Source organism: Archangium minus, from assembly GCF_044360475.1.
Classification (GTDB): domain Bacteria; phylum Myxococcota; class Myxococcia; order Myxococcales; family Myxococcaceae; genus Archangium; species Archangium minus.
The window spans coordinates 6717407-6831244 of sequence record NZ_CP043494.1 but is presented as its reverse complement, the minus strand read 5'-3'; the positions used below and the strand labels follow the sequence as shown (position 1 = coordinate 6831244).

Annotated in this window: 101 protein-coding genes, 4 tRNA genes and 1 pseudogene (2 of these 106 only partly in view); 59 read left to right on the top strand and 47 right to left on the bottom strand. The window is 67.8% G+C overall.

Features of this window, described 5'->3' with window-relative positions:
• From F0U60_RS27785 to F0U60_RS27765, 5 genes are all read left to right on the top strand, one after another.
• On the top strand, positions 1-206 hold the final stretch of the coding sequence (locus tag F0U60_RS27785; protein WP_395803925.1) for an outer membrane beta-barrel protein. It extends 598 nt beyond the left edge of the window; only the last 206 of its 804 coding nucleotides appear in the window; the start codon falls outside the window, past its left edge; it ends in the stop codon at positions 204-206.
• A gap of 57 nt (positions 207-263) precedes the next feature.
• Entirely contained in the window at positions 264-971 is a 708-nt protein-coding gene (locus F0U60_RS27780; RefSeq protein WP_395803923.1) for a response regulator transcription factor, read from the top strand.
• A gap of 28 nt (positions 972-999) precedes the next feature.
• A complete protein-coding gene (locus F0U60_RS27775) occupies positions 1000-2556 on the top strand; it encodes a sensor histidine kinase (RefSeq protein ID WP_395803921.1) in 1557 nt (518 codons plus the stop codon).
• Positions 2557-2596: 40 nt separating this feature from the next.
• A complete protein-coding gene (locus tag F0U60_RS27770; protein ID WP_395803919.1) occupies positions 2597-3226 on the top strand; it encodes a hypothetical protein in 630 nt (209 codons plus the stop codon).
• A 90-nt stretch (positions 3227-3316) separates the two neighbouring features.
• On the top strand, positions 3317-3646 hold the full coding sequence (locus tag F0U60_RS27765; protein ID WP_395803917.1) for an alpha/beta fold hydrolase: 330 nt from the start codon (positions 3317-3319) through the stop codon (positions 3644-3646).
• A 69-nt stretch (positions 3647-3715) separates the two neighbouring features.
• On the opposite strand, the gene F0U60_RS27760 is transcribed toward F0U60_RS27765, so the two are convergent.
• From F0U60_RS27760 to F0U60_RS27750, 3 genes are read right to left on the bottom strand one after another with little or no spacing between them, the layout of a single operon-like run.
• Positions 3716-4879, bottom strand: coding sequence for a hypothetical protein (locus tag F0U60_RS27760; protein ID WP_395803915.1), 1164 nt, complete (start codon positions 4877-4879; stop codon positions 3716-3718).
• 3 nt (positions 4880-4882) lie between these two features.
• Positions 4883-6187, bottom strand: a complete 1305-nt coding sequence (locus F0U60_RS27755; protein WP_395803913.1) for a hypothetical protein — start codon at positions 6185-6187, stop codon at positions 4883-4885.
• A 50-nt stretch (positions 6188-6237) separates the two neighbouring features.
• Complete coding sequence (locus F0U60_RS27750; RefSeq protein ID WP_395803911.1) at positions 6238-6915, bottom strand: pyridoxamine 5'-phosphate oxidase family protein; 678 nt, start codon at positions 6913-6915, stop codon at positions 6238-6240.
• 95 nt (positions 6916-7010) lie between these two features.
• Here F0U60_RS27750 and F0U60_RS27745 point away from each other — a divergent pair, with 95 nt between their 5' ends.
• The 4 genes from F0U60_RS27745 (at position 7011) to F0U60_RS27730 (ending at position 10621) form a co-directional block, all read left to right on the top strand.
• The gene (locus F0U60_RS27745; RefSeq protein ID WP_395803909.1) at positions 7011-8498 is read left to right on the top strand and encodes a PLP-dependent aminotransferase family protein; all 1488 of its coding nucleotides are present in this window, start codon (positions 7011-7013) and stop codon (positions 8496-8498) included.
• A gap of 102 nt (positions 8499-8600) precedes the next feature.
• A complete protein-coding gene (locus F0U60_RS27740; protein WP_395803907.1) occupies positions 8601-8747 on the top strand; it encodes a hypothetical protein in 147 nt (48 codons plus the stop codon).
• Between the two features lie 105 nt (positions 8748-8852).
• Positions 8853-9560, top strand: coding sequence for a gamma-glutamyl-gamma-aminobutyrate hydrolase family protein (locus F0U60_RS27735; protein WP_395803905.1), 708 nt, complete (start codon positions 8853-8855; stop codon positions 9558-9560).
• 104 nt (positions 9561-9664) lie between these two features.
• Positions 9665-10621, top strand: coding sequence for an aldo/keto reductase (locus F0U60_RS27730; RefSeq protein ID WP_395803903.1), 957 nt, complete (start codon positions 9665-9667; stop codon positions 10619-10621).
• 17 nt (positions 10622-10638) lie between these two features.
• Here F0U60_RS27730 and F0U60_RS27725 read toward each other — a convergent pair.
• The 3 genes from F0U60_RS27725 to F0U60_RS27715 form a co-directional block, all read right to left on the bottom strand.
• Positions 10639-10712: transfer RNA gene (locus F0U60_RS27725), tRNA-Arg, on the bottom strand.
• Positions 10713-10799: 87 nt separating this feature from the next.
• Positions 10800-11435, bottom strand: a complete 636-nt coding sequence (gene nth, locus F0U60_RS27720) for an endonuclease III (protein ID WP_395803901.1) — start codon at positions 11433-11435, stop codon at positions 10800-10802.
• 83 nt (positions 11436-11518) lie between these two features.
• The gene (locus F0U60_RS27715; protein WP_395803899.1) at positions 11519-13108 is read right to left on the bottom strand and encodes an MBL fold metallo-hydrolase; all 1590 of its coding nucleotides are present in this window, start codon (positions 13106-13108) and stop codon (positions 11519-11521) included.
• Positions 13109-13195: 87 nt separating this feature from the next.
• On the opposite strand from F0U60_RS27715, the gene F0U60_RS27710 reads away from it, so the two are divergent.
• On the top strand, positions 13196-14101 hold the full coding sequence (locus tag F0U60_RS27710) for a LysR family transcriptional regulator (protein WP_395803897.1): 906 nt from the start codon (positions 13196-13198) through the stop codon (positions 14099-14101).
• A gap of 6 nt (positions 14102-14107) precedes the next feature.
• On the opposite strand, the gene F0U60_RS27705 is transcribed toward F0U60_RS27710, so the two are convergent.
• Positions 14108-14629 carry a carboxymuconolactone decarboxylase family protein gene (locus F0U60_RS27705; protein WP_395803895.1) on the bottom strand — a complete coding sequence of 174 codons (522 nt, stop codon included), beginning with the start codon at positions 14627-14629 and terminating at the stop codon, positions 14108-14110.
• Between the two features lie 19 nt (positions 14630-14648).
• A complete protein-coding gene (locus tag F0U60_RS27700; RefSeq protein ID WP_395803893.1) occupies positions 14649-15386 on the bottom strand; it encodes an SDR family oxidoreductase in 738 nt (245 codons plus the stop codon).
• A 182-nt stretch (positions 15387-15568) separates the two neighbouring features.
• Between F0U60_RS27700 and F0U60_RS27695 the strand changes: the two genes are divergently transcribed.
• Entirely contained in the window at positions 15569-16498 is a 930-nt protein-coding gene (locus F0U60_RS27695; protein ID WP_395803891.1) for an AraC family transcriptional regulator N-terminal domain-containing protein, read from the top strand.
• A 33-nt stretch (positions 16499-16531) separates the two neighbouring features.
• On the opposite strand, the gene F0U60_RS27690 is transcribed toward F0U60_RS27695, so the two are convergent.
• Together F0U60_RS27690 and F0U60_RS27685 are read right to left on the bottom strand one after the other, a co-directional pair.
• Positions 16532-18937 carry an AMP-binding protein gene (locus F0U60_RS27690; protein ID WP_395803889.1) on the bottom strand — a complete coding sequence of 802 codons (2406 nt, stop codon included), beginning with the start codon at positions 18935-18937 and terminating at the stop codon, positions 16532-16534.
• Positions 18938-19060: 123 nt separating this feature from the next.
• A complete protein-coding gene (locus F0U60_RS27685; protein WP_395803887.1) occupies positions 19061-20305 on the bottom strand; it encodes a multidrug effflux MFS transporter in 1245 nt (414 codons plus the stop codon).
• A gap of 94 nt (positions 20306-20399) precedes the next feature.
• Between F0U60_RS27685 and F0U60_RS27680 the strand changes: the two genes are divergently transcribed.
• Positions 20400-21041 (top strand): hypothetical protein, encoded by a 642-nt coding sequence (locus tag F0U60_RS27680; protein WP_395803885.1) that lies wholly within the window; start codon positions 20400-20402, stop codon positions 21039-21041.
• 21 nt (positions 21042-21062) lie between these two features.
• On the opposite strand, the gene F0U60_RS27675 is transcribed toward F0U60_RS27680, so the two are convergent.
• From F0U60_RS27675 to F0U60_RS27665, 3 genes are all read right to left on the bottom strand, one after another.
• The gene (locus F0U60_RS27675; protein ID WP_395803883.1) at positions 21063-23213 is read right to left on the bottom strand and encodes a glycoside hydrolase family 15 protein; all 2151 of its coding nucleotides are present in this window, start codon (positions 23211-23213) and stop codon (positions 21063-21065) included.
• Between the two features lie 134 nt (positions 23214-23347).
• Positions 23348-24565, bottom strand: coding sequence for a cytochrome P450 (locus tag F0U60_RS27670; RefSeq protein ID WP_395803881.1), 1218 nt, complete (start codon positions 24563-24565; stop codon positions 23348-23350).
• Between the two features lie 187 nt (positions 24566-24752).
• Entirely contained in the window at positions 24753-26189 is a 1437-nt protein-coding gene (locus tag F0U60_RS27665) for a GuaB1 family IMP dehydrogenase-related protein (RefSeq protein ID WP_395803879.1), read from the bottom strand.
• Positions 26190-26283: 94 nt separating this feature from the next.
• On the opposite strand from F0U60_RS27665, the gene F0U60_RS27660 reads away from it, so the two are divergent.
• Both F0U60_RS27660 and F0U60_RS27655 read left to right on the top strand, forming a co-directional pair.
• Positions 26284-27054, top strand: coding sequence for an ABC transporter ATP-binding protein (locus F0U60_RS27660; RefSeq protein ID WP_395803877.1), 771 nt, complete (start codon positions 26284-26286; stop codon positions 27052-27054).
• Positions 27051-28781 (top strand): putative ABC exporter domain-containing protein, encoded by a 1731-nt coding sequence (locus F0U60_RS27655; RefSeq protein ID WP_395803875.1) that lies wholly within the window; start codon positions 27051-27053, stop codon positions 28779-28781. The genes F0U60_RS27660 and F0U60_RS27655 overlap by 4 nt, the downstream gene beginning before the upstream one ends.
• A gap of 8 nt (positions 28782-28789) precedes the next feature.
• On the opposite strand, the gene F0U60_RS27650 is transcribed toward F0U60_RS27655, so the two are convergent.
• From F0U60_RS27650 to F0U60_RS27625, 6 genes are all read right to left on the bottom strand, one after another.
• Positions 28790-29089, bottom strand: a complete 300-nt coding sequence (locus tag F0U60_RS27650; protein ID WP_395803873.1) for a hypothetical protein — start codon at positions 29087-29089, stop codon at positions 28790-28792.
• A gap of 60 nt (positions 29090-29149) precedes the next feature.
• Positions 29150-30136: a type VI immunity family protein gene (locus tag F0U60_RS27645; RefSeq protein ID WP_395803871.1), complete on the bottom strand. Its 987-nt coding sequence runs from the start codon at positions 30134-30136 to the stop codon at positions 29150-29152.
• The gene (locus tag F0U60_RS27640) at positions 30129-30716 is read right to left on the bottom strand and encodes a hypothetical protein (RefSeq protein ID WP_395803869.1); all 588 of its coding nucleotides are present in this window, start codon (positions 30714-30716) and stop codon (positions 30129-30131) included. The genes F0U60_RS27645 and F0U60_RS27640 overlap by 8 nt, the downstream gene beginning before the upstream one ends.
• A 176-nt stretch (positions 30717-30892) precedes the next feature.
• Positions 30893-32062, bottom strand: a complete 1170-nt coding sequence (locus F0U60_RS27635) for a fatty acid desaturase family protein (RefSeq protein WP_395803867.1) — start codon at positions 32060-32062, stop codon at positions 30893-30895.
• 200 nt (positions 32063-32262) lie between these two features.
• A complete protein-coding gene (locus F0U60_RS27630) occupies positions 32263-32574 on the bottom strand; it encodes a hypothetical protein (RefSeq protein ID WP_395803865.1) in 312 nt (103 codons plus the stop codon).
• 134 nt (positions 32575-32708) lie between these two features.
• The gene (locus tag F0U60_RS27625; RefSeq protein WP_395803863.1) at positions 32709-33062 is read right to left on the bottom strand and encodes a hypothetical protein; all 354 of its coding nucleotides are present in this window, start codon (positions 33060-33062) and stop codon (positions 32709-32711) included.
• 79 nt (positions 33063-33141) lie between these two features.
• On the opposite strand from F0U60_RS27625, the gene sppA reads away from it, so the two are divergent.
• The 13 genes and pseudogenes from sppA (at position 33142) to F0U60_RS27560 (ending at position 44898) form a co-directional block, all read left to right on the top strand.
• Complete coding sequence (sppA, locus tag F0U60_RS27620; protein WP_395803861.1) at positions 33142-34854, top strand: signal peptide peptidase SppA; 1713 nt, start codon at positions 33142-33144, stop codon at positions 34852-34854.
• Positions 34793-34978 (top strand): annotated as a pseudogene (locus tag F0U60_RS27615) (zf-TFIIB domain-containing protein); the annotation flags it as partial. The gene sppA and the pseudogene F0U60_RS27615, both read left to right, overlap by 62 nt.
• A gap of 93 nt (positions 34979-35071) precedes the next feature.
• Complete coding sequence (locus F0U60_RS27610) at positions 35072-35407, top strand: zf-TFIIB domain-containing protein (protein ID WP_395825473.1); 336 nt, start codon at positions 35072-35074, stop codon at positions 35405-35407.
• A gap of 18 nt (positions 35408-35425) precedes the next feature.
• On the top strand, positions 35426-36052 hold the full coding sequence (locus F0U60_RS27605; RefSeq protein ID WP_395803859.1) for a hypothetical protein: 627 nt from the start codon (positions 35426-35428) through the stop codon (positions 36050-36052).
• 126 nt (positions 36053-36178) lie between these two features.
• On the top strand, positions 36179-37267 hold the full coding sequence (locus tag F0U60_RS27600; protein ID WP_395803857.1) for an Mrp/NBP35 family ATP-binding protein: 1089 nt from the start codon (positions 36179-36181) through the stop codon (positions 37265-37267).
• Between the two features lie 30 nt (positions 37268-37297).
• Positions 37298-37762: a hypothetical protein gene (locus tag F0U60_RS27595; RefSeq protein WP_395803855.1), complete on the top strand. Its 465-nt coding sequence runs from the start codon at positions 37298-37300 to the stop codon at positions 37760-37762.
• A gap of 4 nt (positions 37763-37766) precedes the next feature.
• A complete protein-coding gene (locus F0U60_RS27590) occupies positions 37767-38171 on the top strand; it encodes a hypothetical protein (RefSeq protein WP_395803853.1) in 405 nt (134 codons plus the stop codon).
• Between the two features lie 75 nt (positions 38172-38246).
• The gene (locus F0U60_RS27585) at positions 38247-39095 is read left to right on the top strand and encodes a 3-hydroxyacyl-CoA dehydrogenase family protein (RefSeq protein WP_395803851.1); all 849 of its coding nucleotides are present in this window, start codon (positions 38247-38249) and stop codon (positions 39093-39095) included.
• Between the two features lie 18 nt (positions 39096-39113).
• Positions 39114-39890, top strand: a complete 777-nt coding sequence (locus F0U60_RS27580) for an enoyl-CoA hydratase-related protein (protein ID WP_395803849.1) — start codon at positions 39114-39116, stop codon at positions 39888-39890.
• A gap of 136 nt (positions 39891-40026) precedes the next feature.
• Entirely contained in the window at positions 40027-41169 is a 1143-nt protein-coding gene (locus F0U60_RS27575) for an acyl-CoA dehydrogenase (protein ID WP_395803847.1), read from the top strand.
• A gap of 9 nt (positions 41170-41178) precedes the next feature.
• Positions 41179-41673 carry an AgmX/PglI C-terminal domain-containing protein gene (locus F0U60_RS27570; RefSeq protein ID WP_395803845.1) on the top strand — a complete coding sequence of 165 codons (495 nt, stop codon included), beginning with the start codon at positions 41179-41181 and terminating at the stop codon, positions 41671-41673.
• Positions 41674-41683: 10 nt separating this feature from the next.
• A complete protein-coding gene (locus tag F0U60_RS27565) occupies positions 41684-42829 on the top strand; it encodes an acyl-CoA dehydrogenase family protein (protein WP_395803843.1) in 1146 nt (381 codons plus the stop codon).
• A 359-nt stretch (positions 42830-43188) separates the two neighbouring features.
• The gene (locus F0U60_RS27560; protein WP_395803841.1) at positions 43189-44898 is read left to right on the top strand and encodes a 30S ribosomal protein S1; all 1710 of its coding nucleotides are present in this window, start codon (positions 43189-43191) and stop codon (positions 44896-44898) included.
• 113 nt (positions 44899-45011) lie between these two features.
• Here F0U60_RS27560 and F0U60_RS27555 read toward each other — a convergent pair whose 3' ends face one another.
• Positions 45012-46730, bottom strand: coding sequence for an HAD-IG family 5'-nucleotidase (locus tag F0U60_RS27555; protein WP_395803839.1), 1719 nt, complete (start codon positions 46728-46730; stop codon positions 45012-45014).
• A gap of 399 nt (positions 46731-47129) precedes the next feature.
• On the opposite strand from F0U60_RS27555, the gene F0U60_RS27550 reads away from it, so the two are divergent.
• Together F0U60_RS27550 and F0U60_RS27545 are read left to right on the top strand one after the other, a co-directional pair.
• On the top strand, positions 47130-49265 hold the full coding sequence (locus F0U60_RS27550) for a serine/threonine protein kinase (RefSeq protein ID WP_395803837.1): 2136 nt from the start codon (positions 47130-47132) through the stop codon (positions 49263-49265).
• Between the two features lie 4 nt (positions 49266-49269).
• Positions 49270-49929, top strand: a complete 660-nt coding sequence (locus F0U60_RS27545; protein WP_395803835.1) for a response regulator — start codon at positions 49270-49272, stop codon at positions 49927-49929.
• 37 nt (positions 49930-49966) lie between these two features.
• Here the strand turns inward: F0U60_RS27545 and F0U60_RS27540 are convergent, their stop codons facing one another.
• The 3 genes from F0U60_RS27540 to F0U60_RS27530 form a co-directional block, all read right to left on the bottom strand.
• The gene (locus F0U60_RS27540; protein ID WP_395803833.1) at positions 49967-51202 is read right to left on the bottom strand and encodes a cytochrome P450; all 1236 of its coding nucleotides are present in this window, start codon (positions 51200-51202) and stop codon (positions 49967-49969) included.
• 481 nt (positions 51203-51683) lie between these two features.
• On the bottom strand, positions 51684-52244 hold the full coding sequence (locus F0U60_RS27535) for a hypothetical protein (protein ID WP_395803831.1): 561 nt from the start codon (positions 52242-52244) through the stop codon (positions 51684-51686).
• Between the two features lie 207 nt (positions 52245-52451).
• Positions 52452-53705, bottom strand: coding sequence for a hypothetical protein (locus tag F0U60_RS27530; RefSeq protein ID WP_395825470.1), 1254 nt, complete (start codon positions 53703-53705; stop codon positions 52452-52454).
• Positions 53706-54164: 459 nt separating this feature from the next.
• Between F0U60_RS27530 and F0U60_RS27525 the strand changes: the two genes are divergently transcribed.
• Positions 54165-55991 carry a trehalase family glycosidase gene (locus tag F0U60_RS27525; RefSeq protein WP_395803829.1) on the top strand — a complete coding sequence of 609 codons (1827 nt, stop codon included), beginning with the start codon at positions 54165-54167 and terminating at the stop codon, positions 55989-55991.
• A 7-nt stretch (positions 55992-55998) separates the two neighbouring features.
• Here F0U60_RS27525 and F0U60_RS27520 read toward each other — a convergent pair whose 3' ends face one another.
• From F0U60_RS27520 to F0U60_RS27510, 3 genes are all read right to left on the bottom strand, one after another.
• On the bottom strand, positions 55999-58479 hold the full coding sequence (locus F0U60_RS27520; protein WP_395803827.1) for an LPS-assembly protein LptD: 2481 nt from the start codon (positions 58477-58479) through the stop codon (positions 55999-56001).
• Between the two features lie 113 nt (positions 58480-58592).
• Positions 58593-60206, bottom strand: coding sequence for a M56 family metallopeptidase (locus tag F0U60_RS27515; protein ID WP_395803825.1), 1614 nt, complete (start codon positions 60204-60206; stop codon positions 58593-58595).
• On the bottom strand, positions 60203-60601 hold the full coding sequence (locus tag F0U60_RS27510) for a BlaI/MecI/CopY family transcriptional regulator (RefSeq protein WP_395803823.1): 399 nt from the start codon (positions 60599-60601) through the stop codon (positions 60203-60205). The genes F0U60_RS27515 and F0U60_RS27510 overlap by 4 nt, the downstream gene beginning before the upstream one ends.
• A gap of 224 nt (positions 60602-60825) precedes the next feature.
• On the opposite strand from F0U60_RS27510, the gene F0U60_RS27505 reads away from it, so the two are divergent.
• Positions 60826-62544, top strand: a complete 1719-nt coding sequence (locus F0U60_RS27505; RefSeq protein WP_395803821.1) for an ATP-binding protein — start codon at positions 60826-60828, stop codon at positions 62542-62544.
• Positions 62545-62567: 23 nt separating this feature from the next.
• On the opposite strand, the gene F0U60_RS27500 is transcribed toward F0U60_RS27505, so the two are convergent.
• Positions 62568-63254: a hypothetical protein gene (locus tag F0U60_RS27500; RefSeq protein ID WP_395803819.1), complete on the bottom strand. Its 687-nt coding sequence runs from the start codon at positions 63252-63254 to the stop codon at positions 62568-62570.
• A gap of 117 nt (positions 63255-63371) precedes the next feature.
• Positions 63372-64595: a cytochrome P450 gene (locus F0U60_RS27495; RefSeq protein ID WP_395803817.1), complete on the bottom strand. Its 1224-nt coding sequence runs from the start codon at positions 64593-64595 to the stop codon at positions 63372-63374.
• 125 nt (positions 64596-64720) lie between these two features.
• Between F0U60_RS27495 and F0U60_RS27490 the strand changes: the two genes are divergently transcribed.
• The 4 genes from F0U60_RS27490 (at position 64721) to F0U60_RS27475 (ending at position 68546) form a co-directional block, all read left to right on the top strand.
• A complete protein-coding gene (locus F0U60_RS27490) occupies positions 64721-66064 on the top strand; it encodes a M16 family metallopeptidase (RefSeq protein WP_395803815.1) in 1344 nt (447 codons plus the stop codon).
• Positions 66065-67444 carry a M16 family metallopeptidase gene (locus F0U60_RS27485; RefSeq protein ID WP_395803813.1) on the top strand — a complete coding sequence of 460 codons (1380 nt, stop codon included), beginning with the start codon at positions 66065-66067 and terminating at the stop codon, positions 67442-67444.
• Positions 67445-67452: 8 nt separating this feature from the next.
• Positions 67453-68166, top strand: coding sequence for an RluA family pseudouridine synthase (locus F0U60_RS27480; RefSeq protein ID WP_395803811.1), 714 nt, complete (start codon positions 67453-67455; stop codon positions 68164-68166).
• 98 nt (positions 68167-68264) lie between these two features.
• Entirely contained in the window at positions 68265-68546 is a 282-nt protein-coding gene (locus F0U60_RS27475) for a hypothetical protein (protein ID WP_395803809.1), read from the top strand.
• 8 nt (positions 68547-68554) lie between these two features.
• On the opposite strand, the gene F0U60_RS27470 is transcribed toward F0U60_RS27475, so the two are convergent.
• The 7 genes from F0U60_RS27470 to F0U60_RS27440 are packed head-to-tail and all read right to left on the bottom strand — an operon-like array spanning position 68555 to position 75626.
• Complete coding sequence (locus F0U60_RS27470; protein ID WP_395803807.1) at positions 68555-70498, bottom strand: hypothetical protein; 1944 nt, start codon at positions 70496-70498, stop codon at positions 68555-68557.
• Between the two features lie 57 nt (positions 70499-70555).
• On the bottom strand, positions 70556-71020 hold the full coding sequence (locus F0U60_RS27465; RefSeq protein WP_395803805.1) for a TerB family tellurite resistance protein: 465 nt from the start codon (positions 71018-71020) through the stop codon (positions 70556-70558).
• 47 nt (positions 71021-71067) lie between these two features.
• A complete protein-coding gene (locus F0U60_RS27460; RefSeq protein ID WP_395803803.1) occupies positions 71068-71877 on the bottom strand; it encodes an anti-sigma factor family protein in 810 nt (269 codons plus the stop codon).
• Positions 71874-72440, bottom strand: a complete 567-nt coding sequence (locus F0U60_RS27455; protein ID WP_395803801.1) for an RNA polymerase sigma factor — start codon at positions 72438-72440, stop codon at positions 71874-71876. Before F0U60_RS27455 ends, F0U60_RS27460 begins: the two co-directional genes overlap by 4 nt.
• 21 nt (positions 72441-72461) lie before the next feature.
• A complete protein-coding gene (locus tag F0U60_RS27450) occupies positions 72462-73226 on the bottom strand; it encodes a c-type cytochrome (protein WP_395803799.1) in 765 nt (254 codons plus the stop codon).
• A 12-nt stretch (positions 73227-73238) separates the two neighbouring features.
• The gene (locus F0U60_RS27445) at positions 73239-74357 is read right to left on the bottom strand and encodes a metallophosphoesterase family protein (protein ID WP_395803797.1); all 1119 of its coding nucleotides are present in this window, start codon (positions 74355-74357) and stop codon (positions 73239-73241) included.
• 3 nt (positions 74358-74360) lie between these two features.
• Complete coding sequence (locus F0U60_RS27440; RefSeq protein WP_395803795.1) at positions 74361-75626, bottom strand: cytochrome-c peroxidase; 1266 nt, start codon at positions 75624-75626, stop codon at positions 74361-74363.
• Positions 75627-75750: 124 nt separating this feature from the next.
• On the opposite strand from F0U60_RS27440, the gene F0U60_RS27435 reads away from it, so the two are divergent.
• Entirely contained in the window at positions 75751-76950 is a 1200-nt protein-coding gene (locus F0U60_RS27435) for a peptidase C39 family protein (protein ID WP_395803793.1), read from the top strand.
• Here the strand turns inward: F0U60_RS27435 and F0U60_RS27430 are convergent.
• Genes F0U60_RS27430 through F0U60_RS27415 form a run of 4 tightly spaced genes read right to left on the bottom strand, consistent with a single transcriptional unit; the run spans position 76947 to position 81033 of the window.
• Positions 76947-78320, bottom strand: a complete 1374-nt coding sequence (locus F0U60_RS27430) for a M50 family metallopeptidase (protein ID WP_395803791.1) — start codon at positions 78318-78320, stop codon at positions 76947-76949. The two genes, F0U60_RS27435 and F0U60_RS27430, sit on opposite strands and share 4 nt — an antisense overlap.
• A 12-nt stretch (positions 78321-78332) precedes the next feature.
• Positions 78333-79010 carry a hypothetical protein gene (locus F0U60_RS27425; protein ID WP_395803789.1) on the bottom strand — a complete coding sequence of 226 codons (678 nt, stop codon included), beginning with the start codon at positions 79008-79010 and terminating at the stop codon, positions 78333-78335.
• Positions 79007-80416 (bottom strand): hypothetical protein, encoded by a 1410-nt coding sequence (locus F0U60_RS27420; RefSeq protein ID WP_395803787.1) that lies wholly within the window; start codon positions 80414-80416, stop codon positions 79007-79009. Before F0U60_RS27420 ends, F0U60_RS27425 begins: the two co-directional genes overlap by 4 nt.
• A 38-nt stretch (positions 80417-80454) precedes the next feature.
• Complete coding sequence (locus F0U60_RS27415; protein WP_395803785.1) at positions 80455-81033, bottom strand: hypothetical protein; 579 nt, start codon at positions 81031-81033, stop codon at positions 80455-80457.
• Positions 81034-81232: 199 nt separating this feature from the next.
• Here F0U60_RS27415 and F0U60_RS27410 point away from each other — a divergent pair, with 199 nt between their 5' ends.
• From F0U60_RS27410 to hisS, 11 genes are all read left to right on the top strand, one after another.
• Complete coding sequence (locus F0U60_RS27410) at positions 81233-82057, top strand: MlaE family ABC transporter permease (RefSeq protein ID WP_395803783.1); 825 nt, start codon at positions 81233-81235, stop codon at positions 82055-82057.
• Positions 82058-82080: 23 nt separating this feature from the next.
• On the top strand, positions 82081-82815 hold the full coding sequence (locus F0U60_RS27405) for an ABC transporter ATP-binding protein (protein WP_395825467.1): 735 nt from the start codon (positions 82081-82083) through the stop codon (positions 82813-82815).
• Between the two features lie 19 nt (positions 82816-82834).
• Positions 82835-84361, top strand: coding sequence for an MlaD family protein (locus F0U60_RS27400; protein WP_395803781.1), 1527 nt, complete (start codon positions 82835-82837; stop codon positions 84359-84361).
• A 112-nt stretch (positions 84362-84473) separates the two neighbouring features.
• A complete protein-coding gene (locus F0U60_RS27395; RefSeq protein ID WP_395803779.1) occupies positions 84474-85397 on the top strand; it encodes a PfkB family carbohydrate kinase in 924 nt (307 codons plus the stop codon).
• Positions 85398-85504: 107 nt separating this feature from the next.
• Positions 85505-85900 carry a TIGR02266 family protein gene (locus tag F0U60_RS27390; RefSeq protein WP_395803777.1) on the top strand — a complete coding sequence of 132 codons (396 nt, stop codon included), beginning with the start codon at positions 85505-85507 and terminating at the stop codon, positions 85898-85900.
• A gap of 29 nt (positions 85901-85929) precedes the next feature.
• Positions 85930-86661 carry a metallophosphoesterase family protein gene (locus F0U60_RS27385; protein ID WP_395803775.1) on the top strand — a complete coding sequence of 244 codons (732 nt, stop codon included), beginning with the start codon at positions 85930-85932 and terminating at the stop codon, positions 86659-86661.
• A 225-nt stretch (positions 86662-86886) separates the two neighbouring features.
• Positions 86887-87531, top strand: a complete 645-nt coding sequence (locus tag F0U60_RS27380) for a hypothetical protein (protein ID WP_395803773.1) — start codon at positions 86887-86889, stop codon at positions 87529-87531.
• Positions 87532-87590: 59 nt separating this feature from the next.
• Positions 87591-88505, top strand: coding sequence for a type VI immunity family protein (locus tag F0U60_RS27375; RefSeq protein ID WP_395803771.1), 915 nt, complete (start codon positions 87591-87593; stop codon positions 88503-88505).
• A 121-nt stretch (positions 88506-88626) separates the two neighbouring features.
• Positions 88627-89349 carry a hypothetical protein gene (locus F0U60_RS27370; RefSeq protein ID WP_395803769.1) on the top strand — a complete coding sequence of 241 codons (723 nt, stop codon included), beginning with the start codon at positions 88627-88629 and terminating at the stop codon, positions 89347-89349.
• 52 nt (positions 89350-89401) lie between these two features.
• Positions 89402-90244 carry an archaetidylserine decarboxylase gene (asd, locus tag F0U60_RS27365; RefSeq protein ID WP_395803767.1) on the top strand — a complete coding sequence of 281 codons (843 nt, stop codon included), beginning with the start codon at positions 89402-89404 and terminating at the stop codon, positions 90242-90244.
• Between the two features lie 26 nt (positions 90245-90270).
• On the top strand, positions 90271-91515 hold the full coding sequence (hisS, locus tag F0U60_RS27360) for a histidine--tRNA ligase (protein ID WP_395825464.1): 1245 nt from the start codon (positions 90271-90273) through the stop codon (positions 91513-91515).
• Positions 91516-91616: 101 nt separating this feature from the next.
• Here hisS and F0U60_RS27355 read toward each other — a convergent pair whose 3' ends face one another.
• Positions 91617-93833 (bottom strand): DPP IV N-terminal domain-containing protein, encoded by a 2217-nt coding sequence (locus tag F0U60_RS27355; protein WP_395803765.1) that lies wholly within the window; start codon positions 93831-93833, stop codon positions 91617-91619.
• Positions 93834-93870: 37 nt separating this feature from the next.
• Between F0U60_RS27355 and miaA the strand changes: the two genes are divergently transcribed.
• Both miaA and F0U60_RS27345 read left to right on the top strand, forming a co-directional pair.
• Positions 93871-94776, top strand: coding sequence for a tRNA (adenosine(37)-N6)-dimethylallyltransferase MiaA (gene miaA, locus F0U60_RS27350; RefSeq protein ID WP_395803763.1), 906 nt, complete (start codon positions 93871-93873; stop codon positions 94774-94776).
• A complete protein-coding gene (locus F0U60_RS27345) occupies positions 94773-95588 on the top strand; it encodes an SDR family oxidoreductase (RefSeq protein WP_395803761.1) in 816 nt (271 codons plus the stop codon). Before miaA ends, F0U60_RS27345 begins: the two co-directional genes overlap by 4 nt.
• A gap of 12 nt (positions 95589-95600) precedes the next feature.
• On the opposite strand, the gene F0U60_RS27340 is transcribed toward F0U60_RS27345, so the two are convergent.
• From F0U60_RS27340 to F0U60_RS27330, 3 genes are all read right to left on the bottom strand, one after another.
• A complete protein-coding gene (locus F0U60_RS27340) occupies positions 95601-97337 on the bottom strand; it encodes a two-component system response regulator (RefSeq protein ID WP_395803759.1) in 1737 nt (578 codons plus the stop codon).
• Positions 97338-97385: 48 nt separating this feature from the next.
• Entirely contained in the window at positions 97386-98345 is a 960-nt protein-coding gene (locus F0U60_RS27335; RefSeq protein ID WP_395803757.1) for a diguanylate cyclase, read from the bottom strand.
• Positions 98346-98708: 363 nt separating this feature from the next.
• Positions 98709-99461: a tetratricopeptide repeat protein gene (locus F0U60_RS27330; protein WP_395803755.1), complete on the bottom strand. Its 753-nt coding sequence runs from the start codon at positions 99459-99461 to the stop codon at positions 98709-98711.
• Between the two features lie 93 nt (positions 99462-99554).
• Here F0U60_RS27330 and F0U60_RS27325 point away from each other — a divergent pair.
• From F0U60_RS27325 to F0U60_RS27300, 6 genes are all read left to right on the top strand, one after another.
• Positions 99555-99640, top strand: a tRNA-Leu gene (locus tag F0U60_RS27325).
• A gap of 85 nt (positions 99641-99725) precedes the next feature.
• Positions 99726-100379: a response regulator gene (locus tag F0U60_RS27320; RefSeq protein WP_395803753.1), complete on the top strand. Its 654-nt coding sequence runs from the start codon at positions 99726-99728 to the stop codon at positions 100377-100379.
• A gap of 23 nt (positions 100380-100402) precedes the next feature.
• The gene (locus F0U60_RS27315; protein ID WP_395803751.1) at positions 100403-101770 is read left to right on the top strand and encodes an RsmB/NOP family class I SAM-dependent RNA methyltransferase; all 1368 of its coding nucleotides are present in this window, start codon (positions 100403-100405) and stop codon (positions 101768-101770) included.
• A gap of 74 nt (positions 101771-101844) precedes the next feature.
• A complete protein-coding gene (locus tag F0U60_RS27310) occupies positions 101845-102243 on the top strand; it encodes a hypothetical protein (protein ID WP_395803749.1) in 399 nt (132 codons plus the stop codon).
• A gap of 54 nt (positions 102244-102297) precedes the next feature.
• Positions 102298-102370: transfer RNA gene (locus tag F0U60_RS27305), tRNA-Ala, on the top strand.
• 68 nt (positions 102371-102438) lie between these two features.
• Positions 102439-102511, top strand: a tRNA-Ala gene (locus F0U60_RS27300).
• Positions 102512-102702: 191 nt separating this feature from the next.
• On the opposite strand, the gene F0U60_RS27295 is transcribed toward F0U60_RS27300, so the two are convergent.
• Together F0U60_RS27295 and F0U60_RS27290 are read right to left on the bottom strand one after the other, a co-directional pair.
• Complete coding sequence (locus F0U60_RS27295; RefSeq protein ID WP_395803747.1) at positions 102703-103881, bottom strand: polyprenyl synthetase family protein; 1179 nt, start codon at positions 103879-103881, stop codon at positions 102703-102705.
• Positions 103882-104164: 283 nt separating this feature from the next.
• Positions 104165-105088, bottom strand: a complete 924-nt coding sequence (locus F0U60_RS27290; RefSeq protein WP_395803745.1) for a class I fructose-bisphosphate aldolase — start codon at positions 105086-105088, stop codon at positions 104165-104167.
• Positions 105089-105342: 254 nt separating this feature from the next.
• On the opposite strand from F0U60_RS27290, the gene F0U60_RS27285 reads away from it, so the two are divergent.
• Both F0U60_RS27285 and F0U60_RS27280 read left to right on the top strand, forming a co-directional pair.
• Positions 105343-106722 (top strand): TolC family protein, encoded by a 1380-nt coding sequence (locus tag F0U60_RS27285; protein ID WP_395825462.1) that lies wholly within the window; start codon positions 105343-105345, stop codon positions 106720-106722.
• Between the two features lie 66 nt (positions 106723-106788).
• The gene (locus tag F0U60_RS27280) at positions 106789-107352 is read left to right on the top strand and encodes a phospholipid-binding protein MlaC (protein ID WP_395803743.1); all 564 of its coding nucleotides are present in this window, start codon (positions 106789-106791) and stop codon (positions 107350-107352) included.
• A 103-nt stretch (positions 107353-107455) separates the two neighbouring features.
• Here F0U60_RS27280 and F0U60_RS27275 read toward each other — a convergent pair whose 3' ends face one another.
• Both F0U60_RS27275 and F0U60_RS27270 read right to left on the bottom strand, forming a co-directional pair.
• The gene (locus tag F0U60_RS27275; RefSeq protein ID WP_395803741.1) at positions 107456-108637 is read right to left on the bottom strand and encodes an N-acetyltransferase; all 1182 of its coding nucleotides are present in this window, start codon (positions 108635-108637) and stop codon (positions 107456-107458) included.
• 4 nt (positions 108638-108641) lie between these two features.
• Positions 108642-110183 carry an aminotransferase class I/II-fold pyridoxal phosphate-dependent enzyme gene (locus tag F0U60_RS27270; RefSeq protein ID WP_395803739.1) on the bottom strand — a complete coding sequence of 514 codons (1542 nt, stop codon included), beginning with the start codon at positions 110181-110183 and terminating at the stop codon, positions 108642-108644.
• A 403-nt stretch (positions 110184-110586) separates the two neighbouring features.
• Here F0U60_RS27270 and F0U60_RS27265 point away from each other — a divergent pair, with 403 nt between their 5' ends.
• Together F0U60_RS27265 and F0U60_RS27260 are read left to right on the top strand one after the other, a co-directional pair.
• On the top strand, positions 110587-113073 hold the full coding sequence (locus F0U60_RS27265) for an RND family transporter (protein ID WP_395803737.1): 2487 nt from the start codon (positions 110587-110589) through the stop codon (positions 113071-113073).
• On the top strand, positions 113070-113838 hold the 5' portion of the coding sequence (locus F0U60_RS27260; RefSeq protein WP_395803735.1) for a phosphatase PAP2 family protein. Its footprint extends 179 nt past the window's final position; 769 of the gene's 948 nt are visible here — the first part of the coding sequence; it begins with the start codon at positions 113070-113072; its stop codon lies off the right edge, out of view. The genes F0U60_RS27265 and F0U60_RS27260 overlap by 4 nt, the downstream gene beginning before the upstream one ends.

Here is a 113838-nt window from a genome sequence, read left to right as displayed (position 1 = left end):
TGGGGGCGACCAGCCTGCTGGGCAGCACTGTCGAGGGCTCTACTTCGCTGGCGGTCTCCGCGGGTGGAGGACTGGAGTACTGGCTGATTCCCCGGCTCTCGGTGAACGCGGGACTGATGGTGTCGCTGGCCGTCAATCCGGCCAATGAAGTCCTCTTCCTCGGAACAGTTCGTCCAGGAATCGGGCTGACGCTCTATACGAAGTGACGCAACGCTCACGGCTCATCGGACCGTCGGCCGCTCCGTGATAGGGTTCGGGGCGCCGTGAGCGAGCGTCCTTCCATTCTGGTGGTTGATGATGATCCGCACCTGCGCGAGGTCGTGAGCTTTGCCCTCACGCAGGCGGGCTTCCACGTCGAGCAGGCCCCTCATGGGAGAGCGGGCCTGGAGCAGGTCCGGCGCTCCGTACCCGCGCTCATCGTCCTGGACATCATGATGCCCGAGATGGACGGACTGGAGCTGTGCCGCGAGGTCCGCCGCACGCATGAGATTCCGATTGTGTTCCTCTCGTCGCGAGACGACGAGGTGGATCGGATTCTCGGGCTGGAGCTGGGTGGCGACGACTACATCACCAAGCCCTTTAGCCCGCGCGAGCTGGTGGCGCGCATCAAGGCCGTGCTGCGCCGGGTCCGGGCCACCGCGAGCGCGAGCCCGGTGGCACCCGCTGCCACGCCCTCGCAGGTGCTGCAACGAGGACCCCTGCGGTTGGATCTCGACCTGTGGCGCGCGTACTGGAACGAGCAGGAGGTGGTGCTGACCGTCACCGAGTTCCACCTGCTCGCCGCGCTGCTCCGTGCACCCGGTAAGGCGTTCACCCGGGACGAGCTGATGACGCGTGTCTATGAGGACGTGGTGGTGAGTGATCGCACCATCGACAGCCACGTGCGGCACATCCGGCACAAGTTCGCCGCAGCCGGGGGTGAAGTCATCCAGACGGTACACGGCCTTGGCTATCGGCTCGCGATCCCCTGAGCTCGCGCGCGCTCGCCCGCGCCTGTGGATGGTCTTTGCGGCCGTGGGGCTGGGGGCCCTCGTGCTCGCGCTGCTCGGCCTGGTGCTCGTCCGCGTCTATGACGATCAGCTCATTCGTCAGACGGAGAGCGAGCTCATCGCCCAGGGCGTCGTGGTCTCCGAGGTGTACCGCGAGCTGTTGCGCCAGAAGGTGGGGACCCAGGGCTATGGTCTGAGTCGAGTCGCGCCCTGGCCGTTCCCGGCAGCCAAGGGCTCGCAGTTGCGACCCATCCTTCCTTCACTCCGGGCCTCGGACGAGGTGCTACCCGCGGCGGAAGTGCCACCGGACTCCGCCATCCCCGCCGAGCCCCTCGCGCGGCAGGTGGGCGAGCAGCTCGCTCCGCTGCTCATCGACGTGGGGCGCTCCACGCTGGCCGGCATCCGGGTGGTGGACCTTCAGGGTGTGGTGGTGGCCAGCAGCGCGTCGGGTCTCGGAACCACGCTGATGGCCCGAGAGGAGGTCCAGCGGGCCCTGCGCGGCGAGCCCCGGAGCGTGCTGCGCCAGCGCATCGCGGATCCCGATGATGCTCCGCTCGCCTCGCTGAGCCGTGACACCGGTGTGCGGGTGACGGTGGTCCTGCCCGTGCTCGAGGAGGAGCGGGTCTGGGGCGCGGTGGTGCTCTCTCGGACGCCCATGACGTTTGCCAAGGCTGTCTACGCGGACCGGTGGAATCTCACGGGGACTGGGTTGGTGCTGCTGGGTGTGGTGGCGCTGATGTCCCTGGCCGCTGCGGCGCTGGTGGTCCGCCCGGTGCGGGCCCTCGTGCGGCAGACGCGAGCCATCGCCGCCAGCGCGCCCGAGGGTTTTGAGCCAGTGGCTCGCCCGGTGGTCCAGGAACTTGCCGAGCTCTCCGAGTCCCTGGCCGGAATGGCCACCGCGCTGAGGGATCGCAACCAGTACATCCGCTCCTTCGCCGCGAACGTGTCGCACGAGTTCAAGACGCCGCTGGCCTCCATCCAGGGCGCGGTGGAGCTGCTGCGCGACAGTGCCGACAGCATGTCTCCCGAGCAGCGCGAGCGCTTCCTGTCCAACATCGACGCGGATGCGCGGCGCCTCACTCGGCTGGTGCAGCGGCTGCTGGAGCTCGCGCGCGCGGACTCGCTGGTGGCCCGCCCCTCGCGGACGGAGATCACCCCGGTGCTGGAGGCCCTCGCGGAGCGTGGCCGGGCGCAGGGCCTCGCCGTGGAGGTGGGGACGGTCTCGCCAGGGCTCACGCTGGGGCTGCCCGCCGAGGTGTTGGAGGACATCGTCTGGCAGCTCATCGTCAACGCCTCGCAGCATGGGGGCGAGGGCGTGCGGGTGCGGCTGGAGGCGGACGCGGTACCGAGTGAGGGGAGGGGGAGGGTGGTGGTACGGGACAACGGGAAGGGCATCTCCGAGTCCAACCGGGCGCGCGTCTTCGATGCCTTCTTCACGACGGCGCGGGAGCGGGGAGGCACAGGGCTCGGGCTGACGATCGCCCAGTCGATGTTGCGAGCCTTCGGTGCCCGCCTGGAGCTGCTGCCCGCGGATGAGAAAGGGACGGCGTTCGCCGTGGTGGCGTAGGCTTCGTCACCTGGTGCCTTACCGGAGGTCGCGATTTCCCATGCGTCGGCTGCGCTTTCCCATCGTCATGCCCTATCTCCGGTCCGGTGATTACCTCGTGTCGTTCCCGGCCACTCGCGAGCTCCTTCTCCCGTTGGGACAGCCTGGCTACGTGGAGGATGATCCCACCCGCACTGCTGGCGGGCGCGAGCTCTTCTGGGCCTTCGAAGCGGAGAATGGACTGCGGTTCCAGGTGGCGTGGCCTGAGCTCGGGGAGTTCGCTCTCGTCGCGGCCGACCCTCCCGATGCACAACAGGTCATCGCTACCCTGCGGGCCCTGGGAGTGGATGCAGTCTTCGAGGTACAGCCGGCCCCCGAGGGGCTTCCGCTGCCGCGATATCATGCACGTGGCGCCGTGTGGCTCTTCACGGGCCAGGGCGCGGCGCAGCCAACGGCCGTCTTTTCACGCAAGCAACTGGCCGACGAGTGGCTCGCCAGGACGAAGTACTCGGGCACGCTCATAGCGTACCCGCTCGACATGTCTCGCTATGACATGGATAGGCGGATGGACAAATTCCCTCTGCCTCCCGCTCATTCGGCAGCCGCCCAGAGTTATGTCGGTCTGACGGGCGAGCGCTACGAGTACATCGACGGAAAGCAGATGCCGAGCGCGGGGGATGTAGAGGCCTGAGGTCTTCCTCTCCTGTTGGTGGGTTGTGCCTCCACCCCGTCTGTGCTTCGGACGGGGTCATCGGGTGGAGCTGATTCGCCGCACCAGGTAATGACCTGGGTGGGGCTCCACCACCCGGAGCGCATCGACAATCTGGTCTTCCTGGATGCGACGGACGACCGGGCTGAGATCGCCTTCGACGGACAGGCCTTCCCCAAGTGGATGGAGGCCATGACTGGCCTCGAGAGCACGCCCGCGGAATTCCGGGAGAAGGCGAGGGCCTATCTGCCCACGCTGAGGCGGAACACGGATGCGGCGGATGCCACGCTGCGGCAGCTGCCGGGCTGGAAGCTGGTGAAGCTCGAGAACGCGCGGCACTTCGTGTGGCTCACGAACCATGCGGATGTTGTCCGTGAGATGCGCGCCTTCCTCTCCCCTTGAAACACGGAGGCGATGACCCTCACCCCCCGCCCTCTCCCAGAGGGAGAGGGGGCATGCGCAACACGAGGATCACCGGAAGTAGCTTTTGGAGATGTCCACTGAGTAGCCCAGCTCCAGCGTGGGTGCGGAGGCCGACACGAGGTACTGCCGGAAGTGGAGCACCTTGCCCGGCAGCGGTGTCCGTGTCTCGAGCCCTGTGTCTTCTCCCTCCGTGGCCTCGTACTGCTCCATGCTGCCTCCCTCTCGCCGGTAGTTGAAGACGGCTGGGAAGTGCGCTCGCCCTTGGACCGTTCCCACCGGCCAGGACACCCGGGGCAGTGCCAGCTTCAACCGGCCCGACAGGTGGAAGACTCCCAGGTCTCTCGCCAGGACCACCTCCAGCGAGGCCTCTGTCTCCCCGAAGCGCGCTGGAGCCACCTTCAGCTTCAGTCGGCCGTCCTTTTCGTTGGGGATGAGTGGGACGGAATCGAGCAGCACCCGCTCGAGGCGGTGGCCCTCGGGGAGCTCCAGCTCCAGTTCCTGTTCGCGATCCAATCGCAACGCGTAACGCACGCGCACGGAGGCCTTGCCCTCCAGCGTGGACACCCACGAGGCCCTGGCCTCGGGGATGCTCGGCTCCAGCGGTGGGCGCACCACCTGGCGGGCCACCTTCGGCGTGACGGCGGTGCGCCAGCCGATCCTCAGCACCCCCTGTCGGGGATACACCTCGGAGTCCTCACTCCCTGAAGCGGCTGGTTCGGTCAGCGTGAAGGCCGTGGCGTCCGCCTCCAGCCGGAGCGGTACCGGCGTGACGTGGGGCCCGAAGCGCAGCTGCACCTGGCGCTCAGGGCCGGTCCCCGTGGGACGCAGGGCGAGGCTCACATCGAAGGCGTAGCGTCCGGGCTCTCGGGTCACCAGGCTCAGCTGGCCCTCCAATGCGCCCACGGTGGCGCCCTCCAGTGAAGGGAGCTCGGTCAGGTACATGTCCGGGTCGAGCTGCAGCAGCCGCACCCGCGTCCAGTTCCCACTGGCGAGGACTTCCACCTCGAAGTGCGCATCCACCAGCAAGGCGTCCGCGGTGAGCCGTCCCTTGAGCTGGCTCTTCACCACCAGGGCGTCCGTGGGGGGCGCGGGCTGCGCCTGCTCCTGGTGCTTCGCATACAGCGGGAGCAACTCCTGGAGTGGCACCGTCGCCGAGCCCGAGGGCGTTTGTGCCATCAGCATCAATCCGAGTACGAGAGAAGGGGTCCACATGGTTCACCTCGCTTCCTGGGTGACGGGGGCGTGCGGCGGCTCGCCTCCGGGTGGGAGATCCGAGAGCAGGGCCCGCACGCTCGCGCGGGTGGAGAGGGCCATCAGGCCGAGCAGCGCCGCGAGGATCTCCAGCGTGTAGATGAGGCCGGTGTAGCCCTGGAGGATGACGGCGGTGGTGGGCACCACGAGGGTGGCACCCCAGACGCCCGCCAGCCGGGAGGTACGCTCCTCGGGGTAGAGACGTTTCGCGTAGGCGACCACGGCGGCGCCGAGCCCGAGCGTGGCCAGCGCATACGCCACATAGAAGTTCATGAAGGCCGCAAGGTACGCGAGCAGCACGAAGAAGAAGCCGTAGGCGGCGGCCAGCAGGTAGGACTCGTAGAAGGCCAGCGGTCTGCGGTGGTGGATGCTGAAGGCGGCCAGCAGGGCCAGCAGGCCGAGGAAGGGCACCCAGGCCCGGCCCGCCATGGTGGAGACGACGTTGTCGTACGCCTCCTCCGAGGGGAGGATGACCCCCAGGTTCACGCCGGACTCGAGCGACTGGAAGGCCCAGTCGAGCGCCACCGTGTCGCGTCCAGCCTCCACCGTGTTGGCCACGAGGACCTGGGGCGGATAGTCGTAGTTCTCACCGCCCTCCACGGTGAGGTGCAGCCGCACGTCACGGGCTGGCAGTGAGGGATCCAGCTTGTAGAGGAAGGAGTCGAGGCCCCGAGCGCGGTAGCGGATGGAGAAGTGACTGGTAGCGCCCTGGGGGATGCGGCCCGTCCAGACGAGGCGGTTGCCGGACTCGCCCAGGTCCAGGTCCGCCTCGGCACCGTTGACCAGGAACTGCAACTCCGAGAGGAGCACCTGGGACTTGTCCACCTCGATGGGGAAGATGAAGGCCACGTCGATGTCGTGGCCTTCGCGGTTGACGGCGGCGTAGTCGGCGGAGAGGGTGAAGTCGAAGCCGGAGAAGTAGCGCAGGCCGCGCTTGCGGTAGTTCATCCGGGCCTGCACCTGCACGTGCTGCTTGTCGAAGGGCAGGGGCTTCAGCTCGGTGAAGATGGTGCCGCTCTGCACGTAGCGCAGCGAGGGCGCCGGCTGCACGACGGGAGCGCCCCAGCGCTCCTCGACATCCCGGGCGAGCTCCGAGCTGGCGAAGTCGGTCCGGTCCGCCACCTGGCTGGCGATGATAGCGGTGGCGAAGACGACAATGAAGAGGCTGCCGAAGACGTGGTGGCGGACGAGCCACGTCAGCGCTCGCCCAACCGCCGAGCCAGCTGGGCGCGGCGGAGAAGGCGTGAGGTTGAGGGTGTCTGGGCTCATGGGCCCAGAGTGGGGCAGGGGCGTGCACTGCGAATGGACGCCCCGTGCACTTACTCAGGATTGTTCGTGCAGAAATTGTGATCGAGGAGGGACCCGGGCAGGCGAATGCCTTTGCGCAGATCCTCAGCGGGCTCGGGCGGACGCGCCACGAGCCGCAGCGGGAGCACTCCTGCCCAGCACTCCAGCGCCAGGTCCTCCTCATCGTCCCGGGGCCCTCCGGTGCGGATCTTCGCCGAGGCCTCCTCCAGGGGCAGCCGGAGCACGGATGTCGCCTTCAGCTCCTGGGCATTGGGGGCGCGCACCTCGGCCCAGCGACCGCGCAGCGCGTGGTCCGTGATGGCCTCCAGCGCCTGGGTCTTCTCCGCCTCGTCCGTGACCAGCACCGCCGTGCCCAGCACCACCACCGAGCGGTAGTTCATGCTGTGGTGAAACGCGGAGCGCGCCAGGACGAGCCCGTCTACCAGTGTCACCGTCAGGCAGGCGGGCACGCCCTGGGCGAGCTGCTTCGCGAGCCGGCTCACGGAGGCGCCATGGAGGTACAGGTTCCGTCCCATGCGGCCGTACACCATGGGAATGACGTAGGGCTGGCCCTCCACCGTCACCCCCACGTGGGCCACCAGTCCTTCATCGAGGATGGCGTGGATGACGGGCTCGTCGTAGGAGGCGCGCTTTGGGAGGCGCCGGACGGTGCTGCGCTCGCTCGGAGGAAGTGGAGTGGGTGTGTCCATGCTCCTCTTCATCGCTCCGAACTGGTCCATCCAACAGGGCCAGTTCTGACAAATCAGATGGACCAGCCCCGCTCCCCGAGGCAGGCTCCTCCCTCATGAAGGGCTGGGACCTGACGCTCGACCTCCGCGCTCCATCTCCGACGCCTCTCTTCGTGCGCATCGCCCGCGCGCTGGAGGAGGACATCCGCCGTGGCCGGCTCCCTCCCGGTGCGCCCCTGCCGGGGAGCCGCACCCTCGCGGAGTCTTTGGGGGTGCACCGCAACACGGTGATCGCCGCCTACCGGGAGTTGGAGACGCAGGGGTGGATTACCACCTCGGCGGCTCGGGCCACCTTCGTCTCTCCCTCGCTTCCGGAGGTACCCGCGCGTTCCTCCGCTGGAGTTCCCCGCCCAGTCATGCCCTCGCAGGTGGGCTTCTCCCTCCCGTCCGCGCCCCTGCGCCGCGAGCGTCCCATGCCGCCTCCAGGCACGCTCGTCCTCGCCGGAGGCGTCCCCGACGTTCGGCTCCTGCCCGCCTCCGCTCTCGCGCGTGCCTACCGCAGGGCGCTGAAGCTCCATGGCAAGCGTCTGCTCGACTACGGCGACACGAGCGGCCACCCGCGCCTGCGCGCCGCGCTCGCCGAGATGCTCTCCTCCCTGCGAGGGCTCGCCGTCCGCGCCGACGATCTGATCATCACCCGCGGGAGCCAGGGCGCGTTGGATTTGGTGGCGCGCACGCTGCTGCGGACCGGGGACACCGTGGCGGTGGAGGCGATCGGCTATCGTCCCGCCTGGCACGCGCTCCAGCTCTCCGGGGCCCACCTCGTCCCCATTCCGGTGGACGGCGAGGGCCTGCGAGTGGATGCGCTCGAGGCCCTCTCCCGGCGCACGCCGGTGCGCGCGGTGTACCTCACGCCTCACCACCATTACCCCACCACCGTGACGCTCTCCCCGGCGCGGCGGCTCGCGCTGCTGGCGTGGGCTCGCACGCACCGCGTGGCCCTCATCGAGGACGACTACGATCACGAGTTCCACTACGAAGGTCGCCCCGTCCTGCCGCTGGCGAGCGCGGATCGGGAGGGGCTGGTGCTGTACGTGGGCACGTTGTCCAAGGTGCTGGCTCCGGCCTTGCGCCTGGGCTTCCTCGCCGCGCCGCGCCCCTTCCTCGAGCGCGCCCTCGGGGTGCGCGAGGCGGTGGATCGGCAGGGGGACTCCGCGCTGGAGGCCGCCGTGGCCGAGCTATTGGAGGAGGGCGAGGTGCAGCGCCACGTCCGTAAGATGCGCGGCGTCTACCACGAGCGGCGTGACGCCCTGGTGCGAGCGCTGGAGCGGGAGCTGTCGGGTGCGCTCACCGTCTCGCCTCCCGCGGGAGGCATGGCCCTATGGGCGCCCTGTGTGCCGGACGTGGACGCCGAGGCATGGGTTCGCGCGGGGCAGGAGGTGGGCGTGGCCTTTCTCCCGGGAGGTGCCTTCAGCTTCGACGGTCGCCCCATCCCCGCCGTGCGGTTGGGTTTCGCCGCCCTGAAGGAATCCGAGCTCGCTGAAGCGGTCTACCGCATGGCGCGTGCCCTCTCCCTGCTCCGTGCCCAGATCGCCTCTTCGTAAAGTTCTGGTTTGCCTGAAAAGAAAGAAGGACTCACGCGTATGTCAGACGCTCTCCTATTCTTGTCGGGCCTCACTTCTTTGACCCCTCATCAGGAGAACAGCATGAAGCGCCTTCTCTTCGTCGCCGCCGCCGCCATCGCCCTGGGCATGGGCTTTACCTCCGCCTCCGTGCAGGCCGAGGATTGTCAGCCGACCTGCTACAAGCACCCGATCACCGGCCAGCTGATCTGCACCACGCCCTGCCCGTAACGTAGCGCTGCTCGGGCGGCACGAGGGCCTCATCCGGGCTTCCCGGGTGGGGCCCTTCGCGTTCGTGCGCTAGGTTACGCGCGGACTCCCGACCCTGGAGAGGACATGCGCGCGGTGGTGATGCAGCACGAGGAAAACGAGGGACCCGGGCTGTTCGGTCCGGCCTTGGAGGCGGCGGGCTTCACCCTGGTGAAGCGCTTTCGCGGCGTGAAGCGGGAGGACCTGGACGCGGAGCTGGTGGTGGTGATGGGCGGCACCATGGGCGTCTACGAGGCTGACCGCCATCCCTTCCTCGGAGAGGAGCTGGCGCTGCTGACGGAGCGGCTCGCGCTCGGGTTGCCGGTGCTCGGCATCTGCCTGGGTGCGCAGCTCCTGGCCGCGGCGGCGGGCTCCGAGGTCTTCCTCGGGAAGAACGGGCTCGAGATCGGCGTGGCGCCCGTGCGCTGGACGAAGGACGGCCTGGCCGATCCCGTCATCGCCGGCGTGCGTCCTCGCACCCCCGTGGCGCACTGGCACCAGGACACCTTCAAGCCCGTGTCGGGGGCCACCCTCCTGGCCTCGACGGATCGCTACTCGCAGCAGGCCTTCCGGCTCGGTGACTCGTATGGGTTCCAGTTCCATCTGGAGCTCACGGCGGACGAGCTCGAGCGTTGGTTCACCGAGGGCGCCGAGGAGCTGGTCGAGCTGTACGAGAAGAACCTGGACGAACTGCGCTCCCAACTCCCCAAGCTGCGTGCCGCGGAGTCCGAGAACCGAGAGCTGATCGAGCGGCTCGCCCACCACTTCGCCCGGGTGGCTCGCGCCTCCAGGTGAACAGTCGTGGCTCCCGAGGAATGGAGGGCCCACATTCCTCTTGGGGCGTGAGGGTCCGTGGCGCATACAGGGGCGCTCAGGACTCACGCTCAAGGGAGACGCATATGCAGAAGCAGCAGCTCGGCAACTCGGATCTCCAGATCACTCCGATCGGCTTCGGCGCCTGGGCCATCGGTGGCTCGGGGTGGACCTACGCCTGGGGTCACCAGGACGATGAGCAGTCCATCCGCGCCATCCAGCACGCGCTCGACCGGGGCATCAACTGGATCGACACCGCCGCCGTGTACGGGCTCGGCCACTCGGAGGAGGTGGTCGCTCGCGCCCTGAAGGGTCGCTCGAACCGGCCGTACATCTTCACCAAGTGCGGCCTCGTCTGGGACGAGAACCGCAAGGAGCGCAGGGAGCTGGGCGCGGACTCCATCCGGCGCGAGTGCGAGGCGAGCCTGCGCCGGCTCCAGGTGGACGCCATCGACCTCTACCAGATCCACTGGCCCCTGGAGGGCGACTCCCTCAAGGGGATCGAAGAGGCCTGGAAGACGCTGGCCGAGCTCCAGCGCCAGGGCAAGGTGCGGTGGATCGGCGTCTCCAACTTCAACGCGCAGCAGATGGAATTCGCGAAGAGCATCGCCCCCATCACCTCGCTGCAGCCGCCGTACTCGCTCATCCACCGCGACATCGAGAAGGACATCCTGCCGTTCTGCGAGCGCAACAACGTGGGCGTCATCGCCTACTCGCCCATGGCCTCGGGCCTGCTGACGGGCGCCATGACGCGTGAGCGCATCGCGAAGTTTCCCAAGGACGACTGGCGGAGCCGCAGCTCGGACTTCCAGGAGCCCAAGCTGTCGCGCAACCTGGCCCTGGTGGAGCTGCTGAAGAAGATCGGCGAGCGGCACGGACGCGCCCCTTCCGAGGTGGCCATCGCGTGGACGCTGCGGCGGCCGGTCGTCACCGGCGCCATCGTGGGAGCCCGCAGCGCCGAGCAGGTGGACGGCTTCATCGGCGCCATGGACTTCCGCCTCTCGCCCGCCGAGCTGAAGGAGATTGAAGACTTCGCCGGCTGAGCCTGAAGGGGGAAAAGCGCTTCCTGGAGGATTCGAACCTCCGGCCTTCGGATTCGTAGTCCGACGCTCTATCCAGCTGAGCTAAGGAAGCGTGGGGCGCGAGGTACCACGGCGGTTGGTGCAGCGCAATCTCCTCTTTGTGCCTCGCGCAACTTCTCCGGCGAACGGGCGGCGGCGCCTACTCCACCCCGATCTTCGGGCAGGTGTCGTTCAGGGGGCAGGCGTCGCACTTGGGCTTGCGGGCCGTGCAGGTGTAGCGGCCGTGCAGCACGACTGCTGGCCCGAAGAAGGTCCACTCGCCCTGGGGGACGAGCTTCATCAGATCCTTCTCGATGTCGTCGGGCTTCTCCTTCTTGGTGAGGCCCAGGCGCTGGCTGACGCGGGCCACGTGGGTGTCGACGATGACGCCCGAGGGGATGCCGAAGGCGGTGTTGAGCACGACGTTCGCCGTCTTGCGGGCCACGCCGGGGAGGGTGATCAGCTCCTCGATCGTCTTGGGCACCTCGCCACCAAAGCTCGCGAGCAGCTCGCGGCTCATGGCCTGCACGGACTTCGTCTTCTGCTTGAAGAAGCCCGTGGGCTTGAGGTCCTCCTCGAGCGTGGCGGTGTCGGCCTCGGCGAAGGCCTTGGGGCCCTGGTACTTCTTGAAGAGGGTCGCGGTCACCCGGTTGACGCGCTCATCCGTGCATTGCGCGGCCAGGATGGTGGCGACGAGCAGCTCGAAGGGGGTCGTCCAGTTGAGCTCATAGCGAGCTCCCGGGTAGGCCTCGTGGAGGCGGGAGAGGACGGTCTTGGCGGTCTGGGCGGCGGTCATGGTCGTTGCTCCTCGAGCCCCCCTCTACCATTCGGAGGGCGCTGCCAGGCAACACCCTACGTTCGTGAGCGCAACCGCTCGCCCTAGAAGAACATCTCCGCCTGTCCGAGCGGCATGCTGGTGGTGATGCCCTGCTCCGCGCAGTAGGCCATGAGCTTACGGGCCTCGATGAGCTGCGGCGCGTTCTCGTGGTAGCCCATGGCCATGATGTGGCCGAGCCACGGCTCGCGGCCCATGGCGTAGATGTGGACGTGCTTGGGCTTGAGCCGCCGGACGATCTCCGTGCCTCGCTCCGCATTGGAGCCGTTGAGCCGCCGCGACTGATCCATCTTGCGGGGCAGGGGCGTGGGCATCAGCGGCCCGTACAACCAGCTCAGGGGGCCACCCTCGGATTCCATGCCCAGGAAGAGCACGTCGATGTCTCCCACCATGGCATGGACGTGATCATACAGGCGGGGTTCGATCGCGTTGGAGTCCGCTGCCATCAACATGGAGCGGCCCTTGAGCCGCACCATGTGCGCGATCTTCGACTGGATGTTGAGGTCCGCGTGCTCTCCGATGAAGGGCAGGCCGATGAGCTCCCCCTCCGGCAGGGGGAGGGAGTCCATCTCACCGAGGGCCACCACGTTCTTGAAGCCGAGCTTCCGCAGCATCCGCTTGAGCGAGGGATCCGCCAACGCACCTCCCGCCGCGGCCGGCACCACCACGGTGCCGATGCGCTGACGCAGCTGCACCAGCGTCTCGAACATCAGATGGTCCGCGTGGCCGTGCGTGATGAGCGCATAGTCGATCCGCTCCGGCAGGTCCGCATGGGTGTAGCGGGGCAGATCGCTCGGCACGTCGTAGCTGATGACGGGATCCGTGAGGATGCTCACGTCGCGCGTCTCGATGAGCACGCAGGCGTGGCCGAAGTAGCGCAGGCGCACCCCGTCCCCCTCGTACTTCTGTGCCGGACGCGGCGGTTGTTCGGTGAAGAACGTGGACAACAGCTCGCCCTGCTGGGCCGACAGCCCCAGGGCTTCGCGCACGGGACCGATGGGGCCCGGGGTCCGCCGCATGGCGAAGAGCTGGTCGATGGCCTCGTGGCGGAAGGGTAGGCGCACGTGCAGGGTGTCCTGGTCGGAGTCGAGCCGCGGCGTGCTGAAGACATACGGGCGGGCGTCCCCCTTCAGCAGACGCAAGGACAGACTCTGCGCGTTCTCCTTGTAGTGGGGGCTCCCATAGAGGAGCGCCTCGAAGAACCGCGGCGAGGCCCGGTTGTTGAGGTCATACGTCAACTCCACGTAGCCCTGAAGGATGTCCGGCACCTTGCGGTACAGCTCCTCGAGCGAGTGGCCATTGGCCGTGGCCAGCAACTTATCCAGCTCGGCCACCGCTTGGGCGAAGCGGATGGACGACTCCTGCTCCTTGAGCGTTCGCTCCAGCAGTTGCTTGATCTCGGGCACCCGCTCGACGCCGTAGTTGATGTAGGGGCCGCCGGCCAGCGCGGGATTCTTCAGCGCGGCCACATGGATGGCGGGGTTGGCCACGAAGGACTGCATGATCTTCACGTGGTGATTGGCCACGTAGAGCGGTGCGGTCGCGGGCGTGATGAGGTAGTACCACGCGTACCACTGGTTGTAGAGCGGCTCGATGGCAACGTTCTGCTTCAGGTACAGGGCCGGCTCGGACATGCGGTGCTCCTTGGATCCGGGGGGGAGAGTCCTCGGGGCGTGTGAGTCACGGAAAGTGGAGATTCCTAGCCTATCAGGAGAACAAGCGTGGGCGCATCCCTCGACGACCTCGTCTCGATGACCGTGTTCGCACGCGTCGTGGAGGCCAACTCGTTCTCGGGCGCCGCGGCCCGGCTCGGCCTGTCCAAGTCCGCGGTGAGCACCCGCATCACCGCGCTCGAGCGCCGGCTGGGCGTCCAGCTCCTCCAGCGCACCACACGTCGGCTGTCGCTCACCCACGAGGGTGCCCGCCTCTATGAGCGCTGTGTGCACCTGCTCTCCGTGGCGGACGAGGCCTCGGATCTCCTCGGCCACGTCGGAACCATCCCAGAGGGCACCGTGCGCGTCGCCGCCCCGGTCGGTCTCTCCCTGCACCCGCTCGTCTCCGTGCTGGAGAAGTTCGCGGAGCGCTACCCTCGGGTGCAGGTGGAGCTGTCCGTGTCCGACCGGCAGGTGGACATGCTCGCTGAAGGCTTCGATGTGGCGATGCGGCTCCGCCCGCATCCCCATGAGCGCACCCTCATTGAGCGCAGGCTCGGAACCGAGAGGACCGCCATCTGCGGCGCTCCCTCGTACTTCGCCAGACGCGCGCCTCCCCAGACTCCACACGACCTGACCCAGCACAACTGCCTGCGCATGAAGGGCAGCAAATGGGTCTTCCGGGGGCAGGGCGGTCCCCCGATCCTCGTTCCGCTCTCGGGCACGCTCGTCGCGGATGACATCGCGGTGGTGCGCGAGGCGGCGCTCGAGGGCATGGGGCTGGCGCGCCTGCCCCGGTCACTCATCGACGCGGACCTGAGGGAGGGACGGCTCCTCACCGTCCTCGATGCCTACGTGCCCGACGTCTTCCCCATTACCCTCGTCTATCCCCAGCGCAAGCACCTGCCCCACAGGGTGCGTGTGTTCATCGACTTCGTGACCGAGCACTTCCGCAAGGTGTTCCGGGGCGGGTGAGCGCGCTCAGCGCGTGGGGGCCTGGGCGCTGGACTCAATTCCCCGCTCGTCGAACAGCTGCTTCAGAACCTGGGACGCGTCAATGGCGCGAGGGAAACCCGCGGGCACGGTGATGAGATAGACGATCTCCTTGAGCTCCTCCGGCTTCACTCCGGCATTCAGTGCGTAGCCCGCGTGGATCTTGAACTGGGCCAGCTGGCCCAGGGAGGCGAACGCCGCCATCGCCGCGAGCTGGCGCGTCCGCACGTCGAGCTCCTGGCGTCCCCAAACATCGCCGAGAGCGTAGGCCGCCGTCGCCTCGGCGAGGAACGGGAAGTCCCGGCGCATCGCCTCCAGTGCTGGTTGGGGCTTGCCGCCATTCAGCTCGGACACGAGGGCCTCTCCTCGCGCAACGCGGTCGGCGACGGTGGGATTGGTACGCGCGGGCTCAACTGGCGGGCTGGCCTGCGCCGCCGGTATCGCGTGCACGCAGCCGCCGAGGGAGAGTGCCAGGAGAGGGGAAAGCAGCAGAAGGGGACGCAAGCGCATGGCGGTTTCTCCCGGCGGTTCAGTACGGGCTCGCGGTGGGCCGGACGATGATCTCGCTGACGTCGACATCGGCGGGCTGCTCGATGGCGAAGGCAATGGCCCTGGCGATGGCGTCGGCGGGAATCGCGATCCGCCGGAAGTCCTTCATCGCATCCTGGGCATGAGGATCGCTGATGCTCTCCGCGAGCTCCGATTCGGTGACTCCCGGCGAGATCACCGTCACCCGGATGTCTCCACCGACCTCCTGGCGTAGCCCCTCGGAGATGGCCATGACGGCGAACTTGGTCGCGCAGTACACGGCCGCCGTGGGCGAGACGCTGTGGCCCCCGATGGAGGAGAGGTTGATGAACTGCCCGCTCCGCTGCTTCTTCATCAGCGGCAGCCCCGCGGCGATGCCATGCAGCACCCCCCGGATGTTCACGTCGATCATCCGGTTCCACTCGTCAACCTTCAGCGCCTCCAGCTTGGACAGCGGCATGACCCCCGCGTTGTTGATGATCACATCCACGCGGCCGAAGGCACCGAGCGCGAAGTCGACGAACGCCTCCATGTCCTCGCGCCGGGTCACATCCAACTGCCGGTACCGGGCCGAGCCGCCCTCGGCGGTGATGGCCTTCGTGAGCGCCTCGAGCCTGTCGGTGCGCCTGGCGCCGAGCACCACATGCGCGCCCTGCCTGGCAAGCAGGCGGGCTGCCGCCTCGCCAATGCCGCTGCTGGCCCCGGTGATGACAACAACCTTTCCCTTGATTCCGGACATGAGTATTCCCTCGTAGGTTTGTCTCAAGCGCCCGGGGCAGGTGCGCCCCGGAAGCGAGCCAAAACTACGAACCGGAGGAGGTTTGTCGGTAGACCATTCCTGGCGCGTTCTTGCCTGATCCTGCAAAAGCGCCGCGAAGTCGCAGGGGCACTCCCAAAGCGAAGGGAGTAGTCTAATCCTCCATGGCGATGACCTCGAGGGAACAAGACTCCGCGAGCCTGACCGAACTGGCCTCCCTGATTGAGCGCTTCACCCCGGGCGATGGCGTGCACCCGACAGCCATCCCGCACGTGTCGCTCCTGCGCGCCGCCCGGCCGGGTGAGCCGCTGCGTGTCCTCTCTCGACCTGCGCTGTGCGTCATCGCCCAGGGGAGCAAGCAGGTGATGCTGGGCGAGGAGGTCTATCCGTATGACGCCTCGCACTACCTGGTGGTCTCCGTGGACCTCCCCATTACGGGCCAGGTGACGCGAGCGACGCCCAAGGCGCCGTACCTCTGCTTCCAGTTGGATTTGGATCCCGTCGAGCTCGCCGACCTGATCCTGAAGGCAGGCCAGCTCGCGCCGATGCAGCGGGGCCCATCTCGGGGCCTGTTCCTCAGCCAGACCACTCCGGCGATGCTGGATGCGGTGCTCCGGCTGGTGCGCCTGCTGGATGCACCCGAGGACATCCCCATGCTGGCCCCGCTGGCCACCCGAGAGATCCTCTATCGCCTGCTCAAGGGGGAGCATGGGTGGAGGCTGGGGCAGATCGCCACGGAGAACAGCCAGGCGCAGCGCATTGCCCGGGCCATCGGCTGGATCAAGAGCCACTTCGCGGAGCCGCTGCGCATCGAGGATGTCGCGCGCGAGGTGCACATGAGTCCCTCTTCGCTGCATCACCAATTCAAGGCCGTCACCGCCATGAGCCCGCTGCAGTATCAGAAGCGGCTCCGGCTCCAGGAGGCCCGCCGCCTCCTACTCAGCGCGGACGTCGATGTGGCGACGGCGGGCTTCCGGGTGGGCTACGAGAGTCCCTCACAGTTCAATCGCGAGTACCGCCGCCTGTTCGGGACGCCGCCCGGGCAGGACCTGCGACGGCTGCGGGAGACGGAGCCGGGCTCGCTGTCCGCTTGAGCCTCTTCAGTGAAGTGACCGAAGGGGGAGGAGTCACAGCCGCAGGACGTGCAGCCGCAGCTCCGCGCCGCCTTCCGGCACTTGGGCGAAGGGGCGTGTCCCCTCGTGGACGAACCCACGCACGTCCAGGCGTGCCTCGGTGCGATAACCCAGCTCCTCGCAGACCTGCTGCGTCAGGGCATGTGTGTTGACCGTGACGACTCCCCGGTAGCCCCGGGCGCGGGCCGAGGCGATCACCGCGCTCTCGAGCTCGCGCGTGACCCGGGCCACCTCGCGCTGCTGCCCCGCGACCGCGAGCAGCATCACGTAGACCCATTCACCCGGTCCTGGCTCGGACTCCTGGTGGCACCAGGGGTCCGAGAGTGCGCTCATGACGGCGTCCAACGGCCCGAGTGCCGGAGCCAGCACGAAGCGGCCCTCCCGTGCATGGGTATGCACCCGCGAGAAATCGGCGGCCACCACGCACCCCACCAGGTCTCCTTGGTCATCGGTGGCCGCGAAGGACAGGCCTTCTGTCGCGCAGGTCTCGAGGTAGCTGGTGAATAGCGCATGCAGATCGGCTCGCGTCCCGCCAAGCACCCGCGCGAGCGGATCGATTTCCGCGAAGCGATCTGCGAGCAGGTTCACCGCCGCCGTGCCCAGTGCCCCCCGCGCCGTCTCCACTCCGCGCAGGATGAGTCCGTGGGAGGTTGCCTCCGCGCTACCCCCTCGTCTCAACGCTCCGAGAGAGGGTGCTGCGTAGAACCGCTCCAGGGACACCGTCACACCTGCCTCGCGCAGTCTCCGGAGCAGGTCCACCGCGAGCAGGGAGGTGCCTCCCGCCTGGAAGAAGTCGACGTCCTCTTCCATCGGAGCCCGGGGAAGGACCGCGCGCCAGGCGGCCGTGTACGGATCCTCGTGAGGGGCAGCACGCTCCACCCCGAGCGCGAGCAATCGCTGGCGATCGAGCTTTCCATTGGGCAGCAGTGGAAACCGCTCGATGAGGTACAGGGCTGGCTGTGCATAGGGCGGCAGCGCCTGGGTGCATGCCGCTCGCAGGGTCTCCAGCGCCACCGCTCCCGGCTCGCGCGGTTGGACGAACCCGAGCAGCGAGGGCCCCGCCGAGTCTTCATGCACCAGCGCCACGGCGCCCATGACGCCCTCACACTGGAGGAGCGTGCGCTCGAGCTCGGCGAGATCGAAACGGTTGCCGAACAGTTTCACCTGCCGATCTCCGCGGCCTTCGTGGAGCAGTGTCCAGTCCCCATCGACGGGGTCGCGGACCATCCGGCAGAGGTCTCTGGTGTCGTAGCGCCGTCCTCCTTCCGCCCACGCAGCGGAGGACCTTCCGTATCCGAGATAGCCGAGCGCGAGGTTCGCGCCTCGCACATGGAGGGTGCCTCGCTCGCCCGCTCTCACGGGCGCTCCCGCATCATCGAGCAGCTCGAGGGTGGTGTTGCTGATGGGCCGCCCGATGGGAATCGGATCCTCCCCAGCGCGAACCACGTGCGCGGTGACGTCGCCCATGATCTCGGTGCTGCCGTAGAGATTCAGCAGCACATCGCCCGGCCGCCGCGCGAGGAATGTCCCGGCGAGCGCGGGGGGCAGGGCTTCGCCACTGCATGTCCACATGCGCAGCTTCTTCAGGGGCGCGCCTGCCGCGTCGGGGTGGGGCGGCAGGTGCGGCACGAGGAGCCGCAGCAGGGAGGGCACGACGATGAGGCGGCTCACACCATGGCGCTCGGCGAAGGCGAGCAATCGCTCGGGTTGTCGCTCGAGGCCATCGGGCGCGACCGCCACGGGAACTCCCTGGAGGAGTGCGCCGAACAGCTCCCAGATGGAATCGACGAACCCGAGAGGGGTCTTGAAACAGCACACCTCGCCCTCGGTGAAGGGGAAGGCCCGCCACATCCACAAGAAGCGGTTCTGCGCCGCCCGATGCGGCAGGCACACGCCGCGTGGCCGTCCGGTGCTCCCCGATGTGTACAGCACCGCGAAGGGACGCTCACCCGCTGGAGACCTGGATGACGGGGGCTCGGGAGCCTGGGGCGCCGCGTCTTCCTGCTCGAGCGGCGCACGCGGGTCGAGTACCCAGCACGGACTCGTGGAGGCGAGCTGCCGCACGAGCGCTTCGTGCTCGGGTCCTGTCACGATGAGGGAGGGGGCGGCATCGGCGATGATGTGCTCCAGTCGTGCACGGGGATGGCTGGGCTCGAGGGGCAGATAGGCGCAGCCCGCTTGGAGCACGGCGAGGAGCAGTTCGACCAGCGCGGGCCCACGCGACATGCACACACCCACGAGCGGCGTCCCCTGGGGGAGGGACGAGGAGGTTCCGCGCAACCTCGTCCGCAGTGCTCGTGAGAGGTGATGGGCCTGGGTGCTCAACTCCTGAAAGCTGACCGAGCCTTCGTCCGTGAGGAGTGCCGGTGCCTCGCGGCGCGCGGGGTTGGCCTCCATCATCTGTGTGAGCGCGCCCTCTATCGTCCAGTTCGCCGAGAGTGGGAGAGAGGGGCCATGAAGTACGCTCCACATGAAGACCAGCCTGCGTTTTCGCCTATTGAAAGGCAAACCCGCAGTGCTCGGTCATCGCGCCAGGGACGTCTCCGGGGGCGGGAGCTGGGACTCCTCGTCCTTCTTGCCCACCTCGGCCTTGACCCTCAGGGCCGCCACCCAGGACGCCACGGCGCACGTCGCCATCACGGCCGCCATGGGCAGCATGGTGCCATCATTGAAGAGCCCGACGCTCGCCGAGGCCAGGGCCGATATGGCGAACTGCAGGGAGCCGAGGACGGCAGACGCCACACCGGCTCGGGCGCCGTGCTCCTCCAGGGCCAGTGCCGCCGCGTTCGGCGTGATGAAGCCGATGCTCGTGATGAACAGGAGCAGCGCGGGCGCGATGGTCAGGACGCTCCCGAGCCCCGTCACGGCCAGCACCATGAGGCCAGCTCCCACCAGCACCGAGGCGAGCGTCGCCGTGATGGCGATCCGCTCGGGGGCGAAGCGGGCGAGGAGCCGCCGGTTGATCTGGCTCGCGGAGATGAGCCCTGCGGCGTTCATGGCGAAGAGCCACGCGAAGCGCTCCGGCGCCACGTGGTGGAGCTCCATGAACACAAAGGGCGAGCCGGAGATGTAGGCGAACATGCTGGACTGCGCGAAGCCTCCGGCGAACGTGGCGGCGAGGAACCGCCGGTCCGTGAAGAGGACGCGGAGGTTTGTCCCGAGCATGCCGGGGCTCCTCGGATGGGGGGACGTGGACGTCGTCCCGGGAATCGCCACCAGCGAGAGCACCAGGGCGATGCTGCCGAGGACGGCGAGCACCCCGAAGATGGCCCTCCACCCGGCGAAGCCGAGGACCCACCCACCGAAGAGCGGCGCGAGGATGGGGGCCGCGCCCATGATGAGCATGAGCAGCGAGAGCACGCGTGCGATCTCCCGGCCACTGTAGTGGTCACGGACGATGGCTCGCGCGATGACCGCTCCGGCGGCCCCGCCCACCGCCTGAAAGAACCGCAGCGCGATGAGCCAGTGGATGCTCGGTGCGAACGCGCAGGCGGCGGACGCGAGGATGTAGATGATGATTCCCGCGATGAGCGGACGCCGGCGCCCGAACCTGTCCGAGAGGGGGCCATAGGCGAACTGGCCGATTCCCAGCCCCGCCATGAACGCCGCCAGGGTGAGCTGGACCGAGGACGCGGTGGTCTTGAGGTCTCCCTGGATGGTGGGGAGACTCGGAAGGTACATGTCGATCGACAACGCGCCGAACGCCGTCAGCATGCCCAGCACGAACAGCAGGAGGGCTCGTCGGGGAGGCGCGGGATGAGTGCTCATTTCACGCCTCTTAACGGCTGAGACGTGGGGGACCAATACGCTCTGGGCTGAAAACAGTGTTTCGCTGCGAGAACAATGACCTGCGGAAATCACCATGCCCCGTCGAATCGGCTCCAGCTCCTACTCCTCCTTCGTTCCTCCTTCTCGCTCCGAGCGGACTTCGTCGTCCCGGCCCGAGCGGTATGCTGAGGTGTCGCCTCAGAGGTCGTCGCGCTACAGCCCTCCGCCGGGAAGGCCCGTCGACGTCTACCGGGTGGAAGGGCCGGACAACCAGCGCCTGAGCTTCAACAGCTACGGCGACCCGCACATCTCCAAGTCCTTCAACAGCGCGACGAACTCGAGCAGGCCGAACCTCTACGACAAGCCCATGGCGTACCAGGATCGCGCCTTCCTCAACTTCGGGGATCGCGCCCGCGCCGAGGAGTTCCTCGCCGTCCGTCACGATCAGGGGCATCGCCAGACGGTGATGAAGGGCTTCCAGGTCCCGTACGACACGTTCGACAGCATCCGCAAGAGCTCGGTGCCCGAGAGCGCCGCGCGTGACCCGAGATATCAGCAGCGTCCCATCCAGGTGGATGTGAACAAGGGCGACCACCAGTACGGCCTCAACTGGCAGTCCCTCCAGCAGGTCAACTCCACCGCCGTCCCGGGCAGCGGCCGGGTGATTCAGCGGCAGCCCGACATGGTCTACCACCCGGATGTCTCCTACGCCCTCCAGGATCTCTACCGACGGTGAGGCCTCGAGCGCCCGCGCGCCTCAGCGCCGACACACCTTCGTGTAGCGGCAGGACACCACCGAGGGCTGCTCCACCGGATAGCCCGACTGGAGCGACCAGGCCAGGCGCACGAACTGGGCGTGCGTCCAGGTGAGGGGCGTGGCTGAGAACGTTCCCTCTCCAGCGACGAACCCGGGCTGTCCGGTCGGAGGCCGCCCATCCCAGACCTGCTCGGGGAGCATGAAGCCCTCGTTGCCCGAGCGGGCCATCGTGGCGAGGAAGTCGTCGGCGGGCTGCCCCACCAGGAGCGCGTACTCACCTCGCTCTCCGGCCAGCAGGGGCCAGGCCCGCCCGAAGGTCTGTCCCGTCTCGGGCTCGCTGATGAACCAGGGGGCGCCGTCGCGCGTCTCGCCGTACCCGTCGAAGTTGAACCGGTGCCAGTAGGGACCGTTGGGCGTGTCCACCCGGAGCTGTGCATCCACCACCGCCAGGGATTGCACGATGACGGGATCGTTCGCCGGCTTCACTCCCAGCCGCACCAGCTCGAGGAAGCTCAGGTCCACCACCTGCCGTTGATCCACGGCGGCTGGGCCTCCATCTCCAATGGAGTAGGTCGTCCCGGCGTTGGGGTTCCCGTCCTTCGTGATCCGCAGGTAGTAGGGGTGCGACGCCAGCGGTCCGTTACCTGTCACCGTCCAACTCTCCACCTGTCGCTGCCAGGTGTCCGCCGTCGTCTCGTAACGCTCGGCGGAGGCGGTGTCCCCATTGCGGCGCGCGAGCTCGGCGGCGCAGATGAGCCCCGCCACCTCCGCCGCGATCGTCGCGGGCGAGTAGCCTCCCTGGTTCTCCCACCGCTCCTGCGGCGTAACCGGGCCGTTGGCTACCACGAAGTCCGCTGCCTTCTTGATGTGCTCGGTATAGGTCCGGGCATCGTCACGGCCGAGCTGCCAGGCCAGCACGAGCGGAAGTGCGACCTCGTCGAGCTGGAGCGAGCCCCAGCGTGGCTTTCCATCCACCTCGGCGTTCTGTGGGAACGAGCCGTCCGGCTTCTGCTGCACTCGGAAGAGGTGCTCCAGTGCGCGCTCCGCCGCTTGTTTATCGCCGGCCGCCAGCAACGCAGTGGCGATCTGGTACTGATCGCGCGACCACACGAGGTGGTAGGGCCCGGAGGGGTTCTCCTGCCCGGTGCCCCAGACCCACGGCATGCTGGGCGAGGCGATGAAGGCGCCCCGGAAGGTCTTGTCCTCGGAGGCCGCCAGCACCATCACCGAGACGTCATACGTCGTCCGCCACGCCTGCGTGGAGGGAGGCGCAGCTGGCAGTGAATCCAGGTAGGTGTGCCAGCTCTCGGCGTAGCGCCTCGCAACGTCCTGGAAGCCCGCCGCCAGCGACTCCTGCGCCGTTTGCCGAGCCTCGGGTGTCGAGGCGCCGAACCCGAGCGCAAGCGTCACCTGCTGGCTCGTGAGCCCGTCCACCGGCACCAGGGCCGTCTGCACCACGTTGCCGTTGGACACCGAGGCCTGGGTCCAATCCAGCGTGAAGTCCTGTCGGAGATCCGTCCAGCCGTCGCTCACGTCGAGGAATCCATTCGACGTCCGCGTGAAGCCGGGTTGGGCCACCAGGGCGCTCGCGGTGGTCGCGTCAGACGCGAGCAGCGTGCCTTCCTCGCTCGTCCCCGAGTCGTCCATGCCGTTGTTGGACAGCGAGGGGTCGTACACCACGTAGAGCGAGTAGGGCTGTCCGGAGAGGGACTCGAAGCGCACGTCGAGGAGCAGTGCGTTCTTCCCTGGCTCCGTCACGTACGTCTTCGTGAGCCGGTAGCGGCCGGAGCGGGCCGTGTTCACCTGGCGGAAGGTGAGGCTGCGCGGATCCACCAGCTCGACGCGGTGCTCGGTGGCCTCCTGCTCCATCTCGGCGAAGGTGCGGCCGTCGGAGACCACGAAGTACAGGTTGCGCACGCTCGGTGTGTCGGCTCGGGGGAAATAGACCTCCGTCAGCTCCCCACTGGAGCCAAGCGTGAACCAGACACGACTCGCCTCGTCATGGGCGGTGCCAAACCCCACCTTGTCCGCTGGCGTCCAGATGGCCGGAGAGCCAGGACCCTCGGCGGGAAGAGGGGCAGGGGAGCGGGTGGTGGATGCACACCCGGACAGCAGCACCAGACTCGTCAGCAGCACGGACCAGCCGAGCATCCGCGGCCTCGTTCGCCTGCTGCTCCGAGAACCACCCCATTCTTCAACAAAAGACATACGTGCCCCCGTGTACCAACCCCGACAAGGGAGTACACGGAGGCAAGGGCTGGCAAGTCATCCCTCAGCGCGAGGGCTCAGTTCTTGCGCAGCCAGAGAGAGCGGGGTCCGCGCAGGAAGAACGACATCCCGTAGTCGATGCGCTCGGGCTGGCGCTGCGCGAAGCCCAACCGCGGCGCGCGGGCCGTCAGTTCCTGAAGGGCCACCGGCGCCTCCAACCGCGACAGCGGCGCTCCCAGGCAGAAGTGGATGCCATGGCCGAACGAGAGCAGCCCCGTCGTATCGCGTTGGGGATCGAAGCGCTCCGGGTTCGGGAACTTGCGCGCGTCATGGTTGGCGGACGCCACCAGCACCACCAGCGTCGAGTCCGCGGGCACCTTCCCGCCGCTCAGCTCCACCTCCTGGGTGGTCCGGCGCGTCAGCCCCAGCACGGGCGAGTCATAGCGCAGCGTCTCCTCGCACACGGCGGCGCAGGCCGCGATCGAGGGATCGCGCCGCAACCACTCGTACGCCTCCGGGTTCCGGATGAGGGAGACGAGCGAGTTGCCGATCAGGTTGGTGGTGGTCTCGTTGCCGGCAGCCAGCAGCAGGATGGCGAAGGAGTTCACCTCCTTGGGAGTCAGCGGCTCCGCGCCCTCGCCGCCCTGGACGAGCATGGAGATGAGGTCGCTCCGAGGCTCGCGGCGGCGCTTCTCGGCGATCTCGGTCATATAGGCGAGCATCTCCTGACCGAGCCGGATGTTCTTCTCCGAGGCCTTTCCGTCCCGGATGATCTCGGCGCCAGCTTCAATGAGCGAGTCGCTCCAGAGCTTGAAGTCACGGCGCCGCGAGGGCTCGACACCGAGCATCTCCGCGATGATGGTGACGGGCAGGGGAGTGCCCAGTCCGTCCATGAGATCGAACTCGCCCTGGGCGGTCATCTCCGCGACGAGTCCCTTGGACAGCTCGCGGACGCGGGGCTCCATCTCGGAGATGCGCTTGGGGACGAAGGCGCGGCTCACCAGGCCACGCAGCCGCGTGTGGATGGGCGGATCCGAACTGAGGAGGTTGGACACCGAACCGAGCTCCAGGGAGGACCGATCCTTGGGCAGCTTGCCGGCGATGCGGATGTCCACGGACGAGAACAGGGCCGGGTTCTTCAGGATGTATGCCGCGTCCTCATAGCGGCTGACGGCGTGGGCCTGAAGGCGCTCGATCCAGAAGAGGGGGGCCTTCTCGCGCATCTCCGCGAAATAGGGGTACGGGTTTCTGATGACCTCGGGGTCGAGGGTGTCGAAGCGCTCCAGCAGGCTCATGGGGATGGGGTCTCCTTACGGGTTGACTGCGTGACTGAGGCTTGCTTCGAGATGCTGACCGCGTGTTCAACGGGCTGAATCCATATACAATTTCAGGTATATCCATTCAACCAAGACAAGCCAAGGGCCATGCGGTCGCCCGGAGGGACGCCCGTCAAATTATGAGAGGAATTGAGCCGACTTTTCCCTACCAGCTCGTACGCACGGGGCGGCCTTCCTCGTAGCCCGCTGGGCTCTGCACCCCCACCACGGCCTGGCGGTGGAAGTCCTCGAGCGTACGTGCTCCCGCGTAGGTGCAGGCGCTGCGCACGCCCGCGACGATGCTGTCGAGGATGTCCTCGACGCCGGGACGCTCGGGCTCGAGGTACATGCGCGAGGTGCTGATGCCCTCCTCGAAGAGCTCCTTGCGGGCGCGCTCGAAGAGCGACTCGCCGCGGGTGCGCGCTTTCACGGCGCGCTGGGAGGCCATGCCGAAGTTCTCCTTGTAGAGCCGGCCGTCGCTGTCGCGCATGGCGTCCGCCGGGCTCTCGTAGGTGCCCGCGAACCAGGAGCCGATCATCACGGTGGTCGCGCCGGCCGCGAGCGCGAGCGCCACATCGCGCGGGTGCCGGACACCGCCGTCCGCACAAGCGTGCTTGCCGTGCTTGCGCGCCTCCTCGGAGCAATCCAGCACCGCGGAGAACTGCGGCCGACCCACGCCTGTCATCATGCGCGTGGTGCACATGGCGCCGGGCCCCACGCCCACCTTCACCATGTCCGCGCCAGCCGCGATGAGATCTCGCGTGCCCTCACGGGTGACGACGTTGCCCGCCATGATGGGCACGGAGGGGGACAGCGAGCGGATGAGCTCCACGGCCTCGAGCATCTTGCGCTGGTGGCCGTGCGCCGCGTCGATGACGAGCAGATCCGTCCCCGCGCGCAGCAGGGCCTCGGCCTTGCCCTTCACGTCGCCGTTGATGCCGATGGCCGTGGCGATCAGCAGCTGGCCCCGGGAATCAAGCGCCGGTTTGTAGAGCGTTGAGCGCAGGGCGCCCTTGCGCGTCACCACGCCAATGAGCCGGCGCCCTCGAACCACGGGTGCACACGAGAGTCGCTTGTTGGCCAGGCGATCGTAGATGGGCTCGAGCGGCGTCCCCTCGTCGATGGTGACGAGCTCCGTGGACATCACCCGTTCGAGCTGGGTGAAGCGATCGAAGCCCGCGGCATCGTTCTCCGTGAAGATGCCAAGGGGCTCCTCGTGCTCGTTGACGACGATGACGGCCCCGTGGGCGCGCTTGTGGATGAGGTTGAGGGCCTGCTGGATGGTGTCACCGGGACGCAGCGTGATGGGCGTCTCGTAGATGGGGTGACGCGACTTCACGTAGGTGATGTTGCTCGCGACGATGTCGAGCGGGATGTCCTGGGGCAGCACGGCGATGGCCCCGCGGCGCGCCACCGTCTCGGCCATGCGCTTGCCGGAGACGGCTGTCATGTTGGACACCACAATGGGGATGGTGGTGCCCAGGCGATCGAGCGGGGTCAGGTCCACTTCCAGCCGCGAGCCGACCTCCGAGCGGCCCGGCACCATGAAGACGTCGCTGTACGTGAGATCGTGGGCAGGCTTCTGGTCATCAAGGAACCGCATCACACCCTCCAGAGGGACGTACCCTACCGGTTTACCCCTTCATTGGAATCCATCCCGGCTGGCGCGTATTTTGTGTCTTATGAACGAAGTCCCGATGACGGCGCCGGTCCTGGAGGTGCAGGGCCTGGAGAAGACCTACGGCGACGTGAGGGCCGTGCAAGGGTTGACGTTCCAGATCGCTCCCGGCGAGGTGCTCGGGCTGGTGGGGCCCAACGGGGCGGGGAAGACGACCACGCTGCGCTGCCTGGCGGGCATCCTGCCGCTGTCGGCGGGGCGTGTGGGGGTGGCTGGGCATGATCTGGCGAGTGCCCCCGTGGAGGCCAAGCGGGCGCTGGCATTCCTGCCGGATGAGCCGCGCCTCTTCGAGTACCTCACCGTCTGGGAGCACCTGAACTTCGTGGCTCGGCTGTACGGGGTGGAGGACTGGGAGGAGCGGGCTCGGGCGCTGCTCGATGAGATGGAGCTGGCCAACAAGGAGAAGGCCCTGCCCGGAGAGCTGTCGCGCGGGATGAAGCAGAAGCTGTCCATCGCGTGCGGCTTCCTGCATTCGCCCCGGCTCATCATCCTGGACGAGCCGCTCACGGGGTTGGATCCGCTGGCCATCCGTCGCATGAAGGCCTCGCTGCGCCGGCGCGCGGAGGAGGGGACGGCGCTGGTGCTCTCCTCGCACCTGCTGCCGCTGGTGGAGGAGCTGTGCCATCGCATCCTCGTCATCGCCGGGGGACGGGTGGTGGCGCTGGGGACGCTCGCGGACATTCGGGCGCACCTCAGTGGCCCCGAGGGGGCGGGTGCGTCGCTGGAGGAGCTGTTCATTCGCATCACCAGTGCGGCTCCCGAGCCTAGGTCAGAGCGGGAGAGCCCGTGAGCTTTCCTCGTGCGGTGGCGTTCCTCTGGGTGGCCTCGGCGCGGAACCGGGCGCTCCGTCAGCTTCAGCGCCTGCGTCAGCCGAAGTACCTCGTGGGCGCGGTGGTGGGCGGGTTGTACCTGTACTCCGTCTTCCTGCGACGGCTGGGCTATTCCGGTCGGGAGGCCATGGCCCCGCCGGTGGCGCAGCTCTTCGGCCAGTTCATGCTCACGGCCGCGATGCTGGGGACGATCTTCTCTTCTTGGGCGCTGGGGCCGGATCGGCCCTCGCTGTCCTTCAACGAGACGGAGGTGCAACAGCTCTTCGCCGCGCCCGTGTCGCGTCGGGGGCTGCTGCACTACAAGCTCGCGCGCGGCATCGTGGGCTCGGTCGTGGGTGCCTTCTTCGCCACCGTGTTCGTGAGCGGGGTGGTGCGCTCGCATCCTGTCTTGTTCTTCATGGGCTCCACCCTGACGCTCGCCACGGTGCACCTGCACGTGACGGCGGCCTCCTTCATGCGCACGAGGCTCGCTCGGCACGGTGGGGTCGGGACGGTGCTGCGCTGGGCCGCCTTGGCTGCGGTGATTGCCTTGGTGATTGGCGCGGGAATGGCCGCGCTGCGCGAGAACCCCTTTCCGCAGCAGTTGAATCATCCCCGGCAGCTCCAGGCGTGGCTCGTCGCGTTGATGGACTCACCGGTGCTGTGGCCGGGGCGATTGCTGGTGGCCCTGCCGCTCGCGCCGGATGTGTGGGGCTTTTTGAAGGCCCTGCCGCTCGCGCTCGGGCTGCTCGCGGTGCACTACGTCTGGGTGATGAAATCGGCGGTGCCCTTCGAGGAGTCCGCGGTGCTCCGCGCCGAGGAGCGAGCCCGACTCCGGGAGCAGCTCTCGCGACAGGGAGGCCGCCCCACGCCCATCCGTGCGGGCTCGACGCTCTTCCGACTCGCGCCCACGGGCCGGCCGGAGGTGGCGATCCTCTGGAAGAATCTTGTCGCCGCACGGCGGCTGGGTGGGGCGGGGCGGCTCATCATCGCGGGGCTGGTGGGGGGGCTCGTGGCCTCGGTGTCCTCGGGAGGGAGCCTGGGGGAGATCCTCACCAACGTGCGCATGTTCATGGTGCCCATGTGCGGAGGGCTCGCGGTGGTGCTGTGCTTCTTCGGCCCGTCCGCTGTGCGCGTGGACCTGCGGATGGATCTGCCCCGGTTGGAGCAGCTGCGAGCGTTGCCGCTCACCGGGAGGCAGGTGGTGGCGGCGGAGCTCGCCGCGCCGGCGTTGCTGCTCGGTGCGATGCAGATGGGGCTTGTTCTGCTGGCGGTGGTGCTCGCGGGGTGGCGGGGGGGAGAGCGGGCCGAGTTGTGGGTGGCGGCTGGCCTCGGCGCGTTCTGGGTGCTGCCGGCGGTGTCACTCGGGGGGCTCTTCGTGCAGAACGCGGCGGTGGTGCTCTTCCCGGCGTGGCTGCCACCGGAGGGCGAGCGGGTACGCGGTCTCGAGGCGCTCGGTCAGCGGTTGCTGACGCTGGCGGGTACTCTGGTGGTGCTGTTGGTGGGGCTGCTGCCCGCGGCGCTCCTGGCTGCCCTGGTGGGCTTCGGATTGGACCGCCTCCTGGGCTTTGGCGTGTGGGCGTTCCCCTTCGCGGGGCTCGTCGCGGCGGTGGTGCTCGGGGTCGAGGTGGCACTGGGCGTGGTGGGCCTGGGCCATGCCTTCGACCGGCTCGATGTGTCGAGGGAAGGTACCGAGACGGCGTCCTGAGCCGGGGCTCAGTGGGGTTTGGCTGGCTCCGGTGGCGCGGACAGCGTGCGTACCACCACGGAGCGGCACGCCGCGCACACGACCCCGCTGCGCTCCCAGTGCACCTGATCCTCCAGCTCCTGGGGAGACTCCGACCCCTCCTCGAGCTGCTTCATGAGCGCAGCGAGCTCGTCTTCCGAGCTTTTTCCTCCGGAAGGGCCGAGCACGTCCTGCTCACCTTCGAGAACGAGGGTGAAGCGGTAGTACACCGCGTTCGGGGCGATACCGCGCCCGCACGCTGCGCACGTCTTCGGTCGAGGGCCGGACACGAGCGGAGACAGTAGTCGGAGTGGCGGTCCCGGCTCCAGCCCAGGCGAGGAGGGGGTGATTCAGTCGAGGAAGCGGCGCCACCATCGACGGACGTCCTCCTCGGAGTAGCCCCGCCAGGAGTTGACGTAGCCGGGGGAGAAGGCCTCCAACCAGGGCTCCAGCACGTGCGCGAGCTCGCGGTAGGCGGGCAGGTTGTGGCCCTGTGCGAGGTCTCCCGCCTCGGGCCAAGGCCCGAGCGTCACCAGTGCACGCTCGCCCTCCATCTCCTGCACGGTGGTTCCTGGAGAGTGGAGCCGGGAGCGCAAGCCCGCCGCGCCGCCCACCTCGCCCAGCACCGGTTGGCCCAGGAAGTTGAGCCAGTGCACACCGTCCACGCGCGTGCCCTGGTGACACAGAATTCCCCAGCGGGACACGTCCATTCCCGGGTAGCGGAAGAGCTCCTCGCGGATTTCGGACAGAAGGCGAGTGCGCGAGCCCAGGAACTCGAAAGCCAGCCCGGCATGGCCGGTGGAAAAGAGCAGGGGAGAGGCCATCTCCAGGGCCAATTCCCGTACTCGTCCCGGACCGTGCTGCTCAAGATACTCGGTGGGGAGGGTGGCGCTCAGCACGCTCACGCTGCCTTCAGGGGGCGATCGCCACGGCACCCGGGCGCAGTAGGTGAATCCATATCCGGTGGGATGAGAGGGATCTCCATCGATGTAGAGGTACGTCTCGAAGCCACTCTTCACCATCTGATCGAGGAAATCCCTACTGTGGTCATCGGCGAAGCGGACGAGCCGGTCTGGACGCAGCAAGTGTCGAATACGAGCCCACTGTTCTGCATTCAGGGGGGAGTACTCACCGCCGCCGGGAGCCCAGCCGCAGACGGTTTCAGGTCCCTCGCCCACGGCTCGAATGTAGCTATCGAGGGCTCTACTCACCCCTGTTGCCAGATCCACATGGTCATAGGGCATGTAAAAGGTGATGCGAATGGTCTCGCGGATGAGCAGCCGCTCCCCCTGCCGCGTGGGTCCGTAATGGCGAATCCGGGGGTAGTGCTCATTCATGATTGACTCCAAGCTGGGGCGTTACGATGCCCGAGGGGCAGTTGCCGCCCAGTTTGTCGTATTTCTCCAATTGTGCGCGGACATCAGAAGTCTTTGGGCCGAGTGGGTTGCTCTTGCTCACGAGCGTACAGGGAAATTTGAAATCAAAGATGCATTGAATCCTGGTGGGATTGCGCGCGAAGTGCAGGACGATGTCGGGCTTGAGAGAGCCCGTCCATTGGTCGGTCAGCACGGATTGCCCTGGTGTCGGGCCAGGTGGTGCATAGCGGGGTTCTATCGAGATGTTCTCTGGGAAGCGCGTGAGGAGCCGCTGCCGGACACAAGCGAAGGCCACCGCGTGCTTCATGGTCCCAAGCTCCATGGCCCGCGTCACTTTTTTCCCCTTCTCGTCGTAGCCGACCACCCTGTCGCACTCGGCATCATCCGGGGTTCTGCCCTCGCCGTATTCCCGCTCGTTGACCTGGAAGTCCGCCTCCTTGGCGCACTCGATGAGCAGATTCTCGACGAGGCGCAGGTCGGCTTCTTCGAGGAACTCCTTGAGGGTGGAGAGGGTCCTGGCCGTTTCCACTGCACGAGACACCCATGGGAGGACAGGCTCCTCGCCCGGCGCGGTGGTGTAGCAGGAGGGGTTGCGCAGGCAGCCACTCGTCGCTGAGTCCGTGGACTGCGCGTAGTGGCCTCCTGGCGGTGGCCGCATGGGCGCCTGCGTGGCACAGCCGGCCAACAGCACGGCACCCACCAGGAGGAGGCCCCTCATCACTGGCCCGGCGTGGGCATCGTGCGCATCGAGGTCTTGCCCACCATGATGTCGACGAGCTTCTTCACGCGGCGGAAGACGCTCTCCTGCACGTAGGGCACGCCGTGCTTCTCGCACAGCGCCTTCACCCGGGGTTGGATCTGCTGGTACTTGCTCATGGGCAGGCTCGGCCAGAGGTGGTGCTCGATCTGGTAGTTGAGCCAGCCGTGGAGGAAGTCGACCACATCGCTGCCGGTGGCGTAGTTCGCCGAGCCGACCACCTGTCGCACACAGAACTCCGCGTGGCTCTCGGCGCGGCCGTGGAATCGGTAGAGGTCCTCGCCCGCGTGGTTCGGTGCAATCAGCACGAAGCTCTGGATGTTCGTGAACACCTCGGCGAGGACACTGTTGGCGAACACGCTGAACACGGCCCAGCCCCCGAGCGGCGCGAAGAGGGCAGGGAGGAGCGCGAAGCGCACGCCCGCGTAGGGCAGGAGGCACGTCCGCCAGAAGTCCCGGCCCTCGGCGGTGAGCGGGTTGAAGGCCGTTATCAGCCGGAGGTTGCTGCCATCATCAGGCTGGCCCGCACGTCGGCGCTCGGCGCGCCGCCACTCCAGGAAGGTGTTGGGCGCGTAGTACGTCACCTTCCAGGTGCAGGCGTAGAAGGCGACGATCGCGTACTTCGCCACCAGGGGCATGGAGGAGCGGCGCAGAAACTCGGTGTTCTCTTCCACCAGATCCGGATCCGCCGTCTCGCCGGTGCGCCCGTGGTGGAGCGCGTTGTGCTCATGTCGCCAGGCGTCGGGGTGAATCCAATCTGGCCAGTCGATGAAGCGGCGCCACCCGGTGGCGAAGTGGCGTCCCGTGGAGTGCTCGGGCATGCCGGGCACGCGGTCATAGCCGCGGTGCGTGACGTGGTGCGCCATCATCGTCCAGCGGGCCGTGCTGCCCTGCGCGATGAGCAGCGCCGAGAGCGGATTGGGCGCCAGCCACGCCGTCGCATAGCCGAGTGCCGAGCACACGCGGCCCCAGCGTTGAATCTTCCGGAAGTGCGCAAGGTCTTCGGGGCCGAGCGACGCCTCCATCTCTGTGCGGAGGGCCTGGAGGTCACGGGCGAAGGCCTCGTCATCGAGGCCCGGGAAGGAGGACCGGGGAGGCTCCTCCATGCGCATGGCGGCTGCCGTCTTCATGGGGGTCTGCTCGCTTCTGGCTATGCGTGTGCTCGGTGAGGGGGGGCGCGAGACTCGCTCATCGCGAGGGCGCGTGCGCGGCCAGGATTACCACCAGCGGGGACGTCTCCGAAGAAACAACACCGTGTGGTCGCCTGGGCTCCTGCCCGGCATGCATGCAGTCGTAACCTTCAACACCTGGCCTGACGCCAGGGGCGCGCTCACTCGCGCTTCAGGTACACCGAGTGGCAAGAGACACACGTCTGCACGAGCAGGCCGTAGCTCTCGGCGAGCGCGGTGTCGTCACGCTTCTCGGCGGCAGCCGCGACAGCCTGGGCTCGCATGCGCACCTCGTCCTGGAGCACGAAGAATCGCTCGGGCAGGAAGGTGCTCGGGTCGTCCTCGGCGCCGGCCTCGGGACGCACCAGTCGGGGCTCGGAGGCGATGCGCTGGGCGGCGGCTCGCACCACGTCATGGCGCAGCAGCGTCACCCCAAACATCAGGTCCCTCGCGTCCAGCCCGTGGCGACCCATCTTCTTGCGCAGCAGGGTGCGCGCGGCCTCGGGGAGGTAGTCCGGCGCGGGCAGACTGGGGTGCTCCTTCGCCTCCGCGGCCTTGGGGGTGGCCTTCTTGGGCTCCGCGGCGGAGGCCTGGAAGAGCAGCCGTGTTACGGCTGCTCTTCCTCGCCCTCGGCGACGCGGGCGCTCGAGACACCGAACACGTTGGCCTCGGCGATCTCCTTGGTGGTGCCCTTGTAGATGCGCCAGGCGAAGGGCGCGGTCACCAGGAACGCAATGCACGCCAGGCCGAGGGCCTTCCAGGGAATGGGCTCTTCCTTGATCTGGATGTCATTGCCGTAGGAGTTGATGTTGTACTTCGGACGGGAGCGCGCGGCTTCACGCTCCTCCTGGGTCATCTCCTGCCCCTGAAAGTCATGGAGTTGCCGCCGCTGGGCCAGGGCGGCGCCGCCAGTGACGAGCACGAAGACGACCAGCAGATGCGAGACGGAGGGGAGGCGCATGGGCGCGCAGCGTACCACGACCTTACAGGTGCGAAGAACAAGGCTTGCGTCGCCCCCGGGGGTCCATTAGGCGCGGACTGTGCGCCTCCTCTTCATTCCTCTGCTCAACCTGCTGTTGTTTCTGCGGCACCTGCTGGGTCTGCCCTTCCGTCTGATGGGGGCCCGCCACCGGCCCGCCTACGTCCGGTTCCGGTTGACGGGGGATCCTCCCTACCGTGCGCAGCCCCGGCGGCGCAGTCTGGGGCTGTTGGGGGGGCAGAACCGCCCGGAGCCGGCCACGGTGACCTCGCTGGAGGGCTTCCGGGAGACGCTGGAGTTGCTGGCGAAGGACCCGAAGGTGAAGGGCATCCTTCTGGAGCTAGAGGATCTGGCGGTGCCGCCGGCGAAGCGGGACGTGCTGGTGAAGCTGCTCGAGGGCTTCAGGGGAGCGGGCAAGCGGGTGGTGGCCTGGGCGGTGGGCGTGGACAACCTGGGGTACCAGGTGATGTGCGCGGCGGACGAGGCGCTGCTGTCCCCAGCGGGGCGGCTGGAGCTGGTGGGCTACGCGGCGGAGGCGATGGCGCTGGGCGAGGGACTCGGGCGGATCGGCGTCCAGGCGCACTTCTTCCGGCGGGGCGAGTACAAGACGATGCCCGAGCTCTTCACGCTCCCGCACGTGTCGAACATCCAGCGGGAGGTCCTGGAGTCCTTCCTCGACGAGCGGTACGCCGAGCTGGTGGACACCCTCGCGAAGGGTCGGCGGCGCACCCCGGAGCAGGTGAGGGCGTGGATTGACGGGGGCCCCTACAGCGCGAGGCGCGCGGCGGCGGAGGGGCTCATCGACGGGGTGTGTGACGAGGCGGCGCTGCCCGAGCGATTGAACGGAAAGGGCTCGGAGGGCGAGGCGGATGAGGAGGGCGAGGGCCTGGAGCCCATGCCGATGTACCTGGCGAGGCTGCCGTGGCCACCGGTGCGCTGGCGCCGGTTGCGGCCCCTGCCCCGGCTGGCGGTGGTGCCGGTGTCGGGGATGATCGTCACGGGGAAGGGCGGGTCGGGGGTGACGGGCCAGATGGCGGGCTCGGAGGCGGTGGTGAAGGCGCTGCGCGCGGCGGGGCGCAACCGGAGGGCGAAGGCGGTGGTGCTGTACGTGTCGAGCTCGGGGGGCTCGGCGGTGGCCTCGGAGATCATCCTGGAGGCGGTGCAGCGGGTGGCGAAGAAGAAGCCAGTCATCGCCTTCGTGGACCGGGTGGCGGCGAGTGGTGGCTACATGGCGGCGCTGGGGGCGAAGGAGATCTGGGCCACGCCGCACGCCATCGTGGGCTCCATCGGCGTGTTCGCGGGGAAGTTCGACACCTCGGGGCTGATGGAGAAGGTGGGGGTGCACCGCACGCTCATCACCCGGGGGGAGAATGCGGGCATCTACTCGTCCACGCGGGGCTTCACCGAGCACGAGCGGGCCTTGATGGAGGCCGAGGTGGAGGAGACGTACCAGGCGTTCCTCGAGCACGTGGCGAAGGCGCGGGGCCGGACGAAGGAGGAGATCCACGCGCTGGGGGAGGGGCGGGTGTACAGCGGCACGCGAGCGCTCGCGGTGGGGCTGGTGGACCGGACGGAGGGCTTCGAGGAGGCCTGCCGGCGCGCGATGGAGCTGGCGAAGGTGCCGGGGCGCTTCGATCTTCAGGTGTACGGAGGAGGAGACCGGCGCTTCTCGCTGCTGAAGCTGCTGCTGGGGGGCTCGCACGCGGGGACATATGCTTTCTGCCCGACGGCCTGGAGCCTCCAGGGTTTCGGGGAAGGGGAGCGCTTCGAGTAATCTCCGGGTCCGCATGGCGCGCCACTGTCCCCTCTGCGAGAACGAGCCCCTGCGGCCTCTGCGTGTCTCCGACGTGGAAGTGGACACATGTCCCCGCTGTCACGGGCTGTGGTTCGACCGGGGCGAGCTGGAGCGGTTTCCGGATCGCCCTCCGGCGCGCACGTTCCTGGCGGCGGCGAGACAGGCCCCCTCTCGGTGCCGGAGGCGGGGCCATCCGGTGGCTCGAGAACAGGCCGTGTGCCCCACGTGCCGGAGCGAGCCGGTGGCTTGTCCGAGCTGTGGCTCGCGGCTGGGGTTGGTGGTGACGAGCGCCTGTCCTATCGACGTGTGCCCGCGCTGCGAGGGTGTCTGGCTGGACGCGGGCGAGTTCGAGCTGCTGGAGGGGGTGACCAATCCCCAGGTGAGGCCGGCGGGAGTGGTGGCGGCGGCCTCGGCCCTGAAGTGCTCGGCCTGCAAGGCAGGGCTCCAGCTTCGGGACGCCTTCGCGTATGAGGGCGACGTCTACTGCGCCAGGTGTCGGCCGCCGAGCGCCGTCCAGCTTCGCACTTCTTGAATGACGACCCGTGCTCCCATGTCCTCCACTCCTTCTTGCCGGCTCTCTCTGACCACCCTGTCTCTCACGGCCGTCCTGGCCGTCACGGGTTGTGCTCACGCGCCTGGACCCAAGGAGGTGGCCTCCGCCTACGCCCAGGCGCTGGAGGAGAACCGGCTGGCGGACGCCCAGGCGCTGACGAACGCACCACCCGAGGAGCAGCCGTTGTTCCTCGAGCACTATGCGAATGCCTCGGTTCGTCAGGCGCGGGCCGCGGAGGTGCGTGCGGCCCTCCCGGAGCTTCAGGCGCGAGCGCCCGCCCTCATGCTGATCCAAGCGAAGGAGGGCTGGCGGGTTGTCGAGGAGGCACCAGCGGACGCGCCCCGGGCGGTCCTGACACGTTTCCTGGACGCGGTGGAGGCGAGCGACTGGGCCACGGCCTGGTCGCTGCTGAGTGAGCCGTTGCGTGTCCGCTACACGCCCGAGCGTCTGCGCGAGGACTTCCAGCGCGAGCCCCTGGCCTCCGAGCGGGTGCGCCGAGCGCGGCTTGCCCTGAAGGGTCACGTGCGAGTGACGGGCTCGGACGCGGAGTTCCCGATTGGCAAGGAGCACGGGGTGCGACTGGTTCGGGAGGCAGGCGAGTACCGGGTCTCGGCTATCGAATGAGAAGACATGCGACCAGGAGCGTGGGCGATTAGAGGAGGTTGACACGATCCGGGCCGCTGGCTATTCCGCGCCCTTCCGAGAGGTGTCCCCCTACCTCCCGGATTCCAAAAGGATTCAGGTACTCAGATGAGCGTTTCCGAGCGCGACATCCTCGCGGCGATGTCGAAGGTGATGGATCCCGAGCTGCACATCGACCTTGTGAAGGCCGGGATGGTGAAGGACATCCGCGTGGATGGCGACAAGGCGAAGCTCAAGATCGAGCTGACCACGCCGGCCTGCCCGCTGAAGGGGAAGATCCAGGCGGACGCCGAGGCGGCGCTGAAGCAGGTACCGGGGCTGAAGACGTTCGACATCGAGTGGGGCGCGCAGGTGCGTTCGGCGCCGGTGGGCATGGGTGGGCCGCAGGGCCAGGCGATATTGCCGCAGGTGAAGAACGTGATCCTGGTGGGCGCCGGCAAGGGCGGCGTGGGCAAGAGCACGGTGTCGGTGAACCTGGCGGCGGCGCTGGCGCGCGAGGGCGCGAAGGTGGGCCTGCTGGACGCGGACTTCTACGGTCCGTCCGTGCCGTTGATGACGGGCATCACCGAGAAGCCGGTGAGCCCGGATGGCAAGACGCTGCTCCCGCTGGAGAAGCACGGGCTGAAGGTGATGTCGATCGGCTTCCTGGTGGAGGCGGATCAGGCGCTCATCTGGCGCGGGCCCATGCTGCACGGCGCGCTGATGCAGCTGGTGCGGGACGTGCGCTGGGGCGAGCTGGACTACCTGGTGCTGGATCTGCCGCCGGGCACGGGTGACGTGGCGCTGTCGCTGTCGCAGTCGGTGAGGGCGGCGGGCGCGGTGCTGGTGACGACGCCGCAGGACGTGGCGCTGGCGGACGTGGTGCGCGCCAAGCAGATGTTCGACAAGGTGCACATCCCGGTGCTGGGCATCGTGGAGAACATGAGCCAGTTCGTTTGCCCGCACTGCTCCAAGGCCACGCCCATCTTCAACCAGGGCGGCGGCCACAAGGCGGCGCAGATGTTCAGCATCCCGTTCCTCGGCGAAATCCCCCTGAATCTGAAGATCCGCGAGTCGGGTGACGCGGGCGTGCCGGTGGTGCTCAGCGCGCCGGACAGCCCCGAGGCCCAGGCCTTCAGGGCGATGGCGCGCAACATCGCGGGCCGCGTGTCCACCGAGAACATGCGGGTGGCGGTGAAGCTCCCCGTTGTAAGCTGAGGATCCCCCGCGACCCCCACCGAGGACCCCATGACAACCGGCAAGGAACCCGACAACGACTTCGATCCGCTGCTCGGCGACGAGCCGGGGAAGGAGGGTTCTCGCCCGGGGTTCGTGCCGGAGTTCGTGCGCAAGGTGGCGGTGGCAGGTCTGGGTGCCCTCTTCATGACGGAGGAGGGCATCCGCTCGCTGGCCGGTCAGCTCAAGCTGCCCAAGGAGGCGCTCGGCTATATCCTCGGGCAGGCGGAGAAGACGAAGGACGAGGTGGGCCGGGTGGTCTCCGAGGAGCTGCGGCGCTTCCTCCAGTCGGAGAAGCTGCGCGACGAGTTCCTCAAGCTGATGTCGGGGATGACCATCGAGGTGAAGGCCCAGATCCGCCTGGTTCCGGATCGCGCCGAGGACGTGGAGCAGGGCGAGCCGGCGCGCACCAAGGTGGTCGTCACCGAGCTGAACACGCGCCGCGGCGGCAAGAAGTCCGCCTCGAAGAAGGAGTAACGGCGTGGAGGGCGAGGGGCGGCGGAACTGGCGTCAGCACCCGCTGATGAAGCGGCTCCCCGTGCTGCTGCTGCTGGCCATGGGCCTGTGGCTGTGGAAGGGCTCGGAAGTGCCCGAGCGCGAGCTGGTATGGCGGCTGGTGGGCCCGGGCTGGGGCGAGATCCGCGCCATCGACCTCCAGGTGAAGAACGCCGAGGGCGAGCTGGTGAAGCGCGAAACGCACACTTTCCAGGCAGGACCTCCGAGCTCGGTGACCCTGAAGACGGAGCTGCCCGCCGGGACATACGAGGTGTGGGTGTTCGCTCGGGGTGAAAGTGGACCTTCCCGGCCCCCGCGTGTGGAGCGCCTGACACTCGGAGAAGAAGACGTGCGCGTCGAGCGGGGACTCCCGGTACCTGCGAGTCGTTGACCGGTGGGGTGGCCAGGGCTATAGCGCGCCCGGTTCCTCGTTTACTGATTTACCGAGCAAGGGGTCGCGAACGCCATGGCAACGGAGCACATCGTCGTCGTCGGGGCAGGGCAGATGGGGTCGGGCATTGCCCAGGTGGCGCTGCAGGCGGGCCTGCGGGTCACGCTGGTGGACGTCTCGAAGGAGGGTCTCGCCAAGGGTGCCGAGCGCATCAAGGCCGGCCTGAAGAAGCTGGTGGAGAAGGGCAAGCTGGACGCGGCCCGGCTCGAGGCGGCGAACACGAACTTCGCGACCGCCACCAGCGCCACCGAGGTGAAGGACGTCGACTTCGCCGTCGAGGCCGTGACGGAGAACGAGGACCTCAAGCGCCGCATCTTCGTGGAGCTGGACAGCGTGGTGAAGCCGGGCGGCATCCTGGCCACCAACACCTCGTCCATCCCCATCACCCGGATCGCCGCGGCGACGAAGCGCCCGGAGAACGTGATCGGGATGCACTTCATGAACCCGGTGCCGCTGATGCAGCTGGTGGAGCTGATCCGGGGCGCGGCGACGTCGGACGCGACGTACCAGACGACGAAGGCGCTCGCGGAGAAGATGGGGAAGACCACGGTGGTGTCCAAGGACTTCCCGGGCTTCATCGTGAACCGCATCCTCATCCCCATGCTGAACGAGGCCTGCTTCGCGCTGATGGAGGGCCTGGGCACGGCGGAGGACATCGACACGGCGATGAAGCTGGGCACCAACCAGCCCATGGGCCCGCTGCAGCTGGCGGACTTCATCGGCCTGGACACGGTGCTCTACATCGCCGAGGTGCTCCACAAGGGGCTGGGTGACGACAAGTACCGCCCGAGCCCGCTGCTGCGGCAGTACGTGGACGCCGGCTGGTACGGCAAGAAGAGCGGCCGCGGTTTCTACAAGTACTAGGACGAGGCAATCCCCCACATGGCCTACGAGAACATCCGGCTGGAGTCCGAGGACGCCATCGCGATCCTCACCATTGATCGTCCCAAGGCGCTCAACGCCCTCAACAGCAAGACGCTCCAGGAGATCGAGTCCGCGCTCAACGCCCTTCCTCCCACGGCCCGCGCCCTCATCGTCACGGGCGGTGGCGACAAGGCCTTCGTGGCGGGCGCGGACATCGCGGAGATGGCCTCCATCACCGCGGCGCAGGCGCGCGAGTTCGCCGCGCTCGGCCACCGCGTCTTCCACAAGCTCGAGCAGCTCCCCATCCCCACCATCGCCGCGGTGAACGGCTTCGCGCTCGGTGGTGGCTGTGAGCTCGCCCTCGCGTGCGACCTCATCTACGCCTCGGAGAAGGCGAAGCTGGGACTGCCCGAGGTGAGCCTCGGCGTGATTCCGGGCTTCGGCGGCACGCAGCGCCTCACCCGCGTGGTGGGCAAGATGCGCGCGAAGGAGCTCGTCTTCACGGGTGAGCGCCTGGACGCGGCCAAGGCGAAGGAGATCGGCCTGGTCCTCGAGGTACTGCCGGCGGATCAGCTCCTGGCCCACTGCAAGACGGTGGCGGGGAAGATCCTCAAGAACGGTCCGCTGGCGGTGTCGCAGGCCAAGCGGGTCATCGAGTTCGGCGCCGACCAGGATCTTCGTGCGGCCAACGAGCTGGAGCGCCAGGGTTTCGCGGTGCTCTTTGGCTCGGAGGACCAGAAGGAGGGCATGAAGGCCTTCCTGGAGAAGCGTCCCGCCGCCTTCGCTGGCAAGTAGGCAACCAAACCATGCCCGGGAGCCCCGGGATGGCTAATGGGCGCGGCAATTGGCGCTTGCCCGCCCTTCTTGCAAACCCCGATCCCAGGAGGCATGCCCGTACTATGTACCTCCGCGCCCTTACCCCAGGAGTGCCATGAACTTCGAGCTGAGCGACGTCCAGCGCGAGATCCAGCGGATGTGCCGCGAGTTCGCCTCGCGCGAGCTGACCCCCAACGCCCGCAAGTGGGACGAGACGCACCAGTGGCCCGTCGAGGCGGTGAAGAAGCTGGCTGAGCTGTCTCTGCTCGGTGTGGCGGTGCCGGAGCAGTACGGCGGCGCGGGGCTGGACAACGTGTGCTACGCGCTGGCCATGGAGGAGATCAGCCGCGGCTGCGCCTCCACCGGCGTCATCATGAGCGTGAACAACTCGCTCTACTGCGATCCGGTGATGAAGTACGGCAACGAGGAGCAGAAGGCGGAGTTCCTCACTCCCTTCGCCCGGGGCGAGAAGCTGGGCTGCTTTGGCCTCACCGAGCCCGAGGCGGGCAGCGACGCGGCCTCCCAGAAGACCACGGCCGTGCGCAAGGGTGACGAGTACATCATCAACGGCTCGAAGAACTGGATCACCAACGGCCCCAAGGCGGACGCCATCGTGCTGTTCACGATGACGAACAAGGAGGCGGGCAACAGGGGCATCTCCGCGTTCCTGGTGCCCACCAACACGCCGGGCTTCATCCGCGCCGAGCCGGACAAGAAGATGGGCATCAGCGCCGCGCACTCGTGCAGCATGTTCTTCGAGGACATGCGCGTGCCGGCCAAGAACCTCCTGGGCAAGGAGGGCGACGGCTTCAAGATCGCCATGAGCACGCTGGACGGCGGGCGCATTGGCATTGCCTCGCAGGCGCTGGGCATTGCCCGCGCGGCCTTCGAGGAGGCCGTGCGCTACTCGGGCGAGCGCAAGACGTTCGGCAAGCCCATCCGCGAGCACCAGGCCATCCAGTTCATGATCGCCGACATGGCCACGGAGATCGACGCGGCTCGGCTGCTCGTGCTGCGCGCGGCGATGCTCAAGGACAAGGGCGTGCGCCACTCCACCGAGAGCTCCATGGCCAAGCTGTACGCCAGCGAGATGGCCAGCCGTGTGGCCAACAAGGCCCTGCAGGTGCACGGGGGCATGGGCTACTCCAAGGAGATGGACGTCGAGCGCCACGTGCGCGACGCGCGCATCACGGAGATCTACGAGGGGACGAGCGAGATTCAGCGCATCGTCATCTCGGCCAACCTGTTGAAGGACTGAGGAGTCGAAATGAAGCGCTTCCTGTTCGCGGTGGTGGTGTTGCTTGGTTCAGGCCTGGCGTTCGCGCAGGGCTCGCCTGGCAAGAAGGGCTCGGCCCAGAAGGAGACGGGCGCGAGCCCCGAGGCGGCTGCCCCCGCGCAGGAGAAGAAGAAGGCGGCGGGGCCGGTCCGGCCTCCGCCCCCGGAGATCAACCGGCTGCCCTTCACTCCGGACTCCATCCGCATGGTCATGGAGTACCACGCCTTCGACATCCAGGATTGCTACGAGGAGATCCTCGCGACGAAGGGCAGCACGGTGGAGGAGGGTCGCATCATGACGACCTTCACCATCACGCAGGACGGCTTCGTGCGGAACGCCAAGGTCGCCAAGGCGGGTACGACGCTGAAGAACCCGCGCCTGCACGAGTGCGTGGTGAACGTGCTCTCCGGCATCAACTTCCCGCAGCCGCCGGACCGCCGCGAGTACCCCATCGAGTATCCGTTCAACCTCAAGGCCATCAAGTAGGACCCCTTCCGTGAACCTCGAGCTCACCGAGACGCAGACGCTCATCCGCGACACCGCGCGCAAGTTCGCGCGGGAGCGGGTGGCGCCCCAGGCGCGCAGATTCGACAAGGAGGAGATCTTCCCCACCGAGCTCTTCAAGGAGCTGGCCTCCCTGGGGCTCATGGGGGTGAACATCCCCTCCCAGTACGGCGGCGCCGAGGCGGGCGTCGTCTCCTACTCGCTGGCGATGATGGAGATGGCCGCCGCGTGTGCCTCCACCTCGGTGGCCATGGCTGTCACCAACATGTGCGCCGAGCTCATCCAGAAGTTCGGCACCGAGGCGCAGCGCCAGAAGTACGTCACGCGCATCACCTCGGGCGAGGCGGTGGTGGGCTCGTTCGCGCTCTCCGAGCCGCACGCGGGCTCGGATCCGCGCGCCATGCGCACCACGGCGGTGCGGCGCGGGGACAAGTGGGTCCTCAACGGCAGCAAGCAGTGGATCACCTCCGGCGCCTACGCGGGCGTGATGGTGGTGTGGGCGCTCACGGGAGGGCAGGGGAGCAAGGGCATCTCCGCCTTCATCGTGGAGGGCGGGACGAAGGGCCTCATCGTCGGCAAGCATGAGGACAAGATGGGCCTGCGCTCGTCCAACACCGTGAGCCTCACCTTCGAGGACATGGAGATCCCCGCGGAGAACCTCCTGGGCAAGGAGGGCGACGGCTTCAAGCTGGCGATGATCGCGCTGGACGGTGGGCGTATCGGCATCGCCTCGCAGGCCTGCGGTGTGGCCCGGGCGGCGCTGGAGGCCTCCATCCGCTATGCGAAGGACCGTAAGGCCTTCGGCCAGCCCATTGGCGAGTTCCAGGGACTGCGCTTCATGCTGGCCAACATGGCCACCGAGCTCCAGGCGGCCGAGCTGCTGACGTACCGGGCGGCGTTCCTCAAGGACGAGGGCCAGCCGTTCACCCGCGAGGCCTCCATGGCGAAGCTGTACGCCAGCGAGATGTCCAACCGCGCGGTGGACAAGGCGGTGCAGATCCACGGCGGCTACGGCTACATCGACGAGTTCCCCGTGGAGCGTTACTTCCGGGATGCCCGGGTGCAGACCATCTACGAGGGCACCAGCGAGGTTCAGCGGCTGGTGATCGCCCGCGAGACGTTCAAGCTCCTCGACTGACCGCCCGCTCTGCTGGCGAAGGTTCGCGCCCCCCGTGCGCCTCATGCGCCGGGGCGATGGCGCGACTACCCATGGGGTACCACCTTGTCCTCCGGTAGGCGCCCGGAGGCCTGGCGACCTGGCCTCTGGGACAGGGGTTCTGGGGTGGCGGGGGGTCCCCTCCCACCCGGAGCCGCATTATCAAGACTGTAAACAAGTATCCCGCGCTCGCTTGACTGCCGGTGTAACCGGTGTCTAGGGTGCGCGGCTTCGAGTCAACCCCATTGTGGGGTTGGCTCGCGGGTCACTCGTAGCTCCCCGCGAGTGACTGCCGTCCACAACCGGGGGCAGCAGTACCGTTTCAAAGGATTCCCAATCTCATGCAGCAGAATGTGAACCAGCAGATCGGAGATGTCGGCGACGAGGATTTTGCCGCGATGTTCGAGGCCTCGCTCAAGGAGCGTGGCGGTGAAGGCATCCTCAAGGAAGGCGAGATCGTCAAGGGCACCGTCGTTCAGGTGACCAAGGACTACGCCATCGTCGACATCGGCTACAAGTCCGAGGGCCAGGTTCCGATCTCCGAGTTCACCAGCCCTCGCGGCGAGGTCTCCGTCAAGGCGGGCGACCCTGTCGAGGTCCTCCTGGAGAGCCGCGAGAACGATACCGGCATGGTCGTCCTCTCCAAGGAGAAGGCCGACAAGATGCGCATCTGGGACGAGATCAGCGCCGCCTGCGAGCGCGATGAGATCGTCAAGGGCACCATCGTGGGTCGCGTGAAGGGTGGCCTCTCCGTCGACATCGGAGTGAAGGCGTTCCTCCCCGGCAGCCAGGTGGATATCCGCCCGGTGCGCAACCTCGACCAGTACATCTCGAAGGAATTCGAGTTCAAGGTCATCAAGTTCAACAAGAAGCGCGGCAACATCGTGCTCTCCCGCCGCGTGCTGCTCGAGAAGCAGCGCGAGGAGATGAAGAAGGAGACCCTCAAGAATCTCAAGGAGGGTGCGGTCCTCAAGGGCGTGGTCAAGAACCTCACCGACTACGGCGCCTTCATCGACCTCGGCGGCATCGACGGCCTCCTCCACATCACCGACATGTCCTGGGGCCGCATCGGTCACCCCAGCGAGATGTTCAATGTGGGTGACGAGGTCCGGGTCGTGGTCCTCAAGTTCGACCCCGCCCAGGAGCGCGTCAGCCTCGGCCTCAAGCAGATCCAGGAGGATCCGTGGCACCGCGCCGACGAGAAGTACCCGGTCGGCACCCGCGTGCGCGGCAAGGTCGTCTCCATCACCGACTACGGCGCGTTCATCGAGATCGAGCAGGGCGTCGAGGGTCTGGTGCACGTGTCCGAGATGTCCTGGACCAAGCGCCTCAAGCACCCGAGCAAGATGCTCGAGGTGGGCCAGGAGGTCGAGGCCGTCGTTCTCGACATCGATCCGAAGGCCAAGCGCATCGCGCTGGGCATGAAGCAGATCGAGCAGAACCCCTGGACGCTGCTCGAGGACAAGTACCCGATCGGCTCCGTCATCAAGGGTCAGATCCGCAACGTCACCGACTTCGGCGTGTTCGTCGGCGTCGAGGAGGGCGTGGACGGCCTGGTGCACGTGTCCGACATCTCGTGGACCCAGCGCATCAAGCACCCGGGCGAGATGTTCAAGAAGGGCGACGAGGTCGAGGCGGTGGTGCTCAACATCGACGTCGAGAACGAGCGCTTCAGCCTGGGCATCAAGCAGCTCCAGCCGGATCCCTGGGACACCCTGTCCGAGCGCACCCCGGTGGGCAGCCGCGTGAAGGGCAAGGTCACCAAGGTGACGGACTTCGGCGCCTTCGTGGAGATCGAGCCCGGCATCGAGGGCCTCGTGCACGTCTCCGAGCTGAAGGAGGAGCGTGTCGAGAACCCGCGTGACGTGGTGAACGAGGGCCAGGAGGTTGAGGTCAAGATCATCGACATCAACACCCAGGACCGGAAGGTGGCTCTGTCGATGAAGGCCCTGATCGGCGAGGGCGACGACTACCGCGAGTACCTCCGCCGCCAGGCCGAGGGCTCCAAGGCCCGCCTCGGCGACGTGATGGCCAGCAAGCTGAAGAAGTAGTCGGCTTGCCCCTCACGTAGAGGGATAGGACAACGGCCGGGCTCCCTTCGGGGAACCCGGCCGTTTGTTTTTCCAGTCCTGATTTCAGGAGTCCCCAGGGCGGGGGAGGGGACTCAGCGCTCGCGCTCGCCCTTGGGAGGGCCCTCGCTGCCCACCAGCGATAGCTTCGCCGACCAGGAGCCGGCCATCTCGTGCGGCATCAGCTCGCGCGGCGAGCGGTAGTACTGCATCGGCGAGTCGTGCAGGAAGTTCGACACCCGGCTCGTGTACAGACACGCGTAGCGTTCCACCTGCTCGCCGAAGCGGCTGTTCTCGTGCCCTTCCTTGAAGAGCAGGCCCCAGTACGGGTTGAAGCCTTCCTCCACCTCGCGCTCCAGGGTGTCGGCGATCTCCGTCGCCTCCCGCAGGGCCCAGCGCAGCTTGTCCAGCTCGACCTTCGTCTTGCGCCGCTCTTCCTCCAGCTGGGCCTGCTCCTCGGCCGTCAGCTCCCCGCGATCCAGCCTGCGGTCCAGCGCGTTGAGCAGACCCTTGTGGTGCGCCACCGCGTCATCCAGCCGCTCCCGAGCCATTTCCACCTCGGACAGCTGCTCGATCCGCTCTCGCTGCCCGTCCGTGTAGGTGATCTCGTCTTCAATCTCCTGGACGATCATGCACGTGCGCCACAGCGAGGACTTCTTCGACTTGAGGATGTCCCCGTAGATGTGATCGCCCACGTACAGGACGCCCTCGCCCGCGTAGCCCGTCTGCCGCTCGAACTGCACCAGGTTGCCGCCCTGGTACACCTTGCCGCGCTCCAGGTGGGCGGCCTCACCCACCACGCGCGCTTCCTCGCCAGGACCGGCTGTCTCCAGCTCCAGGAAGGGCCGCTGCTCGGAGAAGAACGCCGGCTTCGAGGCCAGCGTCACGATGTAGTCGAAGTAGTTGCGCCAGCTCGGGTACTCCGCCAACTGCCCGTCCAGCAGGTAGCGCATCACCGCGTCCGTGTAGTCCCACGCCGAGTTCGTCAGCAGGAACAGGCGCTTGCCGCCCGAGCGCAGCTTGTGCAGCGCGGGGCCCAGCTCCGGATCCTGGAAGATGTAGCGCCCCAGCTCCTTGCGCACCTCGCGCTTGAGCGAGTTGTCCCGGTGCACCGTGTCGATGGCGTCGCGGATGTCGTCGTACAGCTTGCCGTAGTCCACGCGCTGGCCCAGCGACTCCAGCAGCTCGATGATGCCCGCGAACAGCCAGGCCTCGGGCAGGGCGAAGAGCGTGTCGATCCACGCGAACTGGGGGTTCTTCAGCTGCACGCGCTGGTTGCGGTAGAGCTTCTTCCACACCTCGCGCTCGAGCGGCCGCAGCCCGTGCCAGGCCCGCCCCACGTAGCCGAAGCGGTCCATCTTCAGCAGGTTGCCGTTCGCCTTGTCGACCGCCAGCCCGCGGATCACGAAGTGGTGGTCGTACTGCAGCTGGCCGATCACCGACGGGTAGCCTCGCTCGGAGACGAGCTTGGCGATCGTCATGTCGTACGCGAGCTGCTCCAGCCGGCGCATGTGATAGATGGCCAGCGTGTAGTCCATGTCGAAGCCGATGAGCTCGACGCTGGTCATGCGCAGGTTGCGGTTGACGAAGATGTCCCGCGCGCGTGGCACCTCGCGAGGGAGAACCCGGGGGACGCTCAGCAGGCGAGCGAGCTCGGGATCTGCGAAGAGGCTCTGGGCGCGGCGCTCGGCGTCCTCGGCGTGGGCTCGGTTGCGCGAGGAGCGGAAGCTGCCGTGCAGGGGATCCGAGGTCGTCGGGCTCCCGGGGATGGGTCCGGTCGGTGAGAGTTTCGGTGACACAGGACAGACAGACATAACACGCGGTCCTCGGGCGGCACCATTCATACGGCCCGTCCACCTTGCGGGCTGCCGAGCCGACGTGGCACGCTCGCGGGTCCGCATGCGATCGCCCGCCAGACGCCCCCCGTCCGACGCAGAGCTCCACGCGCGGCTGTCCGCCCGAATCGAGGCTCTGGAGGACCGTGTCCGCCGGCTCGAGGTGTTGGTCCGCGGCGCCGTCGTGGCCGGGCGTACGCGTTCCTCGGGGACCGCCTCCGGTCGAGTGCGCCGTCAGATGGCGGCTCCCCGGACAGGCGGCCGAGCGCGTCCTCGTTGCCCCGGCTGCACGCTGGAGCTCCCACCGGGACGCCGGGGCGAGGCCTGTGTCTGGTGCGGGTTCCTGTTCGACGCCGTCCGGCCCCGGAAGAGGAAGGGATGAGCAGCGCCTACCGGTTGACCGGCCGCATTGAGGCCGGAGAGCTCGCTGATCTCTACGAGGCTGTCCAGGAGCCGGGTGGCGCCAAGGTCGTCATCAAGCTCTTCCATCCGAAGACGTCGGATCCGCGCTACGCCGCCGTGCTGGCCCAGACGTACAGCGTCCTCAACCCGCTGCACCCCGAGGGTGTCCTCCACGTCCTCGACATGGGCTTCGTGAAGAACCGGCTCGCCGTGGTGCGCGAGTCCGTGGAGGGCTACACCCTGGGCACCGCGCTGCAGCGGCTCAGCTCCAAGGAGGTCCTCCTCCCAGCGCCCGTCGCGCTCCATCTCATCATCCAGCTCCTCGAGTCCGTGGAGCGGGCCCACGCGGTGGGTGTCGTCCACGGCGCCATCACCCCGGGCAACGTGCTGCTGTCGCGCGCCGGTCTGCCCGCCGTGTGCGACTTCGGAGCGCTCCAGGCGCTCATCGGGGTACCGGAGCTCAAGCGCGCCTTCGCGGGCCGGGGCCGCAGCGCCTATCGCGCCCCCGAGGTGGGCCGGGGTGACATGCCCGACGTGCTCTCGGACATCTACTCCATCGGCGCCATGGCCTACGAGCTGCTCACCCTGCGCGAGGCTGTCGTCCCCGACGGAGGTGTCAGCACCCGCCGCGCCGGCCTGCCTCCGCCCAGCCGCCTGGATCGGCGCATCCATGCGCGATTGGACCCCATCATCCTGCGCGCGCTGGAGGCCACGCCCTCCAGGCGGTTCCGCTCCTGTGCTGAGTTCGCCGGCTCGCTGCGCAACTTCCTCTCCACCAACGGAGGCCTGCCCGGCACCGAGGAATCGCGCCGCTTCGTGGCCGAGCTCTTCCCCAACGAGGTGTCCGTCGGGCTCGGTCCAGTGCCGTTCTCCGAGCGCTTCACACTCACGCCGATCTCGGGCGTATCGCTGGCACAGGTGAGCGCGGACGCGTTGGACAAGTCCGTGGTGGTGCGACCCTCCTTCAGTCCCGCCCTCAGCGAGGCGGACACCATGGAGGCTCCGCCCGCCTTCGAGGACTACCTGCCCGAGCCCACCGTGGTGCCAGGGCCCGTGATGGATCGCCGCGTGCTCGACTCCACCCAGGTCTTCACGGAGGAGCCCCCGACGGAGGAGGTCGTCCCCGAATCCACCCAAGTCAGCTCCCCTGCGCCTCCCGAGATGGGCCGGAGCGCTCCGCCAGGCGACGATGAGCAGACCTGGGTGGCGCCTCCAGGGGCGGCACCGCCCAAGCCTCGCCGAGGGCCTGTGCTCGGTGGTGCCGCTGCCGCGGCCAGGGAAGGGACGCGCGTGGGCAAGCATCCCCGCCTGCGCGTGGTGGAGGACTTCTCTCGTCCCGAGCCGCCATCCGAGCCCCCACCTCCGCAGGGAGATGCGGAGGACCGGATAGACACCGAGAAGCTCGAGAGGACGGTGCTCCGCTCGCGCGTCCCCGAAGGGACGGTCACGCGGGCGCGTGTACCTCCGTCCCTGGTGCGCGGGCACGGGTCCGAGCAGCCGCCAACCACGGTCGAGCCGGATCGCTCGTACATCCCCATGCCCCCTCCGACGTCTCCGGAGGTCAAGGCCGCGGTGGCTCAACGCCGCCTCTTCACCGAGGAGCGCAACCTCCAGGAGGACGCGCGGCGCCGGCGCCGGATGTTGGCTGTGGCGGGTGCCATCGCGCTGGTGGGCATGGTGTGTTTTGCCTTCGCGCTGTGGAGGTTCTCACAACGACCCCAGCTCGACACGGATCCCAAGGTGTCCGCGGTCAGTGGCGCCGTGGAGCAGTACCTGCAAGAGCCTCCGACGTCGTCGCCTGAGCCTCCCAAGCCCAGCCATAGCCCGCCACCGGAGCCGGTGGTGGTGTCCCAGGGGACGGGTGAGGACCCTCCCAAGGCCGGTGTCGCGTACCTGTCGCTCGAGGCCGACCGCCCAGCGCGCGCGTACATCAATGGTGTGCGGGTGAGGCGCAACCTGCCCCTGGTGCGCTACCCGGTGAGGTCAGGCACCCATGAGATCATCATCGAGACGATTGGCGTGCCGCGGTACCGCGAGGTGTTCCAGGTGAGCCTGGAGCGCGGCGAGCACAAGATGCTGCAGCAGCTCTTCAACGACTCTTCCCACCGCTGAGGCCATGGACCGGACCCGCGTCTTCGTCGTCGAGGATCAGCCGACCCTGCTACGCAACCTCCTCAAGGTGCTCGGGAGCTTCCCGGAGCTAGAGGTGGTGGGCAGCTCCCAGGATGGGGAGCAGGCCGTGGAGGAGCTGGTGCGGGTGCGCCCGCAGCTGGTGCTGTTGGACCTGGAGCTGCCGGGCCTCAACGGGATTGAAGTGACGCGGCGGGTGAAGCGCCGTGCGCCCGAAGTGGAGGTGCTCATCCTCACGTCCTTCGAGGACGAGCAGAAGGTGTACGAGGCCATTCAAGCGGGGGCCTCGGGCTACCTGGTGAAGCGGGTGGGGCCGGAGAAGATTCGCTCGGGTATCCGCGAGGTGATGGAGGGCGGCACGGTGCTCGAGCCCCTCATCGCGCGGCGCTTCTGGAACTACTTCCAGTCCATCCAGGCGAAGCCGCCCGAGGCGGAGAAGCAGAACCCCTGGGGCCTCACCCCAGCCGAGTTCGACGTGCTGCGCTACGTGGCCAAGGGCCTCTCCAACGCCGAGGTGGGCCGGGTGATGACGCTGGAGCGGCGCACGGTGCGCACGCACCTGTCCCACATCTACAAGAAGATGGGGGTCAACTCGCACGTGGAGGCGGTGGTGCTGGCCCTGCGCGCGGGCCTCGTGGACTTGTGAGGGGAGGGGAGCGCGGGCTCCCCTCCAGCCCTTCACTTCACCAGCGCACGGGCAGCGCGTCGAAGCCGCGGAAGGACAGGCCGTGGCACTTGACCTTGGGGGGCTTCGCCTCATCCAGGCGCAGGTTGGGCAGGCGCTCCAGCAGCATGGAGATGCCGATCTCCAGCTCGCGGCGGGCCAGGCCGGCGCCCATGCAGTGGTGCGCGCCGAAGCCGAACGAGATGTGCTTCTGGTGGTAGCTGTCGCGGGTGATGTCGAAGCGCTCCGGATCCGGGAAGACCGAGGGATCGCGGTTGGCGGCGGCCATCACCAGGAAGACCATGTCGCCCTTGCGGATCGTCTTCCCGTGCAGCTGGATGTCTTCAGAGGCGATTCGCGTGATGGCGGGCACCGACGTGGTGTAGCGCAGCATCTCCTCCACCGCCGAGCGCAACAGCCCCATGTCCTCCCGGAGCAGCTGGAGCTGATCCGGGTGGGTCAGCAGATCGTAGACACCGTTGCTGAGCTGATCCGTGGTGGTGGTGTGCCCGGCGAACAGGATGAGACAGGCGTTGGCCACCAGCTCTTCCGGGGTCATCTTCCCCTGCTCCTGCGCCAGGAGCATCTGGCTGAGCCCGTCCGTGCCAGGTGTGTGACGGCGCTGCTCGATGATGGGGAGCAGGTACTCCTTCATCTCCACCATGGTCTTGTTGGCGTTGCTGGCCAGCAGCAGCGAGTCGGCGCCCACGGGTGGCGAGCTGTACAAGGCCAGGTGCTCCGACCAGACCCAGAAGCGCTCACGGTCCTCGGCCGGCACACCGAGCAGCTCGGCGATGGCGAGCGCGGGCAGCGGGTAGGAGAGATCCTTCACCAGATCCATCTCGTTGCGCGACGACAACTGCTCCAGCAGCTCGCGCATGATGCGGTGAACGATCGGCCGCAACTCATCCAGCCGCTGGGGCGTGAAGCCCATGCCCGTCTGCCGACGCAGCCGCACGTGCTCCGGACCATCCCGCATGAACATCTGGTTGCGGATGGTCTGCATGAACTCGCGGGTGATGTCCGGGCTCAGGCCCTGGACCTGGTACTCGAACAGCTTCGCCCGATTCGCGCTCATGCGCGGATCCCGGTAGGCCGACATCACGTCGTCGTAGCGGGTGAGGAACCAGGCGTGGACCGCGTCGGACCAGTGCACCGGATCGTTCTCGCGCAGGTACTGATAGAGCGGGAACGGGTTGAGCATGTTCTGCGGGCTGACCAGGTTGCGGTCAAGCGTGGGAGCTGCGCTCGACATGGGTGCCTCCACGGTTGAATTGTCGGAGCTGGCCGGTCCTGTCATGGCGCGGCAGAGTAATGTCCGCTCGCTCGGCTGTCGAGGACACAGAGCAGGAGCCATGCCAGCAGTTCACGAGACCTCGACGCGCATCATCGCGCTGGAAAGCTACGAGCCGGGTCTCACTTCTCAGGTGGGGTAGGGTGCGCGTGACGGTGAAGATCATTTCATGGGCATGCGGCCACCAGAGTAGGAACGTACCCTCTTGGGTCATGCCACACCCCGCCGACGTCGTGGGGCGGTCGCGATGACTTGTGGCGCTCTCCCGTTGCGAGCTGTTCAAGACGGCACGGCGGTGGGGCGGCCTCGGTCCGATGATGCACATCTAGGCGACTTGGAAGCCGGGATGCGCACTCGGTTGCGGGCGCGAGGTGCTCGTTGAGAAGCGCGACAGCTACGAGGGAGTACGCAAGCTGATGCCCAACACGGGCGCGCGCACCGCCTACGGCGTGTTTCGCACCAGCCGCAGGTGGGACTTCTTGCCAGCGCGAGGCCCTGGACCGGCGTACACGCCAGGCGCGTGCGGCACATAGGGCTGATCGCGCAGGCGCTCATGCGGGTGGTGCGTCGGCGCGAAGGGATCCGACGGCCCGCGCAGCCCCGAGCGGAGGAACACCAGGAAGAGCATCGTCAGCAGCAGGGAGATGGTGACGAGCGTCAGGCTGTAGTTCGTGAACAGGCCATCGAGCGCGGGAGCGGGATCCGGCATGAAGAGCATGGTGACCAGCAGCAGCCACCACGGTCCGCACACCAGGAGGCCCGCACTGCCGATCCAGATCTTCACCCGCGCCCAGAAGGTCCGCCGCACGGGAAGGCTCGGCGTGCTCGTCGACACCGGATACCGACGGGGTGGCTCGTCCTCGTGCGCGATCCTCGCAAACGCGAGCGAGGCCCCTGTCACGCGCGCTCCACCTACCGGGCCAGCCACCGCGGACCTGTGACGCCAACGGGCCCCGAAGGCCAGCGCCAACAGCACGTAGGGAACGAACACGGTGGCGCCCATCCGGAACGCCTCGCAGGCACCATGCAGGAGCACGGCACAGGCGAGGCCAGACAACAGCGACCGGAGGCGAGGGGGCGAGAACGCCAGCATGGAGCGAACGGTAGCAGAGAAGGGGGCTTCCTCCAGTTTGCCACCTGTGCGGGTCTGTTGCGACTCCTCGCGTGGGACGGCGTGTTCGCTTCAAGACGCAGCGCTCGCCTGCCTGGCTCAGCCCTTCGTCGGATCCACCAGGGGCTCCGGCATCGCCCACAGCGCCGAGGGAACTCCATAGGCCTGATCGAAGGCATAGAGGATGCCCGTCCAGCGATCCCAGAAGGTGGCCCAGTTGTACTCGGTGGGGGGCGAGGTGAGGATGCTGCCGTCCGGATCCGGCTGGCTGTAGGCGTAGTCGGCGTAGTTCCACTCGAGGGTGCCGAAGTACGTCCTCAGCAGCGGCGTGATGACCTGCATCAGGGCGGAGCGGGACACCTCGTCCGCGTGGGCTACGGCCGGGGTGAAGACGGGCTGCGCCATGTCATGCTGCTCGCGCCAGGCCACATAGTTGTTGCCCATGGCGATGAGCGCGTCGCGTGCGGCGGGCGTGGGCGCCAGGCGCGCCTCCTCGTAGAGCGCGAAGGCCGCTACCAGCAGACTTTTCCAGTGCATCCCTGGGAAGATGCTCTCGATCTCGTAGGGCCGGGGCGTGTCGTTCGCGTGGGCCACCGCGTACGTGTAGGCGAGCTGCGCCTCCTGCGCCACGGCTCCCTGGAGCACGAACTCCGTCAGCACGCGCTCGGGAGTCACAGGGCCGGTGAGTCCCCGGCGCCAATCCAGATAGATGCGCGCCGAGCCACCGATGTCCGTGAAGATGGCCAGGTTGCCCTCGTGCAGCGTGCGCTCCAGGGTGATCACCACGGCCTCCGCCTTGTCGAGCGGCAGGAACCCGGGCGCACTCCAATAGAGCCAGGCGAAGCGCGAGGCGGTGGCGGTGAAGGTTCGCGGGTCGGCCAGCGCCTCCCAATGCATGGCCGTGGTGAGCGAGGCGAGCGAGGCCGCCGCGTCGAGGGGCAGGCCCATCAGGACGAGCTCCAGGGTGAGGTTCTCCAGGGTGAGCCGCGCGGTGCCGAAGAGGCCGACCCGGTCGAGCGCCTGGAGTATCGAGAGGGAAGGGTTCCCCCTCGCCGCGTTGATCACACTCCGCGCGAGGGCCGTGCCGAGCATGCCCTGGCCTCCCGTCTGCGAGGCATGCGGTGCGAAGACGAACCAGTTGGGGCGGACGTTGCTGCTGCCGCCGGGCTGGAGGTTGGGATCCAGCAATCCGCCCAGCTCATAGGCGATCTCGATGTAACCCAAGGTGATGCGACGGTTGTCCTCCAGCGGGGTGGGGACTTCTATGCCTTCGATGTTGGCGCGCGCGGGGGCCGCCACGGTCAGTGAGGTCAGCAGCAGCCCGGCGGTGGCGAGTGGGCGGAAGAACGACAGCGGCGAGGAACGTTCGAAGCGTGGGGTTCGGTCGTGAATCTCCACAAAGGTCTCCGGGATGAGGTCTGATGGAGCGCGATCACGCTAGCCGCTCGCGCGGCGCTCTCACTCGTTTCTCAGGATGTGCTTCCGTGCGAAACTTTGACATCAAAATTTCATCCCAGACAAAGGTTTGATGTCAAAGCATTGAGCTCATGGGGAAGAGCCGGTCTGGAAGGAAAGCGAGCGTGTCTCTGATTGGAGATGAGCAGACGTTGCAGACTCGTGTACCTTGCTCGTCGCTCTTCTGCGAACAGGTCGAAAGTGCCCACCCGGACGCCGTCTTCCCGTTTCCCCCCTGCCTCTATCCCCCTCCCGAACCGGTCGTCGCGCAACGTCGTTCGCGCGGACTCCAGCGCGCCCTTCACCGCGCCATCGGTTCCCACCACCGCTCGAGCCGAGACTCCGGGCACGCTGTCCGTGAGCTCGTCCACCGCGCGCCTCGCGTTCTCGTTGCTGATGGCGCTGGATCTCGACGGCGACGGCCGCCTCACGGCGCGCGATGCCGGACGCGCGAGCGAGAATGGACTGCGCTTCGCGGTGGACCTGGAGCTGGGCCCGGGCGTGCGGCTCGAGCTGGCCGGAGCGGAGCGGCTCTCGCATGCCGCGGATGTGCTCGCCGGGGAGATCCTCGAGGGCAGAGGAGATGAGCCCGGGCTCCCCGTGGAGCGGATGCTGGAGTCTCGCACCACCGCGCTGCGACAGTTGATTGATGGCGGTTGGGAGGGGCTCGTCCGCCGCTCGGATCGCGCCGAGGAGCTGAAGAAGGCGCTCCAGGTGATGCCCGTGAAGGATCCGGAGGGGCGGCAGCGCGTGTACGTCCCCGCGCGTGACCGCAAGGCCCTCAAGAAGCTGCGCGCCGATGCCCGGCGCTCCGGCGGCCTGGAGGTGGTGCCGCTCCAGAGGCCTCGCGAGGCCGCGGACTGGAACGCGCTCATGCGCGCGCCGGGGATGCTCTACCTCCCGCGTCCGTACATCGTCCCGGGCGGGCGCTTCGTGCAGATGTTCGGCTGGGACAGCTACTTCAACGCTCGCGGCGCCCTGGCCTCCGGTCAGTACGAGATCGCCCGGGACATGCTCGAGAACCAGCTCTACGAGATCGAGCACTACGGGAAGATCCCCAACTCGAACCTCAGCTACCACCTGTCGCGCACCCAGCCGCCGCTCATGCCTCGGCTGGCACTGGAGCTCCAGGCGGTGCGCGCGGATCGACGACTGCTGAAGCGAGTGGCTCGGGCGGCTGAGCAGGAGCTCGAGGAGGTCTTCCGCACGGGCCCTCGCGCGACCCCGAGCGGTCTCTCTCGCTACAAGGACGACGCCGAGGGTCCCGACGCCGAGGATCTGTCCAAGTTCTACAGCTCTCGGCCGGACGACGCCGAGTTCCACCGCCATGACCGCGCCATCCGCGAGAGCGGTTGGGACATGTGCCACCGTTTCGGCACGGCCATCCACCACCACGAGCCGGTGTGCCTCAACTCGCTGCTGTTCCAGTACGAGATGGACCTCGCGGCGATTCTCCGTCAGGTGGAAGGGGAGGACTCGCTGCGGGCGGCCCGGTACGCGAAGGCCGCGCGGGCCCGGGCTCGCACCATGCGCGCGCGCTTCTGGGACGCCGAGCGGGGAATGTTCTTCGACTACGACTTCGTGGCCGGACGCCGCTCCCGCTACGAGTCCCTGGCCACCTTCTACCCGCTGTGGACGGGCTGGGCCTCCCGCGAGGAGGCCGCCACCGTGGCTGCCTCGCTCCCGCGCTTCCTCCATGAGGGTGGCCTGACCTCCAGCACGCGCGCCTCGCGCGAGGCCGCGGGCGGAGAGGATCTGCAGTGGGACTGGCCCTTCGGCTGGGCACCGCACCAGATCATCGCGGTGGAGGGGCTGCGCCGCTACGGCTTCCACGCCGAGGCTGACGCGGTGGCCTACCGCTGGCTGTCCATGGTGCTGGACATCGCCGGCAGCCATAACGGCCTCGTCAAGGAGAAGTACGACGTGGTGCGCAAGTCGGCCGAGGTGCCCGTCGAGTACGGCAACCAGGGCGCGGATCGCGGCTCGCTCCTGGCGCCCCGGTCCGAGCGGACGCTGGGCTTCGCCTGGACGAACGCCTCGGTGCTGCTGCTGCTGGACGGCTTGTCTCCCGAGCTGCGCGAGGCCCTCGATGCGGGTCTTCCCGCCGACCGGGTGCTCGGCCCTCGGGGCGAGGGTGGCAGCGGCCGTCCGCGCAAGAAGCGGGTGTCCCGCATCGCCGCCTGACGGGCGCTCAGCGCCCGAAGGTGCCGAGCCGCGCGATCGTCAACAGCAGCCCGAAGTCGAAATTGCTCGGTGCGGGCAGCAGCGCGGCCCAGACCTCGACTTGAAAGCAGTTGCAGCTGGGCGTGTACGAGATGCGCAGGTTCTGGGCGTTCACCTGGGCCACATCGCATCGTCCCGGATCCCTCCGGAACACCTCCGCGTCGTACCTCACCCCCAGGCCGAACGGGAGCCGGGTTCCGGCGCCGAACAGTACGCGGTCGAAATGCCGGCTCGCGAGCGCCTGGTCGTCGGAGCACGAGCCCCCGTCGCTCACCGGCGCGGACGCGGGCAGGGGAGGCGGCAGCAGCATGTCGATGGGGCGGCGCACCTGCTCCGAGCTTCCCAGGGTCCGCTCGTATCCGGCATTCACGTCCAACAACCCATTCGGAAGGACGTTCCAGCCCACCCCAGCGGAGAGCTGGGTCAGTCGCTCCTCCACGTTCGGGGTGAACAGGTCGAACCGAGCCGTGGCCGTGGCCGTCACCGGTCCCATCACCGCCAGCAGGCGCCCGGAGGTCTCGCCCATCCGCCGCTCGAGGAAGTCCACGCCCTGCACCACATCCAACCGGCCCAGCTCGCGCGTTCCCGTTCCGCTGCGCATGAGCACCTTCTGGCGCAGCGCCACCTGGCCCTGGAAGAACCCCTCCTGGGGGACCGCGGCGTCTACCTCGTCATAGACCGAGGGGGTGCCCTCGCCGAAGACGCGAGGCACCGCGCGCAGCTCCACTGACGGCATGATGCTGTGGCGGATCGCGGACGCTCCCGTTCCGAACACCCGCGACAGCTCCGAGTTCAGCAGCAGTCCCGCCATCCCGTACACGCGATTGCGCGTCTCCCGTGTCTCCTCGTAGAGGTAGAGGCTCTCGCGCACCGCCAGGTAGGGGGTGACGCGCAGCATGCCTCCCAGGTCGAACGTGGCGTTCACGCGCGGCATCACGTCCAGTCGGCTGCGCGCCTGCCGCTCGCCGGGATCGAACCGGCCATTGCCCTGGGTCCCATCCGCGTCGGGCAGGAGTGGCCAGAACACCCCGTCCGTGCCCTCGTCTCCCAGCAGCCCGCCCAGGGGTGACAGCCGCGAGAGCTCCACCTGGACGCTGCCCGTGAGCGGGCCGAACAGGGGCACCGTGGGGATGGCGTAGCGCAGCGTGGGCAGCTCCTGGAACAGCGGAGGCCGCACGGAGTTGCCGAGCAACAACGGATCCGTGGGGGCGGTGGGCGGTGGCAGCGTGGCCTCACCGAGCAGCGGATAGCCCCAGCGGATGTCCTGGCGGTAGGCCAGGGCGAGCCCCGCGTAGTGGTCCTCGTTTCGGTGGTACAGCGTGGCCGTGGAGGGGATGTAGTAGTACGAGCGCCCGAATCCACCGGCGGACGTGGTGTCGGCGAAGAGGAAGCCGTCCGAATAGAGCGTCACGTCCGCTCGTGCATGGAAGCCGTTCCCGAGCTCCTGTCGGTGCTCGAAGAGGCCCCAGCCCCGGAGTCCCCGCTGCTGCGCCTCGGGGACGAGCACGAGGGGGTTGAGCGGATTTCGCTCGAGCTGCAGGTCCTGGATGAGCCGCAGCCAGAGCCTCCCGTCGACTCCGGGAGCGGGGGCGTACCGGAACTCGGTGGCGAGCCGCGGGCCCTTTGTGCCGAGGAGTCCCTCGCCCGGATTCCTGGGCTCCGCGCCGAAGGCATACCCCGGGGAGATCGTGAGATCGTAGCTCCGCCCGAGTGTGAGGAAGAGCGGCAGATCCAACTGGAAGCCGCTCAGTCCCGAGGCGGCCCACTCCGGCATCAGCAGCCCGCTCTGACGGTTCTGCAGCGGAAGGGAGATCCACGGAACCCAGAGGATGGGGACGTCGAACACCCGCAGCGTGGGCGAGGTGAACGAGGCGCGATCCCCAGGCGTCAGCTTCGCGCTGCTCGCGGTGATGCGCCAGCTGCGATCAAACACGTCGCAGCCACAGGACGCCGTGAAGGACGCGGGCTCCACCTGGTACGCGTTGTCCTCCAGGAGGCGGAAGCGGCGCGTGGTGAAGGAGAACGCGTTGCTGCCTGTCTGGGTCAGCTCCCGGGCGGTGGCATCCTCCCGGGAGGCGAGATCGACGAGTGCCTGGGGCGTCACGCCTTCCTTCTGGAAGAAGGTACCGCCCTCGGCGCTCACCTCGCGGGTGCTCAAGTCCACCGTGAGGCGGTCAGCGAATCCGGCCAGGCCGTTGCTCACCAGCAGCACGTTCCCGCTCGCCACCGCCACCCGCTTGTCGAAGTCGTAGGTCATCTCATCGGCGCGGAGCACCGACGTTCCCGAGCGCAACAGCGCGTGACCAGAGGCCCGGCCGACGCGGCCCTCGACGACGGCCTTGTCACCCGTGAGCGTTGCCTGCTCGCCAATGACGGAGTCCGCCGACGTGGGGAGATCGAGCTGCCCGGAGAGGGTGAGGGCGAGGGTAAGGAGGACCAGGCCGGACATGGGGGTGGGGACTCAAGTCCAACTCCCGTCCGTCGGCAACCAGAAGCCGCGGTCTGGTGATGAGCGCCGTCGTTTCCTACAAGAAGCTGACGGCCTCCTCGCTGGGTGGAGGCTCAGTCGAGCAGCTGCGGGTTGCGCAGGACGAGGATCCCCGCCTGCACGGTGCTCACGTAGTCGTTGAGGTGGCCGGCGCGGGTGAGCTCGCTGACGTCGCGCACGCCCGTCGTGCGCAGCACCTCGTCCACCTTCTCCTCGCCGTGGTTGTAGGCCGCGAGCGCCAGGCGCCAGTCGCTATAGCGACCGTGCAGCGCGGAGAAGAGGGCCGCGGCGGCTTCCGTCTCGCGCGCCACGTCGAGCCGCTCGTCGCGCTCCGCGTCGACCTGGAGTCCGTACTGCCGTGCCGTCGAGGGGATGAACATCCACACTCCCGCGCCCCGCAGGCCCGGTGCCAACGAGGGATTCGTCGACGTCTCCGGCATGTTGGTCACCGCCGACTCCACCATCGCCACGGCCAGCAGCCCCTCCGGCAGACCCCGGGCTCGCAGCGTGCGCATGAACGTCTCGCGGTGGGGACCCAGGTTCGTCAGGGCCTTCTTCATGAAGGCGCGTCCCTTGGGCGTGGTCACGAACTGGTTGAGCTTCGCCACCACCTGCTCGTCCACCACCACGGGAATGTCACCCTCGCGCTGCGAGGACCGCGCGAGTGCCTGGGCCTCGGCGAGCGTCACCGCGCGGCCACGGGTGGCGCTCTGCGCCCACAGGGCGAGTGGGACGAGCGTCAGGGCAACGGCGGCGACGAGCCCGATGGCGCGGTGGGGACGGCTGGGACGTGATTGGAACAGCATTTCGATCCTCCTGGTGGTGGGGTGGGCCATGCCGGTGACTCCGGCGGGAAGGGGAGGGGAACCCGAGGCGCGCAGCGCCGCGTCGAGCAGGCAGCGCGCATAGTCGTGTGGACGGGCCTTTCCGCCGGATACGAGCGCCTCGTCGCAGGCGAGCTCCTGGCAGGTCGCGAGCCACCGCCCAAAGGCCTGCACCGCAGGGTTCCAGAAGAAGAGCCCTCTCAGGAGCAGGCGCACATAGGCGATCACCGTGTCGCGCTGCCGGTGGTGTTGGAGCTCGTGCAACACCGTCATCCGCAGGCCCGCGGGGTCCTCCAGGAGATGGGGGGGCACCGCCACCCACGCACTGGGGTGGGGCGTCGCACGCGGGAACCAGGTGGAGAAGGCAGTGGCCTCGGAGTCGCAGAGGACCACGGCCACCCGGCCCACCTGTCGCACGCGGGGCTGTGACTCGAGCCGGCGGAGCAGCCGCAGGTGCTGGCGGAGCTCCCGCGTGCAGTGCACTCCCGCGGCCGTCCCGAGCAGCAGCGCGACGGCCAGCCCTACAGGGAAGGACGTGGGCGCCTCGGTGGAGCGGGGGGCGGTCGTGCGTGGACCCGCACTCCAGGCTGGCTCTGGCAGCCGTGTGGTGAGCCGCACCACGGAGCGATCAAAGGTGAAGAGCGGACCGGTGGGCACCAGTCCGCGCACGCTCATGCACACCGGGGGCAGCAGGAGCGCCAGGGCCAGCGTCGCACGCCCGGCCCACAGCGTCTGCCGCGCCGACAAGTGCAGGCCCAGCCACCCCATGAGGGCGAGTGCGGCGCGCAGCAGCCCGTAGCCCACGGTGAGGAGGACCGCCACGCTCACGTAGCCCGTGGCCAGCTCTCTCCAGAAGGCACTCATGACGGGGAGCCCTTCTTGCTGAGCAGCTTGCGGATCTGCTCCACCTCCTCGGGGGAGAGCGGGACGGCCTCAACGAGCCGCTCCACCAGGGCGGAGGGCGTCCCGTCGAACACCGTTTCCACCAGGTGGCGCACGCTCTGGACCTCGTAGGCCTCGCGCGGCAGCAGCGCCGAATACAGATGGCCCCGGCCCACCTTCCGGCTCCCCAGCACCCCCTTCTGCTCGAGGATGCGCAGCACCGTGGACACCGAGGTGTAGGCCAGCTTCCGCTCTGGCGGCAGCGCCTCCAGCACGTCCGCCACACTGACTTCGCCCTTGCGCCAGACGATCTGCATCAGCTCCAGCTCTACGGGTGTGAGCGGCTTGAGCCCTTCGTTCTGCGATGGCTTGGACACGGTTCCAACCTCCAGCGCTCAAACTACTAAGGTCTTAGTTGAAACGCAACTAAGGATTTAGTTGGTCGTCACCTGGGGGCAGCCAGAGGAGGAGAGCCGCTTGAGTGTCCTTCCCTCAACAGGGGAGGGGGTTGGCGCACGCCGGGAGGCGAGGAGCTCCAAGGCGATGGTGATTGCCCCGTATAGAATTCTGGAGCATCCTCGAAATTAGAGGAAACCATCAGGTGAGTGGACGAATGGAGTGCAGCGACTGTGAGTCCACGGCGGAGCAGGCGCTGCGTGCCAGCAACCTGTTGCTCCAGGCGCTGACCGAGGTGCAGACGGAGTTCATCCAGGGTCAGGATGTGCACCGGCTGTTCGACAAGTTGCTGTCGGTGCTGTTGACGCTGACGGGCAGCGAGTACGGCTTCATCGGCGAGGTGTTGCACACCCCCGAGGGCCAGCCCTACCTGCGCACGTACGCCATCACCAACATCGCCTGGACGGACGAGCTGCGGGCCTTCTTCGCGCGCGAGGCGCCCAAGGGCATGGAGTTCCGCAACCTCCAGACCCTCTTCGGCGCCGTCATGACGAGTGGCAAGCCCGTGGTGGCCAACGCGCCGGACAGCGATCCGCGCCGGGGAGGGCTCCCCAAGGGCCACCCGCCGCTGCGCGCCTTCCTGGGCCTGCCGTTCCATTCCGCCACGGAGATGGTGGGCATGGTGGGCATCGCGAACCGGCCCGGTGGCTACGATGATCAGGTCATCGCCTTCCTCCAGCCCTTGCTGGCCACGTGCTGCGCCATCCTCCAGGGCCTGCGCAGCGAGCGGCGGCGTCGCCACGCCGAGGAGGAGCTGCGGAACTCGGTGGAGAGCCTCCGCACCCTCATCGACGGCACTCCGGACGCCATCTTCGTCCACGGGGAGGGGTCGGTGCTCTTCGTCAACCCCGCCGCCGTCCGCCTGCTGGGCCATGAGGATCAGGAGCAGCTCCGGGGCCGGCCTGTCTCGGAGCTCGTCCTGCCCGGATGCGAGAACGCGCTCACCGCGCCCTCCAGCGTCAGTGCCCCCCGTGAAGCACGGTTCCGGCACCGCGAGGGTCGGCAGGTGCTAGGCGAGGTGGTGACGGTCCCCCTCGTCTCCAACGGACAGCCGGTGATGGTCTCCATCTCCCGCGACATCACCGAGCGCAGCCAGGTCCAAGAGAAGCTGCGAGCCAACGAGCGCATGGCCTCGCTGGGGACGCTCGCCGCGGGCGTGGCCCATGAGATCAACAACCCCCTGTCGTACATGCTGAGCAACCTGCGCTTCGTGGACGACGAGCTCGCCGCGATGGCCGAGTCAGGGGAGGGGATGGCGGGGGAGCGGGGACGCGAGGTGCGCGAGGCCCTGAAGGAGGCTCTCTCGGGCAGCGATCGCGTGCGTGACATCGTGCGCGATCTGAAGACCTTCTCGCGAGGCAACGAGGAGCAACGCGGGGCGGTGGACGTGCGGGCGGTGCTCGACTCGTGCGTGAACATGGCCTGGAGCGAGATCCGCCACCGCGCTCGGCTGGAGAAGGTCTACGACGAGGTGCCCCACGTGAGCGCCAACGAGTCGCGACTCGGGCAGGTCTTCCTCAACCTCATCGTCAACGCCGCCCAGGCCATCCCCCACGGGGATCCGAAGACGCACGAAATCCGCCTCTCCACGCGGCATGAAGAGGGCCACGTGGTGGTGGCGGTGCGGGACACCGGCTCCGGCATCCCACGGGAGCACCTGGCGCGGCTGTTCGATCCCTTCTTCACCACCAAGCCGGTGGGGGTGGGCACCGGGCTCGGTCTCTCCATCTGCCACGGCATCGTCACCGCGCTGGGTGGGCGCATCGACGTGCACAGCGAGCTGGGGCGGGGAACCACCTTCCAGGTCTTCCTCCCGGTGGATGGCGCCCCAGGGATGCAGCCTCCGAACTCGGCCGCATCCTGAGCGGAGCGGCCGGCTCGGGGGGACTACTGCTCGTACTCGTACTCTCCGCCCGGGTAGACGAAGGAGTCACGGGGCGAGTACCAGCACCAGCCCTCCACCTTCTGCAGCGGACTGGCCGGGCGCAGCACGTACGTCGGGTGATCCTTCGCGAGGAACTCCAGGGAGACGAGCTCGAAGGGCGTGGCGAGCTCCCCGACGTAGGGGTAGTTGCCGGCGATCAGCTTCTTGCCCACCCGCGTCACGTAGGTGAGGTGGCCGCGCGCCACCGAGCCAATCTTCGAGCCAACCCGAGCCACCGTGCGGATGATGGGGGTGCCGTCCACGCGCGTGGTGGCCACCAGCTCGTTGCCGTTCAGCTCCAGCGTCGTCTCACCCGGGGAGGCCGGCACGCCCCGCTCGCGCGCGTAGGAGCGGACGATCTCCGAGGAGTTGAGGTAGTGGGTGAAGAAGCGCGCGGGCGTCACGCCGTCCGGGGCGGTGCGGCCCGCCAGATCCAGCCCCATGTACGTCATCGAGTAGGCGCCGAAGTGCGAGGCCTGCTCCTCGGAGTCGACGACGTACTGGTTCATGAAGAGGGCGTGGTTGGAGGCCGGCTTGAGCCCGTGAGGCAGCAGCGCGGCGGCGGCCTTGGGGTCGGCGGGAATCCAGCTCGAATACAGCATCCGGCTGTTGATGACGAGCTGCGGTGCGGCGAGCGACTTGCTGGTCATGAGTGCTCTTCCTGGTGAGGTGTGGACCCGGGCCGGCCCCCTGCGGTCACGGTGGGCGAGCGAATAGCATGCCCGGACCCGGATGTGCACTGGCACTCCGGGCGCGGGCTCCTCCCACTAACGTCGCTCGGCGCGCAGCCGGAGGCTCTTGGGGCCTCGGAGCGAGAAGGTCGTGCCGTAGTCGAGGTTGCCTTCCTGTCCGGGGGCGAACGACACGCGGCGCACCCGGCGGAAGAGCTCATCGAAGACTACCTGCGCCTCGAGCCGGGCCAGCGGCCCCCCGATGCAGAAGTGCACCCCATGGCCGAAGGCGACGTGCCCCTGGGTGTCGCGGGTGATGTCGAACGTGTCCGGGTTGGGGAACTTGCGCGGATCCCGGTTGGCTGCCCCGAGCAGGAGCATGATGCGCGAGTCCTTGGGAATGGGCGTGCCGGCGATCTCCGTATCCGCCGTGGTGATCCGGAAGATGACCTGGGCCGGCGTGTCGTAACGCAACATCTCCTCGACGGAGTTGGGGACGAGCGAGGCATTCTCCGCCAGCCGCTCCATCTCGGACGGGTGGTTCAGCAGGGCCAGCGTGCCGTTGCCGATCAGGTTGGTGGTGGTCTCGTTGCCGGCGAAGAGCAGCAGCCGGACGAAGCCGATGACGTCCATGGAGGAGAGGAAGCCGCCCTGCTGCTCGTTGGCCGTGACCAGGGCGCTGATGAGATCATCCCCGGGCTCCCGGCGGCGCCGCTCGATGGCGGCCTCCAGGTACGCGTGGATCTCCCGGATGCCCGTGGCGATCCATTCCAGGTCGAGTCCTCCGACCGTGAGGGTGACGCTCTGGGAGATGGCGTTGGACCAGCGCTTGAAGTCCTGGCGGCGCTCGGGCTCGATGCCGAGCATCTCGGCGATGACGATGATCGGCAGGGGCACCGCCAGGTCCGCCATCAGATCGAACTCCTGCTGGGTCAGCATGGCGTCGAGCAGCTCGCTGGCGAGTTCGCGGATCCGCGGCTCCAGGTCGGCCACCCGGCGGGGGGTGAAGGCACGGCTCACCAGGGTACGCAGGCGCGTGTGCTGGGGCGGGTCCGAGGAGAGGAGGCTGTTCTCACTCCTGAAGTAGCGGAGCACGTCCTCGCCGAGCTCCTTGGGCATCAGGGCGCTGACGGACGCCATCTTCGAGGAGAACAGGGTCGTGTTCTTGAGGATGGGAGCGATGTCCTCGTGACGGGACACGACATAGGAGCCCCGGAAGGCCTCGACATAGTGGACGGGAGCGGACTCGCGCAGGGCGGCGAAGACGGGGTAGGGGTTGGCCACCATCTCGGGGGTCAACTTCAGGGATTGGGACTGCATGGGGCTCTCTCCAGGTACGAGTCCCTGGAATATGCCGCAGCCCCGGGCGGCTGGCTCCTGGCTGACACTCGCGCCCCCAAACGCGTGCTTCCCCCCAAGTGAAGGCGTGTATACGGTGGGCTTCTATGCCGAAGGCACCTGCGAAGCCCGCCGAGCGCACGGCGGATCCCGTCCTGCAATCCCTGTTCGACGTCCAGGAGGCCACGCTGCCCAATGGTCTCCGGGTTCGTCTGCTGGCCAACCACCAGACGCCAGTGGTGAGCCTCTACACCTTCTTCCAGGTAGGCAGCCGCAACGAGCGGCCCGGTATCACCGGCATCAGCCACCTGTTCGAGCACATGATGTTCAACGGGGCGAAGAAGTACGGCCCCAAGAAGTTCGACATGGTGCTCGAGTCCAACGGTGGCCGCTCCAACGCGTACACGTCCACGGACATGACCGTGTACTACGAGGACTTCGCCTCGGACGCGCTGGAGAAGGTGTTGGACCTGGAGTCGGACCGGATGCGCTCGCTGCGCATCAACGACGACGCGCTGGCCAGCGAGCGCCAGGTGGTGATGGAGGAGCGCCGCGTCCGCGTGGACAACGACATCACCGGCATCATGGACGAGGAACTGGGCACGCTCGTCTGGAAGGCGCACCCGTACCGCTGGCCGGTCATCGGGTGGATGAAGGACATCGAGAACATCACCCGCCAGGACTGCGAGCAGTACTTCCGCACGTACTACGCGCCCAACAACGCGGTGCTCTACATCGTCGGGGACATTGACCCGAAGCAGACGCTGGCGCTGGTGCGCCGCTACTACGGGGACATCCCCAAGGGCCCCAAGCCCGAGCCCGTGCTCAACGCCGAGCCCGAGCAGAAGGGCGAGCGCCGCGCCGAGGTGCGCCACCCCGCCCAGTCCCCCGCGTTGATGATCGCCTACCGGGGTCCGGCGGCGCGCGATCAGGAGACGCTCCTCCTGGACGTCATCCAGTACGGGCTGGCCAAGGGCGAAGGCAGCCGGCTGGTGAAGAAGCTCGTCTATGAGACGCAGCTCGCCGTGTCGGTGGCGGTGGACTGGGGCTGGCGGATTGATCCCGGCATCATCCTCTTCTACCTGGAGCTGAAGCCGGACTCGGATCCGCGCAAGGTGGAGGAGGCGCTGTACGCGGAGCTGGCGCGCGTGGCCGAGGAAGGCCTGACGGAGCGCGAGCTGCAGAAGGCGAAGAACAACCTGCGGGCAGACCACCTGCGGGAGCTGGCGACGAACAGTGGGCGGGGCCATGCCATGGGCCACTACGAGGCGCTGCTCGGCTCGTGGCGGGACGGGCTGACGCTGCCCTCGGTGTACGCGGCCGCCACGAACGAGCAGGTGAAGGCGGTGGCGGCGAAGACCTTCGCACCCGAGCGCCGCTCCGTGGTGACGCTCATCCCCGCCGCGGGAGCACCCGCGGACGCAAGCGCAGATGGAAAGGACGTCGAGTAGATGGCCACCCGAGCCACGAGCAAGAAGAAGGCGGTCGTGACGAAGAAGGCGGCCCCCACGACGGGCGCGCTGACGCTGCCCACCCTCCACGAGAGCACCACCTCCAGCGGGCTGAAGGTGCTGGCCGCCGAGCGCGGGCCGTTGCCCCTGGTGGCCGCGAGGCTCGTCATCCGCGCGGGCAGCGCGACGGACCCGGCGGACAAGCACGGCCTCGCGGACTTCACCGCGCGCCTGCTGCGCCGGGGCACGGCGAAGATGAGCGCGGACGAGATCGACGAGACGATCGAGTTCGTTGGCGCGAGCTTCTCCGTGGGGAGCAGCGAGGACGTGCTGTCGCTCTTCGTCACGACGCCCGCGGAGCACTTCCCGGCGATGATGTCCATGCTGGGGCAGCTGGTACGCGAGCCGTCCTTCCCGGAGCGCGAGGTGGAGCTGGCGCGCGAGCGGGCACTGGCGGGGTTCTCCAACGACCTGGATGATCCGGCGGTGATCGCGGATCGAGCCTTCACGCGGGCGCTGTGGGGCAAGCACCCGTATGGGCACGACATCGGTGGCAGCGCGGCGCACGTGAGGACCTTCACGCGGGACGACCTGGTGCGCTTCCACCGGGAGCGGGTGGGTCCCCGGGTGTCGCTGCTGACAGTGGTGGGCGCGGTGAGCCCGCAGCAGGTGGTGGACGAGGCGGAGAAGGCCTTCGCCGGCTGGGAGGGTGGACCAGAAGCGCCGGTGCAGCTGCCCTCGGCGGACAAGGTGACCACGGGCCGGATCCTGCTGGTGGACAAGCCGGACCAGACGCAGACGCAGGTGCGCATTGGCGGGCCGGGCTTCCGGGTGGGCCATCCGGATTACTTCCCGTCCACGACGATGAACAACGCGCTGGGCGGCGGGTTCACCTCGCGGCTGGTGAACGAGGTGCGCGTGGAGCGCGGCCTGACGTACGGCATCCACAGCTACTTCGACATGATGAACGCGGGAGGTGTGTTCGGCATCTCCACGTTCACCCAGACGGACCGGACGCGGGAGATGCTCGACGTCACGCTGGGTGAGGTGGCGAAGGTGCGCCAGGAGGGAATCACCGCGGCGGAGCTGAAGAAGGCGCAGCGGTACCTGGCGGGGCTGTACCCGCTGCGGACGGAGACGAACGAGTCGGTGGCCGCGGTCATCAGCGACATCAGGGTGCACGGGCTCGGGGACGACTGGGTGGAGAAGTTCCGGGAGCGGCTGATGGCGGTGAAGCAGAAGCAGACAGTGGAGGTGGCGACGAAGTACCTCTTCGCGCAGCCGCCGCTCATCGTGCTGCTGGGACGCGCCTCCGAGGTGAAGAAGCAGCTCAAGGGGCTGGGGACGGTGAAGGTGGTACCGGCCTCGGACTACGAGTGAGCGGAGGGGTGCGCGTCCTCTTCGAGGGCGCGGGGCTGCTCGCGGTGGACAAGCCGGCGGGGATGCTGGTCATCCCCGGGCGCGGCGAGGGGAGTGGACCCTCGCTGCGCGAGGTCTTGGAGGAGCAGCTGAAGCGGAAGGTGTACGTGGTGCACCGGTTGGATCGGGACACCTCGGGGGTGATGGTGTTCGCGCTGGAGCCGGAGAAGCACCGGACGCTGTCGATGGCGTTCGAATCCGGCAAGGTGCGCAAGCGCTACCTGGCGCTGGTGGAGGGCCGGGTGGAGACGCCGCGGATGGTGGACGCGGCGCTGGTGCCTGCGCGCAAGGGGCGGATGCGGGTGGCGAGGCCGGGGGAGGAGGGCAAACCCTCGAGGACGCGGGTGAGGCCGGTGGAGGTATTCACGGCGGCCTCACTGGTGGAGGCCGAGCCGCAGACGGGGCGGACACATCAGATCCGCGTGCACCTGCTCTCGGAGGGACACCCGTTGCTGGTGGATCACCAGTACGGGCGGGCCGAGCCCTTGAAGGCGAAGGACCTGGGAGGGGAAGGGGAGGAGGAGGTGCTGGCGCGGACACCGCTGCACGCGGCGCGACTGGAGTGGCCCTCACTGCCGGGAGTCGAGGCGAGGGCGCTGGAGTCCCCACTCCCGGAGGACATGGCGCGAACCGTGGAACTCCTGCGCAAAGCCCCCTCTCCCTCTGGGAGAGGGTTGGGGTGAGGGTCTTCCTTCCTCGATGGATCGGAGTGACACGAGAGGCTCCCACGTGGCACGCTGAGAATCCCTGACTGTCTCGTTTGTCAGGAGAGGAGCCGAACATGAGCAAGCTGCGTGCATCCCTGGCCTGTGTCGTTGCCCTGGTCCTGAGCGGTTGCGGTGGGGGGATGGAGATGGAGGAGTCCGCCCCGGAGACGACGATCGAGACGACTGAGCAGTCGCTCCTGTATGCGTGCGACGGCCGCAGGGCGTTCAACCGCTACTGGTTCCAGAATGGCGTGGAGGTGGGCCGTGAGTACTGCGACTGCGACGGCACCCTCACGAAGTTCGGGACGACGCAGGGCAGCTACACCCAGGAAGTGATCTCCTACTGCTCCTTCTAAGGCGGCCCTTAAGAGGTCTCTCCGAGGAACGCGTGGAGGGCGTCGACGCAGACCTCGGGCACGCCCTTCTCGGAGCTGTCGTGGCGCATGGTGGCGGCATGCCCCCCCTCGTAGAGGGTCAGGGTTCCCACGGGCAGATCTCCGCACGCGGCGACGAGCCGGTCCTGTCGCGAGTACATCGACAGCACGCGCAGGTGGCTGCGCGTGGGCTCCCGGAGTTGGAAGGGCTGGGGGATGTGGTGCTCCACCAGTGACTGGATGGCGGTTCCGGGCGACTCGCCCCGGGCCTGGGCCAGGTGCGCGACGAGATCCAGCGGGCGCCGGACGCACGAGTCCAGGGAGAGGGCCGTGACGCGCGGGTGCAGGTCGGACACGAGCACAGCGGCGATCGACCCGTGGGACGCCGAGACGAGGACAACCTCGCTGGCACCCAGGCACTCGGTGACGTAGTCGATAGCATCCCAGAGCAGGACCGTCTCCCAACGGCCCGCGGTCACCAGGGCCTGGCCGCTGCTGTTGCGCACTCCCATGTGGGTCAGGACGAAGAGCCCATCGAGCCCCCTGGCGAGCAGCGCCGAGACGAGTGCCGCCTCTGCCTCGACAGAGGCCCGGAAGCCGGGGAGGAAGAGCACGGCCCGCCGGCAATCCCCCGAGGGGATGCACAGCAACTCGCAGAACGGGCCATCCGTGCGGGTCAGGGGCGGGGTCGCCGTGAAGTGCCGGTGGCGGCTCAGGAGCGTATCGAGCGCCACTCGGGACGTCTTCAAGGGCTCGTGGCACAGGATGTCAGTGGGGCGGTGCGGACTGCCCGCGCGCCCGAGCTCGGTCCAGTGGGGGTAGGGGAGGACGGGCAGGTCCGGTACCTGGAGCTCCTCCCGCGCCGGGAAGGCCCGCTTGAGCGCCTTGGCCAGCCCCAAGGGCTCCGTCTCGGTGGCCAGCGCCGCGAGGCTCAGCGGCTCCCGGCTTGCCGTGAACGGCAGCGGCCGGTGCTCCCCCTGCGCAAGGGCGGGAAGGTGCGGGTGCTGGCGCTTCCAGGCCTCCAGCGCGCAGGCCCGGACGAGCTCGCTCTCGGCCAGACGCGCCTCCACACCAGGTACGGGCACCAGCTCGGCGCCCCGGTCGAGCTCGACGCGGAAGACCGCTTCGTCCTCCTGCTGCGTCTCGTCGATCGTGACGAAGAACCGGTCGGGCTCGACGTGGGGATCATAGGGAATCCACATCCACCAGTCCCGGACGAAGGCGAAGGAGCGGGCGTTGGCGATGCCCGTGTCCGCTACGGGGCGGACGAGCACGGAGGGCGCGGAGCCGCCCCGGGCGAGGCTTCCCTTGCGCTCGAAATACCGCACATACCGCTCCCAGTCCGGCGCCTCCAGGAGGGTGACGTAGTCGGTGGTGTGGGTCTTGGGTCCGGCGTCGACCAGCACCCACCCGTCCTGCCAGCAGACGTTCTTGGGCGAGAGATCGACCAGGAAGCCCAGGCGCGTGTGGATGTCGGCCACCTGCCGCAGCGCCTCGACGAAGGAGTCGCGCTGCTCCTGGCCGAGGGCGCCCTGGAGGATGAGCGTCTGCAGGGTGGGCCCGTGCAGCAACTCCTTGAGCAGGGCGTGGCTGGTGCGCTCGATGATGCGGGCGGGGCGCAGCGCGGTGAGGCCGGACAGCGCCTCGGTGGCGGCGGCCTCCAGCCGGAAGAACTCTTGAAAGGTGCGGATGGCCGCGCGGGCCCGCTTCAGCGCGAAGCGCTCTCCGGTGTCGGCGCAGCGGGCCTCGGAGACCGTGCCGACCAGGCCGCTGCCCAGGGGGGCGCCCAGCCGCAAGGTCCGCGCTCCGAGCCGCACGACGGTCCCCGGTGGGAGCATCGTCGTCGCGGAGATCATCTCGCGTTTGAGCGCATCGCTCCGGGTGACGGAGCTGAACAGGGCCAGTTGGTTGGCGGTCAGGCGCAGGCGGTACATGGCGGGAGGAGGGACGGAGAGGGGGAACCTCTCCTTCCTTCACGACCTCTCACGACATTACTTCTTCTTCTTCGGGAACAGCGCCTTGCGCAGGTGCTTCACGGCGTGCTCGAGCTCGACGAGCGACTCGATGGACTTCACCGTCGTCTCGTCCACCCCGAGGAGCTGGGCGGCCTTGGCGACGGCGGCCTTCTCCTCCTGGGCGTACTTCCCATCCGCGCGGGACAGCTCGATGGCGTCGCGCACGAGCATCCGTGCGCGCAGGCCGCCGGGCTTCATCTTCGGCAGGACGGATTCGAGCTTGGCGCCGTGGCCGTCAAAGGACTCGAGCTGCTTGGCGAGGTCCGGCGTGAGCCCCAGCTTCCCGAGCCCCTTGCGGAGCGCCTCCAGCTCGGCCGCGTGGGCCTCCCCGTCGGCGCTGATGATGACCTTGAGCGCCTTGAGGTACTGCACCGCATCGTCGTCGGATTTGGGCAGTCGCCCGTAGCGCTGCGCAACGGCGGTCTCGTCGAAATGAGCCATGTCTCTCTCTCCGATGGTGGGTAGGACGCCGTCACTTCCCTAACACATCACCGGATGCCGTGGAACTCGTCCACGCGCTGGAGCCCGGAGCTCTGCCCATGGCACACCGCGCAAGAGGCACGTCCATCCGCCGGGCGGCGGGAGACGAGCGAGTAGCTCAGCGCGCCCTCGCTCCACGAGATGACGTGGTAGCCGTGCATCTCGCGCGACTCGAAGCGGACGCTGCGGAACACCTCGGTGCGAGACTCACCCGCCGGCTTGCCGGCGTAGGGCCGCGGCGCGATGGCGAGGCTCACGGGCTCGCCCTCCCTGCGGTAGCTCACGACGGCCGCATAGGCACCATCCAGGGGAACCATGCGTGCGCCGTCGAGCTTGAGCGTGGCGTCATCGAGCTTTGGCAGCACCACCTGGAAGGCCAGGCGTGCCGACAGGAGGGCGGAGAGCCGGGTGGGATCCCGCTCGGCGACATCCAGGGGCAACAACCCATCCACGAGCCCCACATGGGTGAGCACGGCCGCCTCGGCGAGCGAGGAGGCCTTCGCCGTGGAGCCCGGGATGAGGAACACCAGCAGGGCCGCGGCCATGGCGGCCAGCGCGCCTCCCAGGGCGACGAATCGGCGGCGGGGGCGCCGGTCGGCTCGAAGTGCCTCCACACTTCGACGGAGGCCGGCGGGGACGGGGGCCGGAACCCAGGCATTTCGCACCACGGTGCGGAGGGTTCTCAGGTCCTCGGCTTCACGGGAGCAGGCGGTGCAGGACTCCAGATGTCGCTCGAGGTCAACACGGGGCAGGGGAGTCGCCTCACCGTCGAGGTACGCGGACAGGAAGGTCCGCACCGAATCGCAGGAGGGGCTCATTGTACGTCTCGCTGAGGGTCGCCTGGGGCGACGTCTTCCGTTCTGGGTAACAAGGCCTCCTTCAACGCCAATCTTCCGCGATGGAGGCGTGACATCACCGTGCCGGCGGGCACGTCCAACACCTGCGAGATCTCACGATAGCTCAATCCCTGGAGATCTCGCAGCACCACCACTTCCCGAAGCTTCAGGGGCAGCTCCCGGAGGGCGGCATCGAGCTGGGCGGGGGTGACTGCCTTCCACCGCACGGGCTCGGATGACGGCTCCGGCGGAAGGGACTCCTCGTCCAGCTCGACCTCTGGATGGCGGGATTGATTCCTGAGGCGTGTGCGGAAGAGGTTGTGGAGGATCGTCAGGAGCCAGGCGCGCAGCGAGGTGCGCTGCTCGTAACGGTCCGCCGCGGCGAGCGCCCGCACGTACGTGTCATGCGTGAGATCCTGCGCGTCCGCTTCGCTGCCGCACAGCCGGAGGGCGGTGTCGAAGAGGGCGGGAAGGTGCTGCACGGCCTCCTCGTCGAACGAGGGTTTGCGTCCGTTCCCGCCCTGGGCGCTCTTGCGGTTCCACATGGCCAATCCCGTGCCGTTCGCTCAGTGCTTGCCGTACTCCAGCTTCACACCCTTGCGCTGGGCGTAGATATACGCCTCCATGGCCTTCATCCGCGGGTCATCCTCGGCGAGCGGCTTGCCGCGCACGGGGTTCTCGATGCACCAGTTGATCATGTCGCGCAGCAGCGCCACGCGGCCGAGCTGCACCTGGTACTTCGGGTAGGTCTCCGGATGGGTGTTGGAGGCATCGGGGTGGCACATGTCGCAGGAGACGGCCACGGTGCTACCGAGCTCCTTCGCGTCATGGAAGACCTTGTGTCCCTCCTGGACGATCTGCTCGGCCGACGCCTTCCAGAGCGCCTCGTCGCGAGCGCTGAAGGCGCCGTAGGTGTGTCCCGTCTGGACGTTGGCGTCCTGCTTCTTCTGGACGGCGTCCGCGTTGGAGGAAGCGGTCTGTCCCTGGTTGGCGACGGGCGCCTTGGTGGCCTGGGGGGGCGTGGGGGGCTGGGCCTGCGCCAGGAGGACGGGGTCCGGGTCGTCCCAGCGGGCGTTCGGGTTCTTCTTCCGCCACTCCGACATGAGGTGGTTGGAGATCTCCTGCGCCTTCTTCCTGTCGATCTTCGCCGGGTCCTTCACGCCGTCGACCTCGAGCGTCGTCTCGCCATCGCACAGGGCGATCACGACGTCGCCGTCCTTGGACCTGGGGACCTGGTGCTTGGGTGCCTCGTCCTTTCGAGGCGCGGCCCCGAGCGAGAGGAGGCCGAGGGCGGCGAGCGCCGCGATACCGGATGTCTTGCGCGCGTTCATCGTTGTGGGCTCCTAGTAGGACGGAAGCTTGGTTGCCGCCGGGCGATCGTTCTTCCCGTTGGACGCGAGGTAGCTGGAGCGGATGGTGACCGGGTTGCGGTCCCAGAGGTTGTAGAGCTTGTCCACCAGGCCGGCCTCGAGCACATCGAAGCGGCCATCCCCGCAGCCATCGAAGTTGCTGAAGGGATCGGCCCGGTTCATCTGCACCGTCAGGGAGGGGAGCCCCTCGGGGGCGTAGGGCCACGGCCAGGCGGTGGAGAGCATCCCGTGGAAGCTGATGTTGCCAATCCGGTTGCTCAGCATCTGGTGCGTGTGGCCGTGGATGACGGTCACATTCTCGAAGGGGCGGAGGATCGCCTGCACGTCGTCCGCGTCATCCGTCCAGAAGTTCCACGGCTTGTAATATTTGTAGAGCGGCGAGTGGCTGAAGATGATGAGCGGGGTCTTCTTGTCCACCTTCGCCAGATCGCGCTTGAGCCACTCGCGGCCCGCGGCACCCACCTCGAAGCGGGACTGCAGACCGTTGTCGAGCCCCGCCACCGTCTGCATGCGCTCCATGGGCGTCATGCCGCGCTCGGTCCAGAAGTCCTTCTCGTTCACGCTCATCAGCGTGACGAAGTGCACGCCCTTGTGATCGAACGAGTACTGCGGCTCGCCGAAGAGCGAGCGCCAGTGCTCGCCCATGTCGAGGAACCAGTCGTGCTCGCCCACCATCATGCGCACGGGGGCCTTGACGCTCTTGAGGATCTCCTTGCCGAGGTTGAGCTCCTCCTTCTGTCCGAGCTGGGCCAGATCGCCGCCGAAGAGGACGAAGTCCGGCTGGGGATCCAACCGGTTCACGTCGTCGACGGCGCGCAGGATGGAGCGCACGAAGCGGTCATTGAGCTCCTTCTTGTACAGGTGCGTGTCGGAGATGTACGCGAAGGTGAAGCGAGGCTTGGACGGGGCCGCGGAGGCGACGTCGATGAGCTGGAAGCTGTGGGGGGAGATGAGGGCCTTGGAGGCCGCGATGCCCGCGGAGATGCCGGCGATCTTCATGAAGGACCGGCGGTCCAGGCGCCGCAGTCCGTCGAAGAAGGCGTCGCGCTCCTCGTAATGCCGGGTCTCGATGCTCTTGATGGGCTTGCGCATGGGTCACTTCTCCGTGAGACGGACGGGCCCATAGAGGCCCAGCTCGGCGGGGTTCTTGATGTCGAGGTTCGGGTTGGGGGCCAGATCGCCGAGGTTGCCCTTCTTGCCCAGGGCCGCGGCGGTGTCGCGCTCGGGACGGTTGTTCTTGCGGGCACGCTGGCGCGCGAGTTCCTGCTTCTCCAGCGCGGAGAAGTCGTCCGCGGTGAGGGCGAACATGAAGGCGACCAGGTCGTCGATCTCCGGCTCGGTGAGCCCCAGCCGCTGCATCCCTCCGTCGAGGAACGGGTTGGCGATGCCTCCCTTGTTGTAGTGATCGATCACATCCCAGAGCGTCGTCAGCGAGCCGTCATGCATGTACGGGCCGGTGACGCCCACGTTGCGCAGGGTCGGCGTCTTGAAGCTGCCGATGTCGTTCTCGTTCTTCGTCACCAGGAAGCGGCCCAGCTCGGAGAACTTCGTCTCCAGGGCGAGCTCGTCGATCTGCTTCTCGTCCCCGGTGCGGACGATCTTCAGGGCCTCCGCTGCGAGCTTCGAGAAGTCCTGCTTGTGCGCGGCGATGCCGATGTTGTGGAACTTCTGATCAGAGAAGAGGGGAGAGACGGCGTTGCCGGCGTGGCAGGTGTTGCAGCGCGCCTTGCCGTTGAAGAGGGCCCAGCCGCGCTTCTCCGACGCGTTGAGGGCCTTGGCGTCACCGGCGAGGAACCGGTCGAAGCGGGCATTGCCGGAGAACTGCATCCGCTCGAAGGCGGCGATGGCCGCGGCGAGATCGTCGTAGTTGAGCTCGCGACCGAAGACCTTCTGGAACTCCGTCCGGTACTCCGGGATGCCCTTCACCTTCGCCACCACCGCTTCCGGGGAGGGCATGCCCATCTCGATGGGGTTGAGGATGGGCAGCATGGCCTGTTCCTCGAGCGTCCCCGCGCGCCCGTCCCAGAACTGGGTGGCGGCGAACAGTGCGTTCAGGACCGTGGGGCTGTTGCGTTGGCCCACCTGGTTCTTGATGCCGACGGACGTGGCCTTTCCATCGGTGAACGCGCGCTTCGGGTCATGACACGTCGCGCAACTCACCGAGTCATCGGCGGACAGTCGCTTGTCGTTGAAGAGTTTTTCTCCCAGGGCCACCCGCTCGGGGGTGGGTTTCCGGTCGGGTGGGACCGAGATGTCGTACAGAGCCGCGGACACGCCAATAGGAAGCTTCGGGGGCGATGCTTCGCCCGCGAGCGCGGTGCCGCCCCAGGCGAGCACCGCCATGCAAGTGAGCGCTTTCATGGTCACCTCGATCGAAAGAACTCCGATCGCCGCGTTTATTCCGTGAAGGGCTCGGGGAATTGAAATGGGCCCTTTTCAGGAAAACGAGTAAGCAAAGAACCCCTCGATATCCAGGAGGCGGTTCATGAAAAGCTTCAGGACGGCCGTATTCGCGGTGCTCGTCGCGCTGACGTGGGCACCCGGGGCGCTCGCGGGGCAGAGCGCGTTCGTGCGGTGGCAGGCGAGCCAGGGGCACTTCTCCGCGTGGCAGCGGAGCGGGGTGGGCCTCGCGGAGGATGGCGCGCTGCGGCTGGATCCCCAGACGGCGGTGGCCGGCACGGATCCCTACGCGCCCGGCACCTACAACGGGGGCAACTTCTACAACGGAGGCAGCTTCCGAGTCGGTGAGGCCACCAGCCCCGTCATGACGAACGGCTTCGCCTTCCGCGAGGCCGTCGCCTCGTGGGAGGCCGAGACGCCCACCGGCACCTGGGTGGAGACGCAGATCCGCGCGCAGATCTCCGGCGTCTGGACGAAGTGGTACAACCTGGGCGTGTGGGCCGCGGACACCTCGACGGTGCGGCGGCACTCCGCGGGTTCCCAGTCGGACACCCAGGGCTACGTGGGCATCGACACCCTGGTCGTCACGAACAAGAAGGCGGCGGCGACAGCCTTCCAGGTGAAGGTGCGGCTCTTCAGCGCGGATGGCATCGCCCTGCCGCGCGTGCGCGCCAGCGCCGTCACCCTGTCCACCTCACCGGAGAAGAACCCGGTGCTCTTCCCCGGCAACCCCGCCCACTGGGATCAGGTGCTCGCGGTGCCCGAGTGCTCGCAGATGGTCTACCCGGATGGCGGACAGGTCTGGTGCAGCCCCACGTCCACGTCCATGGTGCTGCGCTACTGGGCGGGCGACACCGGCGCCTGCGAGCCGCACGTGAGGGCGGCGGTCAGCGGCGTCTATGACTGGATCTTCCGTGGCCATGGCAACTGGCCCTTCAACACCGCCTACGCCGCCAGCAAGGGGCTCCAGGCCCACGTGACGCGCTTCACCAGCCTGGCCCAGCTCGAGCCGTGGATCTCCGCGGGCGTCCCCGCCATCCTCAGCATCTCCTGGGGCAGTGGGGAGCTGACGGGGGCGCCCATCAGCGCGAGCGCCGGTCACCTGATGGTGCTGGTGGGCTTCGACGCTTCCGGCAACCCGGTGGTGAACGATCCCGCGGCCTCGACCGATGCCGCGGTCCAGCGCACCTACCTGCGCTCCGAGCTCGAGTCCCTCTGGCTCCAGGCCTCCGCCGGCACGGCCTATCTCATCCATCCCGCCGGCTGGCCGGTGCCCGCGCGCTAGGCGGCGCCCTGCTTGCGCTGGGCGAGCCGCTCGGCGATCTCCGGAGCGGCGCGGACCTCGGCCAGCGCGGGCTCCTGGGCGAGCGTCTCGAGGTCGTCATAACCCGCCTCCAGCGCGCGCTTCAGCCACTCGGAGGCGAGCCCCACCTGACCGGCTCGCGCGTGGTTGCGAGCGGCCTGGTAGGCATCCTCCGCGCGGCCCGCGGCCTCGAAGGCGCTCGCGTGGAGCAACGCCGCTCCGCCGAAGTCTCCCCGAGCCACTGCCACATCCGCCATCAGCGCGTCCCGCTTCGCCGGCGTCTTCCAGGCGAACTCCCGCGTGATGCGCTCGGCCTCATCCAGACGCTGGGCCTTCACCAGCAGGCGCACCGCCAGCGCGGCCACCGCCTCCGTGGGCTCCTTCTCCAGCGCGGCGAGCGCGTGGGGCAGGGCGCGCTCCGGCAGCCCCGCGGCTTCATACGCCACCGCCAGGCTGTAGGGTCGCGCGGCCTGGGGCGGGTCCACCTTCTCCAGGTGGGACAGGGCGTAGCGGGCATTGCCATCGGCGAGCGCCACCCAGGCGAGCAGATCCCTCGCCGCGTTGCTCTCCTCGCCCGGCTTCGCGGCCGACAGGGCCAGGTGCCCCAGCCGCGACGCCTCGCTCTCGTTCCCGGAGCGCAGGGCCTGCCAGCCACGTGCGAGTGCATCCGGCTCGATCTCCGCGACCTTCACGGGCTCCAGGGGCTTGATGTCCCTCGTCACCTGGAGGGCCTGCCAGCACTGGTAGCCGAACATGCCGAACATGAAGACGATGAAGAAGGAGCCGAAGTTCAGCGCCAGGGCCACCACCGCGCCGGAGGTGAGGACGCCCACCCACAGGGCGAGGCGCTGCCGTTTGGGCCCGAGCACACCTTGCATGATGTGGCCCCCATCCAGCGGGGGGACCGGCATCAGGTTGATGATGCCCCACCCGAAGTTCACCCACAGCAGGTCGCGCAGGAGGATCATCCCCATTTCGCTCTTCGGGGGGATGAAGATGTTGACGGCGAGCATCAGCCCGCCGAAGAGGAAGCCGGTGAAGGGCCCGGCCGCTGCAACCGCCACTTCCCGCCAACGGCTGAGCGCCCGGTCGTGGTAGGTCAGGCCGCCCCCCATGTAGAGCCGGATTCCCGCGACGTCGCAGCCCAGGCTCATGGCCATGAGCGCGTGTCCGAGCTCATGCACGAGGATGGAGACGAAGACCACAGCCACCCAGGACAGCATGGCCTGCCAGCTCCGGCTCCCGAGCGTTGCGAACATGGCCGTCGCCAGCCAGAAGCTCGGATCGACGACGACGGGGATGCGTCCGAGGTTGAACTGCCAGGAGAAGGGGGAAGAGGAGTCGATGCTCATGAGTCTCGTGAATCAGTTCTTCTGCTTCTTGCCCACCGTGAAGGCGTTCGAGGTGGCGCTGTTGCCATCGTTGTCTTGGATCGACACGACGAAGTCTTCGCCGGACTCGTTGATGGTGATCTCCTGCAGGAGCACGCGCTCGGAGAAGTTGCCACTGGTGAGGGTGTTGATGCGCTCGCCGCCCCTGTAGATGTTGATCGTGATCGGGCCCGTGAAGGAGTCGGCCTCCGTGCCCTCAACATGGATGATGACGGTGAAGGGCTGGTCCTGGATCTGCTCCCCAATGGATTCGATCCAATAGCCGAGCCACGGACCCATTCCATCCTTGATTTCATAGGCGTCGGGGAGGGTGGCTTCCCGCCCGTCCCCCAGGGTGACTCGGATGGAGTAACGGCCGACCCCCAGACCCGGAATCACCGTGCCCTGGAACCGTCCGTGGCCCAGGTAGCTCTCCAGCTTCACTGCCTGCCAGCCAATCTCCAGCACTGGCTGCTCGAGCATCTGGACGGACTTGTCGCCGTAGTTCACGAGGAAGCGCGGATCCGTGTCGAGCTCCACGGTGACGCGCTGCGACTCGGTGGAGCGCTGCTCCGCGGGCGTGATGGAGAGGATGCGGGGTGCGGCCAGGGCCGGTGGCTCGGACGTACACGCGCACAGCACAACCAGGAGAAGGGGCAGGAGCTTCCTCATAAGGAGTACCTCACCCCCAGCGAGGCGGACAGGCCGCCGAGCTGGGCGTCGATCTCACTCGCCTGTGCCGCGGCGTAACTGCCCCGCAGCTCGAATAGGGCGCTCGCCGCGCCGAAACTCCAAGCGGCCTGCGCCGCCACAAAACCCATGAACGACTGCCCGCGCTGGCTGCGCGGTTCCGCGAAGAACGAGCTCGTGACACGCTGCTCGTAGAACATTACCCCGGCCCCCGCGCGGCCGTGGATGGACAGGGGGCCGCGCTCGAAGAGAAGTCCCCTGGCGGACAGCAGCAAGGGGAGGGCGACCACCCGCGAGTCCAGGGGCCCCAGTTGCTCCACGAGGGGCTGGGTCACGGACTGGCGAAGTCCCGCCTCTGCCTCCAGCCAGAAGAAGCGGCCCGCGAGGGGAGGCAGGCGGTAGCCCAGGCCCACCGAGACCAGCGGCCCGCGGTTGTCGCCGCCGGCGAGGAAGCCGCCGGCCTGCAGGTGGAAGGACAGGTGGTGCCAGCTCAGGTACTTCCCCCAGTCCATGGAAGGCGCGGGCTTCACCTCGGGAGGGGACGCCACCACAGGCAGAGACTCGGGCGGAGGGATGGAGGCCACGATAGGCGCCGACACCGGGGCGGTGACGCGTGCGGCGCCGGTGCCGTCTTGGCGGTGCACGTCCACCGTGACGGCGCTCGAGCCGGGCTCTGGCTTGACGCGGAACACGCCAGGGGTCTGCTCCAGCGCCTGAATGCTCCCGCCCCGCACCTGCAGATCCAGCTCCGACTCAGGCAGGGGCTGCTCGCCCAGCACCAGCAACCACCCGCTGCCCTCTACCGGGAGCACGTCGGGGCTGATGAGCGCGAGCAGCGGCCGCTCGGGAGGGACGTCGAGCCGAGCGGTGCGGTGGGTCTGCTGGCCCTTGGCGGTGGCCAGCACGCTGGCCTCACGCACATTGGGAGGCACCTTCACCTGTACCTGGGCGCGGCCCTTGCGGTTGGTGATGACGGGGCCGAAGCGCATGTCGGCCACCTGAACCACCACCTCGGCGCCCGCGCCCACGTCCGTGGCCACATCCAGCGTCGTGCGGCCCAGCAGGGGGATGTGCAGCGTGGTGACCTCGGGCGGGCCCTCAGCGGGCTCCACCCAGAAGGCGAGCACCGCCAGAAGCGGATAGCGGATGTCCGGGGCGACCCAGCGGTACGAGTACACGTCCCGCGCGGTGGTGGGCAGCGGCAGCAGGCTGCCCGTGGAGGCCGAGGCCCGGAGGGGAGGCGTGCCGCTCGGCACCTTCACCTGCACCAGCACTGCCTTGTCCTGGCCGAGCACCACCTGAGCGGGGGTGGCCTTCACCGAGAAGGGAGCCGCCACCGCCAGGGGCGACAGGACGAGCAGCAGCAGGGGGAGGAGCGGCGCGCGCATACGGGGGGGCCTACCGTCCAGCCTCCCCGGCGCTTCTGTCAACCCTCAGCGGGGCTGGTCGGCGGGGAAGCGGGCTCTTGCGTCTCCTGGGACTGTGGCTTGTCCGCTGGGCCCGTAGCTTTCGCGCTGGGTGGATTGAAAGAGGGCTTCTCCGCGGGTGCGGCGCCGGCGGCGTGGACGAGCGTCTTCGTTTCCGACTTGAAGGTGATGTCCACCTTGTTTCCGCGAACCGCCGTCACCAGGCCCAGCCCGAAGGTGGGGTGGTGGATGACCTGATCCACCTTGTAGGAGTCCTTGGGGCTGTACCTGGGGGCGTTGGCGATGTCCTTCCCCGCCAGCTGCTCCTCGAAGGAGATGACAACCTTGTCCTCACTTGACTTGCTCGCCCTGGGAGCACGCGTGCCGCTGGAGCCGCCACCGGTGCTGGCGCGCGAGGAGGGGCTCGGCTTGTCCGTGGTACCAGGAGCGGAGCGGAAGGCGTGATCTCCGCCGCAGGTGTTGCAACGGACTCGAGCGATCTTCGTGCCGACCATCGCCAGGATGGTGTGGGCCAGCGTGAGACGGCACCGAGTACAGAACGCATCGACTTCGCCGCCGACCTTGTGTTGGGTCGCCATGACTGTGTGCTTCTCGCTTCTTTTTAAGGGGGATGAAAAGGGCGGCGGAACATAACGGCAAGCGGTCACGGGAGAAACCCCCTTGTGACTCCCCATGTCACACAGCCTGGATGCCCGGGGTGCCGGGGGGCGGAGGGGGCGCTGGTGGCCAGCGCGATTGCTTGTGCCGGGAATGGGGCCACGTAGAGTAGGGCCACTCGTGGCATCCGACAACGCACAGAAGGCGGAGCAGCAGCCTCAGCCTCCCTCCCTCCTCGTCCGGTCCGTGGAGGACGTGGGACGGGGCGCCATCGCGAACGTGGAGGAGCTGGGCAGCCTCGTCTCCCTCGGGGTGGACGTGGCCCGCTGGAGCGTGCGACGGCCCTTCCGCTGGCAGAACCTCTTCTTCCAGCTGGACTTCGTGGGGGTGGGCAGCGTCTTCATCGTCCTGCTCACCGGGCTCTTCACCGGCATGGTGTTCGCCCACCAGTCCTCGCGCGCCTTTGAGATGTTCGACGCGGAGAGCCTGGTGGGCCCCACCGTGGCGCTCGTCCTCACGCGCGAGCTGGCCCCCGTGTTCTCCGCGCTCATGGTCACCATGCGCGCCGGCTCCGCCATGTGCACCGAGCTGGGCACCATGCGCGTCACCGAGCAGGTGGACGCCCTGGAGACCATGGCCGTCAACCCCGTCCAGTACCTCCTGGTACCCCGGATTCTGGCCGGCCTGTTCATGGTGCCTGTCCTCACGCTGCTCTTCGACACCTCGGGCATCCTCGGCGCTTATGCCGTCTCCGTGGGCACCAAGGGCGTGTCGGCGGGTACCTTCATCTCGCGCACCCAGCAGTGGTTGGACCCGGTGGACGTCTACGAGGGGCTCATCAAGGGCGCCGTCTTCGGCCTGTCGGTGACACTTGTTTGCTGCTTCAAGGGCTTCAACGCCTCGGGTGGCGCCAAGGGTGTGGGTAAGGCCACCACCGAGGCCATGGTGTCCAGCGCCCTCTCCATCTTCATCCTCGACTTCATCGTCGGGGTGCTCTTGCACTGATGGTGGCCACGAACCCCACGCCGATGATTGAGATCGTCGGCCTGCACAAGTCCTTCGGGGAGACCAAGGTCCTCACGGGCATCAACCTCGCCGTGCCCGCGGGTAGCACCTGTGTCATCCTCGGGGGGTCGGGTTCGGGCAAGACGGTGCTGATGAAGCACATGATCGGCCTGCTCAAGCCGGACCAGGGGCAGGTCATCATCGACGGGGAGGACCTCGTCCCCATGGGCGCCGAGGAGCTGGAGCGGGTGCGGCGCAAGTTCGGGATGGTGTTCCAGGCCGCGGCCCTCTTCGACTCCATGGACGTCTACGAGAACGTGGCATTCCCCCTGCGCGAGCACAGTAGGATGCCCGAGGAGGAGGTCCGCGCGCTGGTGCGCTCGAAGCTGGATTTGATGGGCCTGCCGAAGAGCGTGGAGAGCAAGTTCCCGGCGGACCTGTCCGGAGGCATGCGCAAGCGCGTGGGCCTGGCACGCGCCATCGTGATGAATCCGAAGATCGTCCTCTATGACGAGCCCACCACGGGGCTGGATCCCATCACCACGGACTACGTGGACGAGATGATCCTCGCGGCCCAGCGGGAGCTGGGCATCACCAGTGTCGTCATCAGCCACGACATCGCCTCAGCCTTCAACATCGCGGACCAGATCGCCTTTCTCAGCAAGGGCGTCATCCTGGAACAGGGACCGCCGGAGCAGGTGCGCGCCTCGCAGCACCCGACGGTGAAGATCTTCCTCGAGACCTGGTTCGGAAAGTAATGATTAGGAGCTACACCCGGTGAAGAAGCTCATCACACCGTTCCGAGTCGGCCTGCTGGTGATCATCGCCGGCGGGTTCCTCTTCGGCTTCATCCTCTTCACCCGCAAGGGCGGGCTGGGTGAGGACGAGGCCACTCAGGCCCATGCCTACTTCCGGGACGCCTCGGGGCTGGGGCCCAAGAGCCGCATCCAGATCGCCGGCATCCCCGTGGGCGAGGTGGTGGACGTCAAGCTGGAGGGCACCCGGGCGAAGGTGACCGTGCGCATCCGCCGCGACGTGCCCCTGCACCAGGACGCCGCCCTGATCAAGCGCTCGGAGTCCCTGCTGGGTGACTACCTGTTGGAGCTCAACCCGGGCACCGAGATGACGCCCCCCATGGAGCACGACGGGGAGATCCGCAAGGTCGTCGACGTGCAGGGCATGGAGGCCGTCTTCGCCTCGCTCAGTCAGATCACCTCGGACATCCAGCAGGTGACGGGGGCGCTGCGCGACGTGCTCGGTGGGGACAAGGGGGCCGGCTCGCTGGAGCGCATCGTCGACAACCTGGTGCGCCTCTCTGACGCGGTGGACCTGACGGTGCGCGCCAGCTCTGAGCGGCTGGACGCCATCCTGCGCAACTTCGAGGGCGTGAGCGCCGACGTGCGCGGCATGACGGCCTCCAACGAGGAGAGCGTCCACCACATCGTGCAGAACATCGAGTACATCACCCGCGACACCCGCGAGGTGCTGTCCACGGTGCAGAAGATCGTCGGCAGCGGTGGGGAAGGGGACCTGAAGGAGAGCGTGGCCAGCCTGAAGCAGACGATGAACCGGCTGGACAGGACGCTGGCCAACATCGAGGAGGTCACCACCCGGGTGAAGAACGGCGAGGGCGCCGTGGGCGCGCTGGTGGCCGACAAGCGCCTGGGCCAGAAGCTCTCCGAGTCCGTGGAGGACCTGTCCGACATGACCTCCCGGCTCACCGGGATGCAGACCGAGGTGGGCCTGCAGGCCACCTACCTGATGGAGCAGGGGGCCTCGAAGAACAGCCTGTCACTGCGGCTGGCCCCCAGGCCGGACAAGTACTACCTGCTGGAGTTGGTGGATGATCCGCGCGGCATCATCGAGACGCAGACGGTTCAGTCCAACCCACCCGGCTCGGGCGAGCCCGTCATCCAGCAGCAGAAGATCACCCGCGAGGGCATCAAGTTCAGCGCGCAGTTCGCCAAGCGCTACTACTTCACCACGCTGCGCTTCGGCATCATCGAGTCCACCGGCGGCGTGGGCGCGGACTTCCACTTCTTCAAGGACCATCTGACGTTGAAGATGGATGCCTTCAACTTCTCCGTGGACGAGCTGCGCTACCCGCGTATCCGCGCCTCGCTCAGGGCTCAGGCGTTCGACCGGCTCTTCATCACCGCCGGCATCGACGACATCATCAACAGCCCCCGGCGCGATCTGAACACGCGCCGTATGATTGCCGGCCGGGACTACTTCTTCGGTGGCGGCATCTACTTCACGGATGACGATCTGAAGGCCATCCTGCCCGTCGTGCCCACGCCCTGAGTGGGGTTCCGGCTTGACCTGACTGGCTGAAAAGTCGTACCTCGCACAGGCACGGGCGGTCTTCTGGGAGAGCCCCGTGCCTATCTGACGGCCTCTCCCCCTTGGAACGCCCATGTCTCTTCTCGTCGTTGGCTCGGTCGCGCTGGACTCGGTGGAAACCCCCTTCGGCCTGAAGGAGGACGTCCTCGGCGGCTCCGCCACCTACTTCTCCACCTCGGCGTCCTTCTTTGCCCCCACGCAGGTGGTGGCGGTGGTGGGCGAGGACTTCCCCCAGGCCCACCTGGAGTTCCTCAAGGCCCGAGGCGTGGACCTCGAGGGCGTCACCCAGGAGAAGGGCCGCACCTTCCGCTGGAAGGGCCGCTACGGCTGGCAGCTCAACGAGGCCGAGACGCTCGACACCCAGCTCAACGTCTTCCAGTCCTTCTCGCCCCGCCTGCCCGAGAAGTACCGCGATGCCCAGTTCGTCTTCCTGGGCAACATCCACCCCGAGCTCCAGTCCCAGGTGGTGGACCAGGTGAAGGCGCCCAAGCTGGTGGCCGCCGACACCATGAACTTCTGGATCAACGGCAGCCGGTCGGCGCTCCTCAATACGCTCAAGCGCGTCAACCTGCTCTTCGTCAATGACGCCGAGGCGCGCCAGCTCTCCGGCGAGCACAACATCGTCCGCGCCGCCCGCGCCATCCTCGCCATGGGCCCCCAGCGCGTGGTGATCAAGCGCGGTGAGTACGGCGCGCTCCTCTTCGAGCAGGAGCACATCTTCGCCTGCCCGGCCATGCCCCTGGCCGACGTGTTCGACCCGACCGGCGCCGGAGACACCTTCGCCGGTGGCTTCATGGGGACCCTGGCCATTGCCAGCCACGTGGACACCGAGGCGCTCCGCCGCGCCATGGTGATGGGCAGCGTCATGGCCTCCTTCACCGTGGAGAAGTTCAGCCTCGAGCGTCTGCGCGAGGTGAGCCGCTCGGAGATCCGCGCCCGCTTCTCCGAGTTCAAGCGCCTCACGCACTTCGAGGACCTCGGCCCCCTGGAGGGCTGAGCCGGCTCCGAGAGGAGGGAGCGGACCTCCCTCCTTGACGGAATTTTACGCTGTCACTAATCTTCGCATTCGCGACTCCCGATTTTTGGGAAAAGAGCGGCGGGTGGTTGGGGGAGGGGCGGGACGGAGCGGCCGCGCAGCGGAGGACCAGCGGGTTGCGGACGGAGAACCGAAAGCACGAACGTTACCCCTCGCGCTTGCGCTGTTGGTGCGAGTCGGAAAACATCACCCTCTACGCGCGCATCGCGAACTTGAGCGAGGGGGGGATGTTCCTGCAGACGAATACTCCGCTGGATACGGGGCGGCGGACGCGGCTGCGGTTGAGCGGTGGGCCGGCCCACGAGGTCATGGCCGAGGCCACCGTGGTGTGGAGCCGGCCACAGCGGCAAGATAAGGGCCCTCCGGGGATGGGGTTGAAGTTCGAAGTGCTGGATTCTGGCGCGCTGGCACTGCTGAGGCGCATCATCTCCGAAGAGCAGCGAGGACCCACGTTCGGCAACTGAGCACGGACGAGGGTACCAGCGAGGCCCACATGCGAATCGCGATCATCTCCGACATCCACTCCAACATCGAGGCTCTGACGGAGGTGTTGCGCGTCGCGGAAGAGCAGAAGGTGGATCGGATCGTCTCGTTGGGCGACGTGGTGGGCTACGGGGCCTCACCCAACGCCTGCTGCGATCTGGTGCGCTCGGTGACGGAGGTCACGCTGCTGGGCAACCACGACGCAGCGGTGGCCGGGCGGATGGACTACTCGTACTACTACGACGCTGCCCGCCACGCGTTGGACTGGTCCGCGAGCGTGCTGTCCGACGAGAACATGGAGTGGCTCAAGAGCCTGCCGTACACGTACCGGATCGGCGACGTGGGCTTCAGCCATGGCTCGCCGGTGGAGCCCAAGGCGTACGAGTACATCTTCGCGCTGGAGCAGGCGCGGGAGCTCGCTCCATACGTGGAGCACCTGCCCGAGGTGACGTTCATTGGGCACAGCCACCTGTGTAAGGCCTTCGCCATTGGCAATGGCGAGGTGCATGACGTGGTGGCCCAGAAGTTCGGCATTCGCCGGGGCTACAAGTACATCATCTCGGTGGGCAGCGTGGGGCAGCCGCGGGACTACGACAACCGGGCGTGCTTCGTGATTTGCGACACCGGGGCGCGCACGGTGGAGTACCTCCGGGTGGAGTACGACATCGAGTCGGCGGCGCAGAAGATCTTCGACGCGTCGCTGGCGCTGAACTTCGGCAAGCGCCTGTTCCTCGGGGTGTAGCCCGCGCACCAGACCGAGGTACGCGGCTTGTCCATGCGTCCCGAAGGCCCGAGTACTGCGGGCGTGTGTGGGAGTCGCTGGTTGGGCGTGCTGGCCCTGGGGGGGCTTTTCTTCCTGGCCGCGTGTGCCACGGGCGCGCCTCGGGGTACTTCGCTCCCTCAGGCGCAGCGGGGTTGGGTTGGAGGAGGGGGGCGCGGCGTTCCCTCTCATTACGCGCAATCCTGTATGGCCCAGCCGGTGGCCTGCACGCCAGCTGGCGCGAGCGGAGAACTCATCGCCCCCACGACGGTGACGAGGGTAATGGAGGCTGTCCAGGGCCTCATCACCCTCAAGGACTTCCTCGATGAGGCTGAGGTCGAGCGCGTCGAGCAGGTTCTCGTCGAGTGTGCGAAGGAGGCGGATTTCAAAATCAACGAGCAGGAGTATGGCCGCGGCAATTACCCGAGTGACGCCGAGTGCGACCGGGTGGTTGGTCGCAATGCAAAGGGTGATTCAGTCACCAGGGCCATGCAACTCGGGACGATGAAGCATGCGGCGGCCTTCGCATGCATTGAACGACAGCTGGGCTCGCAATTTTCGGAGCACCTCACCAGGGAGCCGCGCTACGGCAGGAATCCATCAACCGGGGAGTACGCCCTCTCCGACTCTTGGGGGGAGTCGCTCGTTCCCGATGTCGTTCTTCATCTGGTGCGCGACGCCAACAAGATTCGATTCCTCTACGACTTCTTGTTTCCCTGCACCTCCAACAGCAAGAGCGACCCCCTGGGTTATCGGAGGAAGACGCTGAATCGGAAGTTGGACAAGTACAAGGATCTCCCAGGGGAAAAACGACGCGCACTCGTTACTCCCCAGCTCGGAATCAGCCGATGACCCAGCGCTATCCTCGAATCCGATTCTCCTCCTCCCGGCCGGATGGGGAGCGACTCTGGATGAGAGAAGTCGTTCGCCTCGTGCTCCACCTTCCGTTCGATCACCATGACCTCGCGGACCGGGTGGGTCGTGCGCTCGATGTGTATCTCCGCGCTGTCGGCACGGGTCCGGAGCTCTTCTCCGAGTACGATCTTGGCGACGAGCCCGCTCCGCTGCGGGAGGACTCCTGGGAGCGGATCCGCGCTGAGCTCTCCCCACCTCTTGGGGCGCGCTTCCTCGATGACCTCAAGGATGAGGACAGCTATCCGTACGTGAAGCGCGGTTTTGAGCGCACCGTTGAGTTGTCGAGCGGCGATAAGGGCATCAGTGGCTACGGCTTCTTCTACTGGGCCCGCCTTCCCTGGCGGACGCGGATTCGTTTGCGCGACACGGTCAGCATGGTGAGCTTCTCCTGGCCCACCGAGTACCTCGAGGAGCACGGACCCAGAAGGATGAGTGAGCTGGCCATAGAGCTGGCTTCCCTGCTTCCTTTCTCCTCTGGTCACGCTGGTCTCGCCTTCTATTCTCCCAGCACGTTCTGCGCCTCCCTGGAGGGGATTCAGGCGGAGGCCTTTCGTTACCCAGGGCTGGATGTGACTCACGGCAGTACGTCTCTGGGCGCCCGAGTCGATGGGGTGCATTGGCTCAACTTCCTGGGTCCGCCGGTGCTGGGGGAAGTGGGCGGCGCTGTGGGCCTGCGTACCCGGCTGCGCTCTCCTGAAACCACTGTGCGGGAAATGGATGCGGAGCGGGCAGTGGTATCGTTGGGGCAATGGCCGGAGGCTGGGGACCTGGCTCAAGGTCACGAGCTGCCCGCCTACCGCGAGCTGGCGCGTGTACTGGAGCCCTGGTTGTACGAGTGCGCCAGCCGCTACTCCTTCGACGGCGCCTCTCACGAGGAGACCCTGCGTTGGTGGCGCCGCTTCCTCGGCTAGGGTTTGTTGGGCGCCTGGGTTCACTGCCGGCATGGGGGCGGGTCGGCACCGTCGGCCAAGAAGCAGGCGAGGCACGAAAAAGGGGCGCGGGGGCCTGGAAATGGCGTAGAAAACCGGCCTTGTGCGTACCTACAGCTCCTTTTGCGGCCGGACGCTCGCCGGCCTCCTGACGGCCCTCCTGTTGTCTGCGGCTCCCGTGGCCTGCCGCAAGCCCGCTCAACCCTCTGAGGCGTATGCCCAGGCGCACATGCGCTTCGGCAAGCTGTACGCGGCGAAGGGGGATGATGCCTTCGTGGATCCTGAACTGGCCCAGGTGGAGTCCCTGCTCGCCCAGGTCCCCGCGGATAGCCTCGACGCCGCGGCGGCGAACGAGCTGCGAGCCCGCATCCAGAACGGCAAGCAGCAGGCCGCGGCCCGGGACAAGGCCAAGGCGGACGTCCTGAACCAGGTGCGTGATCCGGGCACGATGCCCGCTGACTCCACCGCTGCCGCCGGTGCTGCGGAGCCCCCCTCGGAGGCGGAGGCCCCCGCGGAGGTTGCCGATGCAGGGACCGATGCCGGAACGGCAGGCGCTCCTGGGATTGGTACCTCGGTGGCCGAGCTGGCGAGCGCCTTCTCCGGCTGCTTCCAAAAGGGAGAGCCACTTGAGGTGAAGGGTCGGGGAACTCGCGATCGCTGGGAATTGGCGGACCGTGTGGCGTGTCGCCAGCAGTATGGCCAGCTGCAGGATCAGGTGATGATCGTCGAAGACGGCAAGGTGCTCGGTATGGTGCCCCGGAGCGCGATCCAAGAGCTCCCCAGCGACGGCGGTACGACCGGCTCCACCCCGGACGGCGGTCGCTGAAGCGGCCTCGCGCATCCAACTTTCAGAATCCTTTACGCAAGAACGACGGGTCATGAACGAACAGACCTTCATGAAGCTGATGCAGATCCTCCCCAAGTCCGCGCTGTCCACGGCGGTGGGGATGGCCACGCGCCTGCCCGCGCCGGCGCCGTTGCACCGGGCCGCCATCAAGGCCTTCGCCAAGGCGTACAACGTGGACGTGGCCGAGGCGGAGCACGCCCTGGAGCACTACCCCACGTTCGCGGAGTTCTTCACCCGCGGGCTGAGGGCCGGCTCGCGTCCCGTGGATCCGGGTGAGAAGGTGGTGGTGTCTCCGGTGGACGGCGCCGTGTCCCAGGTGGGCTACGCCGAGCACGGGCGGGTGATGCAGGCCAAGGGCATCCACTACACCGTGGGCGAGCTGCTCGGGGATGAGACGGCCGCGAAGCCCTTCCACGGCGGCGCGTGGACCACCATCTACCTGTCCCCGCGCGACTACCACCGCATCCACTCGCCGCTGGGTGGGAAGATCACCGGGTACTCGTACATCCCCGGTGAGTTCTGGCCCGTCAACCCGGCCTCGGTGAAGAACAAGCAGGCGCTCTTCTGCGTCAACGAGCGGCTCGTCACCTACCTGGACACGGTGGCCGGCAAGTGCGCCGTGGTGAAGGTGGGCGCCACGTGCGTGTCGCGCATCCGCGCCGCGTACGAGGACGTCATCACCCACGAGGGCAAGCCGGGCAAGGTGCACCGCTTCGACACCCCCATCCCCGTGGAGAAGGGTGGGGAGCTGGGCCGCTTCGAGATGGGGTCCACCGTCATCCTCGTCTTCGAGCCGGGGCGCGTGAAGTGGGATGAGAGCTTCCAGCCCGAGGCGGTGGTTCGCATGGGCCGGCGGATTGGAGAGATTCCGTGAGTCAGAAGATCACCGGCGTCAAGGGCATGAACGACATCCTCCCCGGCGACGTGGAGGTGTGGCAGCACGTCGAGCGCACGACCCGGGAGCTGTTCTCGCTCTTTGGCTACGGTGAGGTGCGCACGCCCATGGTGGAGGACACCGCGCTCTTCGTTCGCAGCGTGGGCGAGACGACCGACATCGTCGGCAAGGAGATGTACACCTTCGAGGACAAGGGAGGCCGCAGCCTGTCCCTGCGCCCCGAGGGCACGGCTCCGGCGGCGCGCGCGTACATTGAGCACTCGGTGGCGAACCAGGAGCCGGTCACGCGCTGGTTCTACATGGGCCCCATGTTCCGCTACGAGCGGATGAAGACGGGCCGTTACCGCCAGTTCCACCAGATCGGCGCCGAGGGCTATGGCTCGAAGGAGCCCGCGCAGGACGTGGAGATGATGGACATGGTCGTGCAGCTCCTGCTCAAGCTGGGGCTGACGGACGTGTCGCTCAACATCAACTCGCTGGGCGACGACGCGTGCCGGCCCGCCTACCAGACGCGGCTGGTGGAGCACCTGCGTGCGCACGCGAGCGAGCTGTGCTCGGACTGCCAGGTACGCCTGGAGAAGAACCCGCTCCGGGTGCTCGACTGCAAGAACGAGCGCTGCCAGCAGATCGCCAGCGCCGCGCCCAACATCCTCGAGTCGCTGTGCGAGCCGTGCCGCGCACACTTCGCCGAGGTGCAGCGCAAGCTGGACGCGCTGGAGATCAAATACGTGGTCAACCCCCGCATCATGCGAGGGCTGGACTACTACACGCGCACCACGTTCGAGTTCATCGCCGCGCACCCCGTGCTGGGCACCGCCAGCACCGTGGGGGGCGGGGGCCGCTACGACAAGCTGGTGAAGAGCCTGGGCGGGCCGGACGTGCCCGCGGTGGGCTTCGGCCTGGGGCTGGATCGGCTCTGCCTGCTGCTCAAGGAGAGCGGTCAGCAGTTCGGCCGGGCCACGGATCTCTTCATCGCGGTGGCGGACGAGGGCTCGGCGGACGCGGGCTTCACGCTGACCAGCCGGCTGCGCCGCGAGGGCTTCCGCGTGGAGTTCGACACGCGCGGCGGCAGCCTCAAGAGCCAGATGAAGCGCGCGGACAAGGTGGGCGCCGTCTTCACGCTGGTGCTCGGCGAGGCCGAGCGGCAGAGCGGCCAGGCGCAGCTCAAGCGCATGGCGGGAGGCGATCCCACGCCCGTGCGGCTCGACGAGCTGGCCCAGACGCTGCGCACCGCGCTCAAAGCGCACTGAGAAGTGTCCACGGAGCTTCCGGAACAATCCCGAGGCTCCGTGGATATCCCCTCTCCCTCTGGGAGAGGGTTAGGGTGAGGGTATTGCCCGCCACTTGGCGATCAGAGGTTCTCCTGGAAGTGGCGCATCATCCTCGTCCAGACCCGCTCGTGCACGTCGGGGTCGGCGAGCATATGCGTGAGCCCACTTAGCGGCAGCACCTCGTGACGCTTGCCGGCGCGGAACAACGCATCCGAGAGCTTCAACGTGTGCGAGAAGAAGACGTTGTCGTCGGCGGTGCCGTGGACGAGCAGCAGCTTGCCAATGGGCTTGTCCGCCTTCGCGAAGGTGAGCAGCGAGTTCTTCTCATACGCCTCGGGATGCTCCTCTGGCAGCCCGAGGTAGCGCTCGGAGAGGTGGCTGTCGTAGTCGCGCCAGTCCGTGACGGGGGCGCCGGCGAACGCGGCCTTGAAGACGTCCGGGCGTGAGAGCACCGCGAGCGCGGACATGTACCCGCCGTGGCTCCACCCCTCGATGCCTACGCGCGTGAGATCCATCTCCGGCACCTCGGCGGCGAGCGCCCGCAGCGCGGCGATCTGATCATCCAAGACGCCAGCGAAGTCGAACTTGATCTTCCGTTCCCAAGCGCGATCGCGCAGCGACGTTCCGCGACCATCGAGCTTCACCACGAGGAAACCGTGGTCCGCGATCCACTGCGCGGGGAGGTTCATCGCCATGCTCTGATGAACCAACGGATAGGCGGCCCCATAGATCTCGACGATGACGGGCAGCTTCACACCCGGCTTGAAGTTCCGGGGCCGGATGAGCGAGGTCCAGAACCGTTCGGGCCCGACCTGCCGCAGCTCGAATCGAGGCTGGTACGGAGGCTCGCGTGCGACGGAGGGGAGCTCGCCGAGGCGAGTCCCGTCGGCTCGATGGACGTACACCCTGCGCATGCTGGTGGGTCCTTCACTCGTGACGACGAGCAATCCGCCTGGGTCGGAGACGACCGCTGCTCTTTCGAGCGCGGGACCGCCAGAGGTGACGCGCTCGGGTTCACCGCCACCTTTGATTCGCCACAGGTACTGCTCGGTCGGGTTCGGCCCGCCAAGGAAGTACAGGACATCGTCCTTCGGCTGATAGCGCACCAGCGTCCGGAATCCGGCGCCCGGCTTCACCAGCGAGCGTGCCAGACTTCCGTCGGCGCGGCGGAGCTCCACTTCGGGGGCCCCATTGCGCTCGGTGGACCAGAGAAAGCCGCTGCCGTCCTCCAACCACTCGGGGAAGCTCTGGTCCAGCTGGATCCACGCGTCGTCCTTTTCGACGAGGAGGGTGCGCGTCTGGCCCGTCCGAGGATCCGCGGCGAGGAGCACTTCCTCCGTCTGTGCGCGGTTCTGTACCAGCAGGGTGAGCGGGCCCTTCTTCGGCCACCTCACTGTCGCCAGGTAGGGGTACTTCTCGGCGTCCCAGCGGATCTCCTTCGCTGCGCCACCCGCGACTGGCGCGACGAAGAGCCGCACCTTGGCGTTTGGCTTGCCGGGGCGTGGGTACGCGAACGGTTGAGCGCCCCGCTCGGGGTGCGCCGGATCGACGAGGTTGAGCTTCTCGACGCCGGACGTATCGGCCTCGGCATAGGCGATCTGCTTCGCGTCGGGGCTCCACCAGTAGCCGGTGAAGCGGCCCATCTCTTCCATCGCCACGAACTCGGCGAGGCCGTGCGTCCGCTCGGGAGTGCCGCCGCGTGTGACTCGGTGCTCCTTGTTGGTGGCGAGCTCGACGCGGAACACGTCGTTGTCGCGGACATAGGCGATCTGCTTGCCATCGAGGGAGAACCGCGGGTCGATGACCCCTTCGCCCGTGCGGAGCTGCGTGACCTTTCCGGAGCTGCGCTCGACGACATAGAGCTTGCCCGAGAGCGAGAGCAGCACCTTCTGGCCATCGCTGGAGAGCGAGTACGAGGTGAAGCCACGGCCCGTGACGCGCATCCGCTCACGGCGGGCCTTCTCCTCGGGCGAAAGGGTCTCCTCCGCTCCAGCGATGACGCTCTCCGGCGTGAGCACCTCGCGGGTTTGCCCCGTGGCGGCGTCGAATGAGAACAACGAGTTCGCGCCTGACGTTGGCGGGCTCCTGAGGAAGAGCACCGTCCCTTCATCGGGTGTGATCCGCACCGCCATCGGCCGGCCGAGGTTGAAGAAGCGGGTCTCCGTGAGCTGCCGGAGGAGGGGGTCAGGTTGGGAGGGTGCGGCGGCACTCACCAGCACCACCGCGGCGAGCAACGGGAGAATGAGGGACCTCCATCGAACGGGTTTGGCTCCGATTCTGAGGGAAACTCCTGGCATTCTCCACGGACGTGGTACGAGCCTCTCTGGAGTGTCGATGAAGCCCCACCTCACCGTCATCGCTGGACCCACGGCGTCCGGAAAGACAGCGATCGCCATCGAGCTGGCCCGCCGGCAGGGTGGGGAGATCGTCAGCGCGGACTCGCAGCAGGTGTACCGGTACTTCGACATCGGGACGGCGAAGCCCTCGGCGGAGGAGCTCGCCGCCGTGCCGCACCACCTTGTCTCCGTGGTGGAGCCGCTCGAGCCCTTCTCCGCCGCCGAGTACCAGCGCCAGGCCGACGCGGCCATCGCGGACATCACCTCGAGAGGCAAGCCCGTCTTCGTGGTGGGTGGCACGGGGATGTACCTCCGCATCCTGCTGCACGGTCTGGTGGAGGCCCCAGGCGCGGACCCCGAGCTGCGCGCCGAGCTGGAGGCGCTCGCGGCTGCAGAGGGTCGAGAGGCCGTGCATCGCAAGCTCGCCGAGGTGGACCCGGAGACCGCGGCAAAGCTGCCCCCGAGAGATCTGGTGCGAGTCATCCGAGCGCTGGAGATCCACAAGCAGACGGGCAAACCCGCCTCCGAGTTCCGCAAGGAGCATGCGTTCGCCGGGGAGCGGTATCCCTTTCGGATGTACGTGCTCTCGCCGCCGCGCGAGGAGCTGTACCGGGTGATCGACGCGCGCGCCGCCGCCATGTTCCAGCGCGGGCTGGTGGACGAGGTGCGGGCGCTGATCGCCCGGGGTTACGCGGATGCGGCGCCCATGCGAAGCGTGGGGTACGTGCAGGCGAAGGCGGTGGTAGACGGGACGCTCTCGGTGGAAGAGGCCATCCAGCAGACGGCCCAGGAGACGCGTCGCTACGCCAAGCGACAGCTCACGTGGTTTCGGAAAGAAGCGGGGGCGCTCTTCGTGGAGCCTCCGTATGACGTGGATGCGTTGTTGAGGGGGGATGCGCCATGAGCACGAAGGGATCGAAGGTCGTCCTTGTGACGGGGGCTTCGTCCGGCATTGGCCGGGCCTGCGCGGAGCTGCTGAGCGCACGAGGCCACACCGTCTACGGCACGAGCCGCAAGCCATCGCCCGGGCCAGCCGGCTACCGGATGCTAGAGATGGATGTCACCCGGGATGAGTCGGTCCAGAAGGCGGTGGCCACCGTGCTCGAGGAGCAGGGCCACGTCGACGTCGTGGTGAACAACGCGGGCTACGCCCTGGCGGGCCCTATCGAGGAGACCTCGATCGAGGAGGCGCAGCGCCAGCTCGACACCAACTTCTTCGGCGTCCTGCGCGTGTGCCATGCGGTGCTGCCGTTCATGAGGGCGCGGGGCTCGGGGCTCATCGTCAACATGAGCTCGCTCGGCGGCGTGGTGGGCTTGCCGTTCCAGGGGTTGTACAGCGCCAGCAAGTTCGCCCTGGAGGGGCTGACGGAGAGCCTGCGTCAGGAGGTGGCGTCGTTCGGCATCCAGGTCACCTCGCTCCAGCCTGGAGATGTGCGCACGCCCATCACCGAGAACCGTGTGCGGGTCCAGCGGTGCGGCCCCGAGTCCACGTACCGGAGAGCCTTCGAGACGGCCCTTGGCATCATCGAGAAGGAGGAGCGGGCCGGGGCCTCTGTCGAGCTTGTGGCTCGGCAGGTGCTGGCGTTGGTGGACCGGAAGCAGGTGGGGGTGCGCTACAGCGTTGGCCACCTCTCTCAACGGCTGCTCGCGTCCACCAAGGCGTTCCTCCCGGCACGCCTCTTCGAGCGGATCCTCATGTCCTACTACGGCCTGTGAGCGCCCTCGTGCTTAGGAGGCGTAGCGGCCCGTCTCGTCGGACACCGTGCTCTCCGGCGAGGCGTGATGGGGCTGGGTCGTCGGCACTCCGGCCGCGATGTGGCCCATGAGCAGGCGCAGCAGCCGCTCGGGCTCCACGGGCTTGGGCAAGAAAGCCTCGGCTCCGGCATCCAGCGCGCGCTGGCGCACGTGCGGCCGGTTCAACCCGCTCATCACGAACACGCGGGTGTCGCGCGTGAGCGGGTGCTGCTTGAGGCCCTCGCACAACCGCAGTCCGTCCACCCAGTGTAGCACCACGTCCAGGAGGATCGCCGTGGGGGGCCGACGCGCCACTGCGCAGAACAGTGCCAGCTCGTCCGCGAAGGCCACCACCCGCGCGCCCGTGGACTCCAGCAGCTGCGTCATCGCCTCGCGCGCGTCCGCATCATCATCCACGATGTAGTAGAGGTCCGGCTCCAGCGAGGGGATCGTCGCCGGCAGGGGCTCCACCGTCGTGCGCACCCACGAGGCCATCGTCTCGCGCACGCCCGCCCACCGCGCGGAGGACAGCAGGGCCAGCGGAGTCGGAGCAGACAGCCCCAGCACACCGCCGCCGCCCATGCCACCCGACGAGCCCCGGCTGCGCGCCGCCAGGAAGGCCTGGGGCGCCCGACGTCCCGCGCGGCGCAGCCAGGTGACAGCGCGAGCACCCGCGGCCGAGTCCTCGAGCAGCTCGCCGAGGCCCTCGCGTACATACCGGCGCTCCAGGGCCGAGCCCTCCAGGCCCGCGTCCAGCAGCGCCACCGCCGCGCGGCTGCACGAGGCCAGCGTCTCCGACAGTCCCAGCTGGAGCGGGTGGCCGAACGCCGCCGCGCCCACCGCGAGCTGCCCGGGCGCCACCAACGTGCGACCCGGCCCGTAGGGCAGCCGCGTCGTCTCCAGCGCGGCCAGCTCGAAACCTTCCTCCACCAGCCCGTCGCGGGCCGCCATCATGAGCACCTGGCACAGGTCCGCCGGCGTCACCGTGGCCCCGAAGGCGAGCGCGTACACCGAGTGCGCTCCGGGCAGCAGCAGCAGCCCGTCCACCGAGGGCAGAGGGGAGAGCCACAGCCGCGCCAGCGGCGTCACGGACAGGCGAGGGGAGGCGTGCCGCAGCCGGGCCTGCACGGCCGCCACAGTGGGCGCGGGCTTGAAGCCGGGGAAGAAGGCATCCCCCAGCGAGGGCCCGGCACCGGTGGCCAGCACGGCCGCGTGGAAGCGATCACCGCCGCCCTGGGCCCTCACCACGAGCGGGCCGTTCTTGCGCACCGCGGCGGGAGCGTCCGGGGCCGCGGGCTGGTTCTCCACCCTGTCCACGTGCCGCTGAATGAAGCGAGCACCCTGGGCGGTGGCCGCGCCTGCCAGCACCTCTCGCACCAGCGCGAGCCCGCCCTGACCCTGGGGCCATCCATCGACAACCCACAGCCCACCCGGAGAGGAGGGCAGCACCTCGCGGTTGCCGTGGGAGAGGATCTCCACCCCGCGCAGCTCGTGCGCCCGCCATTCCGGGGGCACGCGGCAGCCGAGTGCGGCCAAGCGCGAGCGGCACTCAGGCGTGAGCACTGCCGGTGGCGCGATGGTGCCCGGCTCACCGCTCTCGTACACCCGCACGTCGAGCGCGCATCCGCGGGCCCGGCCATTGAACAGCAGCGACGCAGCCAGCCCCGCCCCGGCGATCCCACCCCCGATGATGGCCACCCTCGAACCGCTCGCCAGCCTGCTCACGTTCATCCGCGCCCTCGCTCCGCCGTCCATCGAACCTCTGGGGGTTTTGGTTGATCAGTGCCGCTGAACCTTGGGGGGCGGCATCTCCGTCGTTCCGTACACTACGACCCGATCGCGCCCTTCACGCTTGGCCTCGTAGAGCGCCGCGTCCGCGGCGGCCATCAGCGCATCGGTGCTCTCCTTCGGGTGGGCGGCCGAGTGATCGGCGATGCCCACGCTCACGCTCAGCCCGAAGGGCGCCGGCCGCCCGTCGCTGCGCGTGACCTTCACAGTACGCAGCCCGGCGCGGATCCGCTCGGCGAACACCGCTGCCTCGGCCGCCGTCTGGTGCGGCAGCAGGGCGACGAACTCGTCTCCACCGAAGCGCGCCGCGAAGTCCACCTCGCGCAGGTTGGTGCGCAGGTGAGTGGCCAGTGCGAGGATTGCCCGATTGCCCACGTCATGCCCCATGCCATCGTTGATGGCCTTGAGGTGGTCCAGGTCGATGATCACCACGGACAAGGGATATTGGTAGCGGTTGGAGCGCTTGAACTCCTCGTCCAGCCGGATGGACAACGCTCGGAAGTTGGCCAGGCCCGTGAGCGCATCCGTCTGGGCGAGCACCTGGAGCCTCTGCTGTTGCTCGCTCTGGCGCAGGGCCCGATCGATGCGGGCCATCAGCTCGCGTGCGCTGGCTGGCTTGTGGACGAAGTCCACCGCCCCCATCTCCAGGCAACGCTCCAGCGTGGCCTCGTCAGCGTCACCGGTGAGGAAGATGACAGGGACGGACTCGGTTGCCTTGTCGTGCTGCAGCGACTCGAGCACTGCCAGCCCGTCCTCCTGATCCAGGAAGCGATCCAGCAACACCAGATCCGGCCGGCGCTCGCGGGCGAGCACCAGTCCCGACTGTCCGTCGCTCGCGGCCAGGACATCGAACCGGGAGGCGAGCAACTCCACCAGGCTATCTCGAGTGCCCGGGTCATCCTCCACGACCAGGATCAGGGCTCTCTCCCCTTGGCGGTCGTGCCGTTCCATGATGGTCCGCTCCACTTCCTGCGCCTGCCTGGTAATGGCAGGCCGAAAGTCTCGGGTGCTACGCCCAGAGGGGTGACCCTCCCGCCCATCCTCCGCCGTCACCCTCGGCGTGCACCCCTCCACATCCTCCTCCTTCACCCGAGACTCCCGGCTGCCAAGCCCGTTGGCTCTTCACGTCCCAGGCTCGCTTGCCCGGTCCTATACCGGCCTCAGGAGCAAGGGACGTGCCCCTCTTCAAACCTGGAGAGGAGAGAGTGATTCCAGGGACTTGCAGCACCCTCCTCGGGAGGAGGCGCACCCGACTTGGCAAGAGTTGCAGCGTTCTCGGGTATGCTTCCAGTAGGAATTCCTGCCTGGAGGCGATCAGCGTCGCGGGTTGAACTGAACGCGCCGGCCGCCGCCACCGCCGCCGAGCACCTGGGGAGGAGGGGCCTCGAGGCCGAACTGCCACCACATGGGCTCATACGGCTTCATCTTCAGCCGCTTGTCGTTCTGGAGGGCAGAGAGGCTGCTCTTGAGCTTCTCGTCGGAGGGGTTGGCCTCCACGCCACGGCCCAGCACCTTGAGGGCGTCGTCCTTCTCCTTATTCTGCACGAGGCACCAGGCATAGACGGCCCACACCAGGGGCTCCTTCTTGCCGGAGGTCACCGCGGCCTCGAAGGACTTCTTCATCGCCCCGAAGTCCTTGCGCTGGAAGTACAGGGCGCCCTCCATGGCCTTGGCCATGTAGTTGCGCGGGCTGGCCTTGGCGAAGTGCACCTTGGCCCCGTCCAGATCCTTGGACATGTACTTCAACATCCCAATCTGGGAGTGGATCTCCGGGCCCACGAGGAACTGCCACTTCTCGTAGGCGAGTCCGCTTTCCAACATCTTGATGGCCCGCTCCACACGCGCCTGGGCCTCCTTCTGGCTGGTGGGCTGCCCCTGGAGCTCCTTCTGGACGGAGGTCATGAGGACCTGGAGCTGGTTGCCAATACGCCGGGCAAGCAGGAAGTACGTCACCAGGAAACCGATGGTACCGGGGATGATACCGGCCCAGATGGAGCCGATGCCGGTCAGCGTGATCCCCAGGGTAATAGCGACACCTACACCCAGGGCGATAAGAAGGTTGTACATGGCGCCCGTTTAGCGATCGTTGTGGGGGACCGCAATCTTCGGATGCGTCCGGCGCGGCATCGAGGTATACGTCTGCTTGTTCCAACCCCAAGGGGCCCTCTGTCGAAATTGGTAGACGAGGCGGACTCAAAATCCGCTGCGGCTGACCCCGCGTCCCGGTTCGAGTCCGGGGAGGGCCAATCTGGGGAGTTCTCTCGCCCGATGGGACGGGGCACCCCCCAACGCGTGCAGTGAGACTCCGGAGTGCTGGGTGGGAGGCCCCCGATGAAGGTTCTGCTGGTGGAGGATGACGCCAGTCTCCGTGAGGGGATGGTGGAGCTCATCTCCGAGCAGGCCGAAGTCCGGGAGGCCGGCAGTGTGCCCCAGGCGCTAGCGGCCCTGCGCGAGGAGCTCTTCTCGCTCGTCATCACGGATCTGCGCATCGGTGAGACAGGGGAGGGTGGGCGCATCATCCTGGAGGCGGCGCGCAAGCGGCTGCAGCCTGTGGCCATCGTCAGCGCGTCCACCGCTGACGAGGTGGTGCGGATGCTCCGGCCGCACGAGCCGGATGTGGTGATCGCCAAGCCTTTTCAGATCGACGACATGTTGGGGTTGGTAGAGCGTTTCGTCGGGCTGCGGGGCGAGGTGGAGCGAGCGGCGTCGGGGCCGGTGCCGGCGGAGGGCGCGTGGACGCAGGTGGCCGAGGGCATTCGGATGCTCGAGGAGCCAGGCGGACGCCTGTGGGTGCGGATGGCTCCTGGGACGAGCCACCCCCGGCCCGTGCATCGCGGGGGGACGGGCGTGATGTTGGTGGAGGGCTCGCTCGAGGTGGAGGGCGAGCGGCGGGTGGCGCGGCAATACTTCTATCTGTCGGCCGGACCGCGTGAGGCGCGGACCCACGAGGGGTGTCTGGCCGTCTCGCTGGCGCTGCGCGGGTAGCGGGCGCGGCAGAACGTTCAAGCGTGAAAACCCTCTGGCCTGACACATTCCTGGACGAGGAGCGCCTGGGGCGTCCCTCGCGGCGCGCGGCGACGGCGGCTCTCGAGGCGCACCTGGCGATCCTGAAGGGCGAGCCGCTGAAGGCCGCGCTGGCCAATGCCCTGCGAGACGCGGAGAGCCTGGGCGGACAAGAGCGGCGCTTCACGGCCCTGGCGGTACGGGAGATGTCGCGGCACCAGCGGCTGTTGGACCTGGCCTCGCGCACGTTGGGACATCCTCCCAGCAAGATCGGTCTGCTCGAGGATCAGGCGCTGGTGCGCTACGTCCTGTGGCGCAGGCTCTTCTGTGGCGCGAGCTGGGCGCGCATCGGCCCTGAGGTGAAGCTGCCCGGCCCTGTGCGTCCGCGCACCATCAAGGACGATCTCCTGGCGCGGGTGGTGGAGTCACCGCTGCCGGAGCCGGCGATGCCGGAGTCTGGACCGGAGCGGCTGGCGACACGCTACTCCTTCCCCAACTGGCTGGTGCAGCGGCTGGCGGAGCTCCACCCGGAGCCGGTGCTGGAGGCGATGCTGGCGGCGCTGGACGAGGATCCCACGCTGCACTTCCGGGCGCGTCCCTCGGGCACGCGGGCCGAGGTGCTGGCGCGACTGGCTGAAGAGGGCGTGGTCGCGGAGCCGGTGGAGGTGGCCCCGGACGCGGTGCGCATCGCCGAGGCGAGCCATCGCGTCTTCGAGACGCGGGTGATGAAGGAAGGCCGGCTGCAGGTGCAGGACGTGGGCAGTCAGCTCATTGTCGAGGCCTGCCGTCCGCTGGAGGGCTCGCTGTCGGGGCAGACGGTGGCGGACGTGTGCGCGGGGGCGGGAGGCAAGACGCTCGCGCTGGCGGACGAGGTGGGGAAGTCCGGTCGGGTGCTGGCGGGAGATCGCTCTCGCCGCAGGCTGGCCCAGGCGCGCGAGCGCGCGAGGGAGTTGTCCCTGCGCCACGTGTCCTTCCCCCATCCGCTGCCCATGGCTCAGGCGGACGTGGTGTTGGTGGACGCGCCGTGCAGTGGGACGGGCTCGCTGGCGAGGGAGCCGGATCAGAAGTGGAAGCTCACCGCGAAGTCGGTGGAGGAGTTCCACGACACGCAGTTGGCCCTGCTGGAGGAGCTCGCGGGCCAGGTGAAGCCCGGCGCGCTGGTGGTGTACGCGACGTGTTCGCTGCTGCCCGAGGAGAACGACGCGGTGGTGCGAGACTTCCTCGCCCGAGTGCCGGGCTTCACGGTGGAGCCCCTGGCGCCCCTCTTCGGTCCCGAGCGAGCCGCGGTGCTGTGCGATGGACCCTTCCTCAGGGCGCTGCCTCCTCGGGTGCCAGGCGGGGGCTTCTTCGCTGCCCGGCTCCGCAAGGGGTAGGCCCGCGGGGTTGACAGTCCCGGCGGGCGCACGCTACGCAGGCTTCAGGCTCTATTTCCGAGAGGTTGCGCCCGGTGGCAGCCGACCCCAAGCAGTCCGAGACCCTCCGTCAGCTCCAGGAGGCTTTCCAAACCGCCCAGACGCAGATGGCCCAGCTCCGCCAGCAGGTGGAAAAGCACGCCGAGCTGGCTCGGGTGAAGACGCAGCGCGACTTCATCCAGTCGGAGAAGGATCGCGCCCTGCGCGAGCTGGGCGAGGCGGTGTTCAAGCAGGTGCAGAAGGGCCGGCTGGAGCTCCCCTCCACGTTCGCTCCGCTGCTCAAGGCGCTCGAGCAGGTGCAGCAGAAGGCCGAGGCCCAGGCGCGGGAGATCGGCGATCTGCTCCAGGAAGGGGAGGAGGCAGCCCAGCGTTTGAAGCAAAAAAACGCAGGCGGGGCGAATTCGGGAGTAGCGCCCCGCACGAAGAAGTTATAAAAGGGCGCCGCTTTCGACGGACGGCAACCACTTCCCAGGTGGTTCCGAGGTTTTGGGGCTATAGCTCAGCTGGGAGAGCGCTTGAATGGCATTCAAGAGGTCACCGGTTCGATCCCGGTTAGCTCCACAGTAGAAAAGGCCCGTCAGGAAATCTGACGGGCCTCGTCTTTCCCCTCCGAGGGTACAAGTGAATATGGGGCTATAGCTCAGCTGGGAGAGCGCTTGAATGGCATTCAAGAGGTCACCGGTTCGATCCCGGTTAGCTCCACAATGAAAAAGCCCGTCAGGTCCAGTGCCTGACGGGCTTTTTTATTTGCTCGTTCCGATGCTCCGACTGGAGGCCGCTCCCGCGGGACGGGCGCGCGCACCTCGAGCCTGCGTTCGTCGAGTGGAGCGCAAGGGGAGGGGCCAGCGTCTGAGAGGTAGCTTCCGGGCCTGAGGCCCGGATGTCGTCGAGGCTCAGGCCTCGCGGATCATCAGCATCTGCAGCAGGTCGCGCAGCATCTGCTTGAGACCGCCGGCTTCCGGCAGGGTCGCGAGGATGCGCGAGGCGGCGTTGGTGGAGCGCTCGATGATGCGCTCGGTGGCGGCGCGGCCCTCGTGGAGCTCCACCAGTTCGCGCGCACGCTGCAGCATCGTCTCGTCCTTGGGGCCGGGGATGCAGAGCGTCTCGAGCTCCTGGCGGGCCTCGGGCGTCGCGCGGAGGTAGGAAGCCAGCAGGGGGAAGGTGCGCTTGCCCTGCGCCAGGTCCGAGTCCGTCGGCTTGCCGACCACGGAGGACTGTCCGTACAGGCCGAGCAGATCGTCGCGCAGCTGGTAGGCGGTGCCCACGTAGCGGCCGAAGCGCTCCAGCTTGTTGATCAGCTCCGGATCACCACCGGACAGCATCGCCCCGCACACGAGCGGCGCGGTGAAGCCGTACAGCGCCGTCTTCAGGTAGGCCACGCGCAGCGCGTGGTAGATGGACAGCTCGGAGAGCGGCTGGTGCGGCAGCCGGATGTCCATGTACTGCCCGGCTGCGGTGTAGCGGCACACCTTGAGGAAGTAGCGCGTGGCCACGTCCGCTTCCGGCAGGTTGCAGCCCAGCATCACCTCGAGCGAGCGCCCGTAGAGGTGATCGCCGATCACGATCGCGAGGTTCTCTCCGAGCCGCCCCTCGCCGAGCATCTTGTGGAGCGCGGCGCCCCCACGCCGCGTGTCCGCCTGATCCGCCACGTCGTCGTGGATCAGCATGAAGGTGTGCAGCAGCTCCGTGGCCGCCGCGAACCGCCACAGACCTGACGGCGCCCGCGTATCACCCCGGCCGAGCGCGTAGCCCACGAGCACCAGGCCCGGACGGATGCGCTTGGAGGGCCGCAGGCTGTAGCTGCGCACCTGCTCGAGCACCTTGTTCCACGCCGGATCCAGGTGACGCTCGTCTTCGAGCTCGAGGATCTGATGCAGCACGACCTGCGTCTGGTACTGCACGGTCTTCGCCCAAGAGACGAAGTCCACGGGAGACGCCGACTGCTGTTGCTCTGCCGCCGGAGTGCCGGCCGCCTGTGGAGACTTCCGCTCTTTCATGACGGGGTTGTTGGCAGCACCCGAGGTTCCGCGCGTCGGCATCGTATCCTGCACTGCGGCAACCAACGTCAGCATAGCGAACCTCCGGGGCTGGGCGGCTTGGGGGGTCGGGCAAGCCCCATGGACATTCTTTCCGGTTTTAATAGCAGAAAATTTTTATACAGGCAAATCCGTTTTGAGAGGAGAAATATTGCTCATCGAGTGAGAACGGAAGGCCTTCAGAGGGAAAAACCGGTAACGGGTCATTATTTACTCGTGTGTCTTTGCTGACCCACCCGTGTTCAATACATTGAGACTGCAATGAAGAAGCGGCCGGTCCCGAAGGATGCCGGCCGCGGAAAAACGCTTGTGGTAACGCCTACTTAGCGTTCTTGAAGATGTTCATCACATCCTTCAGCAGCTTCACGGACTCGTCGTGCGGACGCTGGAAGGCGTTGCGACCCATGATGGAGCCGAAGCCACCACCCGCGGCGATCTGACGGATCTCCTCAAGCAGCGCCGGGGTGTCCTTGTTCTCTCCACCGGAGAAGATGACGATGCGCTTTCCGTTGAAGGCGGATTTCACCACGTCGCGAATCCGCTCCTCCATGGTCTTTGTAGGGATGCTGTACTTTTCGTAGACCTTCTTGGCCTCGGCCTGCTCCAGGAAGTCCTTGGGCGGCTTGACCTTGATGATGTGGGCGCCGAGCTGGGCGCTGATCTGCGCGGCGTAGGAGATCACGTCGATGGCCTGCTCTCCCTCCTTGGAGATGCTGCCGCGCGGGTAGGCCCACAGCACCGTGGGCATGCCGTAGTCCTTGGCCTCGCGGATCAGATCGCGCAGGGCCTCGTACTGCTCGTTGCGGTAACCGGAGCCCGGGTAGATGGTGTAGCCGATGGCCACGCAGCCCAGACGCACCGCGTCCTTCACCGAGCCGGTGACGGCGGACATGGGGTGCTCGGGCTTGCCCAGCGTGTCCGAGTTGTTGAGCTTGAGGATCAGCGGGATCTCACCGGCGTACTTGCCGGCCACCGCCTCCAGGAAGCCCAGGGGCGCGGCGTAGGCGTTGCAGCCCGACTCGATGGCGAGCTGGATGTGGTACTCGGGATCATAGCCGGCCGGGTTGGGAGCGAAGGAACGCGCCGGACCGTGCTCGAAGCCCTGGTCCACCGGGAGGATGACCAGCTTGCCGGTGCCGGCGAGCGTGCCGGTGTTGAGCAGGCGGGCCAGGTTGGTCAGCGTGCCGGGGTTGTCAGACGGGTACCACGAGAGGATCTGCTTGACGCGGTCGGTATACGCCATGTGGCTCCTCGAAGTTCGGGGCGGAAGGCCCCTCTGCTTGACGGGCGCGGATTCTGCCTACCCAGAGGCCTTGTACCAAGCAGATCATTCGACTCTTCGTCACGGCGCGAACGCTCGGGATGCACGATCCCGATGACGGATGGGTTACGAATGTGGATGCTGCACCGCTGCGATCGCCCCGGGAGGCAGAGGGGCTCTGGGAGAGGCGAGTGGTGAACCGTAGAGATTCGCGACGTGTCCTGGGAGTGGGGTTGGTGCTCGCCGCGGCGCTGGCGGGAGCGCAGGAGCCCCCGGCTCAGGAGCCGCCTCCGGCGTCCGAGGAGGTGAAGCGCGCGCCGCTCACACTGGAGCAGCTCGTCCAACGCGCGCGCAAGCAGGACGCGCGGGTGGAGGAGGCGCGAGCGGAGCTGCGTCGGCTGGAGGCGCTCCTGCGTCAGGCGCGGTGGGCCTGGTTCCCAAAGTTCGAGACAACGATAGGCGCGGGGGGCCCCATCCCCGAGGCGCGCAACGACGGTCTGGGCGGTCCCCCGACGACAGAGGCCTCGCTGGAAGGGGATTTGAGGTTCGGCCGGATGGGGGTGACGGCCTTCCTCCAGTCGAATGCGGTGCTGCCGGTCTACACCTTCGGGAAGCTCCAGGCGCTGGAGAAGGCGGCGGAGCAGGGGCCCGTCATCGGCAAGGCGCTGAAGGCGCGCGCGGAGGACGAGGCGGGATTCCAGGCCGCACAGGCCTTCTTCGGCTACCAGCTGGCGCGCTCCGGGCTGACGCAGCTCGACGAGACGTCGAAGCGGCTGGAGGACGCGGCGCAGCGGCTGCAGGAGATGCTGAAGGAGAAGTCCGAGCAGGTCTCGAAGATGGACCTGTACAAGCTCGGCTTCTTCCGCAAGCAACTCGAGGCGCGCCGGATCCAGGCCGAGCAGGGCCGTCAGCTCGCGCTGGCCGCCATCCGTCTGCTGGCGGGCATTCCTCCCGGAGAGCCGGTGGAGGTGGCCGAGGCGGAGCTGGAGCCGGAAGGGGAGGTGAAGCCCCCGACGCTGGAGGAGGTCCTGGCGACGGCCGAGCAGAAGCGGCCGGAGCTTGCCGGCATCGCCGCGGGCATCGTCGCGCGCGAGAGGGAGGTCTTCATCCGCGAGCGCAGCTTCTACCCGGACTTCGGGCTCGCGGGCTTCCTGACGCTCCGCTACACCTCGAGCGCCACGCCGCAGCGGGATCCCTTCGCCTACGATCCCTACAATGAGCGCGAGGTGGGCGTGGGGCTGGTGGCCCGGTACACCTTCGACTTCCCGACGAAGCAGGCGCTGTTGGATCAATCGCGCGCGGAGCTCGACAAGCTGAGGGCGCAGCAACGGCTGCTCCAGGCGGCCATCCGCCTGGAGGTGACGAAGGTGCATGGGACGCTGGTGACTGCATGGGAGCGGGCCCAGGCGCTCGGTGATGCGGAGCGGGACGCGCGGCGCTGGGCCACGGCGGCCATGACGGCGTTCGATCTGGGCACCACCGGTACGCGCGATCTGATCGAGGCCTTCACGGCCTATGCCCAGTCGTCAGCCGACCGGGCGCAGAGCTGGCACGACTTCCAGGTTGCCCAGGCAGAGTTGACCCGGGTCACCGGCACCGCGCCCAGGGAGCCGTGAATAAGTCCGCGCTGCGGGCTGTCTTCCCACCCGTCTTCACTTTCAGCACTTTGGAGTCACACAGATATGTTCGCTTCCCTGCTCGCCGCCGTGCTGCTCACCGCCGCGCCTGGTCCTCTCGAGGTCGTGAAGTCCGGCAACACCGACGTCCAGAAGGTCGCCTCCACGAAGGGCGCCACGGCGGATCAGCTCTCCAAGGTGGTAGAGAAGTTCGTGGATTTTGGTGAGCTGTCCAAGCGCGCGCTCGGCGATACGTGGAACAAGCTGACGGCCGCGCAGCGCAAGGAGTTCTCCAGCACGATGGAGGGTCTGCTGCGCGCCTCCTACGCCCAGAAGGCGCTCGGCCAGGCCAAGGCGCAGGTGCAGTACGGCAAGGAGGCCGTCGAGGGCAACGAGGCCTCCGTGGACACCACGATGAACGTGAACCGGGACAAGTTCCCCGTGGAGTACAAGCTCTACCGCCCCAACGAGAAGGGCGAGTGGCGCATCTACGACATCGTCACTGATGAGGTGTCGCTCCTGGAGACGTACCAGGGCCAGTTCCGCAAGCTCCTGGCCGATAAGGGCTTCGACGGTCTGCTGGCCACCCTGAAGGCCAAGCGGGCGCAGCTCGAGAAGTCGGTGCAGTGACGCAATTGCAAGTGACGAAACGCGAAGACCCCACGTCCGACCCTCTCCTGAAAGAGGGGCGGGGTGGGGTCTTCGCGTTAGAGCCGACGGGGACTCGGGACGCCTACAGCGGCTTCTCGTAGACGCGGTACTGCTTGGAGCGCTTGCCGCCCATGGACTCGATAGCGCGGTTGACGAGGTGGTTGTCCTCGAGCGTCCAGGAGATCTCCCCGCCCTCGTAGCCCAGCTCGCGCGCCTTGTTCAGGGTGTCCAGGTAGAGGATGGCGTCCAGGCCGCGGCGCCGGTATCCCTCGACGGTGCCGAGCAGGACGAGGCGCAGCCGGCGGATGCGGCGCGAGGCCAGCAGCAGCTTCGCCAGGCCGATGGGCAGGCCGAACGTGGTGAGCCGGCCATTGGCGGCCTTGATGGCCTCGTTGGCGTCCGGGATGGTGAGCCCGAAGCCCACTGGCTCGCCCTTCACCTCGGCGATCAGCGCGAGCTCCGGCCGCACCATTTGCTTCAGATCGCGCGCCAGATGGTCGAACTCGCGCTCCGTCATCGGGACGAAGCCCCAGTTCTTATCCCAGGCCATGTTGTACATGGCCTTCACCCGGGCCACCTCGGCGTCGAAGTCCTTCATGTTCACCGGGCGCACGGTGACGCCCTCGCGCTGGCGGATCTTCTCCGCGATGCGCGCCACCTTCTCAGGAGGTGGGGTGGAGGCGGACAGCTCCCACGCGTACAGATCCTTCGCCTTGGTGAAGCCATTGGCCTCGACGAGCGCCGGGTACCAGGTGGGGTTGTACGTCGTCATGATGGCCGGCGGGGTGTTGAACCCGTCGATGAGCATGCCCACCTCGCCATTGGTGGAGTAGCTCATCGGGCCGATGACGGAGACGAAGCCCTTGGCACGCAGCCACGCGGCCGCGGCCTCGAAGAGCGCCCGGGCCACGCCGGCGTCATTCACGCACTCGAAGAGGCCGAAGAAGCCCACGTTGCTGCCATGGAACTCGTTGTAGCGGGGGTTGTTCACCGCTGCGATCCGCCCCACCACCTCCTTGCCCCGGCGGGCGAGGAAGAACTCCACCTCGCCGAACTCGAAGAAGGGGTGCTTGCGCGGGTCCATGAAGTCCCGGCGCTCCATCTCCAGGTGCGGCACGAAGTTCGGGTCGCCCTGGTAGATGGAGTAGACGAAGCGGATGAAGGCCGTGCGATCCGCCGAGGTGCGGACGGGAGTCACCTCCACGTCGGCGGGGAGGGGTGGCAACTTGGACTCGGGGTTCTGCTTCTCGGCGGCGACGGCCATGGTCTCAGCTCCTGTCCTCGTGCCCGTTGCGGATGAGGAGGTTGGCTCCCTTCTCCAGCAGCATACCGGGAAGGTTCGCGCGCTTCTCCCAGAGCTTCATCGGCATCTGGCCCAGCTTGCGGAGGTCCTCGGGCTGGAGGTTGGCGGCACGCCAGGTGAGCGACTCCACCGCGTCGAACAGCTTGCCGGCCACCTCGCGCGACGACATGCGCGAGAGCTGATCCAGCGAGAAGCCGTTGCCTCCGTTGAGGCCCGCGCTGGCGGCGGCCCACTTCTCCGACGCCTTGTTGCTGAGCACGAAGGTGCCCGGGCGAGCGATCTGCACCGGGGTGTACGAGGACGGCCGCGTCTGGGGGATGATGTCCAGCTTCTTGCCAATCTGCTCGAAGATGTCGAGCACCCGGTCCAGCTGCTCGTCCGTGTGCGTGGCCATGTAGCTGGTGCGGATGAGCGCGTGGCCCGCCTCCACCGCCGGCGGCACCACGGGGTTGGCGAACACGCCCGCCTCGTGCAGCGCCTTCCAGAAGCGGAAGCACTTCACCTGGTCGCCGATGTGCACCGGCACCACCGGCGTCACCGACACGCCCGTGTCGAAACCCATGGCGCGGAAGCCGTTGTGCATCTTCTCGGCGATGTCCAGCAGGCGCGCGCGCCGCTGCGGCTCGGCCTCGATGATCTCCAGCGCCTTGGTCGCCGCGGCGATCGACGCCGGCGTCATGGACGCGGAGAAGATGACCGAGCGCGACTTGTGCCGCATGTAGTTGATGACTTCCTGCGGCCCGGCCAGCACGCCGCCCAGCGACGCGAAGCTCTTGGAGAACGTGCCCATGACGAGGTCCGTCTCCGCCTCGAGCCCGAAGTACTCGGAGGTGCCGCGGCCCTTCTCGCCCAGCACGCCCATGGAGTGGGCGTCATCCGTCATCACCCGCGCGTTGTACTTCTTGGCCAGCTCCACGATGCGGGGCAGGTTGCAGAGGTCGCCCTCCATGGAGAACACGCCGTCGGTGATGATGATCTTCCCGGCCTTGGGCTCCTTCTCCGCCGCCTGCTGCAGCAGCTGCTCGAGGTGGTCCAGGTCGTTGTGGCGGAACTTGCGCTCGGTGGCGAAGGACAGGCGGATGCCGTCCACCAACGAGGCGTGGTTCTGCCGGTCCGCGAAGACGATGTCGTGGCGGCCCAGGATGGAGGACAGGGCCAGGTTCGTCTGGAAGCCGGTGGAGATGACCACCGCGGCCTCACGGTTGAGGAACTTCGCCAGGCGCTGCTCCAGCTCCTCGTGCAGGGCCAGGGTGCCGTTGAGCAGTCGCGAGCCGGAGCACGTGGTGCCGAAACGCTCCACCGCCTTGATCGCCGCCTCCTTCACCCGCGGGTCCGCGCTCAGGCCGAGGTAGTTGTTCGAGCCCACCATGATGATGCGGCGGCCCTCGATCTGAACCTCGGTGGCACCGAAGGACTCCTCGATGGACCGGTAGTACGGGTAGAGGCCCGTCGCCTTGGCAATGCGGTAGTCCTTCCAACTGCGGCACTTCTCGAACACGTCACTCATGGCGGTCTTCTCTTGTGCGGGAGATCCGGCTCCGCGAATCCGGGGCGCGCTTTCCTGCGGTGTTCATTGCGACCTGGGGCACCGCAGCGCGCGTCCTCCTCGGGGGGCTAGGCGTGGCCGTCAATATTGAGTCACCCTCCGAGTGTCAAGGCATCGACTGTCTGGAGGCCCGCGCACCCGCCAAGGGGGCCCTTCAGGGGGGATTGACACGTACAGGTATTCCCACATCCGAGCAGGCGAGTGCGCAACCGGTTGCACACTTGGGACTTGCCTGCCCTGGTTGGAAAACGACCGGGGGCGGATGGCTTCCTGCTTAAAAGGTGTTGGTCCCGGGATTCGCTGAGGCCGTGACAGGTGGCTGGAAGTTTGCTTTCTGCGGGCCTCCACTCGACTGGGGTCAAGCTTGGCTGAGTCTCTTCGTCGTCGTTGGTCCGAGGCCTTTATCCGGGGAACGTTGGCACGTCCCTGGAGGGTCCTCCTCGCATTCACGGTCCTGGCTCTCGGTGGCGCGTTGCTGTCCGGGCGGCTGGAGTTCCGTGGCTCCTTCGTGGAGCTGCTGCCCCGTGAGGCACGCGAGGTGAAGGACCTCAACCGGGTGGCCCAGAAAGCCGGAGGCGACGGCTACCTGGTGGTGCGCGCACAGGGCGCCAGGCCCGAGCAGCTGCGCGCCTACGCTGACACGCTCGCCGGCAAGCTCGAGGCGCTGCCCGAGGTGCGCTACGTGGAGCACCACTTCAACGTGGAATTCTTCAAGGAGCGCGGCCTGCTGCTGCTGCCCACGGAGAAGCTGCGCGAGCTGCGCCAGGATGTGGACTCACGGCTGCGCTACGAGAAGCAGCAGGCGCTCGCGGTGGACCTGCTCGACGCGCAGGATGCGCCGCCGGACTTCGAGGCCATCGTTAAGAAGTACACGCCGGACGCGCCCATGCGCGAGTACCTCGGGAGCGCGGATGGCACCGAGGTGTACCTGATGGTGAAGCCGGGTGGCACCGCGGGCGATCTCGTGTTCGCGCAGAAGCTCGTGGACGACGTGAAGCGCGTGGCCGCCGAGGTGGCCCAGGGCTGGCCCGGGGTGAAGCTGGACTACGCAGGCGCCTTCCAGGCCCGGCTCGAGGAGGATGGGGTGATGCGCCGCGACCTGACGCGCGCGGGCCTCCTCTCCGCGGTGATGGCGGTGGGCATCATCCTGCTGGCCACGCGGCGGCTGTGGGCGCTGGCCGTGGTGGGCGTGCCCGTCGTCTTCGGCGTGTCGCTGACGTTCGCCTTCGCGGAGCTGGCCATTGGCCACCTCAACATCGTCACGGGCTTCCTCGTGGCCATCCTCATCGGCCTGGGCCTGGAGTATGGCATCCACCTGGCCATGCGCTACTGGGAGGAGCGGCGCGAGCACCCGGCCGCCGAGGCGCTGGCCGAGGCCGTGCGCGGTACCTTCGCTGGCGCCATCACCTCGGCGCTGACGAACGCGGCGGCCTTCTTCGTGCTCGTGTTCGCCCAGTTCGAGGCCTTCAAGCAGTTCGGGCTGCTGGCCGGTGTGGGCGTCATCCTCGCCGTGCTGATGGCGTACGGCCTGGGCCCCGCGCTGCTGGTGCTCGCCGAGCGTCTGCGTCCGGGCCGCAAGTCGGCTGAGAGCCATGCCCCCGAGGCCCCCGAGAAGGTCTTCAAGCCAGCCGGCAAGCGCTGGCCCACGCCGGTCATCGCCGGCCTCCTGTTGGCGGTGCTCGGCTTCGCGGGCTACTCGCTCTATGTGCTGCCGCGCGTGGGCTTCGAGACGAACATGCGCAAGCTCAAGGGCGATGCGGCCTCCGTGAGTCTCGATGACCACATCGTCGAGCAGATCGGCACGCCCCTCAACCCCGCCATCCTCCTGGTGGAGGACCTGCAACAGGCCCAGGTGGTCCAGCAGGTCATCACCGACGTGAAGGCGAAGCACGGCGAGGCGTCCACCTTCAAGCAGTACGCGTCGCTCAATGATCTGCTGCCGCAGGACGTGCCGGGGCATCAGGAGCAGATCGCCGCGCTGCGCGAGACGCTGCAGAAGCTGCCCGAGAGCGCGCGCAACGATCCGCGCGTGGAGACCGTGAAGAAGATGCTCGACGCCCAGCCGTACGGGCCGGAGCAGATGCCTGAAGAGGTGCGGCGCCGCTTCGAGGCGCTCGACGGCAAGGGCCTGTTCCTGCTGCTGTTCCCCTCGGTGTCCAATCACGACACCCGGGAGCTGTCGGCGTGGGCCTCGCAGATTGACGAGGTGGTTGACGGAGCCAAGGCCCGGGGTGTGGACCTCGCGGTGTTGGACAGCAACCGGATCGCCGCCCGCATCTTCTCCATGGTGCGCGGGGATGGCCCGTTCATCCTCTGGGCCGCGGCGTCCGTGGTCTTCCTGACCATCCTCGCCAGCCTGCGCAGCTTCAAGCGTGCCTGCCTGGTGGCCGGGCCACTGTTCCTGGGCATGCTGTGCCTGGCTGGCGGCATGTACCTCTTCGACGTCCAGCTCAACTTCATCAATGCCGTGGTGCTGCCCAACCTGCTCGCCATCGCCGTGGACAACTCGGTGCACCTCTACCACCGGTATGAGGAGGAGGGCCCTGGCTCGCTGGGTCACGTGGTCCGTCACACGGGCCTGGCGGCGGTGGTGGCCACGCTGTCCAACGCAGCGGGCTACGGCGCATTGTTGATCTCACATCACGCCGGACTGCGCTCAATCGGTCAGATTGCAATTCTGGGAGTGGTGTGCACCTTCCTGGGTACCACGGTCTTCTTCCCGGCGATGCTCGCGTTGATGGAGCGGTGGTCTGGGCGGAGGAAGGAGGGGGGCATGATTCGGAGCCTGGAGATCGGCGCGCCTGTTGCCACTGAGGCCGCTTCGGAACCGGGGGAGCGTAAGTCGGCGTGAACCCATGGACCTCGTACAACCCAGCCCGAGCGAAGGCTCGGGGCGTCCACCTGCGCGGAGTCGACATCGTCATTGTCGTCTCCTGCTCATTGGCCGCCCTGGCGCTCGTGGGCCCCGCCCGGTGGGCTCCTGGCTCCACGAGGTCCGCTGTTCATTTCGCCATCTTTGCGCTCGGGCCCCTGGTGCTGCGCACGCTGGAGTCCTATTTCCCCAGGCACCGGCTGCTGGCCTTCGTGGCCTCCTTCTGGCTGCTGCCTGTGTTGAGCCTCAGCCATGGGCTGCTCAATCCGCTGGTGACCGCCGTCACCCCGGGGTTGCGCGACGCCCAGCTCGCCACCATGGACCAGCGGCTGTTCGGCTTCCAGGCCTCGGTGTTGCTCGGGCACGTGGTGCCGCCCTGGCTCACCGACATCCTGATGATCTGCTACTACGGCCACTTCGTCTGGCCGTTGGCGCTGGGCCTGGTGATGTACTTCACCGGGCGCCGTGACGCCTTCTACGAGTACCTGCTGGCGCTCAGTCTCTTCTTCGCCTTCAACTACGTCTGTTACGCGTTGGTGCCGGCCATCGGCCCGCGCTACTTCCTCTTCAGCGAGTTCTCCCAGCCGCTCCAGGGCGTGTGGGTGACGTCCTTCCTGGACTCGGTGATGCGCATGCCGCCGTTTGCCCGGGACTGCTTCCCCTCGGGCCACACCGGGACCACGCTGGTGGTGTTCGTGTACGCCTTCCGCTTCGTCCCGCGCTTCTTCCGGGTGATGGTGGTGC

Bases quoted from the DNA above. Each gene is read 5' to 3' on its own strand.
- F0U60_RS27775 (WP_395803921.1), top strand. From the start codon at position 1,000: ATGGTCTTTGCGGCCGTGGGGCTGGGGGCCCTCGTGCTCGCGCTGCTC.
- F0U60_RS27770 (WP_395803919.1), top strand. From the start codon at position 2,597: ATGCGTCGGCTGCGCTTTCCCATCGTCATGCCCTATCTCCGGTCCGGT.
- F0U60_RS27765 (WP_395803917.1), top strand. From the start codon at position 3,317: ATGACCTGGGTGGGGCTCCACCACCCGGAGCGCATCGACAATCTGGTC.
- F0U60_RS27760 (WP_395803915.1), bottom strand. From the start codon at position 4,879: ATGTGGACCCCTTCTCTCGTACTCGGATTGATGCTGATGGCACAAACG.
- F0U60_RS27755 (WP_395803913.1), bottom strand. From the start codon at position 6,187: ATGAGCCCAGACACCCTCAACCTCACGCCTTCTCCGCCGCGCCCAGCT.
- F0U60_RS27750 (WP_395803911.1), bottom strand. From the start codon at position 6,915: ATGGACACACCCACTCCACTTCCTCCGAGCGAGCGCAGCACCGTCCGG.
- F0U60_RS27745 (WP_395803909.1), top strand. From the start codon at position 7,011: ATGAAGGGCTGGGACCTGACGCTCGACCTCCGCGCTCCATCTCCGACG.
- F0U60_RS27740 (WP_395803907.1), top strand. From the start codon at position 8,601: ATGAAGCGCCTTCTCTTCGTCGCCGCCGCCGCCATCGCCCTGGGCATG.
- F0U60_RS27735 (WP_395803905.1), top strand. From the start codon at position 8,853: ATGCGCGCGGTGGTGATGCAGCACGAGGAAAACGAGGGACCCGGGCTG.
- F0U60_RS27730 (WP_395803903.1), top strand. From the start codon at position 9,665: ATGCAGAAGCAGCAGCTCGGCAACTCGGATCTCCAGATCACTCCGATC.
- nth (WP_395803901.1), bottom strand. From the start codon at position 11,435: ATGACCGCCGCCCAGACCGCCAAGACCGTCCTCTCCCGCCTCCACGAG.
- F0U60_RS27715 (WP_395803899.1), bottom strand. From the start codon at position 13,108: ATGTCCGAGCCGGCCCTGTACCTGAAGCAGAACGTTGCCATCGAGCCG.
- F0U60_RS27705 (WP_395803895.1), bottom strand. From the start codon at position 14,629: ATGCGCTTGCGTCCCCTTCTGCTGCTTTCCCCTCTCCTGGCACTCTCC.
- F0U60_RS27700 (WP_395803893.1), bottom strand. From the start codon at position 15,386: ATGTCCGGAATCAAGGGAAAGGTTGTTGTCATCACCGGGGCCAGCAGC.
- F0U60_RS27695 (WP_395803891.1), top strand. From the start codon at position 15,569: ATGGCGATGACCTCGAGGGAACAAGACTCCGCGAGCCTGACCGAACTG.
- F0U60_RS27690 (WP_395803889.1), bottom strand. From the start codon at position 18,937: ATGATGGAGGCCAACCCCGCGCGCCGCGAGGCACCGGCACTCCTCACG.
- F0U60_RS27685 (WP_395803887.1), bottom strand. From the start codon at position 20,305: ATGAGCACTCATCCCGCGCCTCCCCGACGAGCCCTCCTGCTGTTCGTG.
- F0U60_RS27680 (WP_395803885.1), top strand. From the start codon at position 20,400: ATGCCCCGTCGAATCGGCTCCAGCTCCTACTCCTCCTTCGTTCCTCCT.
- F0U60_RS27675 (WP_395803883.1), bottom strand. From the start codon at position 23,213: ATGCTCGGCTGGTCCGTGCTGCTGACGAGTCTGGTGCTGCTGTCCGGG.
- F0U60_RS27670 (WP_395803881.1), bottom strand. From the start codon at position 24,565: ATGAGCCTGCTGGAGCGCTTCGACACCCTCGACCCCGAGGTCATCAGA.
- F0U60_RS27665 (WP_395803879.1), bottom strand. From the start codon at position 26,189: ATGCGGTTCCTTGATGACCAGAAGCCTGCCCACGATCTCACGTACAGC.
- F0U60_RS27660 (WP_395803877.1), top strand. From the start codon at position 26,284: ATGACGGCGCCGGTCCTGGAGGTGCAGGGCCTGGAGAAGACCTACGGC.
- F0U60_RS27645 (WP_395803871.1), bottom strand. From the start codon at position 30,136: ATGAATGAGCACTACCCCCGGATTCGCCATTACGGACCCACGCGGCAG.
- F0U60_RS27635 (WP_395803867.1), bottom strand. From the start codon at position 32,062: ATGAAGACGGCAGCCGCCATGCGCATGGAGGAGCCTCCCCGGTCCTCC.
- F0U60_RS27630 (WP_395803865.1), bottom strand. From the start codon at position 32,574: ATGGGTCGCCACGGGCTGGACGCGAGGGACCTGATGTTTGGGGTGACG.
- F0U60_RS27625 (WP_395803863.1), bottom strand. From the start codon at position 33,062: ATGCGCCTCCCCTCCGTCTCGCATCTGCTGGTCGTCTTCGTGCTCGTC.
- F0U60_RS27605 (WP_395803859.1), top strand. From the start codon at position 35,426: ATGTCCTCCACTCCTTCTTGCCGGCTCTCTCTGACCACCCTGTCTCTC.
- F0U60_RS27600 (WP_395803857.1), top strand. From the start codon at position 36,179: ATGAGCGTTTCCGAGCGCGACATCCTCGCGGCGATGTCGAAGGTGATG.
- F0U60_RS27595 (WP_395803855.1), top strand. From the start codon at position 37,298: ATGACAACCGGCAAGGAACCCGACAACGACTTCGATCCGCTGCTCGGC.
- F0U60_RS27585 (WP_395803851.1), top strand. From the start codon at position 38,247: ATGGCAACGGAGCACATCGTCGTCGTCGGGGCAGGGCAGATGGGGTCG.
- F0U60_RS27580 (WP_395803849.1), top strand. From the start codon at position 39,114: ATGGCCTACGAGAACATCCGGCTGGAGTCCGAGGACGCCATCGCGATC.
- F0U60_RS27575 (WP_395803847.1), top strand. From the start codon at position 40,027: ATGAACTTCGAGCTGAGCGACGTCCAGCGCGAGATCCAGCGGATGTGC.
- F0U60_RS27570 (WP_395803845.1), top strand. From the start codon at position 41,179: ATGAAGCGCTTCCTGTTCGCGGTGGTGGTGTTGCTTGGTTCAGGCCTG.
- F0U60_RS27560 (WP_395803841.1), top strand. From the start codon at position 43,189: ATGCAGCAGAATGTGAACCAGCAGATCGGAGATGTCGGCGACGAGGAT.
- F0U60_RS27555 (WP_395803839.1), bottom strand. From the start codon at position 46,730: ATGTCTGTCTGTCCTGTGTCACCGAAACTCTCACCGACCGGACCCATC.
- F0U60_RS27550 (WP_395803837.1), top strand. From the start codon at position 47,130: ATGAGCAGCGCCTACCGGTTGACCGGCCGCATTGAGGCCGGAGAGCTC.
- F0U60_RS27545 (WP_395803835.1), top strand. From the start codon at position 49,270: ATGGACCGGACCCGCGTCTTCGTCGTCGAGGATCAGCCGACCCTGCTA.
- F0U60_RS27540 (WP_395803833.1), bottom strand. From the start codon at position 51,202: ATGTCGAGCGCAGCTCCCACGCTTGACCGCAACCTGGTCAGCCCGCAG.
- F0U60_RS27535 (WP_395803831.1), bottom strand. From the start codon at position 52,244: ATGGGCGCCACCGTGTTCGTTCCCTACGTGCTGTTGGCGCTGGCCTTC.
- F0U60_RS27520 (WP_395803827.1), bottom strand. From the start codon at position 58,479: ATGTCCGGCCTGGTCCTCCTTACCCTCGCCCTCACCCTCTCCGGGCAG.
- F0U60_RS27515 (WP_395803825.1), bottom strand. From the start codon at position 60,206: ATGAGTGCCTTCTGGAGAGAGCTGGCCACGGGCTACGTGAGCGTGGCG.
- F0U60_RS27500 (WP_395803819.1), bottom strand. From the start codon at position 63,254: ATGACCAGCAAGTCGCTCGCCGCACCGCAGCTCGTCATCAACAGCCGG.
- F0U60_RS27495 (WP_395803817.1), bottom strand. From the start codon at position 64,595: ATGCAGTCCCAATCCCTGAAGTTGACCCCCGAGATGGTGGCCAACCCC.
- F0U60_RS27490 (WP_395803815.1), top strand. From the start codon at position 64,721: ATGCCGAAGGCACCTGCGAAGCCCGCCGAGCGCACGGCGGATCCCGTC.
- F0U60_RS27485 (WP_395803813.1), top strand. From the start codon at position 66,065: ATGGCCACCCGAGCCACGAGCAAGAAGAAGGCGGTCGTGACGAAGAAG.
- F0U60_RS27475 (WP_395803809.1), top strand. From the start codon at position 68,265: ATGAGCAAGCTGCGTGCATCCCTGGCCTGTGTCGTTGCCCTGGTCCTG.
- F0U60_RS27470 (WP_395803807.1), bottom strand. From the start codon at position 70,498: ATGTACCGCCTGCGCCTGACCGCCAACCAACTGGCCCTGTTCAGCTCC.
- F0U60_RS27465 (WP_395803805.1), bottom strand. From the start codon at position 71,020: ATGGCTCATTTCGACGAGACCGCCGTTGCGCAGCGCTACGGGCGACTG.
- F0U60_RS27460 (WP_395803803.1), bottom strand. From the start codon at position 71,877: ATGAGCCCCTCCTGCGATTCGGTGCGGACCTTCCTGTCCGCGTACCTC.
- F0U60_RS27455 (WP_395803801.1), bottom strand. From the start codon at position 72,440: ATGTGGAACCGCAAGAGCGCCCAGGGCGGGAACGGACGCAAACCCTCG.
- F0U60_RS27450 (WP_395803799.1), bottom strand. From the start codon at position 73,226: ATGAACGCGCGCAAGACATCCGGTATCGCGGCGCTCGCCGCCCTCGGC.
- F0U60_RS27445 (WP_395803797.1), bottom strand. From the start codon at position 74,357: ATGCGCAAGCCCATCAAGAGCATCGAGACCCGGCATTACGAGGAGCGC.
- F0U60_RS27440 (WP_395803795.1), bottom strand. From the start codon at position 75,626: ATGAAAGCGCTCACTTGCATGGCGGTGCTCGCCTGGGGCGGCACCGCG.
- F0U60_RS27435 (WP_395803793.1), top strand. From the start codon at position 75,751: ATGAAAAGCTTCAGGACGGCCGTATTCGCGGTGCTCGTCGCGCTGACG.
- F0U60_RS27430 (WP_395803791.1), bottom strand. From the start codon at position 78,320: ATGAGCATCGACTCCTCTTCCCCCTTCTCCTGGCAGTTCAACCTCGGA.
- F0U60_RS27425 (WP_395803789.1), bottom strand. From the start codon at position 79,010: ATGAGGAAGCTCCTGCCCCTTCTCCTGGTTGTGCTGTGCGCGTGTACG.
- F0U60_RS27420 (WP_395803787.1), bottom strand. From the start codon at position 80,416: ATGCGCGCGCCGCTCCTCCCCCTGCTGCTGCTCGTCCTGTCGCCCCTG.
- F0U60_RS27415 (WP_395803785.1), bottom strand. From the start codon at position 81,033: ATGGCGACCCAACACAAGGTCGGCGGCGAAGTCGATGCGTTCTGTACT.
- F0U60_RS27405 (WP_395825467.1), top strand. From the start codon at position 82,081: ATGATTGAGATCGTCGGCCTGCACAAGTCCTTCGGGGAGACCAAGGTC.
- F0U60_RS27395 (WP_395803779.1), top strand. From the start codon at position 84,474: ATGTCTCTTCTCGTCGTTGGCTCGGTCGCGCTGGACTCGGTGGAAACC.
- F0U60_RS27385 (WP_395803775.1), top strand. From the start codon at position 85,930: ATGCGAATCGCGATCATCTCCGACATCCACTCCAACATCGAGGCTCTG.
- F0U60_RS27380 (WP_395803773.1), top strand. From the start codon at position 86,887: ATGGCCCAGCCGGTGGCCTGCACGCCAGCTGGCGCGAGCGGAGAACTC.
- F0U60_RS27375 (WP_395803771.1), top strand. From the start codon at position 87,591: ATGAGAGAAGTCGTTCGCCTCGTGCTCCACCTTCCGTTCGATCACCAT.
- asd (WP_395803767.1), top strand. From the start codon at position 89,402: ATGAACGAACAGACCTTCATGAAGCTGATGCAGATCCTCCCCAAGTCC.
- hisS (WP_395825464.1), top strand. From the start codon at position 90,271: ATGAACGACATCCTCCCCGGCGACGTGGAGGTGTGGCAGCACGTCGAG.
- F0U60_RS27355 (WP_395803765.1), bottom strand. From the start codon at position 93,833: ATGCCAGGAGTTTCCCTCAGAATCGGAGCCAAACCCGTTCGATGGAGG.
- miaA (WP_395803763.1), top strand. From the start codon at position 93,871: ATGAAGCCCCACCTCACCGTCATCGCTGGACCCACGGCGTCCGGAAAG.
- F0U60_RS27345 (WP_395803761.1), top strand. From the start codon at position 94,773: ATGAGCACGAAGGGATCGAAGGTCGTCCTTGTGACGGGGGCTTCGTCC.
- F0U60_RS27340 (WP_395803759.1), bottom strand. From the start codon at position 97,337: ATGAACGTGAGCAGGCTGGCGAGCGGTTCGAGGGTGGCCATCATCGGG.
- F0U60_RS27335 (WP_395803757.1), bottom strand. From the start codon at position 98,345: ATGGAACGGCACGACCGCCAAGGGGAGAGAGCCCTGATCCTGGTCGTG.
- F0U60_RS27330 (WP_395803755.1), bottom strand. From the start codon at position 99,461: ATGTACAACCTTCTTATCGCCCTGGGTGTAGGTGTCGCTATTACCCTG.
- F0U60_RS27320 (WP_395803753.1), top strand. From the start codon at position 99,726: ATGAAGGTTCTGCTGGTGGAGGATGACGCCAGTCTCCGTGAGGGGATG.
- F0U60_RS27295 (WP_395803747.1), bottom strand. From the start codon at position 103,881: ATGCTGACGTTGGTTGCCGCAGTGCAGGATACGATGCCGACGCGCGGA.
- F0U60_RS27290 (WP_395803745.1), bottom strand. From the start codon at position 105,088: ATGGCGTATACCGACCGCGTCAAGCAGATCCTCTCGTGGTACCCGTCT.
- F0U60_RS27280 (WP_395803743.1), top strand. From the start codon at position 106,789: ATGTTCGCTTCCCTGCTCGCCGCCGTGCTGCTCACCGCCGCGCCTGGT.
- F0U60_RS27275 (WP_395803741.1), bottom strand. From the start codon at position 108,637: ATGGCCGTCGCCGCCGAGAAGCAGAACCCCGAGTCCAAGTTGCCACCC.
- F0U60_RS27270 (WP_395803739.1), bottom strand. From the start codon at position 110,183: ATGAGTGACGTGTTCGAGAAGTGCCGCAGTTGGAAGGACTACCGCATT.